At 53.8% G+C, this 115,343-nt stretch carries 100 protein-coding genes and 2 riboswitches (2 of these 102 running past the window's edge); of the genes, 37 read left to right on the top strand and 63 right to left on the bottom strand.

Annotated elements, in window-relative coordinates:
• The 8 genes from BLR09_RS16870 to BLR09_RS16835 all read right to left on the bottom strand — a co-directional run.
• A protein-coding gene (locus BLR09_RS16870) for a hypothetical protein (RefSeq protein ID WP_093204810.1) crosses the window boundary here: on the bottom strand, positions 1-453 show its 5' portion. The gene continues 543 nt to the left of window position 1, outside the view; the window shows 453 of its 996 coding nt (coding positions 1-453); the start codon lies at positions 451-453; its stop codon lies off the left edge, out of view.
• A 52-nt stretch (positions 454-505) separates the two neighbouring features.
• Positions 506-940 carry a hypothetical protein gene (locus tag BLR09_RS16865; protein ID WP_093204808.1) on the bottom strand — a complete coding sequence of 145 codons (435 nt, stop codon included), beginning with the start codon at positions 938-940 and terminating at the stop codon, positions 506-508.
• Positions 941-963: 23 nt separating this feature from the next.
• The gene (locus BLR09_RS16860; RefSeq protein WP_093204805.1) at positions 964-1,806 is read right to left on the bottom strand and encodes a S49 family peptidase; all 843 of its coding nucleotides are present in this window, start codon (positions 1,804-1,806) and stop codon (positions 964-966) included.
• Between the two features lie 94 nt (positions 1,807-1,900).
• Entirely contained in the window at positions 1,901-4,846 is a 2,946-nt protein-coding gene (locus BLR09_RS16855; RefSeq protein ID WP_093204803.1) for an SGNH/GDSL hydrolase family protein, read from the bottom strand.
• A 2-nt stretch (positions 4,847-4,848) separates the two neighbouring features.
• Positions 4,849-5,349 (bottom strand): hypothetical protein, encoded by a 501-nt coding sequence (locus BLR09_RS16850; protein ID WP_143011130.1) that lies wholly within the window; start codon positions 5,347-5,349, stop codon positions 4,849-4,851.
• A 232-nt stretch (positions 5,350-5,581) separates the two neighbouring features.
• Complete coding sequence (locus BLR09_RS16845) at positions 5,582-6,097, bottom strand: hypothetical protein (protein WP_093204799.1); 516 nt, start codon at positions 6,095-6,097, stop codon at positions 5,582-5,584.
• 118 nt (positions 6,098-6,215) lie between these two features.
• Positions 6,216-10,262: a hypothetical protein gene (locus tag BLR09_RS16840; protein WP_093204796.1), complete on the bottom strand. Its 4,047-nt coding sequence runs from the start codon at positions 10,260-10,262 to the stop codon at positions 6,216-6,218.
• On the bottom strand, positions 10,259-10,894 hold the full coding sequence (locus tag BLR09_RS16835) for a hypothetical protein (RefSeq protein WP_093204794.1): 636 nt from the start codon (positions 10,892-10,894) through the stop codon (positions 10,259-10,261). Before BLR09_RS16835 ends, BLR09_RS16840 begins: the two co-directional genes overlap by 4 nt.
• Before the next feature lie 119 nt (positions 10,895-11,013).
• Here BLR09_RS16835 and BLR09_RS16830 point away from each other — a divergent pair, with 119 nt between their 5' ends.
• Both BLR09_RS16830 and BLR09_RS16825 read left to right on the top strand, forming a co-directional pair.
• Entirely contained in the window at positions 11,014-12,576 is a 1,563-nt protein-coding gene (locus BLR09_RS16830; RefSeq protein WP_093204791.1) for a P-loop NTPase fold protein, read from the top strand.
• Positions 12,577-12,843: 267 nt separating this feature from the next.
• Positions 12,844-14,292 carry a HEPN domain-containing protein gene (locus BLR09_RS16825; RefSeq protein ID WP_093204789.1) on the top strand — a complete coding sequence of 483 codons (1,449 nt, stop codon included), beginning with the start codon at positions 12,844-12,846 and terminating at the stop codon, positions 14,290-14,292.
• A gap of 44 nt (positions 14,293-14,336) precedes the next feature.
• On the opposite strand, the gene BLR09_RS16820 is transcribed toward BLR09_RS16825, so the two are convergent.
• From BLR09_RS16820 to BLR09_RS16695, 27 genes are all read right to left on the bottom strand, one after another.
• Positions 14,337-15,752: a hypothetical protein gene (locus BLR09_RS16820; RefSeq protein ID WP_093204787.1), complete on the bottom strand. Its 1,416-nt coding sequence runs from the start codon at positions 15,750-15,752 to the stop codon at positions 14,337-14,339.
• Positions 15,753-15,851: 99 nt separating this feature from the next.
• Positions 15,852-16,178, bottom strand: a complete 327-nt coding sequence (locus tag BLR09_RS16815; protein ID WP_093204784.1) for a hypothetical protein — start codon at positions 16,176-16,178, stop codon at positions 15,852-15,854.
• Complete coding sequence (locus tag BLR09_RS25540) at positions 16,165-16,338, bottom strand: hypothetical protein (RefSeq protein ID WP_176785584.1); 174 nt, start codon at positions 16,336-16,338, stop codon at positions 16,165-16,167. Before BLR09_RS25540 ends, BLR09_RS16815 begins: the two co-directional genes overlap by 14 nt.
• Positions 16,339-16,436: 98 nt before the next feature.
• Complete coding sequence (locus BLR09_RS25320; RefSeq protein WP_143011129.1) at positions 16,437-17,156, bottom strand: T9SS type A sorting domain-containing protein; 720 nt, start codon at positions 17,154-17,156, stop codon at positions 16,437-16,439.
• 1,444 nt (positions 17,157-18,600) lie between these two features.
• Positions 18,601-19,035, bottom strand: coding sequence for a GNAT family N-acetyltransferase (locus tag BLR09_RS16805; RefSeq protein ID WP_093204779.1), 435 nt, complete (start codon positions 19,033-19,035; stop codon positions 18,601-18,603).
• Positions 19,036-19,343: 308 nt separating this feature from the next.
• The gene (locus tag BLR09_RS16800) at positions 19,344-20,129 is read right to left on the bottom strand and encodes a CPBP family intramembrane glutamic endopeptidase (RefSeq protein ID WP_093204777.1); all 786 of its coding nucleotides are present in this window, start codon (positions 20,127-20,129) and stop codon (positions 19,344-19,346) included.
• Positions 20,130-21,437: 1,308 nt separating this feature from the next.
• Positions 21,438-22,073, bottom strand: a complete 636-nt coding sequence (locus BLR09_RS16795; RefSeq protein ID WP_143011128.1) for a WD40/YVTN/BNR-like repeat-containing protein — start codon at positions 22,071-22,073, stop codon at positions 21,438-21,440.
• Positions 22,074-22,203: 130 nt separating this feature from the next.
• Positions 22,204-23,349 (bottom strand): redoxin domain-containing protein, encoded by a 1,146-nt coding sequence (locus BLR09_RS16790; RefSeq protein ID WP_176785583.1) that lies wholly within the window; start codon positions 23,347-23,349, stop codon positions 22,204-22,206.
• A 55-nt stretch (positions 23,350-23,404) separates the two neighbouring features.
• Positions 23,405-24,532: a TlpA disulfide reductase family protein gene (locus BLR09_RS16785; protein WP_176785582.1), complete on the bottom strand. Its 1,128-nt coding sequence runs from the start codon at positions 24,530-24,532 to the stop codon at positions 23,405-23,407.
• A 167-nt stretch (positions 24,533-24,699) separates the two neighbouring features.
• The gene (locus tag BLR09_RS16780) at positions 24,700-26,472 is read right to left on the bottom strand and encodes a 7TM diverse intracellular signaling domain-containing protein (RefSeq protein WP_093204766.1); all 1,773 of its coding nucleotides are present in this window, start codon (positions 26,470-26,472) and stop codon (positions 24,700-24,702) included.
• On the bottom strand, positions 26,469-27,146 hold the full coding sequence (locus BLR09_RS16775) for a response regulator (protein WP_093204763.1): 678 nt from the start codon (positions 27,144-27,146) through the stop codon (positions 26,469-26,471). Before BLR09_RS16775 ends, BLR09_RS16780 begins: the two co-directional genes overlap by 4 nt.
• Positions 27,147-27,150: 4 nt before the next feature.
• A complete protein-coding gene (locus BLR09_RS16770; protein WP_143011127.1) occupies positions 27,151-28,635 on the bottom strand; it encodes a caspase family protein in 1,485 nt (494 codons plus the stop codon).
• A gap of 521 nt (positions 28,636-29,156) precedes the next feature.
• Positions 29,157-29,816, bottom strand: coding sequence for a methyltransferase family protein (locus tag BLR09_RS16765; protein WP_093204758.1), 660 nt, complete (start codon positions 29,814-29,816; stop codon positions 29,157-29,159).
• An 82-nt stretch (positions 29,817-29,898) separates the two neighbouring features.
• The gene (locus tag BLR09_RS16760) at positions 29,899-30,489 is read right to left on the bottom strand and encodes an N-acyl amino acid synthase FeeM domain-containing protein (RefSeq protein ID WP_143011126.1); all 591 of its coding nucleotides are present in this window, start codon (positions 30,487-30,489) and stop codon (positions 29,899-29,901) included.
• 141 nt (positions 30,490-30,630) lie between these two features.
• Positions 30,631-32,493, bottom strand: a complete 1,863-nt coding sequence (locus tag BLR09_RS16755) for a caspase family protein (protein ID WP_093204753.1) — start codon at positions 32,491-32,493, stop codon at positions 30,631-30,633.
• A 2-nt stretch (positions 32,494-32,495) separates the two neighbouring features.
• Positions 32,496-33,221, bottom strand: coding sequence for an anti-sigma factor family protein (locus BLR09_RS16750; protein WP_093204752.1), 726 nt, complete (start codon positions 33,219-33,221; stop codon positions 32,496-32,498).
• Positions 33,222-33,239: 18 nt separating this feature from the next.
• Entirely contained in the window at positions 33,240-34,145 is a 906-nt protein-coding gene (locus BLR09_RS16745) for an RNA polymerase sigma factor (protein ID WP_093204749.1), read from the bottom strand.
• Between the two features lie 747 nt (positions 34,146-34,892).
• Entirely contained in the window at positions 34,893-36,104 is a 1,212-nt protein-coding gene (locus BLR09_RS16740) for an NAD(P)/FAD-dependent oxidoreductase (RefSeq protein ID WP_093204747.1), read from the bottom strand.
• A gap of 182 nt (positions 36,105-36,286) precedes the next feature.
• On the bottom strand, positions 36,287-39,391 hold the full coding sequence (locus tag BLR09_RS16735) for an efflux RND transporter permease subunit (protein ID WP_093204744.1): 3,105 nt from the start codon (positions 39,389-39,391) through the stop codon (positions 36,287-36,289).
• A 34-nt stretch (positions 39,392-39,425) separates the two neighbouring features.
• Entirely contained in the window at positions 39,426-40,481 is a 1,056-nt protein-coding gene (locus BLR09_RS16730) for an efflux RND transporter periplasmic adaptor subunit (protein WP_093204742.1), read from the bottom strand.
• Positions 40,482-40,485: 4 nt separating this feature from the next.
• Positions 40,486-41,811, bottom strand: coding sequence for a TolC family protein (locus BLR09_RS16725; RefSeq protein WP_093204739.1), 1,326 nt, complete (start codon positions 41,809-41,811; stop codon positions 40,486-40,488).
• Between the two features lie 41 nt (positions 41,812-41,852).
• Entirely contained in the window at positions 41,853-42,332 is a 480-nt protein-coding gene (locus tag BLR09_RS16720) for a MarR family winged helix-turn-helix transcriptional regulator (protein WP_093204736.1), read from the bottom strand.
• Positions 42,333-42,465: 133 nt separating this feature from the next.
• Entirely contained in the window at positions 42,466-42,879 is a 414-nt protein-coding gene (locus tag BLR09_RS16715) for a hypothetical protein (RefSeq protein ID WP_093204734.1), read from the bottom strand.
• A 97-nt stretch (positions 42,880-42,976) separates the two neighbouring features.
• Complete coding sequence (locus tag BLR09_RS16710; RefSeq protein ID WP_093204731.1) at positions 42,977-44,455, bottom strand: glycoside hydrolase family 130 protein; 1,479 nt, start codon at positions 44,453-44,455, stop codon at positions 42,977-42,979.
• Positions 44,415-46,706 (bottom strand): glycosyltransferase family 4 protein, encoded by a 2,292-nt coding sequence (locus BLR09_RS16705; RefSeq protein WP_093204729.1) that lies wholly within the window; start codon positions 46,704-46,706, stop codon positions 44,415-44,417. Before BLR09_RS16705 ends, BLR09_RS16710 begins: the two co-directional genes overlap by 41 nt.
• Before the next feature lie 53 nt (positions 46,707-46,759).
• Complete coding sequence (locus tag BLR09_RS16700; RefSeq protein ID WP_093204725.1) at positions 46,760-46,996, bottom strand: hypothetical protein; 237 nt, start codon at positions 46,994-46,996, stop codon at positions 46,760-46,762.
• Complete coding sequence (locus tag BLR09_RS16695; RefSeq protein ID WP_093204722.1) at positions 46,987-47,478, bottom strand: hypothetical protein; 492 nt, start codon at positions 47,476-47,478, stop codon at positions 46,987-46,989. Before BLR09_RS16695 ends, BLR09_RS16700 begins: the two co-directional genes overlap by 10 nt.
• Before the next feature lie 176 nt (positions 47,479-47,654).
• Between BLR09_RS16695 and BLR09_RS16690 the strand changes: the two genes are divergently transcribed.
• Positions 47,655-48,230, top strand: coding sequence for an outer membrane beta-barrel protein (locus BLR09_RS16690; RefSeq protein ID WP_176785581.1), 576 nt, complete (start codon positions 47,655-47,657; stop codon positions 48,228-48,230).
• Between the two features lie 2 nt (positions 48,231-48,232).
• On the opposite strand, the gene BLR09_RS16685 is transcribed toward BLR09_RS16690, so the two are convergent.
• On the bottom strand, positions 48,233-49,141 hold the full coding sequence (locus BLR09_RS16685; protein WP_176785580.1) for a phosphatase PAP2 family protein: 909 nt from the start codon (positions 49,139-49,141) through the stop codon (positions 48,233-48,235).
• Between the two features lie 134 nt (positions 49,142-49,275).
• Between BLR09_RS16685 and BLR09_RS16680 the strand changes: the two genes are divergently transcribed.
• From BLR09_RS16680 to BLR09_RS16670, 3 genes are all read left to right on the top strand, one after another.
• Positions 49,276-49,998: a carboxypeptidase-like regulatory domain-containing protein gene (locus tag BLR09_RS16680; protein ID WP_093204713.1), complete on the top strand. Its 723-nt coding sequence runs from the start codon at positions 49,276-49,278 to the stop codon at positions 49,996-49,998.
• Positions 49,999-50,167: 169 nt separating this feature from the next.
• Positions 50,168-50,557, top strand: a complete 390-nt coding sequence (locus BLR09_RS16675) for an Hsp20/alpha crystallin family protein (RefSeq protein ID WP_176785579.1) — start codon at positions 50,168-50,170, stop codon at positions 50,555-50,557.
• Positions 50,558-50,751: 194 nt separating this feature from the next.
• The gene (locus BLR09_RS16670) at positions 50,752-51,468 is read left to right on the top strand and encodes a YebC/PmpR family DNA-binding transcriptional regulator (protein ID WP_093204707.1); all 717 of its coding nucleotides are present in this window, start codon (positions 50,752-50,754) and stop codon (positions 51,466-51,468) included.
• Positions 51,469-51,557: 89 nt separating this feature from the next.
• Here the strand turns inward: BLR09_RS16670 and msrB are convergent, their stop codons facing one another.
• The gene (gene msrB, locus BLR09_RS16665) at positions 51,558-52,073 is read right to left on the bottom strand and encodes a peptide-methionine (R)-S-oxide reductase MsrB (protein WP_093204705.1); all 516 of its coding nucleotides are present in this window, start codon (positions 52,071-52,073) and stop codon (positions 51,558-51,560) included.
• Positions 52,074-52,303: 230 nt separating this feature from the next.
• Here msrB and BLR09_RS16660 point away from each other — a divergent pair, with 230 nt between their 5' ends.
• The 4 genes from BLR09_RS16660 (at position 52,304) to BLR09_RS16645 (ending at position 57,900) form a co-directional block, all read left to right on the top strand.
• A complete protein-coding gene (locus tag BLR09_RS16660; protein WP_093204702.1) occupies positions 52,304-53,317 on the top strand; it encodes a Gfo/Idh/MocA family protein in 1,014 nt (337 codons plus the stop codon).
• The gene (corA, locus tag BLR09_RS16655) at positions 53,292-54,368 is read left to right on the top strand and encodes a magnesium/cobalt transporter CorA (protein WP_093204700.1); all 1,077 of its coding nucleotides are present in this window, start codon (positions 53,292-53,294) and stop codon (positions 54,366-54,368) included. The genes BLR09_RS16660 and corA overlap by 26 nt, the downstream gene beginning before the upstream one ends.
• A gap of 71 nt (positions 54,369-54,439) precedes the next feature.
• On the top strand, positions 54,440-56,788 hold the full coding sequence (locus tag BLR09_RS16650; RefSeq protein ID WP_093204697.1) for a bifunctional UDP-N-acetylmuramoyl-tripeptide:D-alanyl-D-alanine ligase/alanine racemase: 2,349 nt from the start codon (positions 54,440-54,442) through the stop codon (positions 56,786-56,788).
• A 194-nt stretch (positions 56,789-56,982) separates the two neighbouring features.
• Complete coding sequence (locus tag BLR09_RS16645) at positions 56,983-57,900, top strand: fasciclin domain-containing protein (protein ID WP_093204694.1); 918 nt, start codon at positions 56,983-56,985, stop codon at positions 57,898-57,900.
• Between the two features lie 69 nt (positions 57,901-57,969).
• On the opposite strand, the gene BLR09_RS16640 is transcribed toward BLR09_RS16645, so the two are convergent.
• Together BLR09_RS16640 and BLR09_RS16635 are read right to left on the bottom strand one after the other, a co-directional pair.
• Positions 57,970-58,647 (bottom strand): hypothetical protein, encoded by a 678-nt coding sequence (locus BLR09_RS16640; protein ID WP_093204692.1) that lies wholly within the window; start codon positions 58,645-58,647, stop codon positions 57,970-57,972.
• Between the two features lie 75 nt (positions 58,648-58,722).
• A complete protein-coding gene (locus BLR09_RS16635) occupies positions 58,723-59,946 on the bottom strand; it encodes a THUMP-like domain-containing protein (protein WP_093204690.1) in 1,224 nt (407 codons plus the stop codon).
• 97 nt (positions 59,947-60,043) lie between these two features.
• Here BLR09_RS16635 and BLR09_RS16630 point away from each other — a divergent pair, with 97 nt between their 5' ends.
• Together BLR09_RS16630 and BLR09_RS16625 are read left to right on the top strand one after the other, a co-directional pair.
• On the top strand, positions 60,044-61,507 hold the full coding sequence (locus BLR09_RS16630) for an MFS transporter (protein WP_093204687.1): 1,464 nt from the start codon (positions 60,044-60,046) through the stop codon (positions 61,505-61,507).
• A gap of 92 nt (positions 61,508-61,599) precedes the next feature.
• Positions 61,600-62,718 (top strand): exo-beta-N-acetylmuramidase NamZ family protein, encoded by a 1,119-nt coding sequence (locus BLR09_RS16625; protein ID WP_093204684.1) that lies wholly within the window; start codon positions 61,600-61,602, stop codon positions 62,716-62,718.
• Here the strand turns inward: BLR09_RS16625 and BLR09_RS16620 are convergent.
• The 3 genes from BLR09_RS16620 to pnuC form a co-directional block, all read right to left on the bottom strand.
• Positions 62,709-64,520 carry a sensor histidine kinase gene (locus BLR09_RS16620; protein WP_093204682.1) on the bottom strand — a complete coding sequence of 604 codons (1,812 nt, stop codon included), beginning with the start codon at positions 64,518-64,520 and terminating at the stop codon, positions 62,709-62,711. The genes BLR09_RS16625 and BLR09_RS16620 overlap by 10 nt on opposite strands.
• A gap of 17 nt (positions 64,521-64,537) precedes the next feature.
• Entirely contained in the window at positions 64,538-65,293 is a 756-nt protein-coding gene (locus BLR09_RS16615; RefSeq protein WP_093204679.1) for a response regulator, read from the bottom strand.
• Between the two features lie 885 nt (positions 65,294-66,178).
• A complete protein-coding gene (gene pnuC / locus BLR09_RS16605) occupies positions 66,179-66,742 on the bottom strand; it encodes a nicotinamide riboside transporter PnuC (RefSeq protein WP_093204671.1) in 564 nt (187 codons plus the stop codon).
• 18 nt (positions 66,743-66,760) lie between these two features.
• A riboswitch (TPP riboswitch) is annotated at positions 66,761-66,856 on the bottom strand.
• Positions 66,857-67,002: 146 nt separating this feature from the next.
• Here pnuC and BLR09_RS16600 point away from each other — a divergent pair.
• The 8 genes from BLR09_RS16600 to BLR09_RS16565 all read left to right on the top strand — a co-directional run bounded on the left by BLR09_RS16600 (position 67,003) and on the right by BLR09_RS16565 (position 74,084).
• The gene (locus tag BLR09_RS16600) at positions 67,003-68,055 is read left to right on the top strand and encodes a DUF6807 domain-containing protein (protein ID WP_245689941.1); all 1,053 of its coding nucleotides are present in this window, start codon (positions 67,003-67,005) and stop codon (positions 68,053-68,055) included.
• Between the two features lie 125 nt (positions 68,056-68,180).
• Complete coding sequence (locus BLR09_RS16595; protein WP_093204667.1) at positions 68,181-68,774, top strand: TetR/AcrR family transcriptional regulator; 594 nt, start codon at positions 68,181-68,183, stop codon at positions 68,772-68,774.
• Between the two features lies 1 nt (position 68,775).
• Positions 68,776-69,708, top strand: a complete 933-nt coding sequence (locus BLR09_RS16590) for an HlyD family secretion protein (RefSeq protein ID WP_093204664.1) — start codon at positions 68,776-68,778, stop codon at positions 69,706-69,708.
• A gap of 3 nt (positions 69,709-69,711) precedes the next feature.
• Entirely contained in the window at positions 69,712-70,605 is an 894-nt protein-coding gene (locus tag BLR09_RS16585) for an ABC transporter ATP-binding protein (RefSeq protein ID WP_093204661.1), read from the top strand.
• On the top strand, positions 70,602-71,342 hold the full coding sequence (locus BLR09_RS16580; protein ID WP_093204658.1) for an ABC transporter ATP-binding protein: 741 nt from the start codon (positions 70,602-70,604) through the stop codon (positions 71,340-71,342). The genes BLR09_RS16585 and BLR09_RS16580 overlap by 4 nt, the downstream gene beginning before the upstream one ends.
• Before the next feature lie 3 nt (positions 71,343-71,345).
• Positions 71,346-72,446: an ABC transporter permease gene (locus BLR09_RS16575; RefSeq protein WP_093204657.1), complete on the top strand. Its 1,101-nt coding sequence runs from the start codon at positions 71,346-71,348 to the stop codon at positions 72,444-72,446.
• 4 nt (positions 72,447-72,450) lie between these two features.
• A complete protein-coding gene (locus tag BLR09_RS16570; protein ID WP_093204654.1) occupies positions 72,451-73,557 on the top strand; it encodes an ABC transporter permease in 1,107 nt (368 codons plus the stop codon).
• A gap of 59 nt (positions 73,558-73,616) precedes the next feature.
• Positions 73,617-74,084 (top strand): methylglyoxal synthase, encoded by a 468-nt coding sequence (locus BLR09_RS16565; RefSeq protein ID WP_093204652.1) that lies wholly within the window; start codon positions 73,617-73,619, stop codon positions 74,082-74,084.
• Positions 74,085-74,177: 93 nt separating this feature from the next.
• Here the strand turns inward: BLR09_RS16565 and BLR09_RS16560 are convergent, their stop codons facing one another.
• Entirely contained in the window at positions 74,178-75,347 is a 1,170-nt protein-coding gene (locus BLR09_RS16560) for an MFS transporter (RefSeq protein WP_093204649.1), read from the bottom strand.
• 131 nt (positions 75,348-75,478) lie between these two features.
• Between BLR09_RS16560 and BLR09_RS16555 the strand changes: the two genes are divergently transcribed.
• The 3 genes from BLR09_RS16555 (at position 75,479) to BLR09_RS16545 (ending at position 78,204) form a co-directional block, all read left to right on the top strand.
• Positions 75,479-75,727 carry a hypothetical protein gene (locus BLR09_RS16555; protein WP_093204647.1) on the top strand — a complete coding sequence of 83 codons (249 nt, stop codon included), beginning with the start codon at positions 75,479-75,481 and terminating at the stop codon, positions 75,725-75,727.
• 38 nt (positions 75,728-75,765) lie between these two features.
• A complete protein-coding gene (locus BLR09_RS16550) occupies positions 75,766-76,389 on the top strand; it encodes a 3-keto-disaccharide hydrolase (RefSeq protein ID WP_093204644.1) in 624 nt (207 codons plus the stop codon).
• Between the two features lie 168 nt (positions 76,390-76,557).
• Positions 76,558-78,204, top strand: coding sequence for a M1 family metallopeptidase (locus BLR09_RS16545; protein WP_093204643.1), 1,647 nt, complete (start codon positions 76,558-76,560; stop codon positions 78,202-78,204).
• Positions 78,205-78,432: 228 nt separating this feature from the next.
• On the opposite strand, the gene BLR09_RS16540 is transcribed toward BLR09_RS16545, so the two are convergent.
• The 4 genes from BLR09_RS16540 to BLR09_RS16525 all read right to left on the bottom strand — a co-directional run bounded on the left by BLR09_RS16540 (position 78,433) and on the right by BLR09_RS16525 (position 82,668).
• Positions 78,433-79,881, bottom strand: a complete 1,449-nt coding sequence (locus tag BLR09_RS16540) for an APC family permease (RefSeq protein WP_093204640.1) — start codon at positions 79,879-79,881, stop codon at positions 78,433-78,435.
• Between the two features lie 54 nt (positions 79,882-79,935).
• A complete protein-coding gene (locus tag BLR09_RS16535) occupies positions 79,936-81,339 on the bottom strand; it encodes an MATE family efflux transporter (protein ID WP_093204638.1) in 1,404 nt (467 codons plus the stop codon).
• 302 nt (positions 81,340-81,641) lie between these two features.
• Positions 81,642-81,806 (bottom strand): type II toxin-antitoxin system antitoxin, encoded by a 165-nt coding sequence (locus tag BLR09_RS16530; RefSeq protein ID WP_093205330.1) that lies wholly within the window; start codon positions 81,804-81,806, stop codon positions 81,642-81,644.
• A gap of 10 nt (positions 81,807-81,816) precedes the next feature.
• Complete coding sequence (locus BLR09_RS16525) at positions 81,817-82,668, bottom strand: SPFH domain-containing protein (RefSeq protein WP_093204635.1); 852 nt, start codon at positions 82,666-82,668, stop codon at positions 81,817-81,819.
• Between the two features lie 282 nt (positions 82,669-82,950).
• Here BLR09_RS16525 and BLR09_RS16520 point away from each other — a divergent pair, with 282 nt between their 5' ends.
• The 3 genes from BLR09_RS16520 to BLR09_RS16510 all read left to right on the top strand — a co-directional run bounded on the left by BLR09_RS16520 (position 82,951) and on the right by BLR09_RS16510 (position 86,144).
• Positions 82,951-83,712 carry a DUF4290 domain-containing protein gene (locus BLR09_RS16520; RefSeq protein WP_262507496.1) on the top strand — a complete coding sequence of 254 codons (762 nt, stop codon included), beginning with the start codon at positions 82,951-82,953 and terminating at the stop codon, positions 83,710-83,712.
• 41 nt (positions 83,713-83,753) lie between these two features.
• A complete protein-coding gene (gene murA / locus BLR09_RS16515) occupies positions 83,754-85,061 on the top strand; it encodes a UDP-N-acetylglucosamine 1-carboxyvinyltransferase (protein WP_093204629.1) in 1,308 nt (435 codons plus the stop codon).
• A 93-nt stretch (positions 85,062-85,154) separates the two neighbouring features.
• A complete protein-coding gene (locus BLR09_RS16510) occupies positions 85,155-86,144 on the top strand; it encodes a polysaccharide deacetylase family protein (RefSeq protein WP_093204626.1) in 990 nt (329 codons plus the stop codon).
• 96 nt (positions 86,145-86,240) lie between these two features.
• Here BLR09_RS16510 and BLR09_RS16505 read toward each other — a convergent pair whose 3' ends face one another.
• The 11 genes from BLR09_RS16505 to BLR09_RS16455 all read right to left on the bottom strand — a co-directional run bounded on the left by BLR09_RS16505 (position 86,241) and on the right by BLR09_RS16455 (position 100,657).
• Positions 86,241-87,974 (bottom strand): hypothetical protein, encoded by a 1,734-nt coding sequence (locus BLR09_RS16505; RefSeq protein ID WP_143011125.1) that lies wholly within the window; start codon positions 87,972-87,974, stop codon positions 86,241-86,243.
• A 13-nt stretch (positions 87,975-87,987) separates the two neighbouring features.
• Complete coding sequence (locus BLR09_RS16500; protein WP_093204620.1) at positions 87,988-88,401, bottom strand: helix-turn-helix domain-containing protein; 414 nt, start codon at positions 88,399-88,401, stop codon at positions 87,988-87,990.
• A gap of 228 nt (positions 88,402-88,629) precedes the next feature.
• Positions 88,630-89,022, bottom strand: coding sequence for a hypothetical protein (locus BLR09_RS16495; protein ID WP_143011124.1), 393 nt, complete (start codon positions 89,020-89,022; stop codon positions 88,630-88,632).
• A 47-nt stretch (positions 89,023-89,069) separates the two neighbouring features.
• On the bottom strand, positions 89,070-89,921 hold the full coding sequence (locus BLR09_RS16490) for a helix-turn-helix domain-containing protein (RefSeq protein ID WP_143011123.1): 852 nt from the start codon (positions 89,919-89,921) through the stop codon (positions 89,070-89,072).
• Between the two features lie 72 nt (positions 89,922-89,993).
• Complete coding sequence (locus BLR09_RS16485; RefSeq protein ID WP_093204612.1) at positions 89,994-90,371, bottom strand: GxxExxY protein; 378 nt, start codon at positions 90,369-90,371, stop codon at positions 89,994-89,996.
• A gap of 143 nt (positions 90,372-90,514) precedes the next feature.
• The gene (locus tag BLR09_RS16480) at positions 90,515-91,261 is read right to left on the bottom strand and encodes an NIPSNAP family protein (RefSeq protein WP_093204609.1); all 747 of its coding nucleotides are present in this window, start codon (positions 91,259-91,261) and stop codon (positions 90,515-90,517) included.
• A 123-nt stretch (positions 91,262-91,384) separates the two neighbouring features.
• Positions 91,385-93,532 (bottom strand): carboxy terminal-processing peptidase, encoded by a 2,148-nt coding sequence (locus BLR09_RS16475; RefSeq protein WP_093205328.1) that lies wholly within the window; start codon positions 93,530-93,532, stop codon positions 91,385-91,387.
• Positions 93,533-93,602: 70 nt separating this feature from the next.
• Positions 93,603-94,358, bottom strand: a complete 756-nt coding sequence (locus BLR09_RS25875) for a BamJ family beta-barrel-assembly machinery protein (protein ID WP_093204607.1) — start codon at positions 94,356-94,358, stop codon at positions 93,603-93,605.
• A gap of 181 nt (positions 94,359-94,539) precedes the next feature.
• Positions 94,540-95,985 (bottom strand): sialate O-acetylesterase, encoded by a 1,446-nt coding sequence (locus BLR09_RS16465; RefSeq protein WP_093204604.1) that lies wholly within the window; start codon positions 95,983-95,985, stop codon positions 94,540-94,542.
• Positions 95,986-96,208: 223 nt separating this feature from the next.
• Positions 96,209-97,357 carry a T9SS type A sorting domain-containing protein gene (locus BLR09_RS16460; RefSeq protein ID WP_143011122.1) on the bottom strand — a complete coding sequence of 383 codons (1,149 nt, stop codon included), beginning with the start codon at positions 97,355-97,357 and terminating at the stop codon, positions 96,209-96,211.
• 99 nt (positions 97,358-97,456) lie between these two features.
• Positions 97,457-100,657 (bottom strand): DUF5689 domain-containing protein, encoded by a 3,201-nt coding sequence (locus tag BLR09_RS16455; protein ID WP_093204599.1) that lies wholly within the window; start codon positions 100,655-100,657, stop codon positions 97,457-97,459.
• 333 nt (positions 100,658-100,990) lie between these two features.
• On the opposite strand from BLR09_RS16455, the gene atpA reads away from it, so the two are divergent.
• From atpA to BLR09_RS16430, 5 genes are all read left to right on the top strand, one after another.
• On the top strand, positions 100,991-102,580 hold the full coding sequence (gene atpA / locus BLR09_RS16450) for a F0F1 ATP synthase subunit alpha (RefSeq protein WP_093204595.1): 1,590 nt from the start codon (positions 100,991-100,993) through the stop codon (positions 102,578-102,580).
• A gap of 77 nt (positions 102,581-102,657) precedes the next feature.
• Entirely contained in the window at positions 102,658-103,539 is an 882-nt protein-coding gene (gene atpG / locus BLR09_RS16445; protein WP_093204592.1) for an ATP synthase F1 subunit gamma, read from the top strand.
• A 531-nt stretch (positions 103,540-104,070) separates the two neighbouring features.
• Complete coding sequence (locus tag BLR09_RS16440; protein ID WP_093204590.1) at positions 104,071-105,033, top strand: alpha-E domain-containing protein; 963 nt, start codon at positions 104,071-104,073, stop codon at positions 105,031-105,033.
• Between the two features lie 72 nt (positions 105,034-105,105).
• Positions 105,106-105,843: a proteasome-type protease gene (locus BLR09_RS16435; protein ID WP_093204587.1), complete on the top strand. Its 738-nt coding sequence runs from the start codon at positions 105,106-105,108 to the stop codon at positions 105,841-105,843.
• Positions 105,844-105,987: 144 nt separating this feature from the next.
• The gene (locus BLR09_RS16430) at positions 105,988-106,842 is read left to right on the top strand and encodes a transglutaminase family protein (protein WP_093204585.1); all 855 of its coding nucleotides are present in this window, start codon (positions 105,988-105,990) and stop codon (positions 106,840-106,842) included.
• 21 nt (positions 106,843-106,863) lie between these two features.
• Here the strand turns inward: BLR09_RS16430 and BLR09_RS16425 are convergent, their stop codons facing one another.
• The 5 genes from BLR09_RS16425 to BLR09_RS16405 form a co-directional block, all read right to left on the bottom strand.
• Positions 106,864-107,115: a NifU family protein gene (locus tag BLR09_RS16425; protein WP_093205325.1), complete on the bottom strand. Its 252-nt coding sequence runs from the start codon at positions 107,113-107,115 to the stop codon at positions 106,864-106,866.
• A 127-nt stretch (positions 107,116-107,242) separates the two neighbouring features.
• The gene (locus tag BLR09_RS16420; RefSeq protein WP_093204581.1) at positions 107,243-108,352 is read right to left on the bottom strand and encodes an Mrp/NBP35 family ATP-binding protein; all 1,110 of its coding nucleotides are present in this window, start codon (positions 108,350-108,352) and stop codon (positions 107,243-107,245) included.
• A gap of 89 nt (positions 108,353-108,441) precedes the next feature.
• A complete protein-coding gene (locus BLR09_RS16415) occupies positions 108,442-108,861 on the bottom strand; it encodes a hypothetical protein (protein ID WP_093204579.1) in 420 nt (139 codons plus the stop codon).
• 45 nt (positions 108,862-108,906) lie between these two features.
• Positions 108,907-109,911 (bottom strand): GSCFA domain-containing protein, encoded by a 1,005-nt coding sequence (locus BLR09_RS16410; RefSeq protein WP_093204576.1) that lies wholly within the window; start codon positions 109,909-109,911, stop codon positions 108,907-108,909.
• A 2-nt stretch (positions 109,912-109,913) separates the two neighbouring features.
• On the bottom strand, positions 109,914-110,582 hold the full coding sequence (locus tag BLR09_RS16405; RefSeq protein WP_176785578.1) for a YggS family pyridoxal phosphate-dependent enzyme: 669 nt from the start codon (positions 110,580-110,582) through the stop codon (positions 109,914-109,916).
• A gap of 160 nt (positions 110,583-110,742) precedes the next feature.
• Between BLR09_RS16405 and BLR09_RS16400 the strand changes: the two genes are divergently transcribed.
• From BLR09_RS16400 to thiC, 6 genes are all read left to right on the top strand, one after another.
• Positions 110,743-111,717, top strand: a complete 975-nt coding sequence (locus tag BLR09_RS16400) for a hypothetical protein (protein WP_093204572.1) — start codon at positions 110,743-110,745, stop codon at positions 111,715-111,717.
• A gap of 569 nt (positions 111,718-112,286) precedes the next feature.
• The gene (gene rpsF / locus BLR09_RS16395) at positions 112,287-112,652 is read left to right on the top strand and encodes a 30S ribosomal protein S6 (protein ID WP_093204570.1); all 366 of its coding nucleotides are present in this window, start codon (positions 112,287-112,289) and stop codon (positions 112,650-112,652) included.
• 56 nt (positions 112,653-112,708) lie between these two features.
• Entirely contained in the window at positions 112,709-112,960 is a 252-nt protein-coding gene (gene rpsR, locus BLR09_RS16390; RefSeq protein ID WP_093204567.1) for a 30S ribosomal protein S18, read from the top strand.
• A 53-nt stretch (positions 112,961-113,013) separates the two neighbouring features.
• Positions 113,014-113,457, top strand: coding sequence for a 50S ribosomal protein L9 (gene rplI, locus BLR09_RS16385; protein WP_093204565.1), 444 nt, complete (start codon positions 113,014-113,016; stop codon positions 113,455-113,457).
• Between the two features lie 158 nt (positions 113,458-113,615).
• Positions 113,616-113,710, top strand: a riboswitch (TPP riboswitch).
• Positions 113,711-113,801: 91 nt separating this feature from the next.
• Positions 113,802-114,005 (top strand): sulfur carrier protein ThiS, encoded by a 204-nt coding sequence (gene thiS, locus BLR09_RS16380; RefSeq protein ID WP_093204562.1) that lies wholly within the window; start codon positions 113,802-113,804, stop codon positions 114,003-114,005.
• A 1-nt stretch (position 114,006) separates the two neighbouring features.
• On the top strand, positions 114,007-115,343 hold the 5' portion of the coding sequence (gene thiC / locus BLR09_RS16375; RefSeq protein WP_093204560.1) for a phosphomethylpyrimidine synthase ThiC. 523 nt of this gene lie beyond the right edge of the window; the window shows 1,337 of its 1,860 coding nt (coding positions 1-1,337); the start codon lies at positions 114,007-114,009; its stop codon lies beyond the right edge, outside the window.

Below are 115,343 nucleotides of genomic sequence, written 5' to 3'. Positions count from 1 at the left end.
CCGGTAGGCCGACACCGTCGCCAGGTCGTGCCCGGCTTTTTCCAGGATTTGCTGGAGAAAGAAAAGCGGCCAGGGATTGTTCAATACGTCCTGCTGGGACTTCAGGCCGGTGACATACTTCAAATAGCTGCGGTAAAACGTCAGGACGTCCGACCGCTTCAGACTCAAATCAATGTCGATGTCGTGAAACTCCGGCATCCGTGCCCCGAACTTGACCGCATCCGGCGTCGGATCAAAGGCGTCTTTGGCAGGCTGGAGAATATCACGTACCTCCATGGAAATCAGCGGCGTCTTCTCGTCCGACTCATCGACGATGAAGTCCTCCCGGATTTTGGCGAATCCGTCGACCAGGAACTGGTTAAAGACGATGGGATTCGCCGAGATCGTCTCCTGGAGCTTGGCCGGAAGGCTCGAAAAATCGACCGAATTAACCAGGTTGTTGGCAATCAGCATAGTAGAAAAAGAGGGGAAAAAGTGCCGGGACTAATTGCCCGGCAAGGGTGGTTTACTTGTGGTTTTTTGCCCAGTGTGCCAGCGCCATACCCATGGGGTCATTGGCAGCGAGTTTCTGGGTTTCAGGCTTGCGGCGCGTGCTGGCATCCTCCTGGGGAGTGACGCGGCCGGCTGCGGCCTCCTGGGCCTGGGCTGCTTTGTAGCGCTCGTTCTCCTTTTTCAGGGCGGCGTTCTCGGCAATGAGCTGGGCGGTCTGGCTGGCCTGGGCGGCCGACGCGGCGTTTTCTTCTTCTTCGTCGTCCGGATCACCTTCCGGGTCTTCCAGCTCGGCTTCCAGTCCGGCCTCCTGGCTGGCGGCAAGCGCCGTTTCGGCTTCTTTTTCAATTGCCGCGAACGCGGCCTGGTCTACCTCTTTCGAGTTCAAAAGCCCGAAAAGGGTGGGGAAATTCCGGGCCAGGAAACTCCCCTTGGTGGTGGGTTTACTCATGTTAAGATTGAAGGTTGAAAACGTTACTTGGCAAGTTTCAGCACCCGCTCCACCGCGTCCCCCAGCGTTCCGAAGCCGTCCGCCAGCCCCAGGCGGATGGCTTCGGGCGCGGAGAACATACGCCCTGTAAAGGCATCGGCACTGCTGATTTTCCCACCCCGGCCCCGGCGAACGTCGGAAACGAACTCTTTCTGGCTGGCATCCAAGCGCTCCTGAATGGCTGCTTTGCCTTCGTCGGTGAGTTCTTCAAACGAGTTAACCGATAGTTTATCCGGCGAACCTTTCGCGCGGAAGATCGTGGTGACTTCACCACTTTTTTCCATCGCTCCCCGAAGGTCGGTGTGGTATTGCAGCGTGCCGATGCTGCCCATTTCAGTCGCCGCCTGCTTCTCCAGCAGCACCACGTCGCACTGCGCCGAGGCCCAAACCGCTGCGGAGGCAGCATACGCCGTGTGCGCTACTGCGGGTTTGGTAAAACGGTACAGGGAGTCAGCGAGTGCCTTGGTGCTGTCGACCGTCCCACCCGGGCTGAATACGTCCAGAACAAGGCCTTTGACGCTCTCTTCCCGGTCTGCCCGGTCGATCAGAGCCGAAAGAAAGGCATTGCCGTAGGCGTTGTACCAGGAAGTGTTCCGGCTCATCACGCCTTTCAGCGGCAGTACGACCACGCCCAGCTCGTCAGGTGCCCGGTAATAGTCGAGCAGGTACATGAGCCAGTCTGCCGATGCCGCCTGCTGCTTGTCGGGTGTGGGAATGTCGTAGGCTTTTGCCTGCTTTTCCCCGGATTGCATCAGCGGCAAAAAGGAGTTTTGAAACGTCGGCCAGTGGATGGCAAGCGGCTGGCCTGAAAAGGCAATCAGGGACATAGGCGTTTGGGCGCTGTTTGTAAAAGGAGACCCAAACTTGCAGCCGGTATCCGGGCAGGGATAGGACTAAAATTCTACCCCTGCCCGGCGTTCCCTAAACCGTATACGTATAGCCCAGCCAGCCGTAGAGCTGCACGCCGCCCTCCCGAAGCGGAAACCAGCCCGGGTGGATGCTGTCGGGGTACCCCACCTTTGCCACGCCGCCGGTGCCGTTGTCGGTCTGCTCCTGGATCAGCATGTGCCCGGCAGGCGTCATGGTGTGCCAGGTCTCGACCAGGTAGAAGCCCGCCGCCGTCTGCTCTGCCAGGGTGCCGAAGCGGGCCGCCACCACCGAATAGAAGTCGAACTTGTTGTTGTGGTCAAACTGCGAAAACCGCCCCGTATAATCCGGGTACCGTTCCGGGTGCATCACGCCCGGAATAGGCGTCAGGCAAAACGCCAGTTTGGCGGCCGGGATCGCTGCTTTAAATTCGTTGCCCAGCTCGGCGATGTCGTCGGCAATGGCGGCGTAGTTGCTGGTGTGGCTGCGGTCGTTTTCGCCCAGGCAGATCACCACGTGCGTCGGCGTACATACGTCCCAGGCGGTGTTACTCGTCACCCGGCTACCGGCAGAGCTGCCGACACTGAGCCGGGTCACCCCATCGTCTGCCAGGGTCTTATACCGGCTCAGGTAGGCGGCAACCGAAAAGCGGTTTGAACCCGTCTTGGTAATGTCAAAAAACGGGTTGGAGTTGGTCGTTTGCAGGTTATTGGCAGCTACCAGGTCGATCCAGGCCTGCACGGCGCTCACCTGGGCAGCCGAACCTGTCCAAAGCCCGGCGTCGGCAATCTGACCCGCCGAAACCAGCAGCGTATAGGATTCGTTGTTGATGACCGGAGCCGTTACCCCGTAGCAGGTTTTGGCAATGAGCAGGTTATCTGCGGGGCTTGCCGTATAGGCCCGCCCCTGGCTGGTCAATAGTCCCAGCAGCGCCCAGGCACCGGCTTTGTTGGTGTGCAGGTTGAAGGGGTGTCTCAGGTAATTAAACGCCGTCCAGCTGCCTATACCCTGCGCGTAGCCGTAGACGTTCAGATTCTGGCCCTTGTAGCTGATCGTGGAATCCACTTTGAACTTGGTTCCCACGCACAGCAGGTCGTAGCCCGTGCCGCCGTTGTCGGCCCGGTTCATCAGCGAAATTTCCTTCAGCATGGCCCACATGGCCCCGGCTCCCTGCTGTATGCCGTTTTTCGGCCGGTTTTCGGTGACTGAGTCGCCCAGGTACAACACCTTGGGAAACTGCGCGGCCAGCACCGACGGCCGCACCGACAGCCGGTTGATCGAGACGGCCTTGTCGACATAACCGGGGCATTTGAGCGTCAGGCTCACCGTCTCGGCGTTGACATTCGCCGTGTTGGAATCGTCCCGGGAAAGGTTTAACCGGTGCTGGCCGACGTTGTTGATCCACACCGGCAGCTTGTCCCTGACAAACCGCTGGGCGTAAAGAATGACCGCCTCATGCCGAGCTGCAAAGGAATTGTTGGGAAAGTAAATGTTGCGCGGTACCAGGGCCGTGTACTCCTGACCCGAGGGGTTGAGCGCCTCCAGGGCCGTCACCCGGGTCTTGAGCCCATTGATTTCCGTGGACTGGTACCTTTTCTCATACCAGTTGATGGCGTGGTAGTTTGCTTCCTGGTGACCGGTTTTATCGGGAAAAGCCGTCCGCTTGCCCGGAAGGCCGTACCCCCAAAGCCGGAAGCAGCCCGTCCCGTCGTTCCACTCGCCCGAAGACAGCAGCGCATCCGTCGCCGAATAGATGGGGTTTAAGTACGTGTCGCACGAAAGCGAGACAGCCAGCTCATCCCCCGGCAGTACCGCTATCGGCGTATTCAGATCGGAAACCACCTCGTAGTTACGGTAGTCGCTCACCACGTCGGCGTTGTTGTAGGCGGCAAGGCTAGCGGCCAGTATCGTCCGGTCGAGCAGCACGGTGACCGTCGTGCCCCGCCGGTGAAGTACCTGAATGCGGGCGTCAGCCGTGATCGTACCCTGGCTGCTGCGCTTGAAAATAAACACCCCTACCCGGTCGAGCTGCTTGGCAGCTTTCACAAAGTACCAGGAAAGCTGCTCTTTAAAGGAGTCGGCAACCGAGTAGGTCAAAAGCGCATACGAGGGAACCGGCTGGATCACGGCCACCGGCAGCAGCTGGGTAGCAAGCGGGCTGACTGCCTTGGTGTTGGCGTCCACCTGGGCAGACAGAGGCGTCACCGTTTGGGTAAGGGAGGTAATCCCGGCGTTGGCACTGGTCAGGCCACTCTCCAGCGTCTCCAGGCGGATGATCTGCGCCTTTTCGTTGTAAAAGTGAATGGCATGGTAGGTCTGGTCCACGGTCTTAGTCGGAATCGTTGTCCGGGTCGACGGCAGGTTGTAATTCCAGAGCCGGTAGACGTTTGTTCCATCGTTCCACTCCCCGGTGGTCGATAGCTTGTTGGTCGATGAATGCACCGGGTTTAAGTAGGTATCGCAGGAAAGCGAGACAAACAGCTCATCTCCCCCCACTACGTCTATCGGCACGGCCAGTTTAGCCACATACTCGTAGTCCCGGTAATTGACGATGGCATCGGCCTGGTTGTAGCGGGCCATATCCGCCGCCGGGATGACCGTGTCGAGTAATACCGTTGTCGTCGTGCCCCGCCGGTGAAGTACTTGCAGCCGGGCGTCAGCGGTGATCGTGCCCTGGCTGCTGCGCTTGAAAATAAAGACCCCAACCTTCTCCAGGCGCTTGCTGGCTTTGACAAAGTACCAGGAAAGCTGCTCTTTAAAGGTGTTGAGCGTCGTGTAAGTCGAATAGGCATAGTCCGGCACCGGCACAATCTGCGGCACCTGGGTGTAGGTGGTCGTGAAGGCGTCAAAGCTGGCGCGCATCTCCGAATAGCGCTCGTCGACAAACTCCGCGTTGGCATCGAGCAGATCGGCCAAATCATTCGCGGTAACTTTCATCTGCCGGGTGGCGGCCCGGACTTTCTCCTGAATCTTAGCCTTTACTTGTGTTAAGGTCCACATGGTTAAACGTCGAAGTTGTTTTGAAAATCGTTGGGGTCGAAGGGTCCACTGCCAGACAGGGCCGTGTCTTCGATGGTGTCAATGCTGACGGCAGGCCGTGGTCCCTGGCCTGACAGCGTCAGCGTGGAATTGTTCTTGTTTCCCCCCACGGCGGAAGAAGAGCGAAGCATCAGGGGAAAATCCTTGGTGCCCACCAGCCAGCAGCTCCCGCCGACCGACTCGACCAGGGCAATCCATTTCACCCGGGCAAAGCGTCTCAAAAAATCCCGGGTCTCTGCCGTGTACCGGGGCTGGGTAAACGAGATCGTCCAGGTGTAGAGCTGACCGGCCGAATCAGGGGGGCTTTCTTCCTGATAGGTGGCCGGGGTGGTGTCGGCCGTCGCCAGCTGCACAAACAGCGTTTGCGCGCCAGGCTTGAGAATCGGCCGGCCGTCGATCATCTCCACCAGCGGGGCGGGAATCATCCGGATGCGTGAAAGCCTACGGCCTGCGTAGTCGTTCACGGAAAAACTCGCCGGTGAGGGCAAATCATAAAGGAGCCAGGGACTTTCCATAGACTCCAAAATTGCCCGGTCGTCCTGGCTCCGAAAAGGACCCGATTTTAAGGGGTATACAGATAGGAATAAAAAACAAAAACCGCCCTGGCGCATTGCCAGAGCGGTTTTTATAGCGGGATGTCCCCGGACTTTTCAGGCAGTACCCGGACTTTTTTGTTCGGAGCCGGACCTACCCCACCTACGCCCGGACTTTTTGTGCAAAACTTTTTCCAGTCCCTACCGCATTAATCTGGCTTCTCAGACGGGCGTTTTTCTTCTCGGTCCTATCCAGGTAGTCCCGGTAAATCTTGCGGATGACTTCCCAGTCGCAGTCTTCGTCGACGGCGATGCCGTAGCGCCCGAGAAAGTCCCGGATGTGGGGCGAGTAGTCGCCGCCGGTCAGCTCATGCACCCGGCGCACTTCGCATACCATCGTGCGCCGGAAAATCTCGTCGAGCTGCCGCTGAAGGTCCGGGATTTTGTCGTAGGGAATTTCGAAGGCTTTCTCCCGGATGTTGTACACCAGGGTAAGCGCCGTACTGGCTGTTTTGCGGACCGGCTGGGTGAAGGGAATCGTCCGGCTGACCAGGTGTAGGAGCCTGCCCACTTCGGACCATTTTTCCACCAGCACGCGGCCGCGTGCGTCTGTGCCATACTCATGTTCGTAGAACTTTTTCAGGTACTTGGGGACTTCGAGGGTGACGGTTTTTAACATAACTAACTATTGCTGGATTTGAGTACAATATACAAAAATATCCCTGTCATTTTACTGATTGTCAGTAAAATTAACCGTTCACCACACCTTTTGCAGTGAACGGTTAAAGTTGGGCCGCTTACCCGAAATTCGACAGGGCTGAAATCAGCGCGTTGCGGGTATCGCCTGCCGATGCCCAGACCGCATCGCGTACCTGGTAGGTGGCTGACGCGTTGCCGTCGACGGCCTGCTTGACGGCCAACACCGCCCCGGCGACTGCCTTGGTCTCGGTGGCGATGGCCTCCAGCAGTTCCAGCTGCTTCATGCCCTGCTCCATGGCCGCCTGCTGGGCTGCTTCCGCATCGGCTGACCCTTCAATGCCCCCGGCGCTGGCATAGTCTCCGTACTCGGCCGCTGACGCTTCCGCTTCGGCGGCGGCTTCGGCTGCCTGGCGCTCGGCTTCAGCTGCTGCCCGTTCGGCTTCCTTCTTTTTCTTGCTGCCAAACAGGTACATCTCCTTTTTCCAGTACGGGGATTCAAACACCTGGCCGCCGTCGCGGAAACCCATCGGCGGCCTATCACCCATCACTGCTTTCCGGCGCATTCCCGGCGTGCGGGCATTGGTAAACATCTGCTGAATAAGCGGCCAGTTGGCTGCCGTCTGGTCGGCAGAGATAATGGCTTCGTCGCCTTCCATCTCCCCGACTTCCCGGCCGCTTCTGCGGTCGACCAGGGCAATGCCGCCGTCGCCATAGCGCGCGCCGTGTTTGCCGCCCTGGGCCACAAAGCCCCCGTGCGCAAACGTCGGTTCGGGCTGGCTTTTGATCTTGGCTACCTGAACAGCCGTCAGACCCGCCACGATGGCGGCAAAGACCAGGTTCAACGGAAACATGCCCGAGGCTAGGGCTTTGATCGTCCCCAGCGCCCCGTTAATCAGCGCCGTAGCCATGTCTGCCTTCTGCTGCCCTTTCCATTGCTGGCGCTTCATGTCCTTTTCCTTGACAGCCTGCTCGTTCTGGATTTTGCCGATCTCATTGGCCGTCGACTTGGTTTTCTTCGTCAGCGCGTCGTTGTACTTGGTGTTGATGGTGGTCTTCTTGTCGGCCAGGTCTTTTTCCATCCGCTCCAGGTTCTCACTTCCCAGCTTGTTGGCTTTGACCGTGTCGTCCACCTTCTTCAGCTCCTCCCGCCGCTCGCTCTCCAGGCGGTCCAGCTCGGCGCGGTTACCGGCCTTGCGGGCGGCATCCATCCACACCTGGTACTCGTCGTTGACCTGCTGCCGGGCTGCGACCAGCTCGTTCTCCAGCTTCTCCAGCTCGCTTGCGCTCAGCTCGTTGGCCAGCCACTCCTTTTCCAACTTGTCCATTTCGGCGCGCTGCTCGGTATCCAGCCGGTTTAGCTCGGTTTGCTCCTGGGTCCTGGCCGCCTCGATTTTCGCGTCGGTTTCCTTTTTCAGGTTCGCCATTTCGGTCTCCAGGCGCTGCTGGCTGAGCTGGTTTAAGAAATTAACCGCCTGGGTAGCCATGCCCGCGATGGCCTCGTATCCGGCCATGTTCTGCTGCAACCGCTTTTGCCAGGCCGATTTTTCCCCCTGCACCATCTGGTCGCAGGCGGCGGCGAAGGCCGAAACGTCGCCGTTCAGGATGGCGGCGAAGGCATTGGAAAACCCTTCCGCCCGGCGCTTCTTGGATTCGGTCAGCTCGGCGTCGATCTGCTTTTTCTTTTCGGCTGCTTCGCCTTCCGCCCGCACGTCTTCGGCGTGGTAGCGGTCGGTGATGGCTTTCTGGGTAATCTTCAACTCCTCGGTGTCGCGAATGTTCAGCTCGGCCTTGTGCAGCTCGGCGTCGCGCTCGGCCGTCAGCTTCTCCTTTGTCCAGAACAGCTCCCGGTCCACCCGCTCTTTGTGGATGGCCGCCAGTTTAGTGGCATTGGTTCCCGCCTGGAGTTCCTTGAAATCCAGCAGCGCCATTTCCGCCGCCGCCTGCTGGTCGATGGTGTATTTAACCACCTCCAGGCGCTTCTGGGCCGCCTTCTCTTCCTTGGCTGCCTCTTTTACCCGGTGATCTTCCCGAGCCTTTTCGATCTCAGACAGCGCCTCGGTTTCGATGGCCTTGGAAAGCGTCGCCTTGTAGCGTTCATCGGCCAGGGTAGTGGCGATTTCGGCCAGGCGCTTCTGTTTTTTGGCCTCGATCTTGGCAATCTCCCGCTCCAGCTCATCGCGGATGCTGTTGATTTTCGTCTGGGCTTCCTGCTCGGCAATCTGGGCCAGCGCCTTTTCGTTAGCCTCCTTTACCTTCGCCAGGTGTTTGGCTTCCACTTCCCGCAGATCGGCCTTGCGTTGCTCTTCAATCTCGCGCAGCTTCACCGTCAGCTCGTGCCCGGCTTTGGTTTCCCGCTCGGCAGCCCGACGCAGCAGCTCGTATTTCAAATCGACCTTGGCCCGCTCCCGCTCTACCTCCGTGCCCAGCTTGGCAATGAGCGCCTCCTGTTCCTGCTTGTAGGTTTCGTCGATGGCTTTCATCTCCCGTTTCCGCGCCGCGTCGGCCGCCTTCTGCCGCTTCTCCAGCTCTTTCTTCTGGGTGTCGGTCATTTCCTTGTTCACCTTGGCGTGCGCGTCCCTGACCGGCAGCATCCCCTTGGCTGCTTCCTCCTTTGGGTAATCGACAAAGGAGGCTTTGAGCGTCTTTTTGATCGAGGCCGCGTTAGCGTCCAGGTGATCGCCGGTGCGCTTCCACCCCGCCTGTACGTCCTTCCAGGCTTTTTCGGCGCCTGACATATCAAACGTCAGCGCCATGGCGGCCGCTTTGGCAGCGTTTACCAACATGCCGAAGCCGTCAATGACCAGCTGCACCATGTGAACCGTGAACTGAATAGCGGCGATGACGACGGAAAACGCCACGGCAAGCGTTTTCATTAGGTTCGTCGAGCTGGCCGTCTGGTTCTTCAGGCCCGGGAAAAGGTCGTAGACCAAATCCCCCAGCGCCGAAAACAGGGTTTTGCAGGCTTCCCAGAGACCGTCGAACACTTCCACCAGGGGCCGGGAGTTTTTGACCATTTCCATCAGGAAAACCACCCCTTCCTCCATCACGCCAAGAAACGCCAGAAAAACCGGTCTCAGCCGCTCACCTACCGCCGCCGTAACCTGCTCGAAAACGTCGGTGATCGAGTCCCAGCGGCCCGTCAGCCCGCCCGCCTGTTTCTCCATCAGCCCCATGGCGTCCGTCGTCGAGCCAAAGGCAACGGCCATTTCCATGGCTCCCTGCTCGGTGGCATCAAAGTACTTCGTCGAACCGCCGATGTTAGTTTTGATCTTGTCTCCGACCTTGGAAACCTTGATACCGATTTCGTTCCAGCGCTCGGTGTTCGACACGTCGAGTACGGCTTCCATGAGCTGGTCAAACGGCTTGTTCATCTTGGCCGCCGCGTCCCCCATCCGCTTGATTTGTTCCTCGGAAGGGCGTAGCCCCCGCGCGACCATCTTCACGTAGGAATCCGTCAACGTGTCCACCGAAAACGGCGTCTTGGCGGCGATGTCCTTTAAGGCCTGCATGGCTTCTTTGGCCTTGGTCTGGCTGCCGAGCAGGTTGGAAAGCGTCGTTTCGTACTTTTCAAACTTGCCCGTCGTCTCAAAAATCGCCTTGCCGATGTCCCACAGGAACTGCACGATCTGGAGGGCAAAAAAGGCCTTGAAGGCTACGCCGATGCCGCCGACGCCCTTGGTAATCTTGTTCCACAAACCCGGCTCGCCCAGGTCTTGTCCGGATTTTTTAATGCCGTCGACCTGCTTTTTAACCGCTGCAAACTCCTTTTCAGCCGCCGCCAGCTCTTTGGCTTTTTGTTTGAAGGCTTCCGTATCCCGGGGCAGGCTCTTTAGCTCCTTACTCAGCTTGTTTACGTGGTTACTCAGCTGGGTATAGGTCATAGACGACAGCTCGGTGGACTTGCGGGCTGTTTCGGCTTCCGCCCGTGCCGCTTTGGCCGCGTCCTTGGCCTGTTTCCAGGCGTCGGTACCCTTCTTTCCGTCCCGCTCCAGGGCCGTCACGGCAGCGTCTGCCGCCTTGGCCGCTTTCTCGGCTTCCTTCCAGGCGTTGGTGGCTTCCTTCGCTCCCGTCGCCACCCCGCCGATCACCTTGTTTAGCCCGTCCGCCGCTCCGGTGAACTTGATGGCTATTTCATCCGAGATCATACCGGGAATGTGTAGCGGAGTTTAGACTGGTCCACTTTGCCGCCCTTGTAGGTATTCGTCCAGGAAAGCAGGGAGCCACCCGTGCCGGGCATAAAATCGGTCGGCGCGAAAATCTTGCGGAACTCCTGGGCTGCCCAGGCCATGGCCGCCTGGTGCATGGATTCCCGGAAGAGCGGAATGAGCTGGTACTTCAGCTCGTCGTTGTAGATGCCACGGTAACCGCGTTTGATGTTCGGTTCCCGCCGGAAGCGGTACTGAAGCGCCCGGGCGACCCGGAGGATACTGGCGTGTTCGGTCCGGGGCGTACGGCCGGCCTCATAGCCGGGTACGTCAAAATGCCTCACGCCAACCTTCTCCACAAAGCGCACCATGGCAGACAGCGGCGGCACGGTCGTGTACCGCAGTGTCTTCATGTCTTTGATCCGCAGCAGCTCGGAAAACAGAACGCTGCCCTGGATGTAGCCCTTGCCGCGCTCAACGGCACCGGCGCGGATACTCGAAATCAGCTCGCCCGTCAGCTCCAGGTCAGCCGCGCGGGCAGACTGCCGAAACCGGGTTTCAGCGACTTTGGCGAAATCGCCCAGGAATTTGGCAAGAATGGGGTTGTCCTCGAATGAGGGTGCTTGCGCCATACAGGAAAATGTTTGGTGTATGGCGCAAAAAGCAGAACTCAGTAGCTACCGAAAAGGACATCAAAATCCGCCAAATCTTTGTATCTCTGTAGCTTCAATAATCTTTAACTCACATAACGATGTCTACCAGATCAGATGAACCAGCTGTTGATATTGAACAGCAAATCCACCGCTTTGAAAAACACCTTTCGTTGCCGGACAATGAGCGCATCATTGTTTCCGGTCCATTTGGCAGTGGAAAGTCCTATTTCCTTAGAAAGATGTTCGATACTTTTAAAGAAAAGTATGAGGTTTTTTCTATCTCACCGGTTAATTACTCCATATCTCCAAATAAGGATATATTTGAATTAATAAAATATGATATATTATTCCAAATGATCAAGAAAGAAATTTCATTTGAAGAACACGATTTCTCGCTATTGTTAACAAGTCAAATGGCGGTCATCAATTCAAAAAAAACTCAAAAAGCAATAGCCGATTTTATTCTGATCTGTTTAGAAAAGTTTACATTAATAGGCAAGGATTTCATAGAAATATATAAAAAATTTAAAGAAATAATTGACAGCGTAAAAGAATATCACAAGAAAATACAAATAGACGACAAAATTGAAATTGAAGATTATCTTGATAAAATAAGAAAAGATATATCAAATCCGTCATACGGAGAAGACCAATTTATGACAATTATCAAAAAATATATTACAAAATACTATACTGAAGAACCTAAAAAACCCGACAAGAACCTTAAATATCCTATATTAATAATCGACGACCTTGACAGAATTGACCCAGAACATATATTTCGAATTTTAAATATATTCTCGGCCCACATAGACTGGCAAAGTAATTCAACGATTGCTAATAAATTCGGATTTACTCATGTTGTACTCGTTTGCGACATTGTGAATATACGTAGTGTTTATTCCAGCAAATACGGCGCCAAAACGGATTTCTCCGGATATATTGATAAATTCTATTCACACTATATTTTCTTTCACAGTATAACTACCAGGCTTTCAGCATACCTTGAAAACATCATCACTACGATCTCCTACTCAAAAACGAAATACTTTATCGACAAAAAGCAGCACGAAATCCTAGTTATTCTTAAGAATCTTACAAATTACGGTTATTTAAATATAAGAAAATTAAGAAAACTACATAATCTAGATATTATTCATAAGAATATTAAACTAATCGGGGACTTCCATTTTGTAGCTCTAGATATTTTTATTTATCACGAAATCTTGTCAAGTTTAGTTGATCCGATTGAAGTCATTGAACCTCTAATCTCTTTAAGGCGAATAAAATCAGACCTAGATTTTGAGGTCAATGATGTAGCGACTAAACAATCGCTAAATTTTCACTATATAAGCGCTTGTGCTGTTATTCATTTCGTGTCTAAAAACAGAAGCTCCCCACACGAAACGCAATTTCAATTCGATCTTGCCGTTGAATCAATGGAAGGCCGTACAGTAATTTATTCATTTGCTGGTAAATTCAAACCAGAATCGAAAGGCCTTAAAGTAAAAGACGAAACCGAACACGAAACTTCACACTTCACTATCAACTATATGATTGATACCATCAATTCGGACGGAAAGTCCGTTCTATATAGCTCAATTAATACACTTGACCTCATGATTGCCACATATAAACTATTTCAAAGAAATAGAATTTAAAGTCCTTTAAGTGAATTGACAACACCACATTATCCCATTTAGTTTGAGACAGAATTAGAATATTTATCCTACTCATCGAAGAGTTAAACTTGCCGGAACCGGCCGGACTAGACAGTCTCACGCATTGTCAAAACCGAGTTTCGACAACCTTTGCGAAATTGCCCAGGAATTCCTTTTAAATATGTCCGACCTAACTTCTCTTTAGTACAAGGAACAGAACGCCAATTTTATTTTTGTTTAACTGTTTCGATTAAACACACCTAAAACATGATTGATCACATCGAAGCTCCAGGTAAATGGAAAATTCCAGGTATAGACGGAGAATTGTCAGGTACCCTGTTTGTAAACGAAGACAGGCGAGAGTTAATCGTTCATTATGACAAAGAGTATCCTATTTGGAGAACGGCGAATTTCAATCAAGGCCGAGATATTTCTCACATAACCGGCCGATCAGGCAAAGACGTTTACCATTTATTCAATTCTTTTTTCAAGCACGCTTCCCCAGATGAACTATCAAAAGGTGTCTTTACATTTTTTATTGATGAAGTTTTAAGAACCAGTGTAGACCTTCCACCTGATTTTGGATACGATCCTAAGGAAGAATTTCCATTTGAGTCTTTTGATTTAATTAAAAATCACGAAGACAACTTTATTGATAAGATATATTTAAAATTCAATCAATTATCTAGGTGGATTCCATTTGACGGATACAAAGGGAGAAATAAAAAAGAACAGTATCTTCTATCAATTTCTGTAAAAGTATCTTTATCTCCGGTATCCACATTCTATTTTGATAATACAAAAATAGAAATAAAGAACTTTGTAGATTACACCCTTGATACCAATATTTCAATAGAAAGGAGTCCATATTTTATTATTACTTTTCCAGAAAAGAGAAATCTAAAATTCGCCATAAAGACAGTTTATAAATTAATCTATTTTAATAGTTTAATTACTGGAATGTACTTAATTCCTGAAGAAACAACGATTGTTCAAACGAATAATGAAAGTAAAAAAAAAATCTATTATAGTTACATCTCGGTGAGTGCGATGAAAGACAAGGCCAGACATCGACTTGAAAATAAATATTACTTTATTCAATTCAACAGCCTAAAACGAACGCTTCACAAAATAGCGAAATCATACAATGAAGTTTACACCCAACTCTCAGGATCATTCTCGATCTTATATGATACAACTGACGAAATAAATATCGATATTAGAAATGTCATCTTCAAAATTGCATCATATTTAGAAAGCAGTGAACGAGAATGCCAGAAATATCCTAGTCAACCGGAAGGCATATCAACCTTAACCAAGGTTCACAAAGCTTTGACTGAAGAGATAAGAAAATCCACTTTGGAAAAAGCTGACAAAAGAATTGGTAGAAAAAAATTCCAGGATTTAATGTTAAGTAAACTATCTCATTTCAAAGATAAGAATTTCAAGGCTAGAATTTCAACTATCATGGACGTCATTAAATTACATGATGTTGATTCTAAAATTAAAGATGATCTTGGACTTGAAAGAAAGGATTTTATCAACAAGGTAGCCAATATACGAAACGACATAGCTCATGCAAAAGTAGATATTTTAGAAAGGTATACATTCAACGAGCTTGTATCTGTATATTTTCATTGCCACCAGATACTGCGATTGTTTCTCCTGGATCTAATTGGAATCAATAAAAAAAATAAACCTAAATCATTCCTTTAATAAAAAATAAATGGTCGAACGAATTAATTCGTTCGACCATTTATTTAGCATGAAATCAACAAACAATTAACTATGAAATGCAGTGGCAGGCTAGCCGACACCGACGCCACCAGGTAATCCACCCCGTCGATATGCACCTTCCGGCTAAAGTCCAACGTAGCGAGATCAGCCTCATTTAACACCAAATCCTTTTTCAGGTAGAACCATCCGGCACGGATTCCCTCCAAATTCTTCCAGCAACGGGCCGCCAGGCCGTCTAAGCCCGTCCAGTAGAGTGTTTGCCCGCCATAGGTCGGCAGCGCCCTGGGAAGGCCGGAAACAACGCCATTCCAAAACAGCAGGCGGGGCGCGAACTTCTCCGCCCCTTGCCCGTACTGGCTGGTGATCCCCTTTTGCCTTGCGGCCGCAAGTCCTGAGGCCGCGTCGAGCGTAAGCGTGGAAAACTTGCTGGTCACCTTCGCCAGGCCGTTACGGCCGTCGTCTGGCAGCTCCGGCGTCAAATAGTCAGCCAGCCCTCCCGGGCGGTCTTTAGCCAACGCGTCGCCGCCGTCCATTTCATAGCTCAGGTGAAGCCGGGCGCTTCGTTCGGCCGTCTTTGGTCCGCCCTTCACCGCCTTATCGCTCCAGTCCAGCACCGTCGGCGCTTCGAGCTTCCGGTCCCAGAAATCTATCCGCAGAGTCTTAGCCACACCGTTAAAGGTGTAGGCCAGGTTCGGCAGCTTCCGCAGTTCGAGCAAAAACTCCTGAACGGTCAACTCCGGCAGGTGCTGGCTAATGGAGACGGTTGCCGCCCCATCCAGCGCCCTGGTGTTGTAGATGACCAGGCGGGAGAAAACCGGGTCGGTAAACAGGTCTCCCGTGATCGTCGTTCCCGTCAGCTGAGCCAAACGGCGCAGTACATACGTGACCAGAAAGCAGGGTACTACCGGCGTGCCTTCCAGGTAAGCGCCGGTATCGTAGTCATTGACCTTTCCCGTCCAGCCTTCCGGGGTATTGCCGCCAAAGAAATCCGGGTTTACAATCGTCGGCAGCACATACGCCAGCTTTCCGCCGTCGAATACTTCCCCGGTTGATGGTGTTTGAGCAGGCAGTGTGCCCAACGGCAGCTCATTCAGGCGCGTTTTCTGGTAGTCGCCGAAGAACTCCCCCAGCTTGTCTGAAAACACGCCGCTATAGCCCTTTTCTTCGTCGGCTTCCGTCAGGATAAAATACCCTTCCTTCAACAGCTCGCCGCCGTAGAAGTGCTGGCAGGTATACTCGGCAATCCGGCCGCCTGCCTGGGGCTGATGGAAATACCCAAAAAGCCGCTGGTTCTTTGCCGTCGGCGGAAGGGCGGGCATGGTGTCGGCGCTGCCGGGAATGGTGTCATAGCGCAGGTACGGGTTCTGCCAGTCGAGTTTAACCGCCAGGCCCGGCGGCAGGTCGGCTGCCTGGCCGTTGATTCGGATTTCGTATTTCATAATGAGGGAGGATAACCAAAGAAAATTTCGCGCCGGCTGCTGATATCTCGCACGATCGTGAAATTTTCTTTGGACAGATCAGGGATTTAGTGATAAAGGTTATGCGGCCGTCAGCTCTACATACACCCGGTCGCCGCTTTGAAACGTCGTCCCGGAGTAGTTGAACTGCGCGTAGCCCTGGTCGTTTTGCGGCAGTATCACCTGGTGAACCAGGTTGCCGTTGACGTAAATCTTAACGCTGAGCGCCGGGCCGTAGTAAAAGCCGAACCGCCAGCCCGTCGCCGGTGCCGGAAAATCCAGGTCATTCGACCAGGCTTTGTACTTGTAGGGGGAGCTGCCCGATAAGAACCAGGCGTTACCCATCTGCACGTTAAAACCGCCTTCGCAAAGCAGCATATCCGCCGGCCAGGAGCTACTCGCGCTCATGCCGACAAGCTTCCAGGCTGGTGCTGCTGGTAAAATGGTTAATCGCCCAGCCTGCCGGCGTTCCCAGGACAGCCACCAAAATTTCGCCCAAGAACCGGTTTTGATTCGATTTGAAGAATCCGGCGACCGCCGGAAGAAAGGAAAAGAGGCGTTCAATCATGCCACGAATGTGAGGAGGCCGTTACGCGCGGTAACGGACAGAAAAAAGCCCGGGAGACTGCCGGGCCTTTTAACGGTGTAGACTATATGTTCCACCGCTCAATTAAGTACTAGTCTGATCTTGTCCGTTTCCTTTTTATTTTTCTTGTTCGGCTTTACGTGCATGTAATACGTTCCTCGCGGCAAATCGCCGACATTAATTGGCAGAACATTCCCCTTTATTTGTTTCTGATCAAATGCCGACTTAATCGAAACTTGTCGTACTAATTTTCCAGCGTTTTCGCTATAGATACTGACATCCTCCGGCAGTCCATCTACAGATTCAGTATTGTCAAATTTTAAACTCACCATTTCTGACGCCGGGTTAGGATACATAGCAAAGCTGGAAAACGTTTGAACCCTCATTGATCGACTGGCAGTTCCACAAGAATTTGTAGCGGAAACAGGATTAAAATCAATCGTAGATCCTGGCGAAAGGTTAATATCATATCGGGAAAAATTTACTCCGTATGAATAACCATAAGTGGGTGAAGGATTCCAGTTCATATTGCTCGTCATTCCCGTCATAACCAATTTATCCTGATCATATTCCAATGTATGCGTCGTATTAGCCTGGACATACGTTAAGCTGCCTGCAGTCGATCCATCTATTTTCATGGCTCCCATATCAGGCACACCGTAATAAACATCCTTTTTAGTCGTTGTCGGGCCGTAAGTCGCACTAATCTGCCCTACTCCGCCGTATCCGGTCGCTGACGTCGTTACGGTTACGCTATTGGCAGTACTACTTACAATTGATAACGAGGATGTCGCAGACAAAACACCGAAGTACCAGGAGCTAAATCGGGCAATGTAGCCGTTTTTGTCTGACCATTACAAACATTTGCAATAGGGCCAATCCTCATGGGTACAAGTGTACCAATAGAAGTAAGGTTTTGGGTAGGTGAAAGCCAGGCCTTCAACTGGCGATTTGATCCGGTACCGTTACGAGCCCAGGATTCCGACATCCGTCCAAATAGCGATTGCCCTAGCCATCCGTAAGACAGCATACCGATAACTTTCATGGATTCACCAAGTAATGCACCTCTGGACGTCCCTTCATCCGCAACACTGGGGTTCTCGTCCCACCGCAAGAGGTTCTTCTGAAACGAAAGCGAAAAATAGCGGAGTTCTCAGCAGCTATAATTTCGGCACTTGATAAATCAAAATTACTACTTGTAAGACAATGCCTAGCGGTCAACACATAAAGTGTGCGGTCTTTTCGTTCATTGTTTATCAAAATACCGGAACACGATACAGACGTGCCACTCGTATTTACAATACGAAATCCTACACACTGCATTTGACAATGCAGGAATCATATCATATATCCGTTAGACTTGCAGAAAACATCTCCTTGCGAGTACGCAGCAGAAAACGAGCTTAATACCAGGCCAATATGGCCTGGAAAGGCAAATAACTTCTTCATAGGATTGGAGGATTAAAATGGATAAAAACTATCTAGAAAATCCGTAAGTAGTTCCGTTATAACTTGATACACGAAATCGAGAGCTTTCACAATCTTGAAAATAAGGAGTCATAAAGACTGAAAATCGCTTTTTAAAGATAACGGAGTCAGGTTCTTGTATTGAACAATATACGCGTACGAGAGCGTTGTAACGAATGTTGTTCACCGTATCAGAACCCAGTGGAAACGCCATATCTTTACGCGGAAGGACTGTTTCAGACATTATAACATTGACAATCCATCCTTTTTTGCCGTTGACACTGCACGAATCTTTCGCGACAATCATTCCTTGCGTCTCTATATGCTTAACAGAGTCGCCGCATGAGTTGCAAACAAATAATAGAAGAGTTAAGTAGGGCAATATGCCCAACGAGAGCATGTGTTTTGATTTTCTCATAACAATGAAGTGGATGGATCAATTAGTCCCTTGAAAGGGACAATTAGATATTTGAATAAAGCAGTAGACAAAATCCATTTCCTGGGAAATCACCGCAATAAACTACGAAAAGATAATATCATCCATTAATAATCCAATTCTCATTCAATGCTAATAAACCGCCGGATATTACCGGGCGGCTTCAAAATTCCTATACAACCCAGGTTGTTAGCTTATGTTAATACAACGATCGAAAAAGTCTTACGATCTGACCCCGTTTCTATGGAGCACGCAGCTTTTCATACGGCAGCTGAATCATAGTCCCGCTGAGCGCCACAACGTTGGGCAGCGGCGATGCGGAATTTATGCGAGCCGATGCGTCAGCGCAGCAGCATCAGGGAATACGCACCTTCATCACAGCTTCCCTGCGAAACGACCGTCCATTTCTGCCGGAGATAAAACCGAATAGCGGCTTGATTGGCTATAACGCATTTAAGCCGGGCCGGGCGGCCGATCCTGTCCAGACAGGCATTAAGCAAACGGGTACCGACACCAGCTCCGTGAAACGCCGGATCCACAAAAAGACAGTGAATGAAATTATCCGGTGCCCACCAGGAAACAAACCCCACTGCGACCCGGTCGTGAAGGGCGACGAGTATCTCTTCCCCCTTTACAGCATTATCAAAATCTCCTGCCTGGTAGGCATCAGCCGGCATCCACGCAAATGCATGCCGTCGCCCTTCCAGGTAAATCTGACGCAATGCATCGGCGAATTCGGGGGTATACGCTACGATTTCAGGACCGGGATCTGTCATTTGCTACGCGGGTGTCAGCGGCGATTCGCTCACTGGACAACTGATTACTAATTTAAGGATGCAACGCCTGAGGCTTTCGTCAGCGCCGAAACTACATACATTCCCGATGTATATTTACACAGAATTGATCGGCGGCTCAGCGCAGCGACGTTTCAACTGGTACCGAAAAGCATTCGCGAATATTTCACGTCTTATCCAACTGCGCCAACATGAAGTGCCAGAAGACCACTATTTTGCATTGGCTCCGCTATTTTTATCCAGGCATTGGCGGCTTCCTCAGCCTTCCAGCTTCTTCCTGATACGGACCATTAGACCTTCCGCCACCTTCCGATTACCACGATCATCGCCATTGTAACGCCGATATACGGCCATAAGACGTTCATCGGCGTATAACTGCCGGCATCATGCGTCAGGGTAAAAAGGGCCGTCTTATTTTCTTCCGCCGAGCGCGGAACGAGCGCCTGGGCGAGATTCCAACCCATATGCAAACCAATGGGCAACAGGAGTTTCCCCGTTCGCAGATAACATAGTCCATACAGAATCGAGCCCAATCCTGTTGTCAGCCAGGTCATGAAAAACTGCTCTGCGGTAATCGGTATATTCAGTTTGAAATGCATAATCGCAAACGGCAGGGTAATGGCCAGCTGCGCCGTCCACGGACCATATGACCGGAGCAGTCGCTGAAACGGATAACCACGATAGGTAAATTCCTGAACGAACGAAGACCAGAGGTGCACAGCCGTCAGAATAAGCAGGTAAACCGGGTCCAGACGACCGGACCATTTGAGGTGCCCATGATTCAACCAGATGCTCAGTCCGGCACTTGCCAGCAGTCCGGCAATACCTACTGCCACTCCCACAGCGAAATGCTTCCAATCTGCCCTGCTTTCCGGCCTGATACCCAGATCAGACAGCGACTTACCTTCTGAACGAAGGAACACGAAACTCAGCAGCAAGGCGATGCCGAAATAGAAAAAGATACTGTCCAGCACCGTTACACGACCCGCCAGCCAGGCCGCCCCGATAATGGCCAGAAAATAGATCGTTACTTTCAGCACGGCCGAAAGAGAATCACCGGTAGTTGCTCGCTGCATCGCGGGATCAGGGTTGAATGCTACGCCGTAGTTAGGCGGTTTTGGTTACCCCTCAAAGACCTTTCCCATCGACGGCAACTACTCCCCACAAGCGGTCCCTCAAAAGAACAATGCCGGCCAAAGACCGGCATTCTTACTCACAATCCTTTCAACTTTAAAAACTTATCACCGCATGACGGTTATTTAATGCGTTTTAGAATATCGGATGTATTCGGTTATCGTCAGCGGCTATTGACCTTTTCCGGCTGCGCGGAGGTTGATGCGCGAAGGCCCGCTGGGCATACTATCACAACCTGCGCATCGCGGAGGACGGGTTTCCGAACCTTCGATATTCTTCAGCTAAAGCGTTTGCGCTACCGTGTAGCCGACAGCTCCGGGATTTCGGGAGGTATCCACTTTTCTCCAGCATTGCCCGTGACTAAGCAGGACGTCAAGCCCGAATGCTCATGTTGCTCAAATTCCCGGCATCTTTTCATCCATTTAATTACCTCGAATTCAGCTGAAGGCTCGTTACTGGCACATAAGAGGTCTCAAAACTTGCCTTAATTATTCAAGATGGCAGGATACTCCTTTCAATCATGACTTTCAAATTTCATTTAACGTCATCTTGTAATCAATTTTCGATAAAATGAAGCTTTTCCACGACGATTGGAAATTATGCTTATTCATTTAGAATGACGTCTTTTTATCCGTTTAATTATCTGTTTTTCAGAACTATTCATAGTCAACTTTTTCTGACTGTAAGTATTGGACATATAATTTGTTATAGCGTATTTCAATAATTCAATATTCAGGAATTGCTTTCTTCAAAAAAGAGCCATTAAATTACCCGCATCGTGTTATGAAAGTATCACAGGAAAGAAGACAAAATATGCAAAAAGAAAGAAAGCAGGCTCCCTTATACCATTAGTCCAGTAACAGAAAATACTCAGTAAAGTATCTATCCGAAAAACGACGCTCTTATCGTCTCTATGCTGAAGCGAGCCAATACTTACCTTACAATACCCTAAAAATAAGCCGGTTAGGACCGACATAAACTATTTATCCCTATCCCGTCAACGCAGGATCAACGGATCGGAGATACACCAGCCAGATCGCATATGCGTGAGCGGTTAAAATATCCGGGGTCACAAACGACCCTGTATACCCTTTGAAATGCGTTCCGGCAATAGAGAACTGCACTCGCCAGTGATATTTCCCTGCGTTGAATAGGAAAGAAAAGATAAGAGCCGCAAAGAAAAGTCTTTGCGGCTCTTATCTCTTAGAACAAAAGCGATCTCTTTTCGCCGAAAAACGACAGTCCTCTATTTACGGCAACGGCTTTTTCGAAACATACACGACGCCATACGCGCCATCGCAGAAATGGAAGTTCTTAATTCCACCGCAGGTAGCCGCCGAGCCGCTGAGGTATAAACGCTGCCCCGAATCAAAATAGAGACTCTGAAGCTGGTGCATCTGGGGTAGTGCAACACGGCGGCCATCGGAGGTGCGGAAACCGGGCGTTTCCACGTAATTATTCGTGCAATTCGGGCAGATAGGTGTCAGGACCTCGTCAATCTGGTACTGCACGCCATTCGGAGCAGTTAACAAGTCCAACGGAGCAACCCTATCATGATTCCAAAAGAAAGACGTATTTCTCGTCCATATTTTACCTCCATCCATACTCATGAATTGCGGGGTGGTCGCGTAAGGACTCCTGTTCACCGAACCGCTCGATCGTCCCGCTAATGCCAGTAATGTATCCTGGTTCATTGCAAAGCCGAATATCCCAAGCCCTTCTTTGTAATTACTTTTTTCCCAGCTCTTCCCGCCATCTGTTGTCCGGAAAATAGAAAATCCGGTCGTGATCAGCAGCGTACTGTCAATATTCCCGTAAACACCCCAGATATCTCCCGGTTCCGGAGAAGTAAGGATGATCCAGTCGGCCGTTTCTCTCGGAGGCATTGTGCGGGGTTTGGCCTCATCGCGGCGATTTTTACAGGCTGTGAAACACAGAAGGAGCAAAACAGGGAAAAGGTATTTTTTCATTTCTGAACACGGTTGGATAACGGTTTCTAAAATAAACTATTCCGCTTTACTTCTGCTTCGTTGAGGTGAAAACCTCCGCCAGTTTCAGTTCCAATTCTTCCCCGCGCATGCCGCCGCCAATTACTTTTCCGTTCTCGTCCAACAGCAGACACACGGGCATGAGGTGTATTTCGTAGAGCCGTGCCACGGGACCTTTCCAGCCTTTCAGGTCGGATACCGTTGTCCACGGCAATCCCTCAATCGATTGCAACCAGATACTCCGGTTTTCATCCAGCGAGACACTCAGAATGGTGAATCCTTTGTCCTTGTATTTCTCGTAGGCCGCTTTTTTATACAGCGCTTCGTCGCGGCATGGTTCGCACCAGCCGGCACAGAAATCGAGAAGTACTTTTTTTCCTCGGAAATCGGACAATCGCACCGGTTTGCCACCGGCATCAGGGAGCTCAAAATCAGGCGCTTCTTTTCCATGGAATAACCGGACCGGATCCTTCGCCCAGCGCCCGATACTACCCGACAGAGCACTCCTTTTCCAGCGCCGGTCGAGCTTCGCATAAGCCGTCATCACCTGGCTTCCAAGCGTTGAATCCCACGGTGCTGTGCGGGCTATTTTTTCAAGCTGCACGATCGATAAAAACGACGCGGGGTGTTGCTCCGCAAAGGTAATCCGCAAATCCCGCTCCTCTTTGATCAGCGCATTTTCCCGGTTAGCCAGCTTTTCAATGGCTTGTTTGTTGGTACGCATGTGAGGGGGAAGCGTGGCATAATCCCGGCTGACCTGGCCGCGCTTCCGGCGGATTTCGGCTATTTTTTTATTCAGTTCGGCATCCTCGTCGTTGAGAGGCGACCCCGAGATCCGCATATGCCGAAGCACATCAGGCGAAGATACCGTCGTTACCCCCGGTTCGAGGTAAAAAGAAAAAGCGTCTTCTCCCCGGAACAAATCCCGGGGAATCCGCGACAGCATGGCCTCTCCCGGAAAGAAAATTCTTCCGGTGAATCGGCTTACACCCTGCATGACTTTCGCAGAGTCTGCATAGTTCCAGCCATTCGAAGAATACGAGAGGTACAACGTCGTTCCGTCTTTCAATGCAGGCGTTTGAACCGTCAGGTCATACTGCTGCGCAGCGGTCGTAAAACAGGTCAGAAAGAACAGGAAAACAGTCAGGTAAAAGACGGTATTGTGTTTATGCATGGGGTTGGATGTCTTGTTTCGGAAATGCAAGGGAAGCCTGTACCAGAAATAACCGCTACCGGCGTTTTTCCTCGAAAAGCTTCCGCAATTTCTGATCCAGCAATTGCCCCCGCAGACCGCTGGCGATGACTTTGCCATTTTCATCAATCAGGAAATTAGCCGGAACAGACCGGATGCCATAGGTTTGGGCTACTTCATTTTGCCACCCTTTCAGGTCTGATACATGCGTCCAGGTTAATCCGTCGGTTTCAATGGCTTTCGTCCACGCATATTTTTCAACGTCGAGCGATACACTGAGAATGGTAAACCCCTTGTCTTTATACGCTTCGTACACCGAAACCAGGTATGGATTTTCGGCACGGCAGGGCTTGCACCAGCTGGCCCAGAAATCCAGCAGTACCACTTTTCCCTTGAAATCTGAAAGGCTTACCCGGCGCCCGTCATGCCCCCGCTGCCGGAAATCAATCGCCTGTTTTCCGAGTTTATCTTTCTGAGGGTCATTGAGTTGCCGCTCCAGATTATACCCCTGGGGCGTCTCCCGCCAGTCGAGCAATATCCGCTGAAACGCTGCTTTCGCACGGTCGCGGAGTTCGGGTTCGTCGTCCAGATCTTTCACGACATTTTCCAGGCTGATGATGGATATAAACGACTTCGGATACTGCTCGGCAAAGACCACATAAACCGCCTTGCCCTCCTTTCGGATCGCATTTTCCTTTTCCTGGAACCGGTGTAGAACGGCGGTATCTCCGCGCTGCTTTACTGGTACACTCCGGAATTCCTGATCCAGTTTTTCAAGTTGATTCTGGTAGGATTGAAGGGTTCGGCTCAGTTCGAGGTTTTCATCGTTCAACGGCGATCCCTTTGTAGTCAGATTCGAGAGCGAATCCGGCGATTGGACGGCAAACGAACGCGATTCGAGGTAGAACGAATACCCGTCATCTCCGTTTTTAAACGCAGCCGGATTTCTCGCCAGCAAGACGCCCAGAGTAGGATATTCCAGCTTTCCTTTGAAAGTAAATTTACCCTGGCGGACTGGCGTTGAGTCGACCCGGATCGCTCCTTTCGTCTGGTATGCCAGGTAGACAAACGAACCTTCGCGCAGTGATTCAGCACGACCCGTAAGCTCAAAACGCTGAGCCGAGGCCGCAAAAACGGTCAGAAACAAACAGAAGAAAAGACGCATGATGCATGGGTTGGTTTTGAGCCGGCAAACTACGTATTCTCCCGAAAACAGAAAGCACCGTTGAGTATAACTGTTCGTTTTTTTACGAAAGTTTAACATGCCGGGAATTCCGGTATACGCTGGAAAATACGCCCGGCAGCTACCCGGACTTTATCGCGCCACCTGCCCTACTTCCCTCCCTTGATCCGCACCAGAATAATCGTCCCCCGGCCCGGCATTGAATCCACTTCGAGCTGGCCTTTGAGGATTTCCACGCGCCGGGCCATGTTTTCCAGGCCCATACCCCGTCCGCGGGTGAAGGACGGTACAAACCCGCGCCCGTTGTCTTCAATGAGCAGGGTCAGGTTTTTCTTTTCCCGGATGAGCTGGATAGTGACTTCCCGGGCTTCGGCGTGCTTGAAGATGTTCTGCACTGCCTCCTGGATGATGCTGTAGAGCGCTACTTCGACCGGCCGTTCGAGGCGCTCGTCATCCATACCTATTGCGTCGACGGTGAATTTCGGCGCCTGTACACGCCCGTAAAGATCCCGGATGGTCGGGACCAGGCCCAGTTGCAGCAAATTGGCGGGATACAGGTTATGCGCCGCGTTGCGGGTTTCCTCCACGGCAAGCAACAGCATTTGTTCGGTTTGTTCGACAAGCTGGCTGTCGGGCGATCGGCCGATCAGCCCCACATTGATCTTCGCCGCTGAAAGCAGCGCACCCATTTTGTCATGGAGATCACGGGCGATGCGCTCGCGCTCTTCGTCCCGCGCGCGGATTTCCGCTTCATACTGTTGCTGCCGGACAATAGCTGCCGCTTCGCGTTCGCGGTAAAAACGGTAGGCAATGCTCATCGTCAGCAAAAACATCTCCCACAGGGTCACGAGGTAATAGGTGTTGTAGATCACAGCCACCGGAATGTGGTGGAGGTCCAGCATGGTCTCCAGCAGACCCACCGTGATCACGGGTATCGAGGCTACGGCAAACAGGTACGACGGCTTGTAGCCACGCCGCACGCTTTTCACCCACAACCAGATAATGATGACGTAGAGCGACGATAAAAACGGATAAAACACACCCCGCACGGCAAACAGGCGGTAGTCCAGGAGCAGACAGGCGACGAGCAGCACCGCCAGTACGCCGGAGCTGATTTTTCCGATCCAAAGGAGTATCCGGTCGTCCTTAGGCCGGGTGTTTAGAAATTCCGTCGTGAAGAAAAAGTAACTGATGGAGATGGCTGTGACGATGACGCCGTAAACGTCTTTCGAAATGAAAAACTTCGGAATCCAGTCGAACACATAATAGTAATACTCATTCTGGACGAGCATCAGCGCCAGGGACCAGATCACGCACGAAGCGTAGAATACGTACAGTTTTTCCCGGAACAGCGCCATCATCGCTACCCCGAACAGCACGATAAGAAACATCCCGCCGACGTACAGTCCCTGGTATAACTGCTGATCGTACAGGTACTTAATTCCCGCTACCCGCTCAAAAACAGCATATGGCGCCAGGGTAAAGCGGTAGTTATCAGTCACCGCCCGGAGCGACAGCGTGGCTGTCTGACCGGGCGGCAACAGAAAGGAATATGTCAGGTAGTTGGACGGGTACTCGCGCAGCCGCACCGGCCGGTGCGTACCGGTGAGCACAAGCGGACGTACCTGTCCGCCGGAAAAGGCAATTGAGCCGCTCAGGGTATCCACGGCCTTGCAGATCACCATGAGCTGCATCGGCGTCGTCCCGGTGTTTTGCAACCGGGAGCGAAACCACTTCGGCTTGCCGCTTTCGTCGAACGCCCCGCGCGTCATCTGCTGCCAGGGTACCCCGCCGGTGCGGAAAAGCGTATAGGGATACAGCTCGGAAGATCCGAAACCGGGACGTATGTGCAGGGTATCCTGGCCCGAAGCCAGGTGAAAGCACCAGAGTAGCAGCACAAGCGTGCCGGTGAATATCCTCATAAAAGCTTTTGTTCGTGGGCCTTGTTGACCAGCTCCGCCGCGTTCTTGGCCTCGAATTTACGGAGGAGGATGGAACGGAACTCGTTCACCGTAAATTTCTTGAGGCCGATCTGATCGGCTATTTCCTGATCGGTAAACCCACGGGCAATCAGGCCGAGAATCTGTGTCTCCCGGCTGGTCAGCTGGACGGCCTCGAGCGACACCTGCGTGAGGTAATTCGGGTCTTTCTGCTGGAGGATATCCCGGACTTCGGGCTGGAGGTACTGCTCGCCGCCGCCTACTTTCCGGATCGCTTTCATCAGCTCGATCGACGATGTACTTTTAAGCAGGTACCCGTTCGCACCGAGGCTCATGGCTTTCCGGATGAGCTGATAGTCGTTGAAATTCGACAGGACAATCGTGCGGACGGCTATCCGCTGGTCCCGTATGTGCGAAAGAATGGCAAAGCCCCGGTCAGCCCCCGGCTGATCCCGCCCGTATTCGGGGAGGCTGAGATCAAGCAGTACCACGTCCAGCTTGTACAGCTGAAGCGCACGCATGGCTTCGATTTTGTTGGAACAGATCCCGACAATTTCGAAACTTTCGCTATCCGACAGCAGCCGCGTAAACGACTCCGCTATCAGCTGCTGATCTTCAACAATCAGGATTTTCAGAGGTGAGGATGGGTGGATCATGCAACTATTTTTTACGAATAAAGATAAAATCCCCTCCCTTTCCGTCGTCACCCACGTTCTGGATGATACCGTACTGAGGCTGAGGCGCCCAGCCAGCGGCTTCCGGATTATTTTCCAGGCCTTTGGCAATTTCAATAAACAAATTCCTGGCACGGAGGTAGTCGCCCTGCCAGGTCTCCAGGGTGCGGATGAGCCTGTCGGCAAACGGACTCCGGTCCGGTACTTTTTCCTTCGCGCCCGACGTCAGCGCGTGCCGGCTCCGGGTATTCCGGTACAGAGCCATGAGCTGGTCGCCCGCTGGCTCTGCCTCTACCCCCCGGTGCTTCTGAATCAGCGTGCCGCTGAAACAGGCGTCGGCAAGTACCAGCAGATGCTTGCACTTGATCGGCTTCAGCAGGCTGATGATGTCGCTGTTGCTGATCCAGTCAGCCGGCGATTTCTTCTCTGCATTACTCGGCAGCCAGTATCCTTCGTGGCTGTCTTCGTCCCAATACCCATGTCCTGCGTAAAATACCAGCAGGTTATCCGATTCACGTATATGCTTCCGCAGCTCAACAAAGGCATTGACGAGCGACCGGCGGTCGGGATTGACCAGAAACGTAATCCGTTCGTCCGGAAACAGGTACCGGCGCGCGAGTACGGTACGGAGCCTTTCTGCATCTTTGACGGCATTCCGGAGCGGGTCGAGGCCCTGGTCCGGCCGGTAGCGGTCGATGCCAATCACGAGCGCATGATTCCGGCCTTCCCCCTCGTCCGACTCCGCTATATCGGTACCCGGCGCGTCAACCGTCCGGGGTTTCGGTTTCGGAGGCAGATCCGCATACCCGGAAATGACGATAAAGTGCTTCGGGGAATTGCCGATTACCCGGCTGGAAATTTCAATCGTCGTTTTTCCCCGGCGGAAGACGGATTTCAGTACGCCCGTCATTGACCCGCCCGACTGCACTTCTTCCGTAAACAGTTCGACGGATTTCAGGGCCTGTTTGAGCGCCATCACACGCGTGGGGTTTTCGACGAGGATTTTAACTTCCTCCGATCCCAGGCAATACGTCACTACTTCGTCCCACTCTGTATCTTTTGTCTTCAGGGTACGGGAAAATTCCCGGCATCCCTGCCCGTTGCCCGTCTGCCGGAATACCCGGCTGAACGAGAACTCAAGCTGCCCCAGGACGCTGTCGCGCTGCGTTCCCGGTGTACTGCGGGCAATGGCGAACAGTTCTTCCCACCCTAGCGCCTGCGCCCCGGCCTGTGCCGGAAATCCTGCTGCCAGCAACCACAGGATAACCCGCCCGGCTACCCTTGCCAGGCGGTGGCTGCGGGGTACTGCGTCGGTACCGGCCGCTGTTTTCGTTGTCTTTCCGGTCTGGCGGACCGACCCTGTACCCGTTTGCGTCATGTCGCAGAGGTGAACAATCTGATAAATCGTACCCGAAGCAGACCTGCCCGTTGGCAGGCCGGCTTCGGTGGGCTTCTGGGTTGGATAAGACACGCTTTTCAAGGTGGGTTCATTTCCGGCAAAGGGGCTTCCGCAGGTAGTTGTCAGAAGAGCCGGGTCTTTCGTTGACGGCGGGCATTTCGCGTCATCGTCGCCTCAAAATTGAGGATTTACCCCCCATACCTCAAACCCCCATTTGTAGGGGTCGCCTTCGAAAGTGTCCTGTTTCTTCTGTTTGTATGCTGATTATCCGCTGTTTGAGTATCGCCTGTCGTCTGCATAGGTTATCACCTTTTGTTATCTTTTTTTTATTTCGACAAGCGGAGCCTCCTCTGCCGGAATGGAACCGGACAAACTTCGGAAAATTCACAACCGGTCGAAACCCCTCTTTCTCGGGGGTATGATTCCGGTCATAAAAAAGGGAACGAATGGCGATTCGTCCCCGGAACAAAGATTGAAGGAAGCCGGATACCCGGATCGCAACCGCCATTGCGGCCCGTTCCCCGGAATTGCTTTTGGAGGAAGCAAAAGTCGGCAGCTGCCTTTCCCGTCACAACCCCCTGTTTACGGGGTGCTTACCAAATACAGGGAAATACCCGGGCCGTCCGTTTCCGGTAGGCAGCATACGTTCCCGGAAACTGCCGCAGGAGAAATTGCTCCTCCACCCGGATGCGGTAATCATAAACGGCGATCGTGAGGATACCGACAATGACCGCCGACCAGGTACCTCCCAGAAACACGCCCGTTCCGATTGTGTACAGAATCGCGCCGGCATAGGCCGGGTGACGGACCAGGCGGTAGGGCCCGTCGGTGATGAGGCGTTTGTCGTCGACCGACCGGACCGCTGTCGTAAACCGCCGCCACAGCTTCCGGAAAACAACCGCCCGGATCACCAGCCCCCCGATCATCAAACAGAGCCCCGCCCACATCTGTCCGCTTTCCGGGTTTATTCCCGGACGACCCGACGTTATCCATTCCCACTGGATGAGCCATTGCCCCGCCGCCCCGGCCAGGAGAATCGCCGCCATGGAGTAGCGGTCGTCGGCATGCGCCACAAAATCCGCCATTTTAACCGCCGGCTGGAAGAAAAAGAGCAGCAGAAAACCCACCGCAAGCACGGCAACCGGCAGGTACTCATTGGCGGCGTGGCCGGCGTTTACGGGAAGGATGTTGGGTACTGCGTAAAAAAAAAACAGGATGACAAACGTGGTAGCAATTTCTTTGAGCGCTTTCATGTGAGTGCAGGTTTGAAAAGTCAATAGTTTTCCTGTGCGGCCGGGAGACCGGCAGCGGAGAAAACAGAAAAAGGAAAGGTGATTAGTCGTTGACAGACAGGCCCTCCGCGACGGCGTCGAGCGAAGAAGCGATAAACTGAAGGTTACCCTTGTCTATATACGTCGATAATTTCCGGAGCATCCGTTCCTCAATCGGACCGGTATCGTACAGTTCCGTCGCGATGGTCTGATAGGCGAAGCATTGCCGGAGGCGTTCGCCAAGCTCGGTCCGGACGACAGCCACGAACCCGGTAATGCCGCAGGTACGTCCGAAGCGCACAAAACCCCGCTGCAATTCCTTAAACACTTCCCGCGGTGCCTCCGGATGAATCGCCAGCTTCCCGTATTCGACCATATGCGGCCAGTCGAACGGCAAACCGGGCTTATGAAAATCTCCGTGAAAAAGGTATTCGCCGGGAAAAAGTCCTTCTGCCGAAGGCCAGCTGAGCGTGGCGGTGCCCAGTACGCCGCCATCCGGGCGGGTCGCCACGAGCACCTCGTGACGGAAGGGAGGAAGCTCTCCCCGGAATAATTCGGAAGGCCGGATGCCATAGGCCGACCAATAACATTCATCTACCAGCGCGGCCGCTTCGACCCGTTGCCGCTCGCTGGCAATCGATACCCTGAATTCCATGACCATTGTTTGATTTGGTACATGGGTGCATCGACTGCCAGAGAAAAAACGTAAGATTGATTTTGTTCGAAACCGAAGAATAGTCGGCAAAAAGCCACCTTTTTCTACATAATAGCTTGAAAATCAGAGTAAAAAAATTTTCTATTTTTTTTCGAAAAATTCCCAATCGCTTATTGAAAAAGCCATCACAGCGGTTCCCAGTTTTTCGGGAATATCCGGCGAGCGGTCCTTTCGGAACAAAAAGGAAAAAGGCTGATCGTCGCCCGCCACCCCGCGCGACGCAACGGCCGGCCGCACATCAAACGGCTGGTCGCTCATCAGCAGGCGGTATACCTCCATACCCAGCGGCGGGCGTACCCGTTCGATGGGTAATTCGAGGGATTTTCCCGCTTCGAGACGCAGTACCTCCGGCGGGCGTGACGCCTGCGGGAGGAGTACCGCTGTCTTTCCCCCCGGCTCCACATCGACGAGGTTGAAGTAAAAAGGTGTGTTTCCCGTGTTCCGGATGATCAGCCAACCCTGGTGCCGCGTACTGAGCGCGGGAATACCGCCGTTGAGCGTATCTGCAATCGTCCAGGTACCGCCGTGCCGGAGCCGCGCTGCGAATACCCTCATCTCCGCCTGAAACGGACTGTTCAGCAACTCAATGTCCCGGAGAATACTCGCCTGCGCATAGTCCGACAGGGCCGTCAGTACCGCCGCCTCCCCTGCCACCCGGCGGAAAAGAACACCTGTCTGCGCCCGGATCAGCTCTACCGAATCGCCGCGGTGGCGGAGAACCAGCGCTGCCGGCTTTTCCGAATTTACCTCCGCAACGGAACGGATCAGCGGCGCAAGTCCGGTATCGCCTTCAATGCGTACCGGAACCTTCCGATTTCTATATACCCGTTTTTGTTCAATCGCTTCCAGGGATCCGGGCTGGTCGATCGGCCGGTCGAGCTGTACTTCTGCCCCCAGCAACGAAGCGGCAACGATAGTTCCCGTTGCGACGGCCTCCCCGCGCGTACCTGCTTTCCGGTAAAAACGCATTACCGTACCTTCCAGCAAGCCCGCCAGCTTGCCGCCGGCTATGCGGAGCGTCCGGCGGGCGGTGCCTGTCAGCCCTTCGACGGAAAACGCCGGCTCCGCCCAGACGGCGGTACCGGCAAAGAGCTCAAGCTGCCCCTCTCCCTCCAGCTGCGGGGTTTGGCCGGGGGCCTTTTCCGCCACAATCGTACAGATCTCATCGAAAAGACGGCGGTATGACGTGCCCTTCGCAGCCCGCAGCAGCGCTTTGCACCAGGCATAAGTGAGCGACCCGACTCGGCGGCCGTCGTCATCAAACATCTCTGTATTCGCTTCTGTTGACCGGGCGCCGCTGATGAAGATCAGGCGACCTGACCCCGAGCGCCCCGCGGGAGGCATAACCGGTTCGAAAAAGGCCGAACCCTCCTCCCGGACAGGTGTATAGGCCGACTCACCCCGGACGGCATTGTCACCACGCGACGCGGCGCCGGAATGGCAGGAATCCAGCAGTAACAGCACATGACCGCCCGGCCCTACCCGTGCGCGAAGCCGGTCGAGCCAGCGCCCAAGCTCGTCGTCCCGCAAATGAAGTTCGCCGCGGTACGTCGCCGGAAACCTGCGCGGCGCGTCATACGGTACCAGGCATTCGTCGAGATCGTCCTCCTTTTCATCCCCGTTGTCATCCGGCAACTGACAGCCATGCCCCGAATAATGAACCACGACATGGTCTCCCGGAGCAAGGTTATCGTGCAATTGCTGCAGGGCGGCAACCATTCCCCGCCGGGTAGCCTGCCGGTTTTCGCAGGTCAGTACAAGAGAAAAACCCTGCCGCCGGAGGGCGGCCTGCATCAGGCGGCGGTCGGCGTCGGCGCTGAGCGAATCCCAGCCCCCTGTCACGGGTGCGTAGTGGCTGATGGCGATCAGCAGGGCCTTTTTCCCCTGCGCCGAAGCGGTCAGCATCGGCATACTCCATGCTATCAACAGCCACAACCACCTCATTTTCAAAGCGATTCGATGATTTTCTGGGCGGACAGCTGATAAGGATGGCCCTTGTCTTCGGCAATCATCCGGAACAGGCGAACGGCATCCTTCCGGCGGTGATCGCTGAGATAGGTCAGGGCCAGGTACCAATCGGCCCGCTCTTTCAACGGCTGCCCCTCCTCTTTCTGTATCCCTTCGAGTTCGGCGATGGCCTCTTCTTTCCGGTCAACCGCCAGGTAAGCCAGCCCGCGGTAGTAGTGCGTACACGAGCCGTTGGAGCCGTTGGACAGCAGCCGGATGGTCTGTTCATAGTCTTTCCGGTAATAGGATTCACGGATATCGGGTGACAGATGCTCGCAGAGTGAGTCGTCTGCCCCCCGCGAATCAGGTCGCTCCGGTTGGTAGTAGCGGTTGAAGACGTCGGTTTCCTCGTACGACCGGTAGCCTGAATAGCTCAGGTAGCCGATAATCGCGACAACGGCAACCGAAGCGGCCATGGCCAGCGGTTTCCAGGATGGAAGCCGGATTTTGATAACTTTTGTGACTTCGTCTCCGGCAATGGGGTTGGTCTGGTCAATGAGTTCGGAAAAAGACAGTCGTTCCAGTCCTTCCTGCATGAGCACGTAATCTTCGTACCGCTTTCGGAGATCCGGGTCGTTCCGGAGGCGCTCTTCGAAGGCCCGTCGCTCTTCCGCGGCCAGGGTCTTGTCGATGTAGGCCAGTATATCACGCTGATCAAAATCCATGGTTGATTCTTTTACACGTCAGAAACGCGGGTTGTCAAGGATGGTCCGGAGGGCCTCCAGGCATTCCTTGTGTTTGGTTTTTACGTAGCCTTCGGTGAGGTCGCAGCGCAGGGCAACGTCCTTCCAGGGCAGGTCTTCTATATTCCGGGACCGGATAATGCCCTGACAGGGCTCTTTCAGCCGTTCCACCCCGGCTTTGACATAGGCTGCTTTGTCAGGCGCCGGCCATTCGTACGCAGGCCCGGCCGGAAGCTGCGACTCCCTTTTTTTTCGTCTCAGGTACTCATCGTTCCACGAATTGACCAGAATAGGATGAAGATACACGCTGAGTTTGGCTTTGGAGGGACCGGTATACCTGCCTTCCCCGATTTGCTTCAGGAATTTTTCGAGGAGGATAGTCAGCAGGTCCTTCGCATCGGCCTCCGGATCCTGGCTGCTGTTGCGGCGTACGTGATCCAGGCATTTGCGGTGGTATTCCTGAATAAAAAGCCGGACAGCCTGATTGTATTCCCGGTCTGTCCGTACCAGAAAAACCGAAACCGCGTCGGCGTCCTTTTGCTGCAAACCGGTGAGCAGGGCGGACAGATCGGCGTCTTTCGGAAGGCGGTCCTGAATGGATTCTGCCTTCTCCTTCAGCAGCAGCAGCAATCGTTCCGTAAACCGGTGGTGCAGGGCCTGGAGCCAGTCTACCCATTGCGGGGGATCATGCTGGCGGCGGCAAAAATCCTCGTCTTTCGTCGTCCAGACAGACGAGTAATCGGCTGATAATTCGCTGATACGGGAGTAATCAAATACGCGGGCGTCAATCCATTCGGCAAACACGAGCGCCTTTCCTCCGGGGTTCTGGATCCGCTGGAAAGTCAGCCCTTTCAGCAATGACCGGAAGAGCTTCTCGTCCGGAGAATGATCACGGATAAAAGACATAGGTTCAGAGGGACTTCTTTTAAGATGCGGGCATTTCGGGTACGAGTTTGGTCAAAAAAAAAGAGATAACAAAACCCCCATGCGTATATCGTAAGGCTGAAAAAAAAAGACGGGAAGTCTCCCTTCGCTGCATACGCTTCCGGTATTAGGTAGTCCCGTTCTGAAAAATGAGTACCTCCTTTTTAATCTTCCGGATTCATACCGGTTTACCGGACTTTTCCACTTCCGGAAAACTTAACAAACGCTATGAAATTCCTCATCAACCCTCCCGCCAATCTGACAAACGGTTAAAAGCAATACTCCCGATTTACGGATTGCCTTTTGATAAAAGACCGAATAAAAATTATCGACCATCCTTATCCGGCTTACCCCGAAATCCTGTGTGACGGTACCGAATCAGGTACTAAACAAAGATACCCTAACAAACAGCAATTCAAAATTATATTCTATCTAAAAATCAGTCTAATAGAGGCTTAATCACAGTTAATTCGTCTTCTTTTTTCGGCTATAATCTGAAAAATTATCCTCCGGCAGTAACAAAAATCAATACTTTTAGTATACTTGCTAGGCTATTTACGCGTGCATACGGTTCATTCCGGTCCACGTATAAAGAGCACTTGGAAAGTTCGCTTTTCAAGTCGGGTTAGCAAACGTTGGCGGACGTCATAAGTTGTTTTGGGTGGTCCAGACGACTTGTGATGCTAACCCGGACGATAAAATCCACGCTCATTTGAGGGTGGATTTTTTTTATTTCCTTTTTCGGTGAAAGGAAAAAATAGCCGGAACGGTCTTTTTTACTCCGGCAATTTCCTGCACAATGGTATCTGCCGCAACCGAACTGAACGTGATACCGTTACCGCCAAACCCCATCGAAAACCAGGTACGCGGATGCCCCGGATGCCGGCCTATAAACGGCAATCCGTCTTCCGTTTCGGCAAACGTTCCGGCCCAGCAAAAATCCGTCCGGAACGGCAGTTCGGGAAAACGCTTCCGGACGTCTGCTTCGAGTTGCCGGCTCTTGGCAAAAACCCGGCGATCCCGTTTACCGGGACTTTGAAACGTATCATCGCGCCCGCCGACAATCACCCGCCCGTCGGCCGTCGTCCGGAAATATAAATACGGCCGGGCCGTCTCCCACATCAGGCAATTGTCTTTCCAGAGCTCCTGAAAGCCCGTCGGTTCGCTGACAAGCGCATAGCTCGAATGAAGGCGCCCGGGCTGTTTCCCCAGCCACCGTTCGGATTCATAGCCGGCCGCAACCACAAGGTATTTGGCACTAATACAGTGCCCTTCGTCTGTTTCCAGCTCCACACCGCTGCGTTTTTCTGTCACCCGGACGATTTCCGTCTGATTGTGCACGCCGTTTCCGGCCGCGGCGACGCGCTCCAGCAACGCATGTGCCAGGCGGTAGGGATCTACTTCCGCCGCCTTCTCTGACAGAATCGCGCCGGGCGCCGAAAACGGGTACAGCCGGCGAAAAAGGGCCTCGTCGATCCACTCTACCCCGATTCCGGCCGCGCGCCGGGCCTGGTACTCCCGGTACAGGTCGGGCAGATCCTTCCGGAACGTGGCGTAATACAGGCTGGGTGCATACCTGAAATCCTGACCGATACCGACCTCCCGGCAGAGATCATGCACCCGATCAATCGCATCCAGGCACAGCGAATAGGCCTCCCGCGCTGCCGACAGCCCATACCATTCCGCCAGCTGCGTCAGGTGTGTGTCGATTTCGTACTGGAGGAGCGCCGTACTCGCGCTGGTACTTCCCATGCCGACGTGACGCCGGTCGGTTACGACTACCGACAGGCCCGCTTCCATCAGGCGGTAGCTGATCAGCGCCCCGGTGATACCTGCGCCGATGACGGCGACATCCGTCCGGACGGACTGCTGCAGGGAAGGATAGGCATGCAAAAGGCCGTTGCGGATTGACCAATAGGGGAATTCACTTCGAAGATCCATAGTGGATGAAGGGTTTTCTTTGGGTAGAAAAAAGGGTATACCAGCACCACAAGAGACCCACGCTTTTTCTGTGAAGTCTGTGTCGTCTGTGAGAAAGAAAAGGCTCACAGACGACACAGACTTCACAGAAAAAAAGGCTGCCCCACATAGGTGAGGCAGCCCATATACGTTTCCCAGATCGCTTACGCCAGTTCCGGTTCCTTCGTTTTATTTTTCTGAAAACGGGCCAGAATACGGTCAACCACCAGGTACACCGACGGCACAACCAGCAGCGTCAGCAACAGCGAGCTCGTCAACCCGCCGATAATCACCCAGGCCATGCCGTTTTTCGTTTCAGCCCCCGCGCCGGATGCCAGCGCGATCGGCAACATCCCGAAGATCATCGCCAGGGTCGTCATCAGAATCGGGCGGAGACGTTCCTTGCCCGCTTCCACCAACGCGTGAATCACATCGTGACCCTGCGCCTTGAGGTGGTTGGCAAAGTCCACGATCAGGATTGCGTTTTTCGCCACCAGACCGAGGAGCATGATCATCCCGACGATGGAAAAGACCGTCAGACTCTCCATCGACAACGCCAGGGCAAGCAGCGCTCCGATCAGCGCGACCGGAATCGAGAAGAGCACCACAAAGGGATACACCACGCTTTCATACAACGCCACCATGATGAAGTACACCAGCAGAATCGCCAGTACCAGCGCCTGGCCGAGGCTGCCAAAGGCGTCCGACTGCTGTTGCAACTGACCGAGGTACTGGATCGACACCCCTTCCGGCAATTTCTCATTTGCCATTTTGGCCTGAATATCCGAGCCGACAGTTCCGACGGGCCGGCCGACTACCTGTGAATTGACCGTAATGGACGACAACCGGTCGATCCGCTCCAGGACGCTTTCCCCGATCTGCTCATCAATCTTCGCAAACTGGGAAAGCTCGAAGCTGCGGCCCTGGTTATTCACGAAAAGCAAATGAGCGACATCTTCCGGGCGTGAGCGGTTGAACTGATCAAGGCTGATCAGAATATCGTATTCGTTCCCGTTTTGCTTGAATTTGGAACGGTCATCGCCCCGGAAGGCCGTCTGCAATGCCATACCGACGTCGCTGGCGTTGATACCCAGCTGCGCCATCTTCTCACGGTCGAGCTTCACGGTTACTTCCGGTTTCGGGTCCTTGACGGAATACTTGACGTCCTGTGTACCCGGTACCGATTGCACGACCTGCTTTACCTTTGCGGCCGTCTGACGAATCGACTCCATATCGGTTCCTTTCACGGCGATCTGGATAGGCGCCTGGGACGTACCGACAATACCGACAGGGCTGACGGTTACCTTCACTCCCGGAATCTGCGCGATTTCCTTCTTGGCCATGATGCCGAATTCTTCCGTCGAAATGCTGCGCAGCTTCTTATCTGTCAGCTTTACGTTCAGGTCGGCAATGTTGGCATTCGACGAGCTGGTGAGGTTATTCCCGGTATATCCGACATTCGAGAAGACATTGGTTACTTCCTTATGATTCATCAGGATACGTTCTGCCCGCTGCGTGATTTCGTTCGTTTGCCGGATCGACGCCGTCGGAGCCAATTCCAGCTGAATGGTAATTTCGCCCTGATCGGTCTGCGGCATAAACGCCGCTCCGATAAATCCGCCCGGCACCAGCGCTATTGACCCGAAAAACAGGACAATAACCGCCAGGAATACCCAGCGTTTGCGGCTGAGCGCCTTCGCCAGCACGCGTCCGTAATAGTCCGTAATCCGGTCGAGCAGGCGCTCAAAACCCAGGTTCAGATTACCCCACAGTGTTCCGGGTTTCAGGATTTCTACTTTACCGAAGCGTGATGCGAGCAGCGGCGTCAGCGTGAAGGATACCAACAAACTCATCAGCGTAGAGAACACGACAACGAGCGAGAATTCCCTCAGAATATTCCCGATCAGCCCGCCGGTAAGCGCCAGCGGCACGAATACCACAACGTCGACCAGGGTAATGGCAAGGGCGGTAAAACCGATTTCCTCCCGGCCGTCGAGCGCCGCCTGCCGCCGGGTTTTTCCCATTTCCATGTGCCGGTTGATGTTTTCGAGGATAACGATCGAGTCATCGACCAGAATCCCCACCACGAGCGACAGCGCCATAAGTGTCATCAGGTTCAGCGAGAAGCCGGAAAGCGACATCAGCATAAACGTTGGAATCATCGACGACGGCAGCGCCACCAGCACAAAGAGTGAGGAGCGGAAACTATGCAGGAACAGCAGCATCACCACCGATACGATGAGTACCGCCAGGAAAAGGTCGTCGACCACCGCATTCGCAGAAGCCAGCGTATAGGTAGACTGATCGGCAGCGATATTGAATTTCAAGCCGGAAGACGCATACTGTTTTTCCAGTACCGTAATCCGCTGGCGGACCAGCTTGCTTACCTCTACCGCGTTGGCGTCGCTTTGTTTGAGGATCTGTACCCCGACCGACGGCTGCGCGTTGATGTGGTTGATGGCCGTTACTTTCGCGGTACCGTCCACTACCTCCCCTAGATCCTTCAATTGCACATCCCCGCCGTTCGTACGCCGGGCGATGATGAGTTCGCGGATCTTGTTGACCGTCTGTACCGTCGCATCGAAACGGATCGACAATTGCGATTCCTGCGTTTCAATCTGCCCGGCCGGATAGCTGGCGTTGGCGGCGTTGATGGCCTGAGCCACCTGCCCGACCGACACGCCATAAGCCCGCAGTTTGGACGGATCCAGGTTTACCTGAATCTCCCGCTCGGTACCGCCGATGACCGATACCTGCCCTACTCCGGCAACGTTCGATAATTGCGGCTTCAGCTTGTCGTCGACCAGATCATACAACTGCGTCGGCGACAGGTTGGCCGTAACCCCCATCCGGAGTACCGGCAGCTCGTCGGTCGAGAATTTGTTGATCACCGGGCGGTCTGCCTCGTCCGGCAGCAGCGGCAGAATCTGGTCTACCTTCCGCTGGGCGTCCTGCTGGGCTTGGGTAACGTTGGCGTCGTTTTTCAGTTGTATGACGACAATCGACGCGCCTTCCTGGGAAGTCGATGTAATCCGGTCGAGGCCTTCCAGCGCCGACACGGCGTCTTCGATGCGCTTGGTGACGTTGGTTTCGACTTCGTCGGCCGCGGCGCCGCGGTACGTGGTCATCACACTGATCACATTCGCTTCAAATTTGGGCAGCAGGTTGTAGGACAACTGCTGGTAACTGATCAGACCGAAGAGGATGAGAACCGTAAAAACGGTTGTCACCAGCAGCGGTCGTTTGATGGCTATTTCGGTGATGGACATATCACTGAGCGTTTTTGTTCTGCCGGAGCCGAACTTATTTGGTTACCTGTACCTGAATCCCTTCGCTGAGGTTGATCTGCCCCGTCGTGACGACTTTCTCGCCGGCGGACAGGCCGCCGAGTACTTCAATCTGGTCGCCGAATTCGCGGCCCACCGTGATTTTCCGTTGCTTCACCGCGGAGCCTTCCACGACGTAGACATAGGGATTCTTCAGACTTTCCACCAGCGCGATACGCGGAATCTGGAGCGCCCGCTGGTTGCTTTTCCGGGAGAAGTCTACGCGGACAAACGTCCCGGCTTTCAGGACATTACCGTTCTGGATCGTGATTTCTACCGGATAATTGTGTTCGTCATTTCCCTGCGGAGCCACATAGGTAATCTGTCCGGTGAATGACTTGTCCGGAAATACATCCGTCGTTACGTTGACCGACTGACCTTCATGCAGACTATACACGTCTTTTTCATTCACCAGTACCTGCACCTTCAGGCGCGAAATGTCCAGAATAGTACCCATGACCGTACCGAGATTGACAAATTCTCCCGGCTCAATATTCTTCTTGACAATACGCCCGCTGATCGGCGCCCGGACATAGGTATCTTCGATCTGCTTTTTGATCTGGGCCGCCTGGTTCTGGGCGTTATCGAAGTTGTATTTGGTTTCGTTTACCTGGATTTCGGTCGTTGCGTTTCCGGCATACAGGGTACTGTACCGGCCGACGTCCTTGCGCAGCTTTTCGACATTCAGCTGCGTAGCTTCCAGGGACAGCTCCTTCAGCTTGCTGTCTACTTCCACGAGCGTACCGCCCTGGCGGACAGACGATCCCAGTTCAAAATTCACTTTCGTAACTTTTCCCGCCGCCGCCGCAGTGATGTCGGCTTCGCGGTAGGGAATCAGGTTTCCGGTTTTGACGAGCTGCGTAGCTACGTCTCCTTCTTCTACCGCGGCTACCGTCACCGGAATCCGGACGGTGGTATTGGCGGGAAGCTTATTCTTTTCGTCGATTTTCTTTTTGTTGGAAGAAAGCTTTATGCCGATGAGTGCGGCGATGCCCAGCAGTGCGACAGTAACGAGGATAGTGGATCGTTTCATGGGGCTATTGTAATTGTTGGTAAAAGTTCTGAAGACTACCCTGCGACTGCTCCCGGTCGAGTTGCGCCTGGTAAAAACCGATAAGTGAATTGATGTAGTTGGCCTGCGCCTCGCGGTAAGAGTTCTCCGCATTGATGAGGTCGGTCAAGGGCTTGGTACCCTGCTTGTATTGCAGCGTCGTGACTTCGTAAACCTGCCGGGCGAGTTGCACGTTGCGGTCGTCGTTTGCCAGCGATCCGCGCGTTTTCTCCATCTGGGACAGCGCATTGTTGTACTGAAGCTGGTACGAAGCGGCGTTGATCCGCTGCTGTTCCTCCAGTGTCCGGATATTGAGTTTCGACTGCTGGATCTGCGCGCTGCGCGAAAATCCGTCGAAAATCGGCAGCTGTACCTTCAGTTGAAACCCACCGAAACCGGTAAACAGGCTGACCGATTGCCAGTAGTCGTTGCCCAGGGCCATTGTCCCGTAACGGGCATTGATGCTCACGCGCGGCAGATACCCCGCCTGAATACGCTTCTGATCGATACGCTGAAGCTCCAGGTTTGTTTCCTGAATTTTGTAGTCAATGAGGTTACGGGCGTCGAACGTGGCGGCTACCGGTACCGGCGCGCCGACGCGCAGCAGGGTATCCGAGAGCGCCAGCGGCTGCTCCTGCGCCATGCCCATCTGGAATTTGAGCTTGTTCAGCGCCAGGTTATAGGTGTTTTCGGCTACTGTCAGCTGGGATTGGGTATTGTTGTAGCTGACCTGGGTGCGGTCGTGGTCTACCGGCTGAATGACGCCGTTATCCCGCTGTAGTTTCAGGATCTCCAGTACCTGAGCGGTGCGGGCCATGTTATCTTTCAGCAGGCGAATCTGCTCCTGGGCCACAAATACCTGGTAATAGGCATTCGCCACGTTGTAAATGATCTTCTCCCGCGTTTGCTGCTCGCCCTGCTCCGCCTTCAGCTTGTTCGGCTCGTTGGCCTTGATTCCCATCAGCAGCGACTTATCGAAGATTACCTGATCGGCGGAGGCCGAGACGCTGGTGGTGTACTTACTGCCTAGGGCAAGTCGCTTGGGCTCCGGACTGATGAATCCCGCCGGAATCAGGGTCGATTGCAGCTTGATGTTGTCATCGATCGTACCCACGCCGTTTACCTGCGGCAGGTAAGATGCCAGCGCCTGCCGCGCCTGCTGGTCCGCCAGTTCCCGCTGATAACGGGCTACTTTCACTGTCCCGTAGTTACCGAGACCGTATTCAATGCATTGTTTGAGCGTCCAGTTGGTTTGCCCCTGTGCCCAGAGGGGAACCAGCAGAAACGCACATAGGAGTTGTTGGATTTTCATGGGAGTTAGTTGACACATCAATAGTTTACACGTAAACGGATTTACTCCGACATCAGGTTGACGATCTTCTGCCGTACCTGCATCATGGTATTCATTTCTTCGTCGGTGAGGTGGCTCCGGATTTCCTCGTCGATTTTTTCCATGGATTCCAGCGCACGCTCTACGACCATTTTACCCGCCGGTGAGAGGAAGACGAGGTTCTTCCGCTTGTCGGTGGCGTCGGCTGTCACCCGCAGGTATCCATCCCGCTCCAATGTCTTCACAGAGCGCTGAATACCAGCTTTGTTTCGCTGAAGAAAGTCGGCAATTTCCTGTTGCGACGGAGATTCCTTCATGAAAAAAATGACGATCAGCATCCGGATCTGCTCTACCTGAAGGGTGTATCCCATCTTCAGCAGTTCCCGGTTGACATGCCTCGCCAGCAGGTGCGTCATGTGCAGGATCACGAAAATCGAGAGCCGGCTCAGGCGCTGGTACGCGGTCTGATCAAGGAGACTGAATTTGTCGGTTGTCTGGTTCATGGCAACAAAGGTATAAACTGGTTTACATATCAACGATTCCGTTTGTATAAAAATTAAGCCGACTGTCCGTAAACAGTCGGCGGGATACCTGCCTCGGCAGGCGGAGCGGATAGATCTGTGGCGGCAGACGCTGTCAGGCAGCCCGCAGGTTCTGAAGCCAGCGGAGGTTTTCGCGGACGAAATCCCTGCGCCGCGTCATATGCTGGAACAATTCCGGAAAAAGATTCAGGCACTGATGCCGGAGTACCGATTCACAGGCTTCGAGCAGGGAGCGGGTCTGTCGCTCGCAAAGCGCCAGTTCATCGTCCCAGCCGAGCGACTCACCGGCAATTTCACCAGCCTCCACGGCAGAAGAGCCGTATTGGCGGGTATACACATCCAGTTCGTCGGACAGGTGCCGGTTTTCGCTGTTGATCCAGACGAACCGGTCCTTCAGCCGCGGAACCTGAATTTGAAGGAGCAAATGAGCATAATTGGGCTGACAGGCTTTGGCAGCCCGGACGACCTGGCCAACGGCCGAGAGCATTCCGTGGAAATCGTGCGTCATGGTAAGGCGGGTTTAAAAGGCGGTACCTGTTGAACACACAAAAATCATGCCTCGCAGTTCCCGTCTTTTTTCCGGGGAAACAGCGGGAATCAATACCTCATAAGTAGCTGGATGTGTGCAGGTTATTCTCCACTTTTCCCTCTTTGAGAAGCGCCCCGAGCAGGTCGTCGAGCAGCACCCGCGCAAAGCCTGTGGAGTAATCCGACATGGCATACGGAATGATCACTTTTCCGGCATGCAGCAACGCTCCGCAGGTGTAGACCACATTCGGCACATACCCCTCCCGCTCTTCCTCGAGCGGGGTAATCAGCGGATAGGGCAATCGGGCGAGTACCCGGGACGGATCCTCGAGGTCCAGCAAAAAAGCGCCGATGCAGTATTTCCGCATCGCTCCGACGCCGTGGCTCAGTACCAGCCACCCTTCCGGCGTTTCGATCGGCGACCCGCAATTACCCAACTGAACGAACTCCCAGGGATATTCCGGCGCCATGAGCAGGTTGCTGCTGTGCCAGAAATACAGGTCGTCGGAATCCATGAGGTAAATATTCTCGCCGTCCTGCCGTCCGAGCATGCGGTACTTCCCGGCTACTTTCCGGGGAAAAAGCGCCATGCCTTTGTTCCGGACGACGTCGCCCGTAAGCGTGCGTACCCGAAAACGAAGAAAATCCTCTGTTTCAAGCAGTTGCGGAAAAATAACCCGGCCATTATAGGCGGTATAGGTAGCGTAATAGGTGACCGCTCCGGCGGCGTCAGTAAAGGCGACGAAGCGCGCGTCTTCCATTCCGTTCATCTCATTGGGAGAATAGGGAAACAGAATGCGCTCGCTCAGGGCGCGATCGGTCTTATAGCTAATCTCGTAATTGGCTTTCAGAAGCCCCAGGATACTGTCGGCCGCTACTTTGTGCGAAGCATACCCTTCATGCGCCCGGATGATGGCGGCCGCTTCAGTATACCCGATCTGCTCCGGCAGGGCTGCCGAAAGACTTCCGGCAAAACCATCGTCCATACCCAGCTCATGTACTTTCCGGAGAAAAACCGCTTTGCTCAACAACCCTTCCGCATATTGGTCGGGCGGCGTGACGTACCGGGAGTAAGAATCAAGCCAGATCTGTGCTTCGCCATCTACAAAACCTGAACGAAATTCGACGGAAGAGATATGCCCTTCCCCCGTTGCCCGGAGACTGATCACAAACCGGCGGCAGCCTTCCGGCATACCGCTCTGGTCGGGATGCCAGACGATCGACGGGTTGAACAGGGCGGCCGCTTCGAGTGCATATTCATGGGTAAAATACGCGCCGGCCAGCAGCTGACGCTCGCGGGAGAGTCCTACCGGGTCGACATCCGCCGCTCCGAGTATCTCTAGCGCCCTCCGCTCGAGATACTCTTCGACAGCCTGATGCCGGTATTTGAATTCCTGAAAAACAGTACCAAGTTCACGCCGGACTTCCTCTTCATTCAATTGAAACAGCCGGTCGAGAATACGGGCGGTACGCTCCGGACCCAGGTGAAAGGGCCGGAAGAGTACCCGTCGCGGGTCAGGATGAATGGTCAGGGGATAACGCTCTGTCTGTACCATTGGCAACAATGTGGGAAATCGGTTTTACGGAAGAAAAAAAAGGCACCGCGCGAATCTCTGAGCGGGCCATCAGGTAGGAAAGACAGGACTCTGCTCCCTGATTGAGGTTGACCGAACCCGGTTGCAGCCCATCATAGCATCCACCCGACACTTCATCATATACGCAGAGGCCGGTGTCGTTCCGCCCCAGGTACCATTGAAAGGCCGTTACCGCCGCCTCCCGCCACAAATCCTGTCCGGAATAGGCAAAAGCAGCCAGGTATGCACCGACCGAAGCGGCGGCCTCCAGCGGTTGCTGATCGAACAATGCCGGCGCCTGTCCGGGAACGAAAACCCCGTCGGAACCCACCGGCCGGAAATGTCCCTCCGGCGCCGTCTGAATATCCCGCAGCCATTCAAGCGTATGCAGGCCCAGTTCCTGGTGATCAGGCTGGTCGCTGCACAAAAGTGCCTGCGGCAACCGGGCGTTGTCATAGCTTAAAACCGGCTCAAACCAATGCCAGTGCGGGCGCGCCGCCTGCCGGAAAAGTCCGCAAAGGCGATTGCCCAGCTCCGTGCGCGTCTTCCGGATTTCGACCTCACCCGGATACCGGTGGAGATACTCGGTGATGCCAAGCATGGTAAAGGCCCAGGCGCGGGGCGAGTGCATGGCCAGCACGACCGGTAGCCCGCGGTGAAACAGGTCCCGCGCCCAGTTGCGCAGATCAGACCGGCGGGTACGGGCCAGGAGCCCGCCTACCGCCCAGAGCGCCCGCCCGTGACTGTCGTCTGAGCCGGTGGTTTCGAGCCATTCCCGGCCATATGACATGAAATTCCGGAAGCGACCCGTTTGCGGTAAAAAGGCGTGATTGAGGAAAGATGCGTAGCTGTCGATCATCCAGGGAATCCGGGCGTCGACGATTTCTCCGTCGGCATCCAGCCACGACAGCAGCAACAGCGCCCGGGCAGTATCGTCGGTGCAATAACCCTCCTCCCGGTGCGGAAGCGTGTAGCGGGCATGCTGAAGTATGCCGGTGGAATCGGTAAGGCGGAAAAGATGGTCGAGCTTCAAGGGCGGCAGGGCGTCCGGAATAGACGCCACATCCCGGGGGACGGCGTTTGAAAATAGCCGCCGGTATTGGTCTACCGTCTCGCTCCATACCATAGGTCTGGAATAGGCATAGGCCTTTTCACGCAGTTCCTGACGGTAGGCGGGGTCGTCAAATAAGTGGATCAACGCCGCCGATACCGCTGTTTCGGAGCGGAAGGGCACGAGTACGCCCCGGCCGTCGGCAAGGAGTTCTTCTGCATGCCAGTAAGGTGTTGAGACGACGGCTTTTCCGCAACCAACCGAGTATGCAAGCGTTCCTGAAGTGATTTGTGCCTGATTCAGGTACGGCGTAAGATAGACATCCGCCATTTGCAGGTAGTCGATCAGCCGTTCCTGACTGACAAACTGGTTTTCAAACCGGACATGGTTGCCGACACCCAGCTCCGTTGCCAGCCGGATGAGTTCCTCCCGGTAGGCCTCGCCCTGTTCGCGAACGAGGTTCGGGTGCGTTGCCCCCAGTACCACATACATCAGCTCGGGGTGTTTCTCCACAACAGCGGGAAGCGCCGCAATCGCCGTTTCGATACCTTTATTGGGTGAAATCAGGCCAAAGGTGAGTACGACTTTCCGGCCGTCCAGTCCGAACGCCGGCTTCACTGTCTCGGGATTCAAAAAAGCTACATCCGGGATACCGTGTGGAATGACGGCTATTTTCCCGGTTTCAATCCCGTATACTTCTTCGAGGAAAAAACGCCCCTTTTCGGACATCACTACCACACGGGCCGACAGCGCTGCGAGCTCCCGCATCACCTGTTCCTGCGTGGCGGACGGATGTTCGAGAACGGTATGGAACGTCGTCACGACGGGTACCGTCAACCGGCCGACCAGGTCCAGCAGACAGCGTCCCGACTCACCTCCATAGATGCCATACTCGTGCTGGATGGAAACTACCTCGGCGCCCGATTCATTGAGGTATCGGGCCGCCTGTGCATATTCCCGGCGGTTTTCCTGCGAAAAAGTATAGCGGACTTCCGCCGGATAATCATAGGCGCCAGGGTGGTCTTCTACGGCTACCACAAAGGATTCCGACTCCGGAAACCGTTGCTGGAAATGCGTCCGGAGGTGCGTCGTAAACGTAGCGATGCCGCATTGCCGGGGCATGTAATTACCGAGAAAAGCCACCCTGGCCACCGGAGCGGATGGGGAAAGGGACTGGTTCATATCCGTTGGGTTGATCGTTTCCCTTTACCCCAAAAAATCGATACCAACCCGGCTCAGTGCGTGTTGGTCAGGGGGTTTTCGCCGTAGGTACCGGTCGACGGATGCGGCTTCGAAATACCCTGTTCCTGCGTGGTAAGTTGCTCAATTTCATCGAGTTCGTCGGTACCGGGTACTATCCGGGACAGGTCTTCTTCGGTTTCTTCGTCTTCCGGAAGTACTTCTTCCGGGAGAAGCTCGTCCGTTTCTTCTTCCGGGGTGAGGTCTTCCCAATCTTCGTCGGTTATGGCCATGTTGTTTCGGGTAAAGCGTGGATGGATATTTCTCCCTTATTTGTCTGCAGCGTCAGCTCCTGCCGGCCGTTTTGCTGGCTCTGCCCGAAGCCGTACACCTGGTAGGCGCGGGTATCGTAGGCCTTTTTGTTATTGAGGATAAGCAGGTGGCGGGATGGATAGAAGACATACTCCGTATCGTTCTGCCGGCCGCGCCAGCCTTCGCCGGACTCTTCCGGCAGCGACGATTCCGGAACCGACGCCCGGGACGACAGCGTGTCCAGCAGGGTAGACAGCCGGCCTTTGAGTGCGTGATTATTCCAATCAGAGATCATCAGCATACCCCGCTGCCATTGGCCGGGGCCGCCGAGTTCGGGAATGTTGAATTGCACCTGGCCTCCGCCGGTACGCCGGAGACCTTCCCAAAGCAGTTGTACGGTTTCTGGATGAAAGCCGCTTTCTCCGGCCAGTCGCCGGAGCCAATCTTCCGTTTCGTTACTCATGCTGGCGTTTGATTACGTACGCCGGCATCCGTCAAAAAACAGGGCCAGCATGCCGCCAACCGCAGCAGGAAAGCAGTCCATCGTATACATTATTTGACGGTCTGCTCGTTTTGCCTTTGATTTGCACCCGAAATAAGATCATGTACCGGCCGATGCTTCGACGACTTACCCCCCTTTTGTTCCTTATACTCAGTAGCTTATCCGCAACCGTTGCTTCGGCACAGGTACTGCACCTCAAATCGCATTTCGGTTTGAAAGGCGGACTGACATCCGGCTATACCATTCGCACGCCGAAAGAAGACTATATCACCAAGTTTAATTCCGGGTTGCATATCGGCGCGTTTTACCGTCACCGGATCAACAAATTTGTGATTCAGCCTGAGGTAGTTCTTACCCAGCGGGGCGGGGCGGTTAAGACCCGTACTTCCCTCGTCCGCAATTCATTCTACTATGCGACGGCAACGCCGGTAGTCGGCTACATCCTCACCGAAGGCCTTACCCTCGAAGCCGGACCGGAATTTGCCTATGCCCTGAATGGACCTTCCGGCAATCCGAAAGGTCCGGACAACAACATCGATTATGGCTACACCGCCGGTATCCGGTATGATTTCATGGACATGCTGGACAAAGTCAGTCTCGGCATCCGGTATAGCCGCGGCTTCAACAACGTCATTACCTCCGACCCCGGCGCCAAGTATTACAACCAGGCGATCCAGGTGTCGGTGATTTATAATTTTTACCGGGAGAAGTAGTCTCAGAACGTCAGCGTAGCTCCCTGAACGCCGAAAGTCAACTCGACTTTCGGCTTTTTCGTTTTCGGACGAACGAGGTGCTGTTTGACAATGGTTTTGGAGATGAAATGGCCCATCGCCGCCCCTACGAGCAGGTCGGAAAACCAGTGGGCGTTGGCATTGAGCCGCGACAGACACGTGAGCGTCGCCAGGGAATAGGAAATAATCGGCACCGCCTTCACGTCCTTGAACTCCTCGGCGATGACGGTCGCAAGCGCAAAGGCCGTCTGAGCATGACCCGAGGGGAAGGAGTGAAACGGCGGGTACTGAGGACCGGCCCATTCGTGCGCCGTGGCGCCGTCCCACGGACGTCTGCGCCCTGCGCCGAGCTTGATTACCTGCCCGATGACGCCGTTGATCAGCTGGCTTTCGAGAATGAGCAAGCCTACGCGCGTCGTTTTCTCGTTATGAAACAACTGTCCATGCAGGAAAACCACCCCGGACGTAATCCAGAGGTAGCGCCCGTTTCCGAGCGGATCGACGATCTCTGAAACCGTGTTGGTAAACGGCGACTTATGTTCCTGCGAAAACCGCTGGATACGCTGATCGGCAAAGGCGTATGACAGCGCCGCGACGCCGAGTACAACCCCTGCTTTTGTCCAGTCTTTTGCCTTCCAGTGAAACGGACGGGTGACGACCGTCTTCGTATCGTACCAATAGCTTTTGACATAGGGCCAGTCCGGTTTGACGGGATGGTACAGCCGCGCTGAGTCGGCCGAAATACGCGCCGTATCCGGAATGGCTTTTCCCGCGGCAGCTGTATCCGGCGATACAGTTGCTACAGCTGTATGGAGCGAGTCAGCCTCCTGCGCCGCAACGGGCAAGGCCTTCAGAATCAGAAAAAAGAGTAATAAAACGGGGGAAATGGCCATCCGGGATTTTCCTGACCGGGTTAGCGCCGACTGTATTTGCATTCCTAAAATTAGTCAGAAGGCGGGATTAGTCGCCGAAAAGCAATACTTTTGCTATGTGCATCGTTTGCCGAAGGTAATCGTACCGACACCGCATGACAAAAAAGTTTATCATATTGATTTCCGGGCTTTTCCTGGGAGGTGCCCTCTCCGGTCAGGAGGTTTGGGCGCAGGGAGAATCGAAATCCATCAAGTTTTCAGGGGTTGTTGTGGGCGGCAAGCAGGCCGAAATTCTGCCGGGTGCGCATATTTTCATTGCGAATGCCGGCCGCGGGACAGCCACCAGTAACAACGGCTATTTCAGCATGCCCGTTCTTCCGGGAGACAGCCTCGTCTTCTCCTATACAGGTTACAAACGGCAGTACTTTGTAATTCCCAGGGATTTCCGCGAAGCATCCCTTTCTGCGAAAATTGAATTGCGGGAAGATGCTGTTACCCTGCGCGAGGTCAAGATTTATCCGTTCCGGAATTTCGACGAGTTCAAGAAGGAGTTTCTCTCGATGACCCTTCCGGATGCCCGCGAACGTGAGGCCCTGGCCCGCAATACCGATCCCGATTACATCCGGAAAATGGCTATCCAACAGGGTGACGGTATCAATACCGGCTTCCGCATGTCGCAGGATCAGATTCAGAACTACAACACGAACAAGGGCTTCGCCAATACCATCCCGTTTTTCAATCCCTTCGCCTGGGCCAGCTTCATCAAGTCGGTCAAGGATGGCAAGCTGAAAGACAATTCCTGGAAGGAGCTCTACAAGGATACGCCGACGCTCAATACCAACCGCGATTCGTATATCCGGCAGCAGCGCGGCAACTAACCTCTACCTCAAAAGACCTTTTAAACCGGCCCTGAGCCGGTTTTTTTATACCCATTCCCCGCCAAAAAGACAGTAGCTGCGCAAGAAAATCCACACTATTCTGTCATTTTGTCTGACCAGTAAACCTGGTTTGGGTTTTTGGATCAATCCCGTGTAAATGCCAAAAGCCATGAAACCTAACATCTCAATTCCGAAAGAAATCCTCGCCAACATCGATCTTGCGAATACGCTGAACGGGGGCCGGACCGAATCGACGGTATCAGTCAACCGGGGTGAGGCAGGGTACGAAGTATTCGTGAAAATGCCCGGTGTAGAACCGGATGAACTACAGGTAGATATCGAAGACGGGCAACTGTGGTTGTATACCCTGTACCCCGTCCTGCGGGAGGACGCCGCCGAAGAAGAAAGCTTCCTTCCGTTTACGGTAGGTAATCTGGAGATTCCGGTGGACGTCGACGTGGAACACATTTCCGCCCGGTACCGGGACGGACGCTGGCGGGTATTTCTGCCTTTCCACACCGACGGCGGCTATCACCGGCACGTCGATCTGGACGATTAAGGTCCCGGGCGTTTCTTTCGGCGGGATGCATCCATACAGGCAGCGGGCGGCTTCACGGAGCCGCCCGTTTTTTGTATCCGCTTTCGTTCCTCTGACGAGTTATGTATTTTTGCAGAAATTGTCGGAAGGGCGCTCCTCCCAACCGGGTCCTGTACCCGCCCTTCCTTCCCTCAAACATCACTGAAACATTTCGTATGGGAAGAGCTTTTGAATTCCGAAAAGCCCGCAAATTCAAACGTTGGGGCCAGATGGCCAAAACCTTCACCCGCATCGGGAAGGATATTACGCTCGCGACGAAAGCCGGCGGCTCGGATCCCAACTCCAACTCCCGCCTCCGCGCGCTGATCCAGAACGCGAAAGCGGCCAATATGCCGAAAGAGAACGTCGACCGGGCCATCAAGCGGGCCTCCGCGAAGGATCAGGAAGACTATAAAGAAGTGGTGTACGAAGGCTACGGCCCGCACGGCATCGCGGTTCTGATCGAATGCACGACCGACAACACCAACCGCTCCGTTGCCAACATCCGCAGCTATTTCAACAAGCTCGGCGGTAGCCTCGGAACTTCGGGTATGCTCGATTTTATCTTCGAACGGAAGTCTGTTTTTAAAATCGCGGCCAAAGACGGCCTCGACCTGGAAGAGCTCGAACTCGAACTGATCGATTTCGGCGTGGAAGAAATTTTCCTCGACCCGGAATCCAACCAGATCAACATCTACGGCGATTTCACCTCATTCGGCGCCATTCAGAAATACCTGGAAGACAACGGTTTCGAAATCCAGGGCGCCGACTTCGAGCGGATTCCGAACGATACCAAGGAACTTCCCGAAGACCAGGCCGCCGAAGTCGACAAGCTCATCGAACGGATCGAGGAAGACGACGACGTACAGAACGTCTACCATAATATGCGATAGAAAAAAGCTGCCTTTCGGCAGCTTTTTTTGCATGGGGCAGAGGGCATGGCGCGGGATACCCGAAACGGCCCTCTGCCCCATGCCCTCTGCTACTGCTTCACATCCGGCTCGAAATCGAGAACGATGGAATTCATGCAGTAACGCTTGTGCGTCGGAGCGGGACCGTCGTCGAACAGGTGGCCGAGGTGCGCACCGCAGCGTCCGCAAAGTACCTCCTCTCGCTCCATGTTGTGAGAGTGATCTGCCTGGTAAATCACGCTGTTTTTATACGCCGTTTCAAAGAAGCTCGGCCAGCCACAGGTACTGGCAAACTTCGCGTCCGACCGGAACAGCTTATTGCCGCAGGCTGCACAGTAATACGTGCCTTTCCCCATGAAATTCCAGTATTTACCCCGAAAAGCCCATTCCGTCGCTTTTTCACGCGCGACGGCATAGACTTCCGGCGGCAGAATTTTCTTCCATTCGGCGTCAGACACGTTGAGCTTGCCGGTATCGGTTCGGGAATAATAGGGATTCTTCACTGGTTTTTGCTGGGTTTGCGTTTGGCAACCTGCTGTCAGGCAGGCCGATAGGAACAGAGCGAAACTGAGGAGAGTGGTTTTCATCGTGTGGATCTGTTTACCCTGATACCAACGGTTTTTGGGTGTGCCATGTTCGCACAGGTATCAAATTTAACTGGCATTTCATTTTTTGGGGCTATAAGCTTTAGGCTGTAAGCTATAGGCGATGAGCCTCCTTCACGTGCTTAATGCTTACACCTATAGCTAAAATACTTATAGCCGCCGGCTTACAGCCTATTGCCTAAAGCTTATAGCCCTTAAAAAAACCTCTTCCTATGTCAGTTGGTATCATATTAGTCGGGCTGGGTGATTTCGCGCATGAGCAGCTCGGGCGGGCGCTTGAAGAAAGCGAACATTGCCGCCTGGTCGGCGTCGTGAGCGACAACCCGGACGCCCGGAGCACCTGGAAACAGAAATATCACCTCGATATCTGCCTGGATTACAGCGAATTTTCAAAGTTGTCGGAATACCCCGAAGTCGACGTCGTCCATATCGTGACGCCGAACGCCACACACCTGGAATGGGTGGAACAGGCCGCCCGCGCCGGCAAGCATGTGCTGGTGGAGAAACCGATGGCCCCGACAGTCGACGAGTGCCTCCGTATGATCGCCGCCTGTGAAGAAGTCGGCGTTCGCCTCTTCGTCTCCTATCGTCTTCACCTCGAACCGCATCACCAACAGGCGCGTGATTTCCTTCGCCAAGGCCCGCCGGTCTCGTTTCTCGAAACCGGCTACGCCCGCTGCCTTCAGTCAGACGAAACGTCCCGCCTTCATCCCACCGGCGGCGGTCCGCTGCTGGACATCGGTATCTATGCCATTCAGGCGGCCCGGTACCTGACCGGCGAGGAGCCCCTTTCCGTTACGGCTCAAAGCGTCAAAACAGATCCTGCCCGGTTTCCGGAAATAGCAGAAACCATCCTCTGGCAGCTGCGCTTTCCTTCGGGAGCGGTGGCGTCGTCGTTCACGGGCTACTCGTTTGAGCGGCAAATCTGCCGGGTTACTGCCGCCGGGCAATGGATAGAAGTACACGAGCCTTTTGGTTATGAAGGCTTTTCGCTGTCGGCCAGTACGCCTGTCCCCTCTTTCGCGGCAGAAAATCCGATTCGGCTGCTGTACGACGAAATCGCCGTCAGTCTCCGGGAAAATACGCCGGTTTCTTTTTCCGGAGCCGAAGGTTTGCAGGATATTCGTATCATTGAAGCCATTCAGCGGGCGTTATCCAGCGGACAAGCCGAAGCGATCGTAACGCTTCCATCTATACTCCATGTCGAAAAAAATCAAGCGGGGTAACCTCGGGGCTTCTCCCGGTACCCTTCAATACGTGGGGCCGGCTATTGAAAGCCGGACCCGCATCACTAAAATTGAATTCAACGCTGACTTCCAGCGGCAATCGGCGGTCCGGCATTCGGGCGATTGCCTTGCCGCTGTGCAGCCGGGTGTCAATACCTGGCTGAATGTCGACGGGCTTCACCAGCCTGAACTGATCGGCGCCATCGGTAAAGAATACGGATTACACCCGCTGTTGCTGGAAGATATCCTGAATACCCTCCAAAAACCCAAATTTGATTTTTTCGGGGATAATGTCCTGTTTCTCGTCCTCAAATGGCTCGAATACAACCCGTACACACGGGAAGTGGAGCCGGAGCACGTCGCGCTGGTTCTCGGTCCGACCTGGCTGCTGTCGTTTCAGGAAGAACGGGACCGCGATATTTTCGAAGTTATCCGGAAGCGGATCGAGGCCGGCGCAGGAAAAACCCGCCAAAACGGCACCGATTACCTCCTGTACGCCATTACCGACCTTGTGGTCGATCAGTATTTCCGGGTATTGGATGCCATTGGCGAGAACCTGGAAGAACTGGAAGAAGCCCTTTTCCGCGATGCCCAGCAAAAGCATGTGAGTCAGATTTATACCGTCAAGCGGGAACTGACGATTATGCGGAAGACCGTCGCCCCGCTGCGGGAAATCCTCCTGGCAATGGCCCGGGAAGCGCCCCGGTCGGCGAGTACCCTTATCTCCCCTACTACTGAAATTTACCTGCGTGATTTGTACGACCACGTCAATCAGGTCAACGAAACGGTCGAAATCTACCGAGAGCAGATGACCGGGTTACTGGAGCTATACAATTCGACGATGAGCAACCGCCTCAACAATGTCATGAAGGTATTGACGATCATATCGGTGATCTTCATGCCGCTGACGTTTGTCGCCGGTATCTATGGCATGAATTTTGAATTTATGCCGGAGCTGCACTGGACCTACGGATACCCCTTCGCGATCGGGCTGATGGCCTGTATGGTGATCGGAATGCTGCTTTGGTTCCGGTGGAAAAAATGGCTCTGAAGTCCCTACCTTTGCTGCCGCCAGCCGGACGATAATATCCGGCTTTTCCGGGGCTGCTTTCCCCAAGTACCATGAAAATTTCTGCGCGTTACCTGCTTACCGACAGCCGTCAGCTCTCTGCGCCGGCTGAATCCGCCTTCTTTGCCATTCATGGCCCGCATCACGACGGCCACCAATACATCGCCGAGCTATACCGGAAGGGTGTCCGGGAGTTTGTCCTGGAAGATGCCGCGTTTCCGGTCGGCGATTTCCCGGATGCGGTTTTTCACCGCGTGCCCAATGCCATACATGCCTTGCAGGAGGTCGCGGCGGCGCATCGCCGGGAGTTTTCCCTTCCCGTAATCGGCATTACCGGCTCCAACGGGAAGACGATCGTCAAGGAATGGCTGGCGCAACTGCTGGCTCCCGACTTCGTCATTTGCAAAAGCCCGAAGAGCTATAACTCCCAGATCGGCGTACCGCTTTCGGTCTGGCAACTGCAACCGGCGGATACCCTGGGTATCTTCGAAGCCGGTATTTCCCAACCGGGCGAAATGGCCCGGCTGGAGGCAGTCATCCGGCCTACCATTGGCATTTTCACCAATATCGGGTCGGCGCACGACGAAGCCTTTGCCGATTCCCGGCAGAAGATCCGGGAAAAGCTGGCACTCTTCACGCAGGTCGATACTTTTATCTATTGTTCTGATTTTGAAGAAATTACGAAAGAATTAGGCGATTTTCTGAAACCTGACTGCCAAATCGTCGGCTGGTCGAAAAAACAGCCCTGGCATTCGTTTACCACACAGACGAATATCAGCGACGCCTGGTGGGAAAACCTGAATCACTGCATCGCGGTACTGCGTCATTTCGGAGTGCCGGACGAAGAAATCCAGCGCCGGATCTACGCCCTGCGGCCGGTATCCATGCGGCTGGAGCTGAAGGAAGGCATCAACGGCTGCTACCTGATCGACGACAGCTATAACAACGACCTCGTCGGATTGCGGATGGCGCTGGATTTTCAGGCCAACCAGCAGGAGCGTCCGCACAAAGTCGTCATCCTCTCCGACGTACTGCAAACGGGTATGGAGGAAGCGGAACTATACCGGCAGATCGCCCGGTTGCTGAAAGACAAAGGCGTCAACCAGCTCATTGGTATCGGCGATGCCCTGCGGCGCAACCAGATGGCGTTTGCGATTCCGGCGAAGTTCTTTGCAACGACAGAGGAATTTCTCGACCGCTACCGGACGACGGATTTTTCCGACAGCGTTGTCCTCATCAAAGGCGCGCGGCCCTTTCATTTTGAAGATATCGTCCGGAAACTATCTCTCCGGACACACGGAACAGTACTCGAAGTCAACCTCGATGCCCTGTCCCATAACCTCAACTACTTCCGGGAAAAAATAGGCCGGCAGACCAAAGTAGTCGTCATGGTCAAGGCCTTTGCCTATGGCTCCGGCATTGAAGAAGTAGCCAACCTGCTGCAGTTTCACCGGGTCGACTACCTGGCGGTTGCCTATCCTGACGAAGGAGTACGTCTCCGCAAAGCCGGTATCCGTCTGCCGATTATCGTTCTGAACGTATCTCCGGATAGTTTCCAGCAGGTATATGATTATCAGCTGGAACCGGAGATTTACAGCCCCCGCATCTGGAACGAGCTGGTTTCGTTTCTGGCGCGGCAGGACGAGTCTGTCGTCTTCCCGGTTCACCTTAAGGTAGATACCGGCATGCACCGTCTCGGGTTTGAAGATCAACACCTGGAATGGCTCGGCGGGCAGTTGCAGGCGCATCCGGAAGTCCGGGTGGCGAGTATCTTCAGCCACCTCGCCGCGGCTGACGAGGAGCAGCACGATGCTTTTACCCGCGAGCAGATCGCGCGGTATACCCGTATGTCAGATACGATTATCAGCTACCTGCCTTACCGGCCGATCCGGCACCTGGCCAACTCACCGGGTTTGGCACGTTTTCCGGAAGCCCGGTTTGACATGGTACGCCTCGGAAAGGGGCTCTATGGTACGGCGGTACTGCCGGAAGATCAGGAGAATCTGAAGACAGTCGGTACCCTCAAAACCGTCATTTCCCAGATCAAGCAGGTACCTGCTACGGAAACCGTCGGTTATGGCCGCAAGGGCGTACTGACCCGGGATTCCGTCATCGCTACTATCGCCATCGGGTATGCCGACGGGTACGACCGCAAGCTGAGCCGGGGCACAGGAAAGGTCCTCATCAACGGGCAGCTATGCCCGGTAGTCGGCAATATCTGCATGGATATGTCGATGGTCGACGTCACGGATATTACCTGTGCCGAAGGCGATGAAGTAATCGTTTTCGGTGATTTCCCCTCTATCCGGGACCTGGCGGCCTGGATTGGCACGATTCCCTATGAAATCCTGACGAGCGTAGGCGAGCGGGTCCGCCGCGTGTTCTACCGGGAAGGAAACTGAAGTATTTTAGCAGAAACGGACGGTGAGCGGGGCAATCATTTCCCTGTACACCGTCCATTTTTTTGTACTATCCGGGGTTTCGATTCCACAAATCCAAACAGTCAAAAATTTCGTAGGCGCGAGGTGGAACAGTATTTTTTCATGGAAAGGGCGTTTCATTTAACCATTTTTTTCCACAAAAAGCTCGTCCAACCATGAACATGACCTCTCGTATGGTGCAGACTCTCCGTCTGCTGACCCTGTCACTCCTTGTCGGAACGTTCGTTGTGAGTTGTAACAAGGATGATGACAACGACACACCGTCCAGTGATGTCGTCCAGGTGGCCACCGCAGACGCTGAACTCTCCACGTTCGTAAAGGCGGTACAGAAAGCGGAACTAACTTCCACGCTGAATGGAGCAGGCCCTTTCACCGTTTTCGCCCCTACGAACGCGGCCTTCACCGCTTCGGGGATCAATGTGGACTCCGTTTCGAAAGACGACCTGAAAGAAATTCTGCTTACGCATGTGCTGAATTCCAAGAAGCTGGCGGCGGATCTGGACAGCGGCACGGTTTCAACGGCCAACAACAAAACCCTGGCTGTTTCAGTTAGCGGCGGTTCTGTCTTCATCAACGGAACCGTCAAGGTCACCACTGCCGATGTGCAGGCTTCGAACGGCGTCATTCACAAGATTGACCGCGTCATTACGCTTCCGACCAAGTCGATTACGGCGCTTCTCGCAGCCAACACCGACTACAGCACCCTGACGGAACTGTTGGATGAAACGGGCCTGAAAGACACGCTGTCGACCGGCACGTTTACGCTTCTCGCTCCGTCCAACACGGCTTTCGAAGCGTATTACGCAACCATTAATCCGGATACGCTGACGGCCGCACAGAAACGTTCCATACTGCTCCAGCACACGGTTCCGGGCGTATTCTACACGTCTTCGTTCAAGGCCGGATCGCTGAATTCTGCCTGGAGCGGGCACCCACTGACGGTCGGCGTAGACGGCACGAACATTTCCTTTAAAACCGCTACAGATTCGACAGGCGCGAAGATTGTTTCGGCTTCGTCGAACTGGGCTGCCACGAACGGCGTCGTTCATGGCGTGGACAAGGTATTGAAGTAACCGCCATCCACCTAACGAAAACGGGGGTGTCTCACCAGTTGAGACACCCCCGTTTGTTTCTTTCCGGCTCTATTGTTTCGGCTTTCTTGCCTTCACGGCCTCGTTGGTTTTCTTCTGATCGTCTACGGTTTTAATCGCCGTTTCCAGGTCGGTTTTCAGCTGAACGCTGTCTGCCTGAAGGGTACCCAGTTCCTTTTCATTTTCCTGGAGTTTTTTGAGCAGCCGTACTTTCTCGTTCCGGTTGTCGCTCAGGTTGCGGACGTTCCGTTCGGATTTCCGGACCAAGTCCTTGTGTTTGTCCGAAGCATCTTTCAGCGTTTTGTCGGAATCGGCTACCTGCGACTGGTAATCAATTTCCTCGTGAAAATCGCGGAGAATCTTTTCCAGCTCGCGGCCGTACACGTTCGTGCTGGACGCAAATTCATAGTTTCCCATGTCGACAGACACGAACAAATCGGTGTTATTCCGTTTCGTGGAAAGCTGGGAAACCAGCAGGACGTTCTTGTCGTAGAACGGCAGGCGGGCATACTCGACTTTGTAAACGCCGCTGCGCTCAGAGACGACGCGGCCGTACTCGGCCAGTTTCTTTTTCCAGGCCGCTTCGACAATCTTGCTATCGACCGTCGTGGAAGTGGTGTATCCTACTCGTTTTACTTTGGCGATTTCCTGTTCAACGGGTTTGATGGATACCTGTGCCGTAGCTGACAGTGCAGCCAGGGACAGCAAAAGTGTTGTGATACGTTTCATGACTTTTTAGGGTTGATCGTACAACCAGCGCTCAAAGGTAAAAATCCTGCGGGTACTTCGTGCCGGGTTTTCGTTCTACGGCAGCGGGAGCGGTATTTTCCGGCATATTACCACTATTTTCGATTGGTCCGGATCGGTCGTGGCAAAGAGGTAATCTTCTCCTCCTTCTTCCAGTTTGAGCTTTTTACGAAGATCGGCCACGCTCATCGGGAAATTCCGGACGGTCAGGTTAGCCTTGCCGCCCGGCAGGTACCCGGCGATGTCTTTCCGGTCAGCGCGCGCAACCCCGCGGACCGAAAACGAACGCCCGGGAAAATCCGGCAACCATTCATCCGAAGTATAGAGATGACTGCTCGGCGCCAGCTTGCACAGGGCCGGCGAGAATGCACCCAGGCTCCTGAACGCCCCGGCCTTTAATACTGCCGCATTCGGCTCGTAAAGAAAATTCAACGGGGCAGAAAAACCGATAACCGACTCACTTTCAGCTTCTTTCTGAAACGAGAAACGTTGCTCACCGGAGCGGAGCAGGTTGACGGTTTCGATGGCAATGCCGTCGCCGGGCGACGCTTCGCCCGGCGTCAGGTGAAAGAGGAGCTCCCGCACTTCGTCGTCCACTGCTACCACATACACGTTCCGGACATATTCCAGCTGCCTTACTGCCTGGTCGATATCCAGCATGGGAGACGCCTTGATCATGAGGTTGTTCGTCCGCGCGAGGAGGGTATCCCGCAGTGTGACGACATCCGGTTCACAGTCTTCCAGCCGGACGACCTTCCGGTTGCCGTCGTCCCGTCGGGCCGGATCGAGGTAAAGCCAGTCGAACCGGCCCGGCGTTTTTTCGAGCCAGGACAACCCGTCTTCCGGAATACAACTAAACTTTTCAGGATCAGGTGCTAACAGGCGAAGATTCCAGGCTGTCAGTTCCGCTATCTCCGGAAACCGCTCGCAATACACGGATGATTCAAAGCGCTGGTGGCAGGCCAGGAAATCAACGCCCATTCCGCCAGTGAGGTCGGCAAAGCGCTGACCGCCCATCTTCTGTGCTTTCCAGGCTGCTGCCCGTTCGGACGACGCCTGCTCGACCGGCACGACGCCCGGAAAAATCACGTCGGGGTTGGCTACCCATGACGGCAGCTTTCCCGCCGCCTTCCGCCGGCACTGTACCTGCACGGCGATCTCGCGCACGGGCAGTCCGGGCCAGCGGTCGGCCGACAACAGCAGTTTCTGCCAGTCGTCGCCGGCATGTTTTTTCACAAAATCGCGCACCTCGGGTAGGGCAAACGTCTCAATCAGTGACATAGCAGATGGGGCAGGGTGCAAAGATTCACCCGCTACCGCCCGATTTTACAAGGAAATCCCATTATTTTGGGAAAATGCTCTAAACCCGTTCAAACACATGCAGCAGACTTCAGTATCTGCCGGACCGGTCGTCCAGAAGCGCAAGCTCTGGGAGGTGATCTTCGCCTCTTCAGCCGGTACGGTTATCGAGTGGTACGACTTCTACATTTTCGGAAGCCTGGCCGCGATTATTTCCACCAAATTTTTTCCCTCTGAAAACCCGGCCGCCGCATTCCTGAGTACGCTCGCCACGCACGGCGCAGGTTTTGTCGCCCGGCCTTTCGGCGCTATTGTCTTCGGTCGCCTCGGAGACATGATCGGGCGGAAGTACACCTTTCTCGTCACCCTCGTCCTGATGGGGGGTAGTACCTTTGCCATTGCATTCATTCCGCAATATGCCTCTATTGGCATGCTGGCGCCGATTTTGCTGTTGGTACTCCGTATTCTCCAGGGACTGGCCCTGGGCGGTGAGTACGGCGGCGCGGCGACCTATGTAGCCGAACACTCTCCCCAACACGAACGCGGAAAGTACACGAGCTTTATTCAGACGACGGCTTCCATCGGTTTCTTCGTCTCCATTCTGGTGATCCTGGGCTGCCAGTTTGCGCTGGGTAAGGACGCGTTTACGGACTGGGGCTGGCGGCTGCCGTTTGCGCTTTCCGGGTTTCTGGTGGTTCTCTCCTACTTCATCCGCCGGAATATGGACGAGTCTCCGGCGTTTGCCAAGCTGAAAAAGGAAGGCGCGATCTCCAAAAGCCCGCTCCGGGACAGCTTCAAGAGTCGTGAAAACGTCAAACTGATGCTGATCGCCATGTTTGGCGCGATCATCGGGCAGGGCGCTATCTGGCATACGAGCCAGTTTTATTCGCAGATTTTCATCACGAAAATGCTGAACGTGGAATACGGCTCGGCACAGACCATTATGGCCGTCGCCGTCACCTGCGCGACGCCCTTCTTTGTCTTCTTCGGGATATTGTCTGACCGCATCGGCCGGAAGAAAGTCATGATGGCAGGCGTACTGCTGGCCAGTCTCTTTCTTTATCCGATCTACAAGGGCATGGACAAGGTCGTCAACGAAGGCACGATCGTCAGTACCCGGTTGACCGAAAAAGGAGAAATAACCCAGTTTGCGGACGGGAAGGTCATCACAAAATCCGTCAAAAAACTGGCTGACGATCAGCTCGAAGTAAAAACAGAAGTCACCCTGCCTACTACTGCGAAGCTGCTCCTCGGCCTGCTGGTATTCATTCAGGTACTGTTCGCGACGATGGCATACGGTCCGATCGCGGCGTTTCTGGTCGAACTGTTTCCGACCAAAATCCGGTACACCTCGCTGTCGATTCCATACAACGTGGCCAATGGTATTTTCGGCGGATGCTCGCCGTTTATCGCGACGTGGCTGGGCGCTATGACCGGCTCGAAGTTCGCAGGGCTATACTATCCGATCTTCCTGACGGCACTCACCTTCATCGTTGGGATGCTCTGCGTGAAGGAAACGGCCGGAAAGCCATTGGAAGACTAATCCCATACTTCTGTGTATTCTGTGCTGTCTGTGAGAAAAAATTGATTCTCTCACAGACAGCACAGAATACACAGAAAGCCAACTACTCATCCATGTTTGGTATTGACCGGCTTCTTCAGGAAGCTCCCATTTGGAAAAAGGCCCGGATCGGCCTGGTCACCAACGAAGCAGCGACTACCCGGCGCGGTATTCCCACTCGCAAAGCCCTGATCGATCAGGGCTTTTCTCTTACGGTACTCTTTTCGCCCGAACACGGTCTTGATACCCGGGGCGTCGACGGCGCAAAGATGGATCATGGTCAGGATGCGTTGACAGGCCTGCCGGTTGTCAGCCTCTATGGCGATCAACTGGCGCCGTCGGCAAAAGACCTCGCCGCTCTCGATGTCCTGCTGTTCGACATTCCCGACGTTGGCTGCCGGTTTTACACCTATCTCTGGACGCTGACGCACGTGCTGGAGGCCTGCGGGCGCACAGGTACGCCGCTGGTGGTGCTCGACCGGCCCAATCCACTTTCCGGACGTATGGACCTCGCCGAAGGACCCCGGCTGGCAGCGTCGTGTACCTCGTTTATCGGTCGCTGGGATATCCCGCTGCGGCATTCCTGTACGCTGGGCGAGCTGGCCATCTATTTCAACGCAGTACGCGGGATCGGAGCGACGGTAGAGGTGATACGTAGCGAAACGTGGCGGAGAAGGCAGTTTCAGCCGGAGGGGGGACTGCCGTTCGTCCCTACTTCCCCGGCGATACGGTCTTTTGCTTCGGCGTTGGTTTATCCGGGGCTGGGACTACTCGAAGCCACCAACGTCAGCGAGGGCCGGGGAACAGACTATGCCTTCCAGGTTGCAGGAGCGCCCTGGCTGACGGATCTGTCATTACCCGGCGCGATACCCTGGTCGTTTCGTCCATCTGAAAGTAAGTATGCAGGAGAGCTATGCCGGGGATTGTGGTTTCCCGTCGCCGATCCAGGTACTTTTCATTCGGTCGAAAACGGATTCCGGTTACTGCACGCGCTGCGACAGGTACCGGGTTTCGCCTGGAATACCTATCCGACGCACGTCAACCCCACAGGCGGTGGCCACCTTGATTTGCTGACGGGTATCCCCGAGAGCGAATCCCTGCTGACAGAAAAAGACCTGCCTGCCTCGCTGCCGGCCCTGCTGGCTGTACCGGAATGGGCTGTTGAGATAGCCCCTTACCTTCTTTATGACTGATAGTCAGAAGAATACGGAATCACCAGACTTACCAGCGTACCATTCCGGGAGGATACCGACAACCTGCCTTCGAGCTGGTCGCACAATAGCTGGATGAGGCGCTTGCCGAAGGTACCGGCATCTTTCTGCCAGCCGTCTACTCCGGGACCGTTGTCGCCCACTTCCAGCAATAGCTCGTCCGATTCTTCGAGGCGGACGGTCAGGCGGGGATCGTCGATTTGTTCGAAGGCGTGTTTGAAGGAGTTGGTGATGATTTCGTTGAGGATGAGTCCTACCGGTACGGCAGTTTCAACGTCAAGCTCTACCGGCGCGATATCCAGTTCGAGTCCGATTTGTTCTCCCGAAAAACCGTAGGAATGAATCAATCCGTTGACCAGGTCGTGGATATAGTCCCGCATGTTGACCCGCGTCACGTTCTCGCCCTGGTATAGCCGCTGATGAATGAGGGACATGGCCTCAACGCGCTGCTGCCCGTCTTTCACCGCCCGGATCGCCTCCTGATCCTCCAACCGAGAAGATTGCAGGCGCAGCAGGCCCGAAACAATGGCGAGGTTGTTTTTGACACGGTGATGCAGCTCCTTCATCAGGTTGCGGAGCTGCTCCGCCTGCTCGCCGATCTGGCGGTTGCGTTCGGTAATGAGGGTATTTTTGCGGGCCAGTTCGGCGTGGTTTTTCCGGATGACCGCATACTGCCATACCATCCCCGCCAATAGCAAAACCAGTACCCCGGTACCGATCAGCAGCCATCGAAACTGTCGTTCTTTCAGGAGATTATCTTCGTCAAGCCGGGTAATTTCACGTTCCTGCTCCCGGGTTTTGAAGCGTGTTTCGGCTTCGGTCAGTTCCTGCTGGCGGTCGGCCCGGGCGACGGTATCCTTCACTGCGCTCCACTGCCTGTAAGCCGCCAGCGCGTCCGCCAGGCGGCCTTCTTTCTCGTAAATCCGCGTCCGGATATCGTATACTTCGGTCAGAAACCGGTATTTCTCCGCCTGATCCTGAGCCCATTTCTCCCCAAGGGTGATATACTTCTCCGCATCCGCCGTACGCCCCATGCCCAGCAGGGTATTGGGGTAGTTGAGGTAGACGTAGCCGGCAAGGTAATCGTCCTTGTTTTTCTCCGCGATGGCGAGGCATTCGAGGTAGGCTTTCTCCGATTCAGCAAACCGGCCGGCATTTTTCAGGATAATGCCGCGATTCATGAGAATGGAAGGGTACAGCTCGTCGTTCTTCCCGTAAAAAGCCAGCGCTTTGCCGTTGTAGTCGAGGGCGCCGGCGTAGTTTTTCCGCTGATCCTCGACCATCGCCAGGTCCCGGTAAAACAGTGGAATGAACTCCTTGTCAGACGCTTTCAGTGCCAGTTGAAGTCCCCGCTGAAACAGCCGGCCCGCTTCATCGTACTCCTTCCGGATGACATAGGCGAAGCCAAGGTAGTCCAGCACTTTTACCTGGCCTTTGTAGTCGTTGGCTTCCGTAAAGTACTCGAGGGCTTTTCGGTAGTGGATGATCGCCCCGGAGGCGTTGCTTTTGTCGCGTTCGAGGTATCCCTGCGAAAAATGAGCCCGACCGCTCAGGATCGGGTCTTTCTGTTTGGCGGCGATGCGGAAGAGCTCGTCGATCGCCTGTTTTGCTTCCGCGAATTTGACCTGATCCCGCATCCGGCTTTCAAAATCGGAGAGGGAATCAAAGAGTACCGTCTCGGGGAGGGATCCGATTCGCTTGCGGAAATCTTCGTATTCCTGCTGGGCTGTGGCGCGGAAGCCAAGGCAAAGCAGCAACAGCACGAGCAGTCTGTAGCGGCGCATGGGGAGAAAGTCAGGACCTATTGAATCTGAAAAATACGCATAAAATCTTCCTTGAACTGCTTGCCCATCGGCAGCGTATAGCCCTCGATGTAGACTTCGCGGTCGTTGAAGCCCCGTATCTTCCGAACGTTAACAACAAAAGACCGGTGAATCCGCACCAATTTAATGATACCCAGCCGGTTAAGCGCCATACTCAGCGTCATCCGGATGGCGTATTTCTTGTCTGATGTAACGATCGTGGTATAAGCGTTATCTGCTTCCAGGAAGAGAATATCTTCTACCTCGATCCGCATAAACTGGTAGTTGTGCTTGATAAAAATGCTGTCTTCGATCCGGAGGATAGCTTCCCGCGAGAACGTATCTTTCTCGGGCAGTCGCTCGCGGGCGGCGCCGAGGTTGAAACGCTGCAGGGCCAGATCAATGGAAATCTGAAGGTTGACGGGGTTAACGGGTTTGACCAGGTACGCGGCCGGCTGGGTGAGTTTGGCGCGTTCGAGGGTTTCCTTGTCGGAAAAGGCGGTGAGGTAGATAACCGGAACAGAGCGGATGGCGAGCAGACGGCCGACGGTTTCGATTCCGTCCCAGTCTCCCTTGATCTGAACATCACACAGCACGAGATCCACAGGTTGCTCCCGGAACAGCTCCAGGGCGCGGCGTCCGTTGTGGGCAATCCCGGCCAGGTGATACCCCTCTTTCTCCAGCATCTCCCCCAAATCCAACGCTAGTACTGCTTCGTCTTCAACGATCAGTACGCGAATGCGGTTTTCAAGCATAAGGTCTTCATTTTCTGCTGGCGGACAGGTGTGGCGGAAATTACAGAATCAAAAGTAGGCACTCAGATGCTGAAAAAGCAAATTCACTTTGTCAACGGTGCGGACCGTTCCGTGCGGCACATTCCGGGTATTCCTCTCCGGAGGTACCCCAGGCCTGAAAACGAAGCAAAAAGCGGGAAGAATAAGGCAAAAAACAAACGGGACAAGCATTTGTCCCGTTTGTCCGTTTTGTTTTCTGCCGGAGTCAGAAAACTTTGATAAAGGGTCTGCGGCACCGCAAACAGAGGTACCATCGGGCGTTCAGGAAAAACAGGAGTTTTCGGACCAGAACGGGACGGCGGCGGCGTTCTGTATCGGTTGACCGGCAGTAGGGACAACAAACGGTGGCGGTGGTTGTCGTCATAGTACTTGTTTCGGAGAAATAGGCCGGAGCGGGTGGCGGAACCTGCTCCGGGCATTTCAGGGTGTGTCCCAATCTCTTGGTTACCTCAAATGGGAAAAATACCGGACAATAACTGAAGCCCTCCTTCGACTGTCCCTTCGCCCGCTTCGAGATAATTTTTAAGATATGGGTTAATTCAAATCCGGTTTGGTATCTTTTTCCTCGACCGGCTTTCCTGAGATCTCTGCGCCGGGAAGCCTGCTTTTGGAAGTTCCGGAAATTTCCCAGAACCGGCTGCGTTTAGCGATACAAGTTTAACTCCTTCTGCTACGCTGATTTTTCAAATGTAGGTGAACGACCTCTCCGGCGGGGTCAACGTCGGTATTTGGATTGCGGAATGATTTCAAGCCTTTCCGGAGATACTGTAAGCGTCTTTTCAATCTGCAATATATTCTTCGGCAAATGCCAAATAGTTCAAACTAAACTTCTGATTGAACGGCAGTTTACGATGTCATTTCCAATTGCCGCGCCTTCCGCCAGCTGAAATAGCCGACCACGCACAGCACAGTCAGCAGCACCGAGTGTGCCGTGAAGAGATACAACTCCCGGTCCCATTGCAGCCATACCGAAACGGCGTTGATCACAAACCAGTAGTACCACCCTGACAGTACTTTCCGGGCCTCCATCCAGGTAGCCAGGAAACTGAATACGGTCAAAGCAGCATCGATGTAAGGCCGGGGACTGTCCGTATACCGGCTCATCAGGATACCCGCTCCCAGCGAGAGTACGGTACAGGTAATCAGCCAGGCGATATGCCGGTTGAGACCCCATTCCGTCACCGGAACGGTTCCGCCCCTTCCCCAGTACCACCAGCCATATACGCCGGCAAGTACGTAGTAGGCATTCAGCACCGCTTCCAGGTACAGTTTCTTGTCGACATACAAAAACACGGTAATGAGGGAGGCCGCAATACCGAACGCCCAGCAGGCAACATGCCCGCGCACGAGAAGAATGAGATACAGAAGTCCGCAACCAACGGCGACGGCTTCCCAGAAAGGTAGTGTCATACGCAAAACGACACCCGCGGGAAAACCGGACGACCTTCCCTGCGCAGGCATTATCCTGATCAGGTACGACGGGTATTTCTCAGCCTTTGAACAAAAGCACCCCGGGTGTTTCGGGGTGCAATATACGCGACCCGGCATACCCGATGATCACCCGCCCGGTCCGGCACGTAAATTTTCATCCGGAATTGGGGGTTCGCACCGGATAGAGCGGTCCTTTCGTTAATTCGGGGCGTATTATTACCTCTACAAACCTCAGTCCTATGTTCCCTACCCGTTCCTACCTGCGGACGATACTCACCGGCGGAGCCACGATGCTGGCCATGACCGGCGCCTTTGCGCAAAAAGAAATCAAGCTTGTTTCGAACGAAAAAGCGCATAAAGTCGACGTGCTGGTCGACGGCAAACCCTTCACCAGCTATTTCTACCCCGGCGAAGACGTGCTGAAAAAGCCCGTGCTTTACCCGGTAGTATCGCCCAAAGGCCACCTCGTGACCCGTGGCTGGCCCCTCGACCTCCGTCCGGGCGAGCGGGTGGATCACCCCCACCATGTCGGTATCTGGTTTAATTACGAAGACGTCAACGGATACGATTACTGGAATAACTCCAATACGCCGCCGAATGCGAAGGCTAAATACGGGACCATCCGCCATACCGGTATCAAAACCAAAAAAGACGGCAAGCGGGCCGAGCTGACCGTGACGGCCGACTGGGTCGAAGACAACGGCAAAGGCCGCAAAGTACTTGAAGAAAAGACGACATATTTCTTTACGGCGACGGATAAACAACGGATCATCGACCGCTACACCCTCCTGAAGGCGACGGAAGACGTCCATTTCGGGGATGTAAAGGATGGTATGTTTGCCATCCGCGTTGCCCGCCAGCTCGAACTGCCGTCTACCAAAGCTGAGGTATATACCGACGCCAACGGCGTGACGACTTCCGTTCCGAAGCTCGATAACACCGGCGTAACAGGCAACTACCGCTCCAGCGAAGGCATCGAAGGCGCGAAAGTATGGAGTACCCGCGGCCGCTGGATGAACCTGACCGGCAAGATCGATGACGAAACGGTTTCCGTCGCCATGATCGATCACCCGAAAAACGTTTCCTACCCTACCTACTGGCACGCCCGCGACTACGGCCTTTTTGCCCTCAATCCGCTGGGCGAGAAGGTCTTTACCAATGGCAAGAAAGAGCTGAATTTCAAGCTGAAAAAAGGAGAATCCGTCCTGTTCCGCTACCGGGTGGTGATTTCTTCCGGCGGAACGACCGACGCAGAGCTGAATAAACTGGCTGACGAATTCGCTAAAAAGTAAAATACAGTACCGCTTCGGAAATCCCGGCCTTGAAGGCCGGGATTTTTTTTGCCCTTTTGTTGGAATTATCCGCTCGCTGTCAAACCTTTGTCAAAAATTAACCATTTGGTTAAACCATTCAGCCAATGGAGCAATCGACGGAAGAAAAAATACTGCTGGCAGCGGAGGAGGTATTCCTGCGGGAAGGATACGACGGAGCCCGGATGCAGCAAATCGCAGATCGGGCAGGTATCAACAAGGCTTTACTGCATTATTATTTCCGGTCCAAGGACAAGCTGTTTCAGACCATTTTCGAACAGAAATTCCGGACGTTTTTTCCGAAAGTGGAGGGGCTTATTCGGCAGGATATTCCCTTTCTCCAAAAGATATACCTGTTTGTTGACGCCTATCTGAAGATCCTGTCGGAAAATCCTTACGTCCCTCATTTCATCATCCACGGCATTCATAAACCCGAGGGCAAGGCCTTTCTCAAGCAGATTCCGCCGACGCTGGCGGCCGGCTTTGTCGGGGGCTACTACGCGGCGCAGGCGCGGGGCGAGGTGCGGGAAGTACAGCCGGTCCAGCTGCTCGTATCAGTCATGTCGATGTGTGTCTTTCCCTTTCTGGCCAAGCCGATTATCCGGGAAGTGACGGCGATGGACGAAGAAGCCTTCCAGGCCTTCATCCAGGCCCGGGCCGAAGAAGTCAAACGATACCTTGAACGTATTCTCCTCCCCTGATATGAAATCCACCTTTTTCCTTATTCCGTTTTTGATGCTGGCCGGCTGCCGCCCTGCTGAGAAGGATTTTGATGCGTCGGGTAGTTTTGAGTCGGACGAAGTCATCGTCTCCGCTCAGATCGCCGGGCAGATTTTATCATTGCCTGTTCACGAGGGCGACCGGCTATCTGCCGGCGCTGACATCGGCCGTGTCGACGCCACGACGGCTTCGCTTCAGAAAGCCCAGGTAGAGGCTTCCATCGGAACGCTCCGTCAAAAAACAGCGGATGTGAATCCGCAGCTCGCGCTCATCCGCCGGCAACTGGCGGTACAGGAAGCCCAGCTCGCCCAGCAGCTGCGGGAAAAGCAGCGGCTGACCAACCTTGTATCGGCCAGCGCCGCGCCGAGAAAGCAGCTGGAGGATATCACGGCGGTGGTCGACCAGCTCGAAAAACAGCTGGACGTCACCCGGCAGCAATTGCAGGTGACGCAGACGTCTGTCGCCACCCAGAACCGGGGTATCCTCAGCGAGCAGGCGCCGCTGGAAAAATCCGTTGCCCAGTTCGACGAGCAGATCCGCAAAGGCCACATCATCAATCCCGTTTCCGGAACGATTCTCACGCAATATGCGTATCAGGGCGAGTTTGCGACGGTTGGAAAGCCGTTGTATAAAATCGCCAACGTCGATACCCTGACTCTCCGCGCCTATGTTTCGGGCGAACAGCTTCCGGTATTGAAACTCGGGCAGTCGGTGAAAGTCCGCATAGATGACGGCAAGCAGGGTTTCCGGGAATACCCGGGAACCCTGTACTGGATTTCTTCCCAGGCGGAGTTTACGCCCAAGACTATCCAGACGAAAGACGAGCGCGCCAACCTCGTCTATGCGGTAAAAGTGCGTGTCAAAAACGACGGATACCTGAAAATCGGGATGTACGGCGAAATGCTGCTCCACTAGCCTATGATCCGGGTTGAACAGCTCAGCAAGACCTATGGGGACGTCCGGGCCGTCCGGGAGGTCTCGTTTGCCGTCGAACGCGGCGAACTCTTCGGTCTTATCGGCCCGGACGGCGCCGGAAAAACCAGTCTGATCCGGATATTGACCACGTTGCTACGGGCAGACAGCGGTACCGCGACGGTCGGCGGGTACGACGTCGTGACCGACTACCGCGCCATCCGGAATACTGTTGGCTATATGCCGGGACGGTTTTCCTTATATCAGGACCTCAGTATCGAGGAAAACCTACACTTTTTCGCAACGCTTTTCGGCACGACGGTCCGGGAAAACTATGCCGTCATCCGCCCGATCTATGAACAAATTGAGCCATTCAAAAAACGCCGCGCGGGCCAGCTATCCGGCGGGATGAAGCAAAAGCTGGCACTGTGCTGTGCGCTGGTTCATCAGCCGACGGTACTCTTTCTGGACGAACCGACGACGGGTGTCGACGTCGTTTCCCGAAAAGAATTCTGGGATATGCTGGGACTGCTGAAAAGCCAGGGAATGACGATACTCGTCTCAACGCCCTACATGGACGAAGCCTCTTTGTGCGACCGGATTGCCCTGATTCAGGAAGGAAAAATCCTGTCTGTAGACACGCCCGCGGCTATTCCCGGACAGTACCGGGGCATACTCCTGGCCGTCCGCGCCGACGAAATCTACGCGCTCCTCAAAGACCTCCGCGCCCTGCCCTGGCTGAAGAGTTGCTATGCCTTCGGAGAGTCGATTCACTGCACGGTCGGTCAACCAGCTGACGCTGCGCGGCTCCGGGAGGCGCTTACAGGCCATAGCAATCTGGAAGTCAAAGAGATACCTGCTTCTATCGAAGATTGTTTCATCCAACTGATGAACCCATGACGCCAGCCATCGTATGCCGGAATTTGACCAAGCAATTCGGCGCTTTCCGCGCAGTAGACGCAATTTCCTTTGACGTACAGCCGGGAGAAATTTTCGGCTTTCTCGGCGCGAACGGCGCGGGAAAAACAACCGCCATGCGCATGCTCTGTGGGCTGTCGTACCCGACATCGGGCGAGGCGACCGTCGCCGGATACGACGTTTACCGCGAGCAGGAAAAGATCAAACGGAAGATCGGGTACATGAGCCAGAAATTCTCCCTCTATGAAAACCTGACGGTGCGGGAGAACATTACGTTCTTCGGCGGCATCTACGGGCTTTCTGATAAAGTACTGAAAGAGAAGCGGGAAGCAATGATCGGAACGCTGGGCCTGAGCAACGAAGCCGGCAAGCTGGTAGGCTCCCTCCCCCTGGGCTGGAAGCAGAAACTGGCGTTTTCGGTGGCAGTACTGCACGACCCGGCGATTGTGTTTCTGGACGAACCCACCGGGGGTGTTGACCCGATCACGCGCCGGCAGTTCTGGGACCTGATTTACGCTGCGGCTGACAGAGGTATCACGGTTTTTGTCACCACGCACTACATGGACGAAGCCGAGTACTGCGACCGGATTTCGATTATGGTGGACGGACGGATCGAAGCCCTTGACGCGCCCCGCCTTCTGAAAGAACGCTACCACGCCGCCGATATGCAGGACGTTTTTTACCAACTGGCCCGGAAAGCCGTACGCAGCGACAACTGACCTATGAAACAGCTACTGGTTTTTGTGCGAAAGGAATTTTACCATGTCTTCCGGGACCGGCGTACGCTGCTGATCTTGTTCGGTCTGCCCGTAACGCAGATTCTGCTGTTCGGGTATGCGCTGACGAGCGAGGTCAAAAATGCGGCTATTTCGGTCGTCGACCAATCCAAAGATCCTGCTACACAAGCCATTACAGAGAAGGTACGCGCGAGTACCCATTTCAACCTGGCGTATGCCGACCAGACGGTTCATCAGCTGGAAACCCGCTTCCGGCGGAATGAAATCAAATGTGCGCTGGTCTTTCCGGAAGGTTTCGCCGAAGCCCTGACGCATACCGGAAAGGCGCGGGTGCAGATCCTCACCGACGGCTCCGACCCGAATACCGCTACCATTCTGACCAACTACCTCTCCGCTATTCTCACAGATTATATCGGGCAGCAGCAGGCCGGTATTCCCTACCGCATCGACGTACAGACGCGTATGCTGTATAACCCGGAAATGAACGGTTCGATGAACTTCATTCCCGGTGTCATGGCGTTGATTTTTATGATTGTGTGTACCACGCTGACGTCCGTCTCCATCGTCCGGGAAAAAGAAACGGGAACGATGGAAATCCTGCTGGTATCGCCGTTCCGGCCGGTATTGGTGCTGATTGCCAAGGCCATACCCTACCTGGCGCTGTCGGTCATCAATTTCCTGCTTATCCTTTTCCTGGGCGTGGTGGTACTGGATATGCCGTTGCGGGGGAATTTCTTTCTGCTGTTCGGGGAAAGTGCCCTGTTTATCATCACGTGCCTGTCGCTCGGGCTGATGATCTCCACCATCGCCAGCACACAGCAAACGGCCATGCTCATTTCGATGATGGGGATGATGCTGCCGACGATCCTGTTTACCGGCTTTTTATTTCCGCTGGAAAACATGCCCAGACCGCTGCAGATTATTTCCAATGCCATTCCATCGCGGTGGTACTACCTGATTGTCAAATCGGTTATGCTGAAAGGGCTGGGATTCGGGTATGTCTGGAAGGAGACGCTGATTCTGGCGGGTATGGCGACAGCCCTGCTGCTGATCAGCCTGAAACGTTTTACTGTCCGTCTCGGATAATGCCATGCGAACCCTGCGCTTCCTGCTTCAGAAAGAATTCCGGCAGATTTTCCGGGACAGGAGTATTCTCCCGATGATCTTCCTCATGCCGACGATCCAGCTGCTGATACTCCCTCAGGCGGCGGATTTCGATGTGCGGTCGATTACCCTGGCGGTAGTCGACCAGGATCACAGTACCTATTCCCGGCAGCTCGTCAGCAAAGTACTGGCCACCGGGTACTTCCACCTGACGGGTATGGAAACCTCGTACCAGGCCGCGCTGCGGTATGTCGAGCAGGACCGCGCGGACCTTATCCTTCAGATACCAGCCGGTTTTGAGCGGAAACTGGTCCGGGAAAATGCGCAGTCGCTTTTTGTCGCCATCGACGCCATCAACGGATCAAAAGCCAGTATCGGCGGTTCGTACCTGACGAGTATCATCGGGGATTTCAACAACCAGATCCGTTTCAAGTGGACCGGTCAGATGCCTTCTCTCCTGGATATCGTGTATTCGCACTGGTATAATCCGACGAAGAACTACAAAAACTACATGGTACCGGGGATTCTGGTACTGTTGCTGACACTGGTCGGCGGTTTTTTATCGGCACTGAATATTGTCCGGGAAAAGGAAATCGGCACCATCGAACAGATCAACGTGACGCCTATCCGGAAGTGGGAATTTATTCTGGGAAAACTGATCCCGTTCTGGGTACTGGGGCTGGTGGTTTTCACCCTCGGACTGACGATCGCGCGGTTTGTTTACGGGATTATTCCGCTGGGCAGTATTCCGCTGCTATACCTGTTTGCGGGCGTATACCTGATCGCTATTCTGGGCTTCGGATTGTTGATTTCGACCTATAGCCAGACACAGCTGCAGGCCATGTTTGTCGCCTTTTTCTTCATCATGATTTTTACGCTGATGAGCGGGCTGTTTACCTCCACCGACAGCATGCCATTCTGGGCCAGGGTACTGTCCTTTCTGACGCCGGTGACGCATTTCATCGAAGTCGTCCGGATGATTGTGCTGAAGGGAAGTACGTTTGCAGAAGTCCGGAATCAGTTCGGTTACCTGGTGCTGTTTGCCGTTTTCCTGAACGGATGGGCCATTTTGAATTACCGGAAAACCAGCTAATCCCTGCGGAAATCTTCCCGGCATTCCGCACCTTTGCGCCAATATCACCTTCCTTTGCCATGCCCAGCAGACACCTGTCAGGTCACAAGCGCATCGCGCTCGTGGCGCACGACCACAAAAAGACCGAAATCATCGAATGGGCGCTCCGAAACCGGGAAACGCTGATTCTCCATGAGCTATACGCGACAGGCACAACCGGCCGCCTGATTGAAGATACCCTGGGCGTTCCGGTGACGAAGTTACTGTCAGGGCCACTCGGTGGCGACCAGCAGATCGGTGCGATGATCGCTGAAGAGAAGCTCGACGCGATTATTTTCTTCTGGGATCCGATGGAATCCCAGCCGCACGATCCGGACGTAAAGGCTCTTTTGCGGCTTGCCGTAGTCTGGAATATCCCGATGGCATGCAACCGTGCTACCGCAGATTTCCTGCTGACGTCTCCCTACATGAATGCGGAGTACGACTCGGAGATCACCGATTACAGTACCTATCTCAAACGGCAGGTCGGATCGACATTGGCGAAATAACGCTGTCAGTAAAGAATACCCTATCATAGCAACGCGGCTGCCTCCTGAAGGGGCAGCCGCGTTGCGTATTATTTTTTTATCCGTTTTGCCGGATCAGGCCGTCAGCCCGAAAGCAGCCGTACTCTTTTGACGGTAGTACAGGATTACCGCCATCGAGAAGCCCGTGAAAGCCAGCATGGCTCCTACCCATTCAGGCGAAGTATAGCCCAGACCTGCAGCGATGGGAAGGCCGCCGAGGTAGGCGCCAAGTGCGTTTCCAATGTTAAAACCGGCCTGGCTGACAGACGAGGCCAGCATTTCTGAGCCGTTCGACACCCGGATCATCAGGATCTGGATCGGCGCGCCGAGGGAGAAAGAAATAGCGCCCGTCACGAAGGTCATCACCAGTACCGGGATTTTCCAGTGCGCCACAAAGGACACAATAATGAGGCTTATCGCCATCAGGAGAAGGAAAAGCGCGGTAGCCTTGATCGGCGAGATGTAGTCGGCGACACGGCCTGCAACCAGGTTACCAACAGCCATGCCAACGCCGGCAAGCATGAGTATAAACGTCAGTTGCTCAGGCGTAAAGCCGGACACATCGGTCAGCAGCGGGGCAATGTAGCTGAACCAGGCAAACAGCCCGCCCGTACCGATCGCAGTGATACCCAGTACGAGCCAGGGCTCTACGCGGGTAAAAAGTTGCAATTCCTTGCGGAGGTTACCATCGCCGTTGGCCGGCAGCTCCGGCAGCAGTTGTTGCAGTGAAAGCAGGGTCAGCAAGCCAACGCCGGAGATGATCACGAAGGTAATCCGCCAGCTCATGGCATGGCCGATATACGTTCCGATGGGTACCCCGATGATGTTGGCGATGGTCAATCCCGCAAACATCATGGAAATCGCCCGGGCTTCCTTGCCTTTGTCGGCGAGACGGCTGGCAACGACTGCACCGACCCCGAAAAACGCGCCGTGCGGCAGGCCCGACAGCAACCGGGTCAGCATCATCGTTTCGTAGTTGGGAGCGAAAGCAGACAGGCCGTTAAAGACTGTAAACAGCGCCATCAGGCCCATGAGGATCTTTTTCGGAGGATAGCTCCCGGCAATACCGACGAGCAGAGGCGCACCGAGTACCACACCCAATGCGTAGGCAGAAATGAGGTGACCGGCAACCGGAATGGAAATCGACAGGGATTTGGCGATGTCGGGAAGGATACCCATCATCACAAATTCCGTCATGCCGATGCCGAAACCGCCGACTGTGAGTGAAATCAAACTCTTCTTCATAATGCGATGGTCTTCAAAGGGAAAAGCGACCGTTGGGAAGCGGGACTCCGTTTTGGTTAACCGTTCCCCGAAAAAGACAATTTATACTACCTGGTGCCTTTTTCGGTGGCGGGTCAGAAAAGCGGAGCAGGTTGAAAATTGAAAAAGATCAACAGGCTCTGCAATCGCCTGTTTTCATGCTTTCCGGCCCCAACTGTTCGTTCAGCAAAGGAACTGAGAATGCCGGCCCGATGTTCCTCACACGCGCGATATTCTTTAAAAAGTACAATCATTCGGTTCCACGTTCACACTTGGCGGTGGAGAAGCGTGATATACAGGCGATTTATTTGGTCGCACGCTTGCCGGAATCGGAGGAAAAGCACTTAGTTTTAGCGCGCTGAAATTCAACTTAAACAGTCCTCTAAATCTCTTGTTCATCATGAAAAAAGCGTCGCTTTTTCTGCTCCTGGCTGTGTGCTGCAGCAGCTATGGTCCCCAGAAAGAAAAATGGGTTTCGTTGTTCGACGGGAAGTCGCTCGACGGCTGGAAAGTCGGAGAAAATGCCTCCACGTTCAGTGTCGACAATGGAACTATCAAAGTAGCCGGTCCGCGTGCCCACCTTTTCTACGAAGGCAAAGAGCAGCCCTTCAAGAACTTCGAGTTCAAGGCGAAAGTAATGACCACGCCCGGCTCCAATTCCGGCATCTACTTCCATACCGAATACCAGGAAAAAGGCTGGCCGCAGAAAGGATACGAAGTCCAGGTCAACAACTCCCATACCGACTGGAAGCGCACCGGCAGCCTGTATGATATTCAGGATGTGAAGGAAGTCTACGTGAAAGACAACGAATGGTACACAGAATCGATCAAGGTGGAAGGCAAGCACGTGACCATCAAAGTCAACGACAAAACGGTGGTCGACTACACCGAGCCCGACAACGTAGAGCGGTCTCCCGATCATAAGTACCGCGTCATCGGCAAGGGTACCTTTGCCCTGCAGGGTCACGATCCGAAGAGCGTGGTGTACTACAAGGATATTCAGGTACGACGCCTGCCCGACTGATCGTCAGCAGGTAACAGGCATAGGGCCGGGAGCAATCCCGGCCTTTTCTTTTTTGTCAGAACCGGCAGCGCCGTTGACTTCGGCCAGACAGTGAATGCGGCAAAAAAGGGGAACTTGTGTATATTCGAAGAAACATTCCCTGTTTATTCCGGAGACGTCCGACCACACATGCGAGTCATTTTCACAACCTTGCTCCTGCTGGGAGCCATCCAACCGCTATTGGGACAGCAATATCATTTCACGCACAATGATACGCTGAGAGGGTCCATCACTCCGCAACGCGCCTGGTGGGACCTTGCCTTTTATCACCTCAAAGTCAGGCTGTCACCCGCCGACAGTACCCTGACCGGAAGCAACGAGATTCAGTACCGTGTCCTTTCGCCAGAACAAACGATTCAGATAGACCTGCAGCGCTCGATGCGTATCACGCGTGTGGAGCAGGACGGGCAGGCGCTCGCCTTTCGGCAGGATGGCGATGCATACTTTGTTTCGCTTGTCAAAAAGCAGGAAAAAGGAAACCGCGAAAGCCTGACGGTCTACTACCAGGGTGCGCCGCGCGTGGCGAAGAAAGCCCCGTGGGACGGAGGTTTTGTCTACGCGAAGGACGCCGCCGGCCGGCCGTTCATCGCAACGGCCTGTCAGGGCCTGGGCGCTTCGTCGTGGTGGCCGTGTAAGGACCATCCGGCTGACGAACCCGACAGCATGGCCATCAGCATCACCGTACCGAAACCGCTGACAGATGTTTCCAACGGCATGCTGCGGAAGGTAACGGAAAACAACGACGGCACCCGGACGTTCGACTGGTTCGTCGCCAATCCGATCAACAACTACGGCGTCAACCTCAACGCCGCGGTATACGAGCACTGGTCTGAAACCTATGCAGGTCTGAAAGGTCCGCTGGCGCTCAACTACTATGTGCTGCCGGAACACCTCGAAGCCGCGAAAAAGCAGTTTCAGCAGGTACCGCTGATGCTCAAGGCGTTTGAGTACTGGTTTGGACCGTATCCGTTTTACGAAGACGGATACAAGCTTGTCGAAGTACCGTACCTGGGCATGGAGCACCAGAGTTCGGTTACCTATGGCAACCTGTTTAAAAACGGGTACCTCGGACGGGATCTTTCTGCGACCGGTTGGGGCCTGAAGTGGGATTTCATCATCGTCCACGAATCCGGGCACGAGTGGTTTGCCAACAGCATCACCAATAAGGATGAAGCAGATATGTGGGTACACGAGAGCTTTACGAATTACTCGGAATCCCTTTTTACCGAATATTATCACGGAAAAGAGGCGGCGGCGGCATATGTTATTGGCTGCCGGAAGCTCATCAGGAACGACCGGCCGGTAGTCGGCATCTACAACGTCAATCACTCCGGCTCCGGCGATATGTACTACAAGGGCGGCAATATGCTGCACATGATCCGGCAGTTGGTTAACAACGACGACAAGTGGCATAACCTTCTCCTTGGACTGAATAAGACCTTTTATCATAAGACCGTGTCGGGGGCGGAAGTGGAAGCCTATATGATTCAGTTTACGCGGCTTTCTCTGGAGAAGGTTTTTGATCAATACCTGCGGGACGTCCGTATCCCGGTACTGCGGTACCGCTTCAAAAACAACCAGCTTCAGTACCAGTGGACCAACTGTGTAGCGGGATTCGATATGCCGGTGAAGGTGAAGCTGGGGAACGCGGACCAGGTATTGAAGCCCGTCGCCGGAGAGTGGAAAACCGCGCCGGCAAAAGGTGCAACGGCGCTGGTCGTTGACGTGAATTATTATGTAAAGGCGGCTGAAGATACGACGGCTGATCAGGGGTAAAATGCCCGTCATTGGCATTCAACTCCGAAGGGGTCAAACCCTATTACTTCTTTACTCTAAAATCTTCCGGGGAAGGAAACGTGACGCGCCTCACCCGACCCCGAAGGGGTCAAACCAAACTACCTCCCTACCTCAAAAACCTTCCGAATAACCCCGGACGATCGTCCGGGGGAACGAAAAACGGATACCGAGATGCCACTTTGACCCCTTCGGGGTCAGGGGTACGTGTTACCGCCGCTTGATCCAGGAATAGGCAGGTATTCCCGTCGCCACGATTCCAACCCCTGCCCAGCTTGTAAAAGGCTTGTAAATCAGCAAATCTACCGCAATACCCAGCACCACGAGAACAAAAAACGCCGGCATCACCGGATATCCCCAGGCTTTGTAAGGCCGATGGGTGCCAGGGTCTTTTTTCCGGAGGACGAAGACCGCACCTATCGTCAAAAGATAAAAGATCAAAATAGAAAAGACGACATAGTCCAGCAACTGGCTGTACGTCCCCGAAAAGCATAACAGCAGGGTCCATGCGCACTGGATACCGAGCGCGAAGGCAGGCACACCTGCTTTGTTCAGCGTTCCGGCTTTTTTCAGGAAGAGACCGTCTTTCGCCATCGCGTAGTACACCCGTGCGCCGGAGAGGATAATGCCATTATCACACCCGAATGTCGAAATCATGATGAATACTGCCATGATAACGATACCTGCATTCCCGAAAATCACTTCCGCAGCGGCGGTACCTACGCGGTCGTTCAGCGCAAACATGATACCTCTGCCGTGTACGTCGGCAGCTGCCGGGGTACCGGAAGCGGGTAACAGCATCAGGTACACGACATTGGCCAGTACATACAGCACCGTCACAATGAGCGTCCCCCAGAAAAGGCTCAGCGGAATGTTTTTGGACGGATTCCGGATTTCTGCGGCAGTGTAGGTGATATTATTCCAGGCGGACGACGAAAACAATGGTCCAACCAGCGCCAGTCCCAGCGCACTCCACAACGGCCAGCCGGCCAGGGGAGCAGACGTCACGCCGCCTGCCGGCCCCGGAGCTACCCGAAACGGCTCCCAGAACGACGCCAGGTTTCCACGCCATACCTCGCTGTTCCATCCTACCCACAACCCCAGCAGAATCAGCCCCGCCAGGGCGGCGGTTTTGGTAAAGGTGAAGATTCGCTGGACGATTTTCGCCTCCCGCACGCCGCGGATATTCACAAACGTCAGCAGTAATACCATAGCCGCGGCAAGTATCTGAGTCGGGGTAATCCGGAGAAAGCCCAAATCCAGCAGGGTATTCTTCTCGTCAAAAAACGGCAGCAGAATGGAGGTATAACGGGCAAACGCCACTGCGACAGCCGCAATCGTCCCCGTTTCAATCACCAGAAACAGCGACCAGCCATAGAGAAACCCCACCAGCGGATGATACGCTTTCTGGAGATAGACATACTGGCCGCCGGCCCGTGGCATCATCCCGGCCAGCTCGCCGTAGCTGAGCGCGCCGATGGTCGTGAGAATACCGGTGAGAATCCAGGCCGCCAACAGAAAAGCCGGCGAACCGAGTTGGCGGAGTACGTCTGCCGAAACAATGAAAATACCCGACCCGATCATCGATCCGACGACGATCAGGGTACTATCCGTTAAGCCAAGTTCCTGTTTGAATGAAGAGGTAGAGGTTTCCTGCATGTTGACAAAGTTTCCTCTAAAAAGCGGCTTATTTCGTCAATATGCAAGAAATCGCTAGTGTAGTCCGACCGGCGGCGCGGCCCGGCGGATGGAAAAATCAATCTTCGGTACCTGATGGAAAAAGCGCCAGCTCAGTAATACCGCCGCTACGGCGAGTCCCGTTGTCAGGCCGATCCAGATACCCAGCGCGTCCATCCCCAGCACAAACGCGAAGAGGTACCCTACCGGCAAGCCCACAATCCAGTAGGCCACGAGCGTGATACCCGTTGGCAGGTTGACATCCGCCATACCCCGCAACAAACCCAGACTGACGGCCTGTACCCCGTCGAACAGCTGGAAAACACCCGCCATCATCACCAGTATGACGGCGATGGAGGCCACTTCTTCGTCCCGGATATAAAGCGATACCAGGAATTCATTACCCAGCAGAAAGCACAGGCAGGTAAACGTCATGAATACCACCGCCAGCAGCAACGCCGTACGTCCGGATTGCAGTACCGCCTCACGGTTCCCCTGCCCGATTCCGGCGCCAACACGGATACCGCCGGCTGAGGCAAGACCGGTCGTCATCATGTAGGTTACAGAAGCGGGATTAATCGCGATAAGGTGCGCCGCGAGCTGGTCTTCGCCCAGCCAGCCGGTCATGATGGCGGCCAGCGCAAACACGGCTATCTCGAAAAAACCCTGGCAACCCGCCGGTGTACCAAGACGGATAATCTTGCGCGTCCAGTCCGCTATTGTAGTCCCTGCAACAGACAGCGGCTTGCTCAGGTACGGTACAAGTTCCGGCTGCCGGCGCACGTAGATCCAGATGCCGATCGCCATGAATATCCGGGAAATCAGCGTGGACAAAGCCGCGCCGTTCAGACCCAGTTCCGGAAAAAACCAGTTCCCGTAAATCAGCAGGTAGTTCAGCAGGATATTGAGGCCAACGGCCCCCAAGGTAATGTACATCGCGACGCGGGTCAGGCCCATGCCGTCGGCCAGCTGGCGAACGGCCAGAAAGAGGAACATCGGCAGCGTCGACGACGTAAAGATGAGCAGGTACGGCACGGCCATGTCCTGCACCTTGTCCTTCTGCCCGAACCATTCAAATTTGAACGACAGGAGAACGATAATCAGGCTACAGAAAAGCGTCGCCAGCAGCGCTACGCGGATACCCGCCCGGAAGAGCTTGCGAATCTCGTCGGGCTGTCCTTCCTCACGTGCTTTGGAAATTTGCGGAGCGATGATACCGATGGCGTTGATACCAAAAACGGCGATGGAATTCCAGACGCCGTTAGCAATACCGGCGGCGTCGAGGGCAAACTTCGCGTCGGTAGCGATGTGCCCGACCTGGATCACGTCGACTACCCCCATCAGCATGATACCCAGCTGGCTGAGGACAATCGGCCAGGCGAGGTTCAGCATGCGGGAAGCCTCGGATTTGTTAAAATAAGCAGTAAAAAGTTGTTTCATGGCAGTAAAATCAGCCGCAAAGGTACGAAAAGCGGCTGGCTCGCGCAGAATTGTTCAGAAGACCTTATACGAATCATTCTGTTAACTTTCTGTGAAGTCTGTGTCGTCTGTGAGAAAAAACAGCTCACAGACGACACAGACTTCACAGACAAAAGATGCTATTATTTCTTTCTGTGTATTCTGTGCTTTCTGTGAGAAAAATCAAAAATCAGTTTCTCACAGAAAGCACAGAATACACAGAAAGTAAATGACAAAGGGCTGCCCGGTCAACCGGAGCAGCCCTTCTCTGTTTCTTCTCGTTCCTACTTTTTCGGGAGACGCTTCGAAGCCTTCAGCGCCTCCGCCAGCAGGTACTCGATCTGCCCGTTGAGGCTGCGAAACTCGTCGTCAGCCCATTTCTGCAAGGCTTCGAGGTGTTCGGCAGAGAGCCGCAGGGCAAACGCTTTCTTTGCTTCTTTTTCTTTCATACCCGTCTCCTTAATGGTGGAGCGTACCGGCATTGACAACAGGGCTGGCCGCTTTGTCTGAACAGAGTACTACAAGCAGGTTACTTACCATGGCGGCTTTCCGCTCTTCGTCGAGCTGGACGATATCGCCCTCTGCGAGTTTCTTCAGCGCCAGATCTACCATGCCGACTGCCCCTTCGACAATTTTTGTCCGGGCAGCTACCATGGCCGTCGCCTGCTGGCGCTGAAGCATGGCATGTGCAATTTCCTCGGCATAAGCCAGGTGGGTAATCCGCGCCTCGAGGACGTTGACCCCGGCCCGGGCCAGGCGTTCGTGCAGCTCGGCTTCGAGTTTTTCATTGATCAGATCTCCGCCTGAGCGCAGGGTAATTTCCTGCTGGGCGTCTTCGAAATGGTCGTAGGCATAAGCACCGGCGAGGTGGCGCAGGGCGGCGTCGGACTGGAGCTTGACGTATTGCATGTAGTTGTCGACTTCAAACTTCGCCTTCGCTGTTTCTTCCACCTGCCAAACAACCACCGCACCGATCACGATGGGGTTACCGAGGAGGTCGTTGACCTTGATCTTGTCCCCTTCGAGGTTGCGGGCTTTGAGGGAAATGGATGACTTGCTGTAAAACGGGTTAGACCACCAGAAACCGTCCTGCTTGACCGTGCCGGCATAATTCCCGAAGAGAACAAGGATCTTCGCCTCGTTCGGATTGACGACGAAGAAGCCGGGCAGCACCAGCATGAAAATCAAGGCGACAACGGGTGTCAGCATGCCGGCGCCACCCAATGCAAGAGCCAGGGCGACAAGGCCCAATACAAGTAAACCGCCCAGTGCGGCATATCCGGAGACAGGTTGAATCAGTTTTTCTTTCATAGTTAAGGTGATATTAAAATGATATCACAATAGTAGCATGATTCCGGGAAAGAAAAATACGTCTTCGGATGAATGGTTGCCCGCCGGGATGAGCAGCCCGAAGCGGCTGGTCAGTCATCTTTCTGATGGATAAAAACAGCCTTCCGCACAAAATTTCCGGAGATGATTCAAGATTGCCTCCTTCTGTTTACATTTGCATTACTTCAGCGAGTCAGAAAGGACCTTTCTTCGCTCTCGTTACGCCGGACGCTTCGTCAACCAAGGCCATACCTCCGTAACGAATTGTCCTTTCCTCGTTCACCGAAAACAAAAAACATTCGCTTGAAAGAATACGGCAGTAATATTCAAAAGCTGGTCGACTATCTCGTAACGATCGAGGATCGTGAGAAACGCACCAAGCAGGCCTACGTACTCATTGAGCTTATGCGGCAGATTCACCCTAACATGAAAGAGGGGCAGGATTACACGAATAAGCTTTGGGATGATTTGTACATCATGTCGGGATTCCGGCTCGATGTAGACAGTCCGTTTCCGCCTCCTTCGCCCGAGGCCATCGGAAAAAAACCGAATGGGGTTCCCTACGCCACGCACCAGCTTCAGTTCCGCCACTATGGCCGCAACCTTGAGCTGATGGTTCAGAAAGCGATTTCGCTGACGAACGAATACGAGCGCTGGGCCTTCGCAAGCTACATCGCCAAGATGATGAAGAGCTTTTATACCGCCTGGAACAAGGACAACGCCGACGATTCCACCGTGTGGGAGCACCTCAAGATCATCTCCAAAGGCGGCCTCAATGCGGAAATCGAACGTATACGCAAGGAAGGATACCTGGACATCGCCCCCCGCGACCGGTATTCGAGCACGCCGGGCGTCGGCGGTGGCGGCAACTACCAGCCCCAGCCTTCGCATCACAACCGCCCGCATCACCGCAACAACAATAACCAGGGCGGCGGCGGCAACTTCCAGCGTCGTTCCGGCGGTGGCGGGAATAATAACAACAACAACCGCAACAATCACTTCAATAACCGCAACCGCAAAAAATAACCGGGAGCGGCGGGCAGCCGCCTGTTTCCGGCATCAGTGCCATGGCTTCATTTAAAGTAACAGGAGGAAGAAAACTTCACGGAGAAATCATCCCGCAAGGCGCCAAAAACGAGGCACTTCAGATTATCTGCGCGGTGTTGCTGACGAAAGATCCCGTCACGATTCACAATATTCCCGACATCCGGGACGTCAATGCCCTCATCGACCTCCTCGGCGATATGGGTGTGAAGAAAACCCGGCTGAGCGCGTCGTCTGTGCGTTTTCAGGCCGATGACGTCCATATGGACTACCTCGAGTCGGAAGCCTATAAAAACAAGGCGGCCTCCCTCCGCGGCTCCGTCATGATGCTCGGACCCCTGCTGGCCCGCTACAAAAAAGGCAAGATTCCGAGACCAGGCGGCGACAAGATCGGCCGCCGCCGCCTCGATACCCACTTCCTGGGTTTTGAGCGACTCGGCGCCAAGTTTGATTTCGACCCGGAAGACGGTGGTTTCTATAAAGTCGACGCTTCTAACTTACGCGGCACGTACATGCTGCTCGACGAAGCGTCGGTAACCGGTACTGCCAACGTCCTCATGGCCGCGGTACTCGCCGAAGGTATTACGACGATCTACAACGCTGCCTGCGAGCCGTACCTCCAGCAGCTGTGCAAGATGCTCGTCCGCATGGGCGCGAAGATCTCCGGTATCGGCTCCAACCTCCTTCAGATCGAAGGCGTGTCGGAACTCAACGGCACCGAACACACCATGCTCCCCGACATGATCGAAATCGGCTCCTTCATCGGGATGGCCGCCATGACTCAGTCGGAAATCACGATCAAAAACTGCTCCATACCCGATCTGGGCGTGATTCCGGGCGTGTTCCGGAAACTCGGTATTCAGCTCGAAATCCGGGGTGACGATATTTTTGTCCCGGCACAGGACCATTACGAAATCGATACCTTCATCGACGGCTCCATGCTCACCGTGGCCGATGCGCCGTGGCCGGGCTTCACGCCGGATTTGCTGAGTATCGTCCTCGTGACCGCCGTACAGGCCAAAGGAACCGTGCTGATTCACCAGAAGATGTTTGAAAGCCGGTTGTTTTTCGTCGACAAACTCATCGAAATGGGCGCGCAGATCATCCTCTGCGATCCGCACCGGGCGACGGTCGTGGGCATGAACCGCGAAATCCAGCTCCGCGGTATCCGGATGACCTCTCCGGATATCCGGGCGGGGGTAGCGCTGCTCATCGCGGCGATGTCGGCCAAGGGCGTTTCGATTATCGATAACATCGAGCAGATCGACCGCGGGTACCAGAACATCGACACCCGGTTGAATGCCCTCGGCGCGGAAATCATCCGGCTGTAAGATTTAATCCGGCTCGCAATAGCCTCAAAACCTGTCAGTGAAGTATACTGACAGGTTTTTCTATTTTTACGGAAAGCCAATCCTTGCTACTTCATGAAACGCACTCTCCTCCTCCTCCTGATGGCGGGCGCCTGCCAGCTCGCCAATGCGCAGACCTATGCCGAAAAACTCGGCTTTCCGAAAGGTAAAAAAGTCATCATTTTCCACGTCGACGACGCCGGCATGAGCTACGACTCGAACGTTGGCACCCGGAAGTCGCTCAACGAAGGCGTGGCTACGTCTACCTCCGTCATGATGCCCTGCGGCTGGGTGCCGGAGTTTATGGCGCTGTACAAGCAAAACCCGAAGTGGGACGTGGGCGTACACCTCACCCTCACCTCCGAGTGGAAAACCTACCGCTGGCAGCCCCTTTCCGGCAAAGACAAGGCTCCTACCCTCTACGATCCGGAAGGCAGCCTCTGGCACGAGGTAGCGCAGGTGGTGCAGCATAGCTCTGCCGACGATGTGGAGAAGGAAATCCGCGAGCAGGTAGCCCGTTTCCGGCAGTTTGGCATTGAGCCGTCGCACATTGATTCGCACATGGGCACGCTCTTCACGCCGAAGTTTGTGGAGCGGTATGTGAAGGTTGGTATCGAAGAAAAGATTCCCGTGATGTTCCCCTGCGGGCATAATACCCTGATTTCGAGCAGCCTCAAAGGCCAGGGACAAGGCCAGCTCATCGCTGCGGCGCAGGAAGTAGGCAAGAAACTCTGGGCGTCAGGCCTGCCTGTGCTCGACGACCTCTTCGCCGACACCGGCTGGAACCTCCCCGCCGGCCAGGAGCCGACCGACGAAAACCTCCGCGCCTTCAAAACGAAGAAATTCATCGAAATCCTCGACAAGGCTCAGCCCGGCGTGACGATGATCATCGTCCACAGCACCGACCCCACGCCGGTCTTCTCCCACTTCTCCGGCTCCGGCAACAGTCGCAAAGGCGACATGCTCGCCATGATGGACCCGGAATTGAAGAGCTACATGGAGAAGAACGGGATTGTGTTGAGTACGTTTAAGGAGTTGAAGGAGAGGAGGAAGGGGGTGAGGTAATTTGCCAAAAGCTACAGACAAATGAAGATATCTAGTGAATTGCTATCCATTTGTCTGTAGCCAAGCAACATATGAATAGCTCTCAACTACATTTCTTTACGCGAAGGCCTCCTTAATAATAGTTCTAATTGCTTTATTTTCCAGCTTACTTACAAGGGCAGGTATTCTCGAGTCGCCTTGGCGAATATGCATAGGTTCATTGTAAATCATCCCCAAAATATAGTACGTTTCGGAAACAGAAATTCCGTATCTTTCTCGAGCAAGGTCTAATTTCTCTCGTGTTGACTTTGTCTCTAAAAAATCATTCTTTGCGCTATTACTCGGAAGGGATTCAAAAACAATTTTCTCTATTTTAACTCTAATTGCGCAACAAATTGATAGCGGACAATACTTTTCTCCTAAGATATATTTCCTCAATTCTTCAAAAATAAATGTATAAAAAATATCCCCTTCTCCCCATGTCTCTTTAAGTTTTAATTCTTTAAATTCAGATCTTTTATTTATTCTAGTTGGATGAAAATGAAACAAATATTTAGAAACATCTTCTTTTATTTGAATCTCATTTCTTTTCTTTACCAGTTCTAGCATTGCATGACTATAATCTGACGGTCTGTCATCAAGATAATATATTTTTTGGCTGCTAAAAACATAATTTTGAAAAATATAAGGATCTAAATGTGTCAATATTAATGGATAAATTTCGCCTCCATCAAGTTTATATTGGTCTATAAATTTCGAAATAAAATACTGAGAAGCAATCAAATTTGCATCATCTAAGTAGTCAAATACTTCGTCTAATATCAAGACGGCTATTTTCTTTTTCAACTGAATCCTAGCTTTCAATAAAAGAGCGATTAAGGACAAGATATCTCGTTGCCCATTTGACATATGAACGACATCCGGAAATCGCACAACCAAAGTCCTTTCCGTCTCTTCCAACTCTAGTTCTAACCATGAGCTATTAAAATCATCAAGTAGTTGCTTAAGACGCTTTTTCTCCGATTCATATTGGTGATACAAACTAACTTTCTTGAAAAGAGTTGAATCTTCACAATATATCCAAAATATCTGGACTGCACTCAGATAATATTCAGCTTCTGTCGAGTATATTAATCCGTAATTCTCAAGGACATCTTTAGTTCTTTCTATACATTTTATAGACTTAAAATCCTGAATTATATTTTCATTTACAAATTCTTTAACTTCGGATATTTTTCCGGAAAATTCATTTATTCTTTTTATACAATTATCTATTTTTTTTTCAGTTTCTTTTTGTTGCTTTTTAAACTCAGAAGCCAGCTCCCCAATTTTTTCAATTAATGCGCTATTTTCTTTTAGTAGGTCAGATAAGTTATCTAAAGCTTTTCCATTTTTGCCAAATTTTTTTTTAAATTCACTAATACGATAGTTATATTCAACTCGTTTAGGAATACCCCTTAATACAGTTATATCATCTATAGTAAGTGTGGCAGCTGCCGGGCCAAACGGAGTACGTATTCCTTTTGGTCTTATCATACTATGTATCACAAAAACATCGATATTTTCAAATATTGAATTACTATTTTTAGTTGCCTCAAGAGATAATTCATGTCCATTACTATCCCTAATAAGCAACTCTACTCTGGGGGATAGAGTTTCATCTTCTTTAAAAAAATCATTCTTAGATAAATTAATTCTCTTGCCATTCATTCTTCGAAAGGCAGTAGCAAATGAACTTTTACCGAAGCCATTTGGCGCGACTAAAATACTTGGCTTATTAGGTATTATATCTAAGGATAATTCCTTTTTAGATATGCCCTTTACATTTTCAATAGTGATTTTCCTTATCATTTTACTCAGGCATTCAATTTCGAACGTTATTCATATCTCTTAAAAGCGCTATATACCTCTCCTTCTCCTCCAACAACGCCGCATTCAATCGCTTAATCTCCTCCAGCGCCTCCATCCACTTTTCTACAGGATTAATATGGTAAGTACCACCGGAAACACCTATAAAGGCATTTTCGTGAAAGGTATTCGAGATCACATTAATCGCCTGCTCCTCATCAAAATTCTTAATCGCCTCCGTCGGTACCTTCAATACCTTGGCAACGTCGTGGAGGATGTCTTCGTCGATGGCCTGGCGGGCTTCGAGAAGGGAGATTTTCTTCTGGTTCCAGTCGGAGCCTAGCTCGGCGGCGAGGGCTTCCTGTTTGATACCCAGCATTTCGCGGAAGCGCTTGACGTTCCGCCCTTCGTGTACGCGTTTTTCAGACATAGTCGGATAGGTGTTACCCAACAAAGATAGCATTCCCGGCGAACGGCGGCGGGTAGACGTGCGGTTATTCTTCCCCAACCTCCGCAGGCAGTTAGCAAGCGGTTCCTGCCTTCAAAAGAGTCAAAAAAAATCGAAGACCTACCCCCTATTTTCAGGGATACGACGCAAAAAAACCGCACACGTTTTGTCGTGTGCGGCCGCCTATAGTGGGAAGGGTTGAACGCGAAACTATTCAAAAGGATACACCATGGCGCCGTTGAGGTGATCGGTGGTTTCTTCGGTCTGGGTTTTAGCTACTTTGCCGTTTACCAGGATCTCCATTTTGATGCTGCAGGCGCCGCCGGTATTGGTGTGAAACACCGAGAGCGTCGGCATATCGCCGAATTTAACGGTCCGTTTGATGGTTTTGCTAAACGGCAGGGAGACGTTCGTGAGCGTCGTCCGGCCGTCGGATTCGTTGGTGTAGCCTACCATCTCGGCGGTCGAAAGGCTGCCCTTTACCGTTGTCAGTTTATACTCGATCGTGACTTCTTTGGGATAGCCTCCGTCCGGAGTATCGGCGCCTTTCTTGCAGGAACCCATCAGGAGGACAACAAAAAACAGGAGAAAACGAAGGTTCATGGCGTTTACGGGAATGATCGGGGCAAAAGTAGCGCTGCCCTGCCCCGTCAAACTTGAATCGAAACGACATCGTCGCCGGCATAGATAAACGATGCACTCTCCGAGCCCATCGTTTGCTCCCGGAGAAACTGGTACGGCGTCAGGCCGGAAAACGCTGCGAATTCCCGGTTGAAATGCGGCTGGTCGGCATATCCGGCTTCGAAAGCAATCCGGGTCAGGTCGCCGAAGCGCGCGCCGGATAGTTGCTGCAATACCTGCTCAAAACGCTGCAGCTTGAGGTACGTCCGGACCGATACGCCCACCTGGTCCTTGAACCGCCGCTGTACCTGCCGGAGCGACAGGCGATGGCTCGCTGCAATGCCCTTCAGGCCTTCCAGAACAAGGGTATTGCGGTCGAATACTTCCTGTATAACGGCATCCGGCGTTTGGATGCGCTCAAGGAAATAGCGGCTCAGGAGGGTGACCCGCTCGCGGTGGTTGCGGGCGTCGGCGAGGCGGGAAGTCATACCCCGGCGGTCGACATCGCTCAGGGCCGGCATTTCATTGACCAGTTCCGTCGCCGAAATCCCGAAGAATACCGGCAGGGCATGCGGGTAAAAGCTGACGCCAAAATGAGAGAACTGCCGGTTCCAGTAGGCGCTTGTCGGCCGGGTATCCATGCCGCTGAGGTAGGCAACGGGCATGACGCCCCGGGCCTGATCGACCACCGGAGCATACTCCCGCGTGTCCTGAAAAATTAGCCGCGGGTATGGGTCAGCAAAGGACCTGATATGCAGCCGTCCGTCCCCGAAGCCGTCGTAGCTCCAGAAATAGCGTATCCAGGGGCGGAGTTCGGGGGAGACGGGGAAGAGCTGGTAGTTCATGGATACGAAGTAAATAACCAGAAGGGACTTTCTCACAGCATTTTGTCTGTGTAGTCTGTGAAGTCTGTGAGAAAAAAAGCACACAGACTTCACAGACTACACAGACAATTAGTTGACGACTCTGATCAGGCTTTCCTTGTCGATAATTGCCGCCGCATTGAAGTTGACAAGGATGCCTACCCTCTTCCGCGAAAGCCTCAAATAAGTCAACAATTGCTTTTTGTGGACATTGTGAATCGACTCGACCGACTTGATTTCGATGATAAGCTGGTTTTCCACCACCAGGTCTGCTTTGAAACCCAGATCCAAAACGACTCCCCGGTATTGAACGCCGATAAGCTTCTGTTCTTCTACCAGAAGTCCCTTACTCCGAAGTTCATACGCCAATGCAGCCTGGTAAACACTTTCAAACAAGCCCGGGCCCAGCTCCCGGAATACGGTAAAGATCGCTCCCCGCACGAGGAAGCTTAATTGATTGACTGTCATAGACTATGCGAATGGGTTGGATAGAGATTGAATTTGAATATAAAACACTATTTATCCATGCCGTACACTAATTTATTATACCTATAAACAAGAAAAACGGCCCGCGCTCTGCGCAGGCCGTCCAACTGAAAACAGAAAACCGATTACTTCATCGGCGAAAAGTCCGTCGGTACCATATATACCGACCGGATATTCTCCGTGATCGGACCGCCGCCGAGCGTTTCGGAAGCACTTTTAGCTGTCACCCAGGCGGGATCTTTCACAAAAGAAGCGAACGAAGCCAGGCCGGCTGCTTTGTTTTTATGCGCCAGCAGGTAGACGAGGTAGTCGTCGGCATTGTCACGGGTCCAGTAAACAACGTTCGTCATGCCATGCTTTTCGAACAGTTTCACGGTATGATTCCGGAAGCGGGCATTCAGCAGGCCAAGGTTATACGGCGTTGTTTTATAGGTACGGAGTTCAAAGACCCGGTTCCCTTTCTGATCAATCTGAAGCGCCGGTGAATAGTCGGTCGTGTGGAGGAAATAGCTTTCCACCTTATTCACAATCTTTCCGTTTTTCTCAGATTCGGCGACTACTTTCTTCCACTCCGGATCGTTGCCGAAAGCCTTCCAGGAAGAATCCCGCGCGGCTTTATTCGGGTACGACAGGAAGTAGATCAGGCAACTATCCGGGTTATCGAGCGGAGTGAAGTACCCAACGTTCGTCATGCCATGTTTTTCGAAAAGCTTGGTCGTATGATTTCGAAAACGGGCCAGAATATCCGGGAATTTTCCCTGAGGAGAATAGTACACCCGCATTTCATACAGGCGGCCATCAGCAGGCGGCGGTGTCATCGTAAAGGAAAGAAAGATAGTAGAACAAAGCAGGGCAAGTAATGCAGCGCGCATCGGTCAAGAGGTTTTGGTAAAACAACGCGGCTAATTTATCCCCTTCTCCCGAAGAAGTCATTGAAACCGGATTAAAATAAACAAGCCCGGACATTTGCCCGGGCTTGCAGAACCAGTGATTGGCTATTGCTTGATCGAAATCAGATCCGCGAGAATCCGCGTTGTTTCTTTCAATTCGGCATCGTCCTTGAACTTGGCGATGAAGTTTTCCTTCATTTTCTGCCGGGTGTTGGCCGAAGCCACATCCTGGCCGGGCATTCCGCCGCCGGCCGCGCCGAGCTGGGTAATCTTGTCGCCCAGCAAGACCACTTCATACGGGTTTGTTTTGCCCGCATTCAGCTTCGACAGTTCCTCTTTCCGCTTCTTCATCTCCTCGATTTCCTTGCGGCGCGTCGCTTCGTTGAGCGAGACAAGGGTCTTGTCCTTGTTCTTCTGGAAGTCGGCTACTTCCCAGTTCAGGCGAAGCAGGTCGGTATCCAGTTTAGACCGCTGATCGTAGCGTTCGCGGAGTTTTTCCAGCGTTGCGGGCGTCACCGAGTTATACGGAACGAAGGTACTCGAGCGGATCTGGTCCCAGGGAAGGGCCGTCGGCTGCGAGCTTTCGCCAAACTCCTCGGCGCTGAAGCGGGAAGGAAGTTCGATGTCCGGCGTCACGCCTTTGTGCTGGGTACTGGAACCGGTGATGCGGTAGAACTTCGCCCGGGTCATCTTCAGCAGACCTACCTTTTCCGGCTCCTTGGGAAGGAACTGGTTGAGGTCGAGCAATTGCTGAACCGTACCCTTGCCATACGTCGTACCGCCGATGATCACGCCGCGCTTGTAATCCTGAATGGCGCCGGCGAAGATTTCAGACGCCGAGGCGCTGAAGCGGTTGACGAGCACCGCGAGTGGTCCGGCATAAACCTGCTGGGGGTCGGTGTCGTCATCGACATCAATCCGGCCCATCGCATCCTTCACCTGAACCACAGGACCCTGCTTGATAAACAGGCCGGTCAGCTTGATGGCTTCGTCGAGCGAGCCGCCGCCGTTGTAGCGCAGATCGAGCACTACGCCGTCCACCTTCTGATCCTTGAACTGATCGAGGAAACGCTGTACGTCGCGGGTCGTGGACGTATAATCCTTATCCCCCTTCCGCATTTCTTCGTAGTTCTGGTAGAAACCGGGGAGGGTAATGACGCCGATTTTGTATTCTTTCTTTTCGAAGGTCATCGGAACGACTTCCGCCTTGGCTACGCCTTCTTCCAGCTTGATCTTGTCGCGGACGATTTTGATTTCTTTCGGAAGACTACCCGCAGCGGCATCCGCCTTGAGAATATTCAGGCGAACCGTCGTGCCCTTGGGGCCACGGATGAGTTTGACAACGTCATCGAGATTCCAGCCGACCACATCCACCATCTGCCCGCCTTCGCCCTGGGCTACGCCGACGATGCGGTCGTTCACCTGAACGAGGCCGCTCTTCATCGCAGGACCACCCACGAGGAGCTCGCGCACTTTGGTGTAGTCATTTTCCGGCGTCAGCGTGGCGCCGATCCCTTCAAACGACTGGGCCATTTCATCCTTGAAACGCGAGGCATCCGGCGGCGCCATGTAGTTGGTGTGCGGATCGATGACCTCTGCAAAGGAGTTCATGAACGTCTGGAAGACGTATTCGCTCTTCACCTTCGAAAACTGCTTTTCGAGGTTGGTATAGCGGTCTTTCAGCGTCCGGTTGATGGCAGTATCCGCCTTGCCCTGGAGTTTGTAGTCCAGCGCCTGGCTCTTGATGATTTTTTGCCAGAGTTCGTCCAGTTCGGCGGGGGATTGCGCCCAGGAGACCTTGTCGCGGTTGGTCTCATAGGTTTCGTCCTTGGTGAAGTCGAACGGCTTGTCGGTCAGCTTCTTCACATACGCCATACGTTCATGAAACCGCTTCATGAACAAGTTAAACAGGTCGTACGCCGGCGTAAGATTCCCTGCCTGCAGGTAATCGTCGATCTGGTACCGGTATTTTTCAAAAGCCTGAACGTCGGACGACAGCAGATAGGCCTTGCCGTTATCGATTTCTTTCAGGTAATTATCCCATACCTTATTGGAAAGCGTATCATCAAGCGGCATGCGCCGGTAATGGTAGGACGAGAGAATACTGGTAACGAGTTTCTCTACTTCCTTTTGGGAGTTGGTGGGAACCAGAACAGCCGGTTGATCGGATGTCAGCTTCTGGGCCGAAATCGGATGTTCCGGCTGAAAACCCAGCAACACTAGTGGCACAAAGGCGAGCAAATAGCTTTTCATAGACATCTTGCTGTTATCTAAAGGCGCGCAGCCGTTGAAACGTCCATTCCTGACTGGACACTGGTTCGGCCTATTTCTCGATGTCGAGCAATTCTACATCGAAAATCAGGACTGAATATGGAGGGATGGAACCCGTCGCACGTTCTCCGTAGGCAAGCTGATAAGGCACAAACAACCGGTATTTGGAACCAACCGGCATTTGCTGGAGCCCTTCCTGCCAACCCTGAATGACACCGTTGAGGGGGAAGCTGATCGGTTCGCCCCGCTGCACTGAGCTGTCAAATACCGTGCCGTCGATCAGGGTACCGTGGTAATGCGTTTTAACCTTATCGCTCAGCGTCGGCTTGGCGCCGGTTCCCAGTTTGATAACTTTATACTGGAGACCGCTCGGCAATGTAACGACGCTGTCCTTGGTTTTGTTCTCAGCCAGGAATTTTTCACCGGCCAGTTTATTGGGTTCGTACTTTTTGGCATTTTCGGCCTGAGTCTTGGCCTGCTCTTCTGCCTGCTTCGCCCGCATCTGCTGACTGAAATTGGTCAGGCAGTTCTGGTACTCGGCGTCGGTCAATGCAAATTTTCCGGCTTTGGAATCCAGAACGGCCTTGGCCACGAGGTCAAAATTCAGGTTGCTGAGGGAAGGGTTCTTGAGGTTTTTGGCGATATCCATCCCGATGGCGTAGCTCACGGAGTCCATCGGACTTTTAAAGGAGGGAGCAACAGCGGCAACCGGTTTCTTGACAGCAGGTTTCGGAGCGGGTTTCTTGGTTTGAGCCAGAGCCGGCAGGGAAAAAGCCGCCAGCAGAACAGCGATACTCGTTTTTTTCATGAAAAGGACGTTACCGGATCGGTTCAGTCAATTAGAAGTGACAAAAGAATAATAAACGAAGATAGCAATTACTTCCTATTCTTTCTGTAAACGATGATGAACGGGAAAAATTATCCGACAATTTCCTGTCAGATACCTCTCCCGGAAGAAACCTATTGAAAACAACGAAGAAACCAACGATCTATTGGCTCAACTGCACGACGGCCTTAGTTTTATACTCCACCTTGCCACGGTTGATGATATTCCGGGCGAAGACGTTGCCATCGATCGCGACGGTATGGCCGGCGCTAACAGTGACGGTCGACGCATAACTCGGAATGCACTTGCAGTCCCACGTGGCAGCGTTATCCCAATCACCCGATTGCACCGAAGCGATGTTAAAAGCAGGTATAACCGGCGGCTGTACCTTCGCCATCAGCGGCTTGGAAGACGTTAGGAAGTTTTTGGAAGGATTGTTCTCACTCATAACCGCCTGCCGCCAGTATTCTGCGGCTTTTGACTGACCCGTCTGGTTGAAGTGCAGGGCATCTTCGTTCCGGCCGTCATTCAGAATCAGGTTCAGTTGCGCGCCTTTGTATACTTCCGGTTTCTGCGCGACGAGCTCGTCCTGCGCCCGGGTAATATGCCGTTCGACCGAGCTGCCCGGCGCCCATTGCCCCCAGCATTCGCCGTTGATGTAACACTCCGTCGCCACCATCCAGGCCAGGTCGGGATAGCCTGTTTCTTCCCGGGACTTGTCGATTACTTTTTCATACTGGAATTTGAAGTCCTGCCCGTAGTTATTCCGGTCGTTCACACCGTGCCCGCACAGCACCGCACGGAGACCCGTAAACGGAATGTACTTCTTGATCGCTGCCCGTATGTGCGTATAGGGAAACCGGTATTCATACTTCACAAAACCGTGGTCAAACGGTATGTCATAGGCTGATTTATAGAGCTGCTCGATGTTTGTTCCACCGAACGCCGAACTGTAAAACAATACCGGAACATTGAGATTTTTCACAATCAGTTCCCCTGTCCGTCCCCAGAACCAGCGCATACTCACGCCCGGAGCGATTCCGCAGGTATCACAGAGCTGGGTAGGCTGAAAACTTGGCAGAAACGACGGATCTCCCGAGTTCCAGTATTTATCCCAGGTTCCGTAATAGTCGCCGACATGGATGGTATTGACCCGGTCCTTGTACTGGTCGCCATAGGCATAGTCGATGGTCGGGCTGTACCCGCCGGCCGCGTTGGAGTGTCCGGCGATGAGGAATACCTCGCCTACTCCTACTTTCTCTACACGGGTGACGGCTCCGGAGACCGCATTGTTCTTGATCGCCCGGATTTCCAGGTCATACCGCCCGCCGGTGACGGTGACAGCGCCATAGAAAATACCACCCGTAGGCTGGTTCTGAAGCAGGGTCCAGTCAATGGCAGTGCCGCCTTCTCCGGCACGGGGAATAAACCGGATTTCCATTCTGTCAGCCGGCTGGGAAACGCGCCCGGTAACATAAAGCAAAGCCTGATTGGAGTTATTGCGCTGCACAACAATCCGGGGAACCGGATAGGTGACAACAATCTGCGCGTAACACAGATTGCCGGCCAATACGGCCAGCAACAGGAGTAATTTCCTGAAGAAAGTCATAAATCTGAGTTTGCGGCGAACGGATCGAGATAAGTAGCCTAAACAAACATAAGTACGAGTAGCAATAATTACGGATGTTACTGTCAAAAGGTTTGACCGATTTTAACTTAAATCAATATTTACCTGGTCGTTCACTGTCATTTTCCATCAGTTCACATCCAAAACGGAAAAAGCCGGAGCAGGTAGTACCCGCTCCGGCTTCCGGTAATCTGACTGAAATTCGTTATTTTTTTACTACCAGACGACTGGCAAACTCCCCGGTTTCCAGGTAAGTACGAAGCAGGTATGCACCGGGCGGCAAATGGCCAATGGCGATTTCGCGGCTGTCGGACCGGCCAAGGAGCTGTCCTTGCAATGAATGCAGCATCAGCGCGCGAACACGTCCTCCTTTCACTTGCACACGGTCTGTAGCCGGGTTGGGATACGGGTCGAAAGCGCCGGCGGTTTCCACGGAAATAACCCGCAGGTAGTCAACCGTTCCATCGGCGTCTACCTGCCTGAGACGGTAGTAGTTCACACCGGCTTCGGGTTGGCGATCGGTGTACTGATACAGCTGAGAAACCGCCGAGGTACCGCGGCCCGGCACCGTACCGATTGATTCGAAGGTCCGGGCATCCACAGCGCGCTCAACCACGAAATGGCTGTTATTCTTTTCCGAAGCGGTCTTCCATTCCAGCGAGACCGACTCTCCCACCGCCCTGCCGCTGAACGATACCAGCGAAACAGGCAGCGGCAGCGGCGTTCCGGTCACCGTCACCATATCGAAGCGCCAGTTGCCGGTCGTGGCATATGCTCCTCCTGAACCTGCGTAAGCGCCGCCGGAAAGTACTGCCAAAATCCGGAAACGGACGTTCGGGTTGTTATTCAACGCCGTCACAGCCGCGAAGCTTTTGGTGCGGCTGTTAAACCAGGTATCGCCGGCATTGGCGGCAAAGGCGTCCGAATCAATCCAGTTTGCTCCGCCGTCGGTCGAATACTGTAAAATCAGGTTGGCCGGCGACGAGTTACTGTGCCGCTGATCCCATGATACCGTAATCTGATTATATCCCAGCGTACTCACCTGGATTTCGATACCTGCGGTCTTATCCGCCGTACCCTGCACAGGGAAATTGGAAACCGGCCAGCCGCTGTCGTCCGCATCCGCCGCCGGGTCAGTCGATCCGCCGTTGGAGTTGCCGCGGCCGAAGCCGGTCGTGGTCGGCGCAGTCGTCCCGCCGACAGCCAGAATGGTACCCGTTCCGGTCGACGGGCTCGTCGTCCCGGTGGCGTTATCCGAATCCGGCGTATTGAAGTTCCATTGAACGAGCGTCTGAGCAGCGACGCAAACGGGCAGCAGCATACCCGCCAGGAAAACTGGTAGTGATCTGATCATTTCTTTTTAGTTGAAGGGTGGGAAAAAGAGCGGGGAGCTCTTATCAAAAGTCGATAAAAGCCCCCCGGAATCCAAGGAAAAACTATAAAAACTTAATCGTTACTGCTTGATAATCAACCGGCGGACAGTAATACCGTCTGTGCGGCGGATTTCAACGAGATAAGTGCCCGGCGTCAGGTTGTGGGCTTCGAGCGAAGCTTCGTCGCTCCGGCCGATCTGACGGCCCTGGAGATCGAACAACCGGAGACCGGCGATGTTCTTACCTGTCACGACAATGCGTGATCCAACCGGGTTCGGAGACACGGCATAGGTACCGGTTACTTCCACCGAGGCCACACGGGAATAGTCCGTCTTGCCATCGGCATCTACCTGCTTGAGGCGGTAGTAGTTCACGCCGTCGAACGGCGCGGCATCGGCAAAGGAATAATCGCTGCGGGTCTGAACCGTACTGCCGGCTTTTACCGTACCGAGTGATTCGAACGTCCGGGCGTCCTTGCTGCGCTGTACTTCAAAATGGCTGGCATTGCGCTCGGAAGCAGTACTCCAGCGTACCGTAACCTGCTGCGTGGCAGAAACCTCCGCTGAAACGTTGAGCCAGGTCACCGGCGTCGGGTTTTCGGCGGTAATGCTGTACTGGGTAGCAGTCGGATAGTGGTCAGAGGTATTGGAAGCGTATCCGCTGACAGACGGGCGCAGCGAGGCCACATTACTCACGGCAACGGAAGTAGCCAGGGTACGGCCACCCGGCGCGGGGTTCGAGATTTCGTCCGATACAAAAAGGTGATCGATGAAATCCGAGTAGCTTGCCGTGCTGGCGCAACCGGCCGTGCTAAATACCTGCGTGACGCAATTCCAGCCGGCATTCGGGCGGGTATCGTTGATGTTGGTAGTCGTCGGGTTCGCATACAAAAACGCCTTCAGGCTGGAAATCTGACCGGTTCCGGCGATTGACTGATCGACGTCGTCGTTGAAGTCACCACCCATGATCACATTGGCAGACTGAAACTGCGTCTGAAGCGAATCATAGAGTACTTTGAAGTCGTACACACGACGGTCGTACGAGCTCTGATCAGAGCCTGATTTCGCGTGAAGAACGATGAAGTTGATCCGCGTTGCTTCCGTCGCGTCCTGAAGTTTAACATCGGCCTGGAACAGGAACGGCAAACGTCCGGAAGCCCAGAACTGGGAGTTGTTACCCGTCGGAAAACCGGTAATGACCGCGTTGGTCAGCATCGGGCGGGATGCGATTTTCGTGATCTGGTCCGTCCGGTAGATGATACATACCCGCTGGCCGAAGGGATCAGGGCTCGCGATTTCAGAGTAGGAATACCGGTTGGAGCATTCGCCGGCGTACAGGCGCGTAGGGAACGTAGCGTTGAGTCCCTGAAGAATGGAACCGAAGGACGTCGACGGATCCGCCGGATTTGCGGGGTTATAGCTGCACACTTCTTCCAGCATGAAGACGTCGGAACCAATGCCGTTGAGTACTGTCTTGACGTTGTTGAGCTGGGTGGTTTCGTTCGTCGGACCGAAACCGGTATTGCCGAGCCATTCGACGTTCCAGTTGGTGACGTCAAGTTTCTTTTCATCGGTGGCGACGGTCGCCGTTCCGCAGCTTCCTCCCGCCATCGGGGTAGAGCCGGGTACGTCGTCGGTCGACCGCGGCAGAATCTGGCAGACACTATTGAAAATCGTCACCACGCCGGTAGGCTTGAAAGTACCGGCCGGGCGGGTAGCACCGGCGAGGTTGGTCGTACCCAACACGCGCATGATCTGGGAGTTGCTCAGCGTATAGTTGGTGTTGGCGGAAGCAAAGGTCGCGCCGGTCGGACTCGTAATCGTCACATCTTCATCCAGCGTAATCAGTTCACCCTGGTGGTTGCAGATTTCGGCAGCTGTCACCAGCAGCGGAGAGACCGGGCTGTTGGCAGACGTCGTCTTCTTGAAGCAAGTCAGGTCTTTCAGTTCCTTCTCTGTATTATAAAGAGCAAGAGCACCGGTTACCTGTACTTCATCGCCGACAGCGATACCTTCCGGCTGAATACCGTTCTGGTCATAAATAAGGATACCGCCGGTGGCGTCCTGAATGTAGATATTGGTGGAAGAGAAAATCGCTGTGACACGGCCGGTGATGGTAAAAGTACCGCCGACGGTTCCGTTACGGGTTGAAAGAATGGACACGGAAGTCGCACCGCAGGGACTGTCGCCGGTAGGAGCCGGAGAAACCGCGCCGCTCACGGTAACATCCTTGGAAGCGGAGCCGCCGGCGTTGGTCACGGCGATCGTACCGGACGGCGGGTACATACCCGGGGTCAGGCCCAGCTTAAGGCGCACATATACCGGCGTCGACGCGAGCGTCGAATCGGAATACACAATAGTGAGGGTATCCTGGAAAGTCGTTCCATCATGCGAGACTTCGTAGTTGGCGGGAGCCGTCACGACAATCGGACCGGCCGCAAGATTGGAACCGGAAAGCGTGTAAGACTGAGCCGGAGACGTCGCAGCGCCTTCGACATACGTAAAGCCGGTCAATGAAGCGACAGAAGACGTAAGAACCGGGGTCGAAGCTGACTGTGTCGTTATCGTGATGGTTACATCATCGATCGAAAGTCCCTGATCGGCACCGGTGTGATCGGGATCATACCAACGAAGGACAATCTCCTCTCCCGGCAATACCTGCAAATTGCTGACGGAACTTGAAATCAGGACGCGGTTAGCTGCCAGGTTTCCGTTTAGCGCTCCGGCGGTACTTCCGGTCACCGGCGACGTAAAGTCCAGTGCTGAAACAGCGGTATACCCGGCCGGAAGCGCAGAAGCAGGATCAACACTGGTAAAAGCACCCGTTTTGTATGAAAACGTAGCAGTATTGGGTGTAGTCGCCGCGACCCGCCACTGCTCTCCGTAGTAGGAAAGGTTAAAGGACGTTACGATAGCGCCGGTATTGTTGACAAAACGAAGCGCATAAGCAAAATTGCCGGCAGCGGCATTGGACGAACCAATCGAACCAAGAGCACGGTCAGAGTCTGTCCCGAAAGAGTACAGTCCACCAGAGTTGCTGCTTCCGGTTCCTGTCAGGATAGTCGTACCTGTTCCGGTCCGGCTGCCATAAACGCCCACCTTGCCAAAGGTGGAGGCCCCATCTCCGTTGGCATTATTCTGCCAAGTCGGGGATCCGGTAGAAGGCAGAAAATTAAAGTTCTCGGTATAGGTACTACCCGTCAGCGAAATCTGTGCCCCGGCTACTCCCGCGAGCAGACAGCACAGCATGGCATACAAAAAGGTAAGTAGAGTTTTCCTCATCCTGTTTTGTGATTTGTTAGTTTGTGATTGGTGATGCAAAGCTACTTCGGCAGCGAAACAGCTCACCCTAATCTATATTAAGGATTCGTGAACTCAGGCCGCCTCTCCAATAATACCTAGAAAATATTAGTATATGCCTATTTCTGTACCGGACCAGCGGAGGAGCCGAACGGGGGCTTTATCGGAAAAGTATAATTTCTCTAAACTTATTCTGAGGGATACCTACGGAAAGTCAAATTTCGTCGCTAATTTTGCGGGCAATTTCAGGGCTAGTTCTCTTTCCCACTCTGAAACTTGTAACTCTGAATTCATAATAAATTCCAAGACTGCTGTATGGCATCAGTTAGACCCGACGAGGTATCGGCAATTCTGCGGGAGCAACTTTCCGGAGCTAAATCTTCCGCCGAACTCGAAGAAGTGGGTACGGTTCTCCAGATCGGCGACGGTGTGGCCCGTATTTACGGACTCTCCAATGTACAAGCTGGCGAATTGCTCGCTTTTGAAAATGGCGTAAAAGCACTGGCACTTAACCTCGAAGAAGACAATGTCGGGGCGGTATTGCTGGGGGATTCTTCCGAAATCAAGGAAGGAGACACGGTGAAGCGGACCCGTCAGGTAGCTTCCATCAAGGTAGGCGAAGGCATGATCGGCCGCGTCGTAAACACCCTTGGTGAAGCCATCGATGGAAACGGTCCTATCACCGGAGACCTCTACGACATGCCGATCGAGCGTAAGGCTCCCGGGGTAATCTACCGCCAGCCGGTCAACGAACCCCTTCAAACCGGTATCAAGGCAATCGATGCCATGATCCCCATCGGCCGTGGCCAGCGGGAGCTCATCATCGGTGACCGCCAGACCGGTAAGACGACGGTGGCAATCGACACCATCATCAACCAAAAGGAATTTTACGATGCCGGCCAGCCGGTATACTGTATCTACGTAGCCTGCGGTCAGAAGGCCTCTACCATCAAACAGGTAGAACAGGCCCTCCGCAAAGCCGGCGCCATGGCCTATACGGTTATTGTAGCTGCCGCTGCTTCTGATCCGGCTCCGATGCAATTCTATGCTCCGTTTACGGGCGCTGCCATCGGCGAATTTTTCCGTGACTCGGGACGCCCCGCATTGGTGGTGTATGATGACCTTTCGAAACAGGCTGTTGCCTACCGGACGGTTTCTCTCCTCCTCCGCCGCCCGCCGGGACGTGAAGCATACCCCGGTGACGTATTCTACCTCCACAGCCGCCTGCTGGAGCGTGCCGCGAAGGTCATCAACAACGATGCCATCGCTGCCTCGATGAACGACCTTCCGGACAGCCTTAAGCCCATCGTCAAAGGCGGTGGCTCCCTGACGGCTCTCCCGATCATCGAAACCCAGGCCGGTGACGTTTCTGCGTACATCCCGACGAACGTAATCTCCATTACCGACGGTCAGATCTTCCTCGAATCCAACCTGTTCAACGCAGGGGTTCGTCCGGCAATCAACGTAGGTATCTCCGTGAGCCGCGTAGGGGGTAACGCCCAGATCAAGTCCATGAAGAAAGTGGCCGGTACCCTGAAACTCGATCAGGCCCAGTTCCGCGAGCTCGAAGCCTTTGCCAAGTTTGGTTCTGACCTCGATGCTTCCACGAAACTGACCATCGAACGGGGTCGCCGCAACCTGGAAATCCTCATCCAGAAGCAGGGTTCTCCCCAGCGTGTGGAAGAGCAGGTAGCCATGATTCACGTGTCGACCAAAGGTCTGATCGATAAAGTCCCGGTCAACCAGGTTCGTCAATACGAAACAGATCTCATGAACCTGCTGCGCGATCAGCACGCTGATCTTCTTCAGAAGCTGAAAGCAGGCAAGTACGATGACGCGATTACTTCCGAGCTCGAAAAAGCGGCCAAGGAAGTAGCGCTCAAATATGAACTGGCTATTGCCTGATCCGATGTTCCGTAGCCCGCTGGTTTCCGGCGGGCTATACTCCTTTCTCACCGTGAACATCCTGTCAACCAAGCACAATGCCTAATTTAAAAGAAGTCCGTAACCGGATCGCGTCCGTCAACTCGACGCAGCAGATCACCAAAGCCATGAAAATGGTGGCGGCGGCGAAGCTGCGGAAAGCGCAGGACAATATCCTTCAGATGCGGCCCTACGCCCAAAAGCTGAACCAGATGCTTCAGACGGTTTCGGCCGGGGCAGAAGTGGCCAAAGAGAACCCCTTCCGCGTGGCTCGCCCGGTGGAAAAGGTACTGTTCGTCGTTGTGACGTCAGACCGGGGTCTCTGCGGGGCCTTCAACATGAACGTCAACAAGGCGGCCATGGCCCTGATCAGCGAAAAATATGCTTCCCAGAAAGCTGCCGGTAATGTCGATATCCTGTCGATCGGCCGCAAGGGCGGAGAATTTTTCGCACGGCGTCAATACAAAGTGAACCACAAGTTCGAAGATACGTATACCCGCCTGAGCTTCAGCGTGGTCCGTCAGGCCGCTGATGAAATCATGGCTGCCTTCCTCGAAGGCCGTTATGACGCAGTGGAAGTTATCTTCAACGAATTCAAGAACGTGGCGACGCAGATCGTCCGCACCGAGCAGCTCCTGCCCATTCCCGAAGAGGAAACAGGTGAGGCAACGGTCAAGGGCGACTATATTTTCGAGCCTTCGGAAGAAGAGATCATCAAGGAGCTTATTCCGAAGTCCCTCAAAATCAAGCTCTACCGGGCTGTACTCGAATCCAACGCGGCGGAACACGGCGCGCGGATGACGGCCATGGACAAGGCAACTGACAACGCAGGCGAACTCCTGAAGAACCTGCGGATCGAATACAACCGGTCACGCCAGGCTGCCATTACTACCGAAATTCTGGAAATCGTCGCCGGGGCAGAAGCCCTCGCGGCGGAATAAATTTTCCTATACAAAAAAAGCCCGGCGTCTTTGGATGCCGGGCTTTTTTTGTAGTAATGCTTTAAGCTTTAAGCCGTAAGCTTTGGGCCCGGGCGGCTGGCGAAAATAAAATCTTCGGAGAGCCCGCATATATTATCTGGTAAGAAGCTCCAGCTACGGGGGCGCTCCTCGAAAAACCAACTTTGGTACACATTCCAGCCAAAGCTTGCAGCCTAAAGTCCTTAGAAGCTTCGCTTCAAGGTTCCCACCGAATACCGGTCACCTGTTAATTTACCGGACGAAGTCCAACGCTAACAGCCTAAAGCTTTCAGAAGGTTCGCCTTAAGCCATCCAACGAATGCCTGCTACCTGCTAAATTGCCAGACGAAGCCCAAAGCTTATAGCCTATCGCTTACCGCCCAGAGCTTCCGACAACACCCCGCAGCCTCACCTTTTTCCAAACTATATTTTGAATAATAAACATTTTACCCCATATTCAGGGAGGCATTTTGTTCATTCAGCAAATATTATTCCCATTTTCTAACCTGAAATATGCTAAGCCGAGTTGCCAATTCCATTTACTGGATGAATCGCTACGTGGAACGTGCGGAGAATTATTCGAGGTTTGTAGATGTCAATTTCAACCTCATGCTCGACCTGCCGCCGAATGTGGAAGAACAGTGGGAACCCCTCATTATCGCGACGGCGGACAGCAAGATTTTTTACGAACATTATGAAACGCCGAGCCGGGAAAACATCCTGTTTTTCATGACGTTCGATCCGCGCAACCCCAACTCCATCCTCAGTTGCCTTCAGTATGCCCGGGAAAACGCCCGGACCATCCGCGAGACCATCTCCCGGGAAATGTGGGAGCAGCTCAACGCCCTCTACTGGATGGTCAAAGAAGCGGCTTCGCAATCGCAAAGCTGGGAAATGCGGCATTTTCAGGACTTTTTCGACGACATCAAGTTTGGTTGCCAGACGTTTTACGGCATCATCGATTCGACGATTACCCGCAACGAAGGCTGGCATTTCGGGCGGCTCGGGCGTATGCTCGAACGGGCCGATAAAACGACCCGCTTTCTCGACGTTAAGTACTTCACGCTTCTGCCGGATGTCGACGCCGTCGGCTCGCCGCTGGACCTGCTTTTATGGTCGTCGGTGCTGAAATCTGTTTCTGCTTACAACATGTACCGGCAGCGTTTCCGGAACATGTCTCCGGCCCATATTGTCGAATTCCTGATTCTGGAAAAGAATTTTCCCCGCTCCGTGATGCACTCGCTCAAGCGGGCGGAACTGTCGCTCTATGAGATCTCCGGCGGCTATATCGGCAACAGCTACACCAACAATGCCGAACGCATGCTCAGCAAACTGCGCAGTGAAATCGAGTTTATGACGATCGAAGATATCTTCAATACCGGCCTCCACGAGTTTCTGGATAACTTTCAGTCCAAAAACAACTGCGTCGGCGAAGCGATTTTCGAAACCTATTTCGATCTCAAGACAGTCGTCTGACAGCCAACGTCCCGAAAAGCAACAGGGATTTCCTACTTTTGCAGCAGGAACGACATACCTAACTCATCCACCATGACTTACTGCCTCGGCATCAAAACGCGAACCGGGCTGGTCGCATTGGCAGACACCCGCCTTACTTCGGGTTCGGAGGTGACGATCAACAAAAAGATCTCCATTCACGAGGTGGAGCATCACTCGCTGTTTATCATGACCTCCGGACTGCGCTCTGTCCGGGATAAGGCCATTACCTATTTCCGTGAAGTATTGTCTGAGCGGGATGCCAATTTCAACAAGCTCTACAAAGCGGTCAACGCCTTTGGCGAGCAGGTACGCCGCGTAGCCCGCGAGGATAAAATGGCGCTGGGGGAAGCCGGTCTTGCCTTTAACCTGTTTGCGATCGTCGGCGGGCAGCTGGAGGATGACGACGAGCACAAACTCTACCTGCTTTACCCGGAAGGCAACTGGATCGAAGTCGGGCCGAATACGCCTTTCTTCATCATCGGCAACAGCGGGTATGGCACGCCAATTCTCCGCCGGGGTCTGAAATACGAAACGCCTCTGCCCGACGCCCTGAAAATAGGCTTTCTGTCGTTTGACTCGACGCGCGTCAGCGCCAACGACGTTGATTTTCCGATTGACGTCGCCGTATACGAGCGCGATAGTTTCCACATGATCGAACACCGCTTCGAGAAAGAGGACGTCGAGCAAATTGCCCACCAGTGGGGCGCTTTGCTGGTTTCGTCTGTACAGCGGTTGCCGTCTGACTGGATGGCTCCGATCTTCGAGCATTCCCGGCAGCCTGCCGAATAGATCCCCGGCTGCTTCTCCCGGTTTTGGCCGTATTGGTCGCATTCTTCGGAGAAGCAGCCGGCATTTTGTACCTTTGCGCTGCGATTTCCGCCGGATCGTGGCTCATTCAGCCTGACTATCAACAGGTTGCAAACCGTCTTCGTTATGCACTACCGCATCCGTCATCAGCTGGCTTACCAGTATTCCAATTCTGTCGCCCTGGATCCCCAACGCCTCTACCTGCAGCCCAAGCAAACGGCTTTTCAGCGGACGGAGGAATTCCGGCTCGGCATTTTTCCGGAAAACGCGAAAGTCGTCTGCAATACTGATGCAGAGGGAAATACGCAGCACCTGGCTTTTTTCAAGCACCCCACGACAGAGCTTACTCTCATAGCCGAATCCATTGTTGAAACGACGCAGAGTAATCCCTTTGATTTTATTCTCTATCCGTTTGATGCACAGAAGCTTCCGCTGAAGTACTCCGACGCCGAGCGCCGGTTACTGGGAGCCTATTTTGAGAAAGAGGGGATCACGCCGCATGTTGAGCAGTTTGCGCGGCTGGTCGCCACCGAAAACCGCTGGGATACGCTTCGCTTCCTGATGGGGCTCAACGAGGCCATTCATGGTTTTTCCTATGAAATCCGGGAAGAAGGGGCGCCGCTGGCGGCCGACGTCACGCTCGGAGCGCGCAAAGGCTCCTGCCGGGACTATGCGGTCCTGTTCATGACCTGCTGCCGCGCGTTTGGTATACCGGCGCGGTTTGTCAGTGGGTATTACTTCGGGGGAGCAGAAGGCGCGCAATACCTGCATGCCTGGGTGGAAGTATACTTGCCCGGAGCGGGCTGGAGAGGTTTCGATCCGACGCAGAACTGCCTCGCGGCAGATATGCACATCGTTCTGGCTACATCCGCGATTCCGGAAATGATTACGCCGGTATCCGGAACCTACTGGGGCCAGGCAGAATCGGGCCTTGAAGTACAGGTGGCGATTACCCCGATGGTGTACTCGCTCAACAACTGATCTTCAAGACCCGACTATTACTTACAGATTGATTGCTTCAATTCCGGATACTTCCGGCACCTGACGGCGGATGGCATCTTCGATACCGCCCTTAAAGGTCATGGCCGACATGGAACAGGAACCGCAGGCACCAACAAGCTCCAGGCGAACAACATTATCGTCTGTGATTTCGGTTACGCGGACATTTCCCCCATCCGCTTCCAGGTACGGGCGGATGCTGTTGAGAGCCTGCTCTACTTTTTCGCTTAACGGATGTTCCAATTTGGTTTCCATATTTCTCGTATAATACGTCGTCTGCGGCACTGCGCCTGAATTTTCAGAATCTGCAAACTAGCGCAGAAATCTCTGAAAAAAAACGAAGAAACGATCTAAATTATGCCTTTTCGCCGTCTTCTTTTCCCTAAACCGTCATTTCGACCGGTTTAGTTCGTTCCTGCGTCGCATTCCGGATAGCTACCCGCCGGGCAAGTGCTTCGGCTGCCGTCCGGAAGGCTTCTCCAGTGGTTTCGTCGGTTTGCGTGGCGATGGGCCGTCCTTCGTCTCCCGCTTCCCGGATACCCTGCACGAGGGGAATTTCACCGAGGAAGGGAACGTCAAAATGCTCGGCCAGCCATTTTCCTCCTCCTTTTCCGAAGAGATAATATTTATTTTCCGGCAATTCGGCTGGTGTAAAGTAGGCCATGTTTTCGATCACACCCAATACCGGAACGTTGATCTGCGGCTGGAGAAACATCTGCATACCTTTTCGGGCGTCGGCCAGGGCCACTTTTTGCGGCGTCGTGACGATCACGGCACCCGTAACGGGCGCTGATTGCACCAGCGTCAGGTGAATATCGCCGGTTCCGGGCGGCAGGTCGATCAGGAGGTAATCCAGTTCGCCCCAGTTGACGTCTCCCATCATTTGACGAAGCGCCTGACTGGCCATCGGTCCGCGCCAGACCATTGCGCTGTCGGCCGGAACGAGGAAGCCCATTGAAATCATTTTTATGCCATACTGGATAATCGGATTGATGCGGTTCTTGCCGTCTACCACCGTTACCGTCGGCTGCATTTCTTCCGCACCGAACATGACCGGAATCGAAGGACCGTAAATATCCGCGTCGAGAATACCCACCTTCGCGCCGGCGTTTTTGAGTGCTACGGCCAGGTTGGCGGTTACCGTCGATTTGCCGACGCCTCCTTTACCGGAGGCAATCGCGATCACGTTTTTCACCGTTTCCAGTACGGTGCGGTTGCCAAAGACCGTTTTGGTCACGTCAGCAGACATGTGAATAACCACCCGCAGTTCCGGATCAACCAGCTTGTGAATGGCATCTTCACAGCTTTGACGGATCTGTTCCTTGAGCGGACAGGCCGGCGTCGTAAGCACAACGGTAAAGCGCACCTCTCCTACTCCCAGTTCCACGTCCTTGATCATCTCAAGCGTGACCAGGTCTTTCTTCAGGTCCGGCTCTTCTACGGTGCTCAATGCCCGCAGGATATCCTCCTTTTTGATTCGTAATTCGCCCATAGTGTACTAAAAAAAGACGCTGATAGCCTCAGCGTCTCGTCAGCCTAACCACAAAGGTAGGCAGTAAGTTCGTATGCCCGAACCTTCTTTTATTTCTCTTTCACATTCAGGACCGCCTGGCTGGCAGGCTGGTTCGGACAACCCGTACACGGGTAGGGTGTTACTTCCTGAACCGTTACTTCGAAGAGGCGGCCTCCGGCCTTGATCTCTGTATCGTTCTTCGGCAACTGGGCATCGGCACCGAAATACCGCTCTCCTTTCACTTCTTCACCGCCGGCTGTCAGACTGAACGATACTTTGGCCCACCCCAGGTGAATACAGTTGGCGTTCATGGGGCAGCGGCTGTCTTCGATGTTCAGTACTTTCACTGATACGTCGCCGCTTGCAAAGGAGGCCTTGTCGCTCTGGTTGATCGACAGGGCTAATGCTTTTGAGTCTGCCGGTTTCTGGATGTCTTTCTGCTGACAGGCGGACAGCAGCACAAGACCGAGAAGGAAGTACTTTTTCATGGAGGAAATCAAGGTTTTAGTTGACTTTCTCCAGACACCCTGTGCTTATGAAAGGTTGGAAGACGAGAGGATCGCCGCGATTCTTTTTCTCACCTCTTCCTGTTCTGCGGAGGTATCGGGGCCGTCTGCCCATTCTTCCAGCGACTGAAGCAGTTTCCGGAGAAAAGAAAGGTGCGCCTCTGACGCCGGATTGAACGGGCGATGGTCAAGGGATTTACGGATACGGGCCCATTCTGCCAGCCAGCGGTGCAGGGCGCTGTCGAAATAGGCTCCGGCAAATTTTTCGAAGATGTACTGCTCGGCCTGTCTGCTCGGGTGAAGAAGATCGTCGGCGTAAAACCGGTAATCCCGCAGGTCGTCGAGCAGAAGTTCATATGCCGGGAAATAGCCGACATCGGAATAGTCTGTCGTCAGGTAATGGCAGGCCGCCCGCAGAATGGATTTCGAAACGGCGTTGTCAGGCATGCCGTCCTTACCATGACGTACAGGACTGACTGTCAGAACAATACGCAAGTCTGGACGAAGTTCCTTCAACAGCTGGTACGTCTTGCCAAAATCCCTGCAAATATCCTTGACACTGATGAGGTCCCGCACAAATAACCCTGATGGCTGCTTGTGACAATTAGCAACATAGACCGGTGGCTCCTGCAACTGATATACCCAGGCGCTGCCGAACGTCAGCAACAGGATATCCGCGGTGCGAAGCGCTTCGCCCAGTACTGCCAGCCGTCGACGCAGCTCCTCCTCCAGCTCTTCCCGCGTAGCGCCGGCGACCGAAGAATGTACCTCGTAATGCAGCCAGCGGCCGTCGTGCTGAAGGAATAGCCGCCCGTCAGGCTCCGTCTCACCCAACGCTGCGCGGATCAGCCGGAACAGGGCCGGCGGATGAAACTGGGTTCCGAACGGATTGTGCAGGCAGGAAAGCCGGGCGTCGGTCAGTCTGGTAGCGACGACGTCGGCAAAGCACGAACCGAGCGATACCACCCTGGAAGCCGGCGTCAGCTTCCAGGGTGAAACGGGAACGGTAAACTCGGTACGGAAAGCGTTCATAGCTACCTGGCTCCGAAAATGGCACTGCCAACACGTATCAGCGTACTTCCTTCGGCGACGGCGAGGGGATAATCCCCGCTCATCCCCATCGACAGTTCGTACAACTGACAGTTTGCCCGTACGGGCAGCGATACCTTCATGCGGTCAAAAAACTGTTTGAGCGAACGGAACTCGGCCCGGACCTGCTCTTCACTGTCTGTGTTGGACGCCATGCCCATCAGTCCGACAATGCGGATATGTTCGAGCGATGCCAGCTCATCGGAAAGCAGCAGTTCTTCTGCTTCTTCCATCGACAAGCCGAACTTGGTCTCTTCCATGGCGATGTATACCTGTAGCAGGCAGTCGATCACGCGGCCGGCTTTTTCTGCCTGGCGGTCAATTTCTTTCAGCAGCTTCAGGCTGTCGACCGAATGAATCAGTGAAACAAACGGCGCGATGTATTTGACTTTATTGGACTGCAAATGCCCGATGAGGTGCCACTCGATGTCTTTCGGCAGCACTTCCCATTTGGCGACCATTTCCTGCACCTTGTTTTCTCCAAAAACCCGGGCTCCGGCGTCGTAGGCTTCTCTGAGCACTTCGGGCGGATGGGTCTTCGTGACGGCGACCAGTCTGGCGGCGGTACCCTGCAGGCCGTTTTCAATGGAATGCAGATTTTCGGCGATACTCATGATGGACAACATTTCCGCAAAAGTAGCGCGAACAAGGCGTTACTATTGCATCACAAGCCGGTGACATTTTCACAAGGAACTGCTTATTTGACTTTCCTGACTTGGTTTCTAGCGCTGAAAATGTAGTTTTGTCCGAACGTACCGTCCATTTTAAGACTTCATGGAACCCTACGACTATTCACAGCCGACACCTCAGAAAAGCTCCGATAAAAAAAATTACTTCATTGCCGCCCTGGTGGTTATGGCGGGTTTGATCGGGGTGCTGGGCTTCCTCTACTTCCAGGAACGGGGCGAGCGCGAATCGTTGTCCTCCCGAACCGTTGAACAGCAACGGGAACTGCTGAAAGCCAATACCAAGCTGGACTCGATCTCGACACAGCTCGACGCCAAAATTGCCGAAATCCGGATGCTGGGCGGCAATATCGACGAGCTGATGCAGATGAAAAATCAGCTGGAAGAAGACAAACAGGCACTGGTCAATGCCACGGCCAACGACGTTAAGAAATACGAAGAAAAGATCCGTCACTACAACGAAGTACTCGCCAGCAAGGACAAGGAAATTGTCCGGTTGCGGGAAGAAAACGGCGTACTGACGACGAAGAACCAGGAGCTGTCGGCCAGTAATGAGGGATTGAAAACGGAGCTGTCGACCGCCAAACAAAGCTATTCCGATTCGATCAGTAACCTGAAAACGAGTAATCAGGAGCTGGCGGACAAGGTTACGATGGCCGCTGCGCTCAAGGCGCAGAATGTCATGGTATATGCGATCAATTCCCGCGGGAAAGAGCGTGAAAAGATCCGCGCCGACAAGATCGACCAGATCCGCATCGCGTTCGGACTGAACGATAATCCGCTCACCGAACAAAATGGCAAAGACATTTTCGTACGCGTACTCGACCCGGCCGGCGCGATCATTTCTGACATGGCTACCGGATCTGGCACGTTCGACTACCAGCACAAAGAGATGATCTATACCATCAAGAAACAGATTACCTACCAGGGTAACGGGCAGATGGTCGACATTATCTACAAACGAGGAACACCCTTCAAAAAAGGCAAACACCTCATCGAACTCTACTCCGAAGGGTTTAAGATCGGGGAAGGGACGTTTGAAGTACGGGGTGGGTTGTTTTGAGGACGTTGAGCGGGCTGGCAGTGTGCCAGCCCTTTTTGTTTTCGGTTTTCTGTTTTCAGTTGAGGGACCAGATCTGGTCGCTTGCCGTTTTCAGTTTTCTGTCTTCTGTTTTCGGTTGCTGGTAACAGACCTGGTCGCCCGCCGTTCGTAGCATCCGCTACGAACTTTTTAATTGGTAGGCTGCGCCTACCCATATCATCCGGTAAGTTGAGAGGTTCGAAATGAGATCATATTATATAACAGGTTATTCTATCAAAATATAAGGAAGCCTCTTACTGATTCTGCAACACGGTAGGCGCAGCCTACCCATTAAAAAGTTCGTAGCGGATGCTACGAACGGCGGGCGACCAGGTCTGTTACCAGCAACTGAAAACAGAAGACCGAAAACTGAAAACAAAAACGGCAAGCGACCAGGTCTGGTCCCCCAACTGAAAACCGAAAACTGAAAACCGAAAACACCTAGTCCCCATAACTTCCCCTCCACCCCTTGCTTTTTCAATACAACTCCCTATCTTTGCACCTCATTTTTCAGTAACTATCTATTAATCATTTTTTTCCGTACTAACACCATGTCACAAAAGCAGTACGAGACAGTATTCATCCTTACTCCCGTTTTGTCTGACGTCCAGACGAAGGATACTGTCGACAAATTCAAGAAGGTGTTGACTGACAACGGTGCCCAAATCGTCCACGAAGAAGCGTGGGGCCTCAAAAAGCTGGCCTACCCGATTCAAGGCAAGGGAACCGGTTTCTATCACCTCGTCGAGTTCACGGCCGATTCGGACGTAATCGCCACGCTGGAAACGGAATATCGCCGCGATGAGCGGGTGATGCGTTTTCTCACCGTTTCTCTGGACAAGCACGCGATTGCTTACAACGAGCGCAAGCGTAAGGGTCTGGTCGGTAAGAAACAGGAAGCTCCTGCTGAAAACTAAAAAACAGGCGCCCTCCGGGAGCTAATCCCCGGGCTTCATCTCAATCATTCACGACTATGTCACTGCAGAACGAACCTCTGGATAAAAACCAGAACCGCAAGAAATACGACCGCTTCAAGAAAGCCGGTATCAAGTACATTGATTACAAGGATCCCAACTTCCTGCTGAAGCTGTTGAATGACCAGGGCAAGATCCTTCCGCGTCGTCTGACCGGAACTTCTCTGAAGAACCAGCGCAAGGTAGCTCAGGCCGTGAAGCGTGCCCGTCACATCGGACTGCTTCCCTACGTAGGCGATTCATTAAAGTAAGAGCAGCGGCCGGTCTGATCCGGTCGGGACAATTGTAAACTCATTCAAGAAAAATGGAAGTTATTCTCAAAACCGATATCGCGGGGCTGGGTTACAAAAACGACATCGTTGCGGTTAAGCCGGGCTACGGTCGGAACTACCTGATTCCCCAGGGCTTCGCGGTTATGGCCAGCGAAACCAACAAGAAAGTACTTGCTGAAAACATCAAGCAAGCTGCTCACAAAGCCGAAAAACTGAAGAAGGATGCCGAAGATTTGGCAGCCGCTATCGGTGATCTGACCCTCGAAATCGCTGCGAAAGTAGGCGAAAGCGGACGGATCTTCGGCCGGGTTACCAACACCCAGATCTCTGATTCCCTGCGTGCAAAAGGATTCGAAGTGGATCGCAAGAAGATCACCCTGAATTCTGAAGTAAAAGCTCTCGGCGAATACACCGCTACGCTCGACCTCCACAAGGAAGTAAAGCACCAGGTGAAATTCAACGTGGTAGCTGAATAAGCGACCTTTTCGCAAAAAAGCCCTTTCTGGAAACAGGAAGGGCTTTTTTTGTGCATGAGCAGAGGGCATAGGTAGCTCTCCTGCCTCTGTCTTTTTTTTAATTCTGCGCAGAAAAGAGCGGTCTCCGGCAAACACTTCTATCTTTGCCCCGCTGAAAAGCCAAACTTTAGGGGTGCTCGCATGGCGGGCTGAGATGATACCCTTGGAACCTGAACAGGTTAGGACCTGCGAAGGGAAAAGTGAGACAGCATTCTTTCTGTGCCCGTATGCGCCCGCATACGCGAGTTTCTCTACTTTTTCGGGAACCCTCCTGTTTGTGCTTTCATGCCTCATGAAACACAACGATGACTGTATTTGTCAATCAACAACCCATTGAGGAAGCGGACGCTGCTACACTGCTGCAGCTGCTGACCCGCCTGTCGCTCTCCGACAAGAAAGGCATCGCCGTAGCCGTCGACGCCGCCGTCGTTCCCCGAGCCTTCTGGGGAACCACTCCGCTTACCGCCAATCAGAAAATCACCATTCTTCAAGCCACTCAGGGAGGGTAACATGAAACAGGAAAAACTGCCTTCGTCACAGGCCATCACGCGGGAACCGCTCAGCGGATCGCGGAAAGTGTATGTTCAGGGAGAACGCGTCCGCGTTGCGATGCGGGAAATCGAACTCGGCGACACGGTTTCGTTTGTCAACGGCAAGGAAGTCCGCCAGCCTAACGCAGCTGTTACGGTTTACGACACCAGCGGGCCCTATACCGACCCCGCTGTTGATATCGACCTCAAAAAGGGCCTTCCCCGCCTGCGGGAGGCCTGGATCACGGAACGGGAGGACGTTGACCGGCTCGACGCCTTCACCTCTGCCTACGCCAACGAGCGCCTGGCCCGGACCGAGCTCGACACCCTGCGTTTCGAGCACCTGACGACCCCTTACCGGGCGAAAGCCGGCCGGAATGTAACCCAGCTCCACTACGCCCGCCAGGGTATCATCACCCCTGAAATGGAATACATCGCCATCCGGGAAAACCAGCGCATTGAAGCGCAAAAAGGCGCCCTGGCTCACCAGCACCCCGGACAGAGCTTCGGCGCACGTACGCCGAACGGGCCGATTACCGCCGAATTCGTACGTCAGGAAGTCGCGGCCGGACGGGCCATTATTCCCGCTAATATCAACCACCCGGAAGCCGAGCCGATGATTATCGGACGGAACTTCCTCGTGAAAATCAATACCAACATCGGCAACTCCGTCGTCTCCTCCAGTATTGAAGAAGAAGTAGAAAAAGCGGTATGGAGCTGTCGCTGGGGCGGAGATACGCTGATGGATCTTTCCACCGGCAAAAATATTCACGAAACGCGGGAGTGGATTATTCGTAACTGCCCGGTCCCGGTAGGCACAGTACCCATTTACCAGGCGCTGGAAAAGGTAAACGGCAAGGCCGAAGACCTTACCTGGGAGATTTTCCGGGATACGCTCATCGAACAGGCCGAACAGGGCGTCGACTACTTCACGATCCATGCCGGCGTATTGCTTCGGTATATTCCGCTGACAGCCAGACGGGTAACCGGCATCGTTTCCCGCGGGGGAAGTATCCTCGCCAAATGGTGCCTCGCTCACCACAAGGAGAACTTCCTGTATACTCATTTCGAGGAAATCTGCGAAATCATGAAGGCGTATGACGTCTCCTTCTCGCTGGGAGACGGCCTGCGCCCCGGCTCCATCGCCGATGCCAACGACGCCGCCCAGTTTGCCGAACTGGAAACCCTCGGTGAACTGACCAAAATCGCCTGGAAGCACGATGTTCAGGTGATGATCGAAGGACCGGGGCACGTTCCGATGCACCTCATCAAGGAGAATATGGACAAGCAGCTCGCCCATTGCGACGAAGCGCCGTT

This window comes from Siphonobacter aquaeclarae, from assembly GCF_900103285.1.
Lineage (GTDB): Bacteria > Bacteroidota > Bacteroidia > Cytophagales > Spirosomataceae > Siphonobacter > Siphonobacter aquaeclarae.
Note: the sequence above shows the minus strand (reverse complement) of the source record. Positions and strands in the feature narration are given on the sequence as shown.

What these genes read in the sequence shown, in the direction of transcription:
- BLR09_RS16865 (WP_093204808.1), bottom strand. Translation starts at nt 940, where the DNA reads ATGAGTAAACCCACCACCAAGGGGAGTTTCCTGGCCCGGAATTTCCCC.
- BLR09_RS16860 (WP_093204805.1), bottom strand. Translation starts at nt 1,806, where the DNA reads ATGTCCCTGATTGCCTTTTCAGGCCAGCCGCTTGCCATCCACTGGCCG.
- BLR09_RS16855 (WP_093204803.1), bottom strand. Translation starts at nt 4,846, where the DNA reads ATGTGGACCTTAACACAAGTAAAGGCTAAGATTCAGGAGAAAGTCCGG.
- BLR09_RS16845 (WP_093204799.1), bottom strand. Translation starts at nt 6,097, where the DNA reads ATGTTAAAAACCGTCACCCTCGAAGTCCCCAAGTACCTGAAAAAGTTC.
- BLR09_RS16840 (WP_093204796.1), bottom strand. Translation starts at nt 10,262, where the DNA reads ATGATCTCGGATGAAATAGCCATCAAGTTCACCGGAGCGGCGGACGGG.
- BLR09_RS16835 (WP_093204794.1), bottom strand. Translation starts at nt 10,894, where the DNA reads ATGGCGCAAGCACCCTCATTCGAGGACAACCCCATTCTTGCCAAATTC.
- BLR09_RS16830 (WP_093204791.1), top strand. Translation starts at nt 11,014, where the DNA reads ATGTCTACCAGATCAGATGAACCAGCTGTTGATATTGAACAGCAAATC.
- BLR09_RS16825 (WP_093204789.1), top strand. Translation starts at nt 12,844, where the DNA reads ATGATTGATCACATCGAAGCTCCAGGTAAATGGAAAATTCCAGGTATA.
- BLR09_RS16820 (WP_093204787.1), bottom strand. Translation starts at nt 15,752, where the DNA reads ATGAAATACGAAATCCGAATCAACGGCCAGGCAGCCGACCTGCCGCCG.
- BLR09_RS16815 (WP_093204784.1), bottom strand. Translation starts at nt 16,178, where the DNA reads ATGAGCGCGAGTAGCTCCTGGCCGGCGGATATGCTGCTTTGCGAAGGC.
- BLR09_RS25540 (WP_176785584.1), bottom strand. Translation starts at nt 16,338, where the DNA reads ATGATTGAACGCCTCTTTTCCTTTCTTCCGGCGGTCGCCGGATTCTTC.
- BLR09_RS16805 (WP_093204779.1), bottom strand. Translation starts at nt 19,035, where the DNA reads ATGACAGATCCCGGTCCTGAAATCGTAGCGTATACCCCCGAATTCGCC.
- BLR09_RS16800 (WP_093204777.1), bottom strand. Translation starts at nt 20,129, where the DNA reads ATGCAGCGAGCAACTACCGGTGATTCTCTTTCGGCCGTGCTGAAAGTA.
- BLR09_RS16795 (WP_143011128.1), bottom strand. Translation starts at nt 22,073, where the DNA reads ATGCCTCCGAGAGAAACGGCCGACTGGATCATCCTTACTTCTCCGGAA.
- BLR09_RS16790 (WP_176785583.1), bottom strand. Translation starts at nt 23,349, where the DNA reads ATGCATAAACACAATACCGTCTTTTACCTGACTGTTTTCCTGTTCTTT.
- BLR09_RS16785 (WP_176785582.1), bottom strand. Translation starts at nt 24,532, where the DNA reads ATGCGTCTTTTCTTCTGTTTGTTTCTGACCGTTTTTGCGGCCTCGGCT.
- BLR09_RS16780 (WP_093204766.1), bottom strand. Translation starts at nt 26,472, where the DNA reads ATGAGGATATTCACCGGCACGCTTGTGCTGCTACTCTGGTGCTTTCAC.
- BLR09_RS16775 (WP_093204763.1), bottom strand. Translation starts at nt 27,146, where the DNA reads ATGATCCACCCATCCTCACCTCTGAAAATCCTGATTGTTGAAGATCAG.
- BLR09_RS16765 (WP_093204758.1), bottom strand. Translation starts at nt 29,816, where the DNA reads ATGAAAGCGCTCAAAGAAATTGCTACCACGTTTGTCATCCTGTTTTTT.
- BLR09_RS16760 (WP_143011126.1), bottom strand. Translation starts at nt 30,489, where the DNA reads ATGGAATTCAGGGTATCGATTGCCAGCGAGCGGCAACGGGTCGAAGCG.
- BLR09_RS16755 (WP_093204753.1), bottom strand. Translation starts at nt 32,493, where the DNA reads ATGAGGTGGTTGTGGCTGTTGATAGCATGGAGTATGCCGATGCTGACC.
- BLR09_RS16750 (WP_093204752.1), bottom strand. Translation starts at nt 33,221, where the DNA reads ATGGATTTTGATCAGCGTGATATACTGGCCTACATCGACAAGACCCTG.
- BLR09_RS16745 (WP_093204749.1), bottom strand. Translation starts at nt 34,145, where the DNA reads ATGTCTTTTATCCGTGATCATTCTCCGGACGAGAAGCTCTTCCGGTCA.
- BLR09_RS16740 (WP_093204747.1), bottom strand. Translation starts at nt 36,104, where the DNA reads ATGGATCTTCGAAGTGAATTCCCCTATTGGTCAATCCGCAACGGCCTT.
- BLR09_RS16735 (WP_093204744.1), bottom strand. Translation starts at nt 39,391, where the DNA reads ATGTCCATCACCGAAATAGCCATCAAACGACCGCTGCTGGTGACAACC.
- BLR09_RS16730 (WP_093204742.1), bottom strand. Translation starts at nt 40,481, where the DNA reads ATGAAACGATCCACTATCCTCGTTACTGTCGCACTGCTGGGCATCGCC.
- BLR09_RS16725 (WP_093204739.1), bottom strand. Translation starts at nt 41,811, where the DNA reads ATGAAAATCCAACAACTCCTATGTGCGTTTCTGCTGGTTCCCCTCTGG.
- BLR09_RS16720 (WP_093204736.1), bottom strand. Translation starts at nt 42,332, where the DNA reads ATGAACCAGACAACCGACAAATTCAGTCTCCTTGATCAGACCGCGTAC.
- BLR09_RS16715 (WP_093204734.1), bottom strand. Translation starts at nt 42,879, where the DNA reads ATGACGCACGATTTCCACGGAATGCTCTCGGCCGTTGGCCAGGTCGTC.
- BLR09_RS16710 (WP_093204731.1), bottom strand. Translation starts at nt 44,455, where the DNA reads ATGGTACAGACAGAGCGTTATCCCCTGACCATTCATCCTGACCCGCGA.
- BLR09_RS16705 (WP_093204729.1), bottom strand. Translation starts at nt 46,706, where the DNA reads ATGAACCAGTCCCTTTCCCCATCCGCTCCGGTGGCCAGGGTGGCTTTT.
- BLR09_RS16700 (WP_093204725.1), bottom strand. Translation starts at nt 46,996, where the DNA reads ATGGCCATAACCGACGAAGATTGGGAAGACCTCACCCCGGAAGAAGAA.
- BLR09_RS16695 (WP_093204722.1), bottom strand. Translation starts at nt 47,478, where the DNA reads ATGAGTAACGAAACGGAAGATTGGCTCCGGCGACTGGCCGGAGAAAGC.
- BLR09_RS16685 (WP_176785580.1), bottom strand. Translation starts at nt 49,141, where the DNA reads ATGGCCATTTCCCCCGTTTTATTACTCTTTTTTCTGATTCTGAAGGCC.
- BLR09_RS16680 (WP_093204713.1), top strand. Translation starts at nt 49,276, where the DNA reads ATGACAAAAAAGTTTATCATATTGATTTCCGGGCTTTTCCTGGGAGGT.
- BLR09_RS16675 (WP_176785579.1), top strand. Translation starts at nt 50,168, where the DNA reads ATGAAACCTAACATCTCAATTCCGAAAGAAATCCTCGCCAACATCGAT.
- BLR09_RS16670 (WP_093204707.1), top strand. Translation starts at nt 50,752, where the DNA reads ATGGGAAGAGCTTTTGAATTCCGAAAAGCCCGCAAATTCAAACGTTGG.
- msrB (WP_093204705.1), bottom strand. Translation starts at nt 52,073, where the DNA reads ATGAAAACCACTCTCCTCAGTTTCGCTCTGTTCCTATCGGCCTGCCTG.
- BLR09_RS16660 (WP_093204702.1), top strand. Translation starts at nt 52,304, where the DNA reads ATGTCAGTTGGTATCATATTAGTCGGGCTGGGTGATTTCGCGCATGAG.
- corA (WP_093204700.1), top strand. Translation starts at nt 53,292, where the DNA reads ATGTCGAAAAAAATCAAGCGGGGTAACCTCGGGGCTTCTCCCGGTACC.
- BLR09_RS16650 (WP_093204697.1), top strand. Translation starts at nt 54,440, where the DNA reads ATGAAAATTTCTGCGCGTTACCTGCTTACCGACAGCCGTCAGCTCTCT.
- BLR09_RS16645 (WP_093204694.1), top strand. Translation starts at nt 56,983, where the DNA reads ATGAACATGACCTCTCGTATGGTGCAGACTCTCCGTCTGCTGACCCTG.
- BLR09_RS16640 (WP_093204692.1), bottom strand. Translation starts at nt 58,647, where the DNA reads ATGAAACGTATCACAACACTTTTGCTGTCCCTGGCTGCACTGTCAGCT.
- BLR09_RS16635 (WP_093204690.1), bottom strand. Translation starts at nt 59,946, where the DNA reads ATGTCACTGATTGAGACGTTTGCCCTACCCGAGGTGCGCGATTTTGTG.
- BLR09_RS16630 (WP_093204687.1), top strand. Translation starts at nt 60,044, where the DNA reads ATGCAGCAGACTTCAGTATCTGCCGGACCGGTCGTCCAGAAGCGCAAG.
- BLR09_RS16625 (WP_093204684.1), top strand. Translation starts at nt 61,600, where the DNA reads ATGTTTGGTATTGACCGGCTTCTTCAGGAAGCTCCCATTTGGAAAAAG.
- BLR09_RS16620 (WP_093204682.1), bottom strand. Translation starts at nt 64,520, where the DNA reads ATGCGCCGCTACAGACTGCTCGTGCTGTTGCTGCTTTGCCTTGGCTTC.
- BLR09_RS16615 (WP_093204679.1), bottom strand. Translation starts at nt 65,293, where the DNA reads ATGCTTGAAAACCGCATTCGCGTACTGATCGTTGAAGACGAAGCAGTA.
- pnuC (WP_093204671.1), bottom strand. Translation starts at nt 66,742, where the DNA reads ATGACACTACCTTTCTGGGAAGCCGTCGCCGTTGGTTGCGGACTTCTG.
- BLR09_RS16600 (WP_245689941.1), top strand. Translation starts at nt 67,003, where the DNA reads ATGTTCCCTACCCGTTCCTACCTGCGGACGATACTCACCGGCGGAGCC.
- BLR09_RS16595 (WP_093204667.1), top strand. Translation starts at nt 68,181, where the DNA reads ATGGAGCAATCGACGGAAGAAAAAATACTGCTGGCAGCGGAGGAGGTA.
- BLR09_RS16590 (WP_093204664.1), top strand. Translation starts at nt 68,776, where the DNA reads ATGAAATCCACCTTTTTCCTTATTCCGTTTTTGATGCTGGCCGGCTGC.
- BLR09_RS16585 (WP_093204661.1), top strand. Translation starts at nt 69,712, where the DNA reads ATGATCCGGGTTGAACAGCTCAGCAAGACCTATGGGGACGTCCGGGCC.
- BLR09_RS16580 (WP_093204658.1), top strand. Translation starts at nt 70,602, where the DNA reads ATGACGCCAGCCATCGTATGCCGGAATTTGACCAAGCAATTCGGCGCT.
- BLR09_RS16575 (WP_093204657.1), top strand. Translation starts at nt 71,346, where the DNA reads ATGAAACAGCTACTGGTTTTTGTGCGAAAGGAATTTTACCATGTCTTC.
- BLR09_RS16570 (WP_093204654.1), top strand. Translation starts at nt 72,451, where the DNA reads ATGCGAACCCTGCGCTTCCTGCTTCAGAAAGAATTCCGGCAGATTTTC.
- BLR09_RS16565 (WP_093204652.1), top strand. Translation starts at nt 73,617, where the DNA reads ATGCCCAGCAGACACCTGTCAGGTCACAAGCGCATCGCGCTCGTGGCG.
- BLR09_RS16560 (WP_093204649.1), bottom strand. Translation starts at nt 75,347, where the DNA reads ATGAAGAAGAGTTTGATTTCACTCACAGTCGGCGGTTTCGGCATCGGC.
- BLR09_RS16550 (WP_093204644.1), top strand. Translation starts at nt 75,766, where the DNA reads ATGAAAAAAGCGTCGCTTTTTCTGCTCCTGGCTGTGTGCTGCAGCAGC.
- BLR09_RS16545 (WP_093204643.1), top strand. Translation starts at nt 76,558, where the DNA reads ATGCGAGTCATTTTCACAACCTTGCTCCTGCTGGGAGCCATCCAACCG.
- BLR09_RS16540 (WP_093204640.1), bottom strand. Translation starts at nt 79,881, where the DNA reads ATGCAGGAAACCTCTACCTCTTCATTCAAACAGGAACTTGGCTTAACG.
- BLR09_RS16535 (WP_093204638.1), bottom strand. Translation starts at nt 81,339, where the DNA reads ATGAAACAACTTTTTACTGCTTATTTTAACAAATCCGAGGCTTCCCGC.
- BLR09_RS16530 (WP_093205330.1), bottom strand. Translation starts at nt 81,806, where the DNA reads ATGAAAGAAAAAGAAGCAAAGAAAGCGTTTGCCCTGCGGCTCTCTGCC.
- BLR09_RS16525 (WP_093204635.1), bottom strand. Translation starts at nt 82,668, where the DNA reads ATGAAAGAAAAACTGATTCAACCTGTCTCCGGATATGCCGCACTGGGC.
- murA (WP_093204629.1), top strand. Translation starts at nt 83,754, where the DNA reads ATGGCTTCATTTAAAGTAACAGGAGGAAGAAAACTTCACGGAGAAATC.
- BLR09_RS16510 (WP_093204626.1), top strand. Translation starts at nt 85,155, where the DNA reads ATGAAACGCACTCTCCTCCTCCTCCTGATGGCGGGCGCCTGCCAGCTC.
- BLR09_RS16505 (WP_143011125.1), bottom strand. Translation starts at nt 87,974, where the DNA reads ATGATAAGGAAAATCACTATTGAAAATGTAAAGGGCATATCTAAAAAG.
- BLR09_RS16500 (WP_093204620.1), bottom strand. Translation starts at nt 88,401, where the DNA reads ATGTCTGAAAAACGCGTACACGAAGGGCGGAACGTCAAGCGCTTCCGC.
- BLR09_RS16495 (WP_143011124.1), bottom strand. Translation starts at nt 89,022, where the DNA reads ATGAACCTTCGTTTTCTCCTGTTTTTTGTTGTCCTCCTGATGGGTTCC.
- BLR09_RS16485 (WP_093204612.1), bottom strand. Translation starts at nt 90,371, where the DNA reads ATGACAGTCAATCAATTAAGCTTCCTCGTGCGGGGAGCGATCTTTACC.
- BLR09_RS16480 (WP_093204609.1), bottom strand. Translation starts at nt 91,261, where the DNA reads ATGCGCGCTGCATTACTTGCCCTGCTTTGTTCTACTATCTTTCTTTCC.
- BLR09_RS16475 (WP_093205328.1), bottom strand. Translation starts at nt 93,532, where the DNA reads ATGAAAAGCTATTTGCTCGCCTTTGTGCCACTAGTGTTGCTGGGTTTT.
- BLR09_RS25875 (WP_093204607.1), bottom strand. Translation starts at nt 94,358, where the DNA reads ATGAAAAAAACGAGTATCGCTGTTCTGCTGGCGGCTTTTTCCCTGCCG.
- BLR09_RS16465 (WP_093204604.1), bottom strand. Translation starts at nt 95,985, where the DNA reads ATGACTTTCTTCAGGAAATTACTCCTGTTGCTGGCCGTATTGGCCGGC.
- BLR09_RS16460 (WP_143011122.1), bottom strand. Translation starts at nt 97,357, where the DNA reads ATGATCAGATCACTACCAGTTTTCCTGGCGGGTATGCTGCTGCCCGTT.
- BLR09_RS16455 (WP_093204599.1), bottom strand. Translation starts at nt 100,657, where the DNA reads ATGAGGAAAACTCTACTTACCTTTTTGTATGCCATGCTGTGCTGTCTG.
- atpA (WP_093204595.1), top strand. Translation starts at nt 100,991, where the DNA reads ATGGCATCAGTTAGACCCGACGAGGTATCGGCAATTCTGCGGGAGCAA.
- atpG (WP_093204592.1), top strand. Translation starts at nt 102,658, where the DNA reads ATGCCTAATTTAAAAGAAGTCCGTAACCGGATCGCGTCCGTCAACTCG.
- BLR09_RS16440 (WP_093204590.1), top strand. Translation starts at nt 104,071, where the DNA reads ATGCTAAGCCGAGTTGCCAATTCCATTTACTGGATGAATCGCTACGTG.
- BLR09_RS16435 (WP_093204587.1), top strand. Translation starts at nt 105,106, where the DNA reads ATGACTTACTGCCTCGGCATCAAAACGCGAACCGGGCTGGTCGCATTG.
- BLR09_RS16430 (WP_093204585.1), top strand. Translation starts at nt 105,988, where the DNA reads ATGCACTACCGCATCCGTCATCAGCTGGCTTACCAGTATTCCAATTCT.
- BLR09_RS16425 (WP_093205325.1), bottom strand. Translation starts at nt 107,115, where the DNA reads ATGGAAACCAAATTGGAACATCCGTTAAGCGAAAAAGTAGAGCAGGCT.
- BLR09_RS16420 (WP_093204581.1), bottom strand. Translation starts at nt 108,352, where the DNA reads ATGGGCGAATTACGAATCAAAAAGGAGGATATCCTGCGGGCATTGAGC.
- BLR09_RS16415 (WP_093204579.1), bottom strand. Translation starts at nt 108,861, where the DNA reads ATGAAAAAGTACTTCCTTCTCGGTCTTGTGCTGCTGTCCGCCTGTCAG.
- BLR09_RS16410 (WP_093204576.1), bottom strand. Translation starts at nt 109,911, where the DNA reads ATGAACGCTTTCCGTACCGAGTTTACCGTTCCCGTTTCACCCTGGAAG.
- BLR09_RS16405 (WP_176785578.1), bottom strand. Translation starts at nt 110,582, where the DNA reads ATGAGTATCGCCGAAAATCTGCATTCCATTGAAAACGGCCTGCAGGGT.
- BLR09_RS16400 (WP_093204572.1), top strand. Translation starts at nt 110,743, where the DNA reads ATGGAACCCTACGACTATTCACAGCCGACACCTCAGAAAAGCTCCGAT.
- rpsF (WP_093204570.1), top strand. Translation starts at nt 112,287, where the DNA reads ATGTCACAAAAGCAGTACGAGACAGTATTCATCCTTACTCCCGTTTTG.
- rpsR (WP_093204567.1), top strand. Translation starts at nt 112,709, where the DNA reads ATGTCACTGCAGAACGAACCTCTGGATAAAAACCAGAACCGCAAGAAA.
- rplI (WP_093204565.1), top strand. Translation starts at nt 113,014, where the DNA reads ATGGAAGTTATTCTCAAAACCGATATCGCGGGGCTGGGTTACAAAAAC.
- thiS (WP_093204562.1), top strand. Translation starts at nt 113,802, where the DNA reads ATGACTGTATTTGTCAATCAACAACCCATTGAGGAAGCGGACGCTGCT.